This window comes from Afifella sp. JA880 (assembly GCF_025379905.1).
Classification (GTDB): Bacteria; Pseudomonadota; Alphaproteobacteria; order Rhizobiales; family Afifellaceae; genus Afifella; species Afifella aestuarii.
In genome coordinates this window covers 450,521-562,730 of sequence record NZ_JAOANH010000003.1, presented here as the reverse complement: position 1 = coordinate 562,730, position 112,210 = coordinate 450,521, and the positions used below count along the sequence as shown (strand labels likewise).

Here is a 112,210-nt window from a genome sequence, read left to right as displayed (position 1 = left end):
CTCCTCGTTCAACCGTGAGGGCAAAGGCTGCGGCCGCGGCCCCACCTGCCGGAGCGTGCCGGTATTCGTCCCACCTTCTGAGAAACTGCCCAGCGCGAGCAGCGCCTGGCGGCCACCCTGCAATTCGACATACACCTCGGCGAGGATCTCGGCATCGAGGAGAGCGCCGTGCTTCGTGCGTTTGGAATTGTTGATGCCGTAGCGGGCGCAGAGCGCATCGAGAGAGTTCATGCCGCCCGGATGTCGGCGCCGCGCTAGCATGAGCGTGTCGACGAAGCGATCATCCGGAATGACCGAATAGCCGGCCTTTGCAAGCTCCATATTGATGAAGCCGCGGTCGAAGGACGCGTTGTGCGCCACGAGCGGCGCATCGCCAACAAATTCCAGAAAGTCGCCCACGCATTCGAGGAACGCCGGCTTGTCGCGCAGAAATTCCTCCGTCAGGCCGTGGACGGCAACTGCGTCCGGACTGATCGCGCATCCGGGGTTGATATAGGCGTGATAAAAGCGACCGGTGGCGATCCGATTGATGATCTCCACGCAGCCTATCTCGATCAGCCTGTCACCCTTGAGAGCGTCAAGGCCGGTGGTTTCCGTATCGAAGACGATTTCCCGCATGTGCGGATCATGGATTTTGGAGCGTTCAGATACAACCGATCGGAACGCGAAAGGCAGCTTTTTCCTGGGTGATTCTCGGCGGCCCGTTCTCGCCGCGGAACGCGCGCTCAGATCATCGTGGACGTGGCGCGCAGAATTGTTTCGACATCGCGCTCGGCCGCCTCGAAGCCAAATCCGGTGTCGATGACGAAATGGGCGTGACGGCGTTTGTCGGCGTCCGGCACCTGTCTCGCCAGAAGCTTCTCAAAAAGTTCTTCTGTCATGCCGCGACGGGCGAGCACCCGTTCGCGTTGCGTTTCGCGGGAGGTCGTCACGACAACCACACAATCCATCCATTGCTCCGCCCCGGTTTCAAACAAGAGGGGAATGTCGAGAACAACGATCGGCGCGCCCTCACGCGCGGCCTGTTCGCCGAATTCTACCGTTTTCGCCCGCACGAGAGGGTGGACGATCTGCTCCAGGCGCGCGAGCTGGTCGATATCGCCAGCAAGGGCCGCGCCAAGCTTTTTCCGGTCGACTTCGCCGTCTGTCGTGACCCCCGGAAAGGCATGTTCGATCGGTTCGACCGCGGCGCCCCGATAGAGGTCATGCACGGCGCGATCGGAATCGTGCACAGCAACCCCGCGGCGGCGAAACATCGCCGCCGTCGTCGACTTCCCCATGGCCATGGAGCCCGTGAGTCCAATTACGAACATGAGTCCCTTTCGACTAGATCGGCGACAACGATGTCCCGCAGCTCCGCGTCCACCACAGGGCGGACACCGAACCAGCTTTCAAACCCCGGCACGGCCTGATGCAGCAACATGCCGAGGCCGTCGACCGTGGTCAAACCGACCGAGGCGGCGCCGCGAAGAAACGGCGTTTGAAGCGGCACATAGGTGAGATCGGTGACGATAGCTGAGTCTTTCGCGCTCTCCCAGGGAACCAACAGCTCTGCGCCGGCGAGCCCCGCCGAAGTTGCGTTGATCACTAAATCAGCCGACGAGAGTCGCGTTGAGAGAGCGTCGAGGCCAAAGGCCCGGACCTTGCCGGGAAAGCGTTCGGCAACCTCACGGGCACGGGCTTCCGTGCGGTTGAGGAGTTCGACCCTCCCCACGCCGCGTTGCACGAGAGCATCGATGACGGCTCGGCTCGCACCGCCCGCGCCGACAATGAGTGCGCATTCGGTCTTTTCCGACCAGTTCGGGGCCGCCTGATCGAGAGAGGCGAGGAAGCCGATCCCATCGGTGTTGTCGGCCACCAGCCGACTGTCTTCGAGCCAGAGCGTATTGGCAACACCCAGGCGTTCTGCTGCAGCGCAGCATGTCGATGCTGCAGCACAGGCGACCTCTTTGTGCGGTACGGTGACGTTGGCGCCGACATAGCCGGAAGAGGAAAAAGCGCCATAGAACGACACCGCCTCCTGCGGTGAGACCGGACGCGTACTATAGTCGCCTTCAATGTTATAGCGCTCGATCCAAAAGCCATGGATCAGGGGCGAACGCGAATGTGATACGGGCCATCCCGTCACGCAGGCGCGGCGCATTTCAGAAGGTCCCGAGGCCGTTTTCGCGCAGGAAGCCGAGGAGCGGCAGCAGCGGCAGGCCGAGGACGGTGAAATAGTCGCCCTCGACACTTTCAATCAGGCGAATGCCGGGCCCTTCAAGCTGATAGAGACCGACGCTGGAGAGAATCTGTGGACCTGCGGCGGCGAGATAGCGACCGACTTCATCAGCCCGGATCGCACGCAAAGTTATGGCTGCGCTGTCACGGGCTTCAAAGAGCGTCTTGCCGGCGCGCATGCAGGCAACGGCTGAATGAAGATGGTGCGTCTTGCCGGACAGCTCGAGCAGCTGCTGGCGGGCAGCGTCCATGTCCTCGGCCTTCCGGAACAGGAGCCCGTCGAGCTCCAAGGTCTGGTCGGCAGCGACGACGAGAGCCTTCGGCTCTGCCTCGCTCGCCAGCGTGGCTTTCGCAAGAGCGAGCGTGGAGGCGATATCGCCTGCTCCTGCGCCGGCCCGGAGCAAAGGCTCGGAAGCCGCCATCTCGTCGAGGTCGGGCGAGACCTGGCGGAAGGCGAGGCCCGTCCCCGCAAGGAGGGCTTTGCGGGCCTTGCTGCCCGAAGCGAGAACAAGCTCTTTCATGCCATTTGCTTTCCGCGCCGTTCTCCAAGAAGCGCCAACACGGCGGCTGCCGTTTCCTCGATCGATCGCCGGCTCACATCGATCAAAGGCCAGCCGTATTTCGCGCACAGGCGTCGTGTCTCCAGGACCTCCTGCGACACGGCCGTGCGATCGAGATAGGCCGGGTTGTCGTCCTCCGGCGAAAGGCTCAAGACCCGGTTCTGGCGGATCTGGACGATGCGATCCGGGCTCGCGACGAGCCCGACAACCAGGCAGCTCTTGGCACGCGTCACCAAAGCGGGGACGGGAATGCCCTTCACGATCGGCAGGTTCGCCGTCTTGATGCCACGGTTGGCGAGGTAGATCGACGTCGGCGTCTTCGACGTGCGGCTGACGCCGAGAAGCATCACATCGGCTTCGTCGATGTCCCGCGGCAGCTGCCCGTCGTCGTGCATCATCGTGAAATTGAGCGCTTCGATGCGCTCGAAATAGCTCGCATCGAGAGCGTGCTGAGCCCCGATTCGGCCTGTGGATCGCGTTCCGAGATAGGCCTGAAAGGCCTGCAAGACCGGATCCAAAACCGACACCGCCGGGATCGACAATTCGTTGCAGCGGGCTTCCAGGAGCTCCGCCAGCTTCTCGTCAACGAGCGTGTAGAGGACGATGCCGGGCGAGTTTTCCAACTCAAGCACAATGCGCTCGATCTGCTTGGCCGTGCGCACCAGGGAGTGGATGTGTTCGACCGCATGAATGCCGGCATACTGGGCCGCAGCGGCACGTCCGACGTTGATCAGGGTTTCGCCCGTCGCATCGGAAATGAGGTGGAGATGAAAGAACCGCGTCGGCGCCAAGGGGATGACCGTGGATAAAGGGGCCGTTTTTTCACGTCGGGAGCGAACGCGCCGATTGCGCCCCCACTGTCCCGACGACGATCCACAATTTGGATGGCGCGGACAAGATTGGCAACAGGCTGTGGGAATGAGTCAACAACGCGGCGGGATTCACAGCTGGTGGCCCGAGATGGAAAATCACGGTGTGCAGCCGTAAAGGCTTGTCGGCCGCGGCTTCCGGAGAGTCACCTGAGACCCTATCCACGGTGTTTTCCCCCGGGGGATCAATAAGGCGGGGCGCCTTTGCCGCGGATTGATGTGTTGTGAGGCGATTTGAATCCGGGTAATCCACCGCCCAATAACAACAGAAGAATCCTTAAAACCTTTAATTTGGGGTTAAGAGCACCTGTGGCTTCGGCAAGATCGCTTCTTCGAGTCCTCGACGGCGAAAGCCTAGAGACACCTCCGCTTTGGATGATGCGCCAGGCAGGCCGCTACCTGCCGGAATATCGGCAAACGCGCGGTCAGGCGAACGGGTTCCTGGACCTGTGCTACACGCCGAAACTCGCAACCGAGGTGACGCTTCAACCGATCCGTCGTTTCGGTTTCGATGCGGCCATTCTGTTTTCCGACATCCTCGTCATTCCCGATGCGCTCGGTCAGAAAGTGGCTTTTGAGGAAGGGCACGGACCGCGCCTGGAACCGATCGATTCGGCTCGCATCGGAGAGCTCGCTGGGAAAGACGTCACGGCGTTCCTTGCACCGGTCCTGGAGACGGTTGAGCGGGTGCGGACGGAGCTTCCCCAGGAGACGACGCTCCTTGGCTTCTGTGGCGCTCCCTGGACCGTGGCGACCTACATGGTCGCCGGCACGGGCACGGGCGACCAGGGGCCGGCTCGGCGCCTCTCGCTTGGCGAGCCGGAACGCTTTCAGGCGCTCATGGATATCCTCGTCGACGCTTCCGCGCGGTATCTCGTGGCGCAGTTGAAGGCGGGAGCGGACGCGGTTCAGATCTTCGACACATGGGCGGGCGTTCTCGACGAAGAGGGTTTCGAGCGCTGGGCGATCGAGCCGGTGCGGGCCATCATCGAGAAGGTTCGGGCCGAAGTTCCGGGCGCGAAGGTGATCGCCTTTCCGAAGGGCGGCGGAGCACGGCTGACGCGTTATGCGGAAGGAACCGGCGCCGATGCGATCGGACTCGACTGGGCGACGCCTCTTGAGACTGCGCGGAAGAGTGCGGGCGGTAAGCCCTTGCAGGGAAATCTCGACCCGATGCGCCTCATCGTCGGTGGGAAGGCCCTGGAGGACGGTGTGCGCAGCATCCTCGAGGCGATGCGCGGTTATCCCCATATCTTCAATCTCGGACATGGGATCACGCCGGACACGCCGGTGGAGCATGTCGAGGCGTTTGTGAAGCTCGTACGGGGCGAGTAAACGATGGAAGGCCTTGTCGCGGCAGTCTCGGATTTCTTCTGGTATGTCAATCCTTTATGGATCAAGGCATGGCATGTGATCTCGATCATCGCCTGGATGGCGGGACTTCTCTACCTGCCGCGTCTGATGGTCTATCACACGAAGGTCGCCGCGGGTTCGGAGCAGTCTGAACTCTTCAAGGTGATGGAGCGGCGCCTGCTCAAGGCGATCATGACGCCCGCGATGGTTGCGAGCTGGATCTTCGGTCTTTGGGCGGCCACCATCACCTATGCCTGGGACCAGGGGTGGTTCCACTTCAAACTGGCTCTTGTCGTCTTGCTGACGATCTCCCATCTGTTCATGGCACGGTGGGTGCGGGAGTTTGCCGAGGACCGCAACAAGCGGCCCGAGAAGTTCTACCGAGCGATCAACGAGGTTCCGACGCTCCTGATGATCGGTATTGTGATCCTCGTCATCGTGCGTCCCTTCTGACGCGGATGAATTAGCGCTTGTGATTCCGGTCGGACCGGGTTAAGCGAAAAGAACTGGCGTGAATGGCTAGCCGCGGCGCAAGCTGGGGGCCGGCCGTTAGTTTCCCGCACCGGGGCGGTGCCTCCCTTTTACCCATGCCTCTTCCACCGTGTTTTGCACGGGACTCAATCACATGGCAGAAATCAGACTCCAAGACCTGAAGGCGAAGTCGCCTACCGATCTTCTTGCTGTTGCGGAAGAGTACGACGTTGAAAACGCCAGTACTTTGCGCAAGCAAGAACTTATGTTCGCGATCCTGAAGAAGGTCGCGGAACATGACATTACCATCATTGGACAGGGCGTTATTGAGGTGCTGCAGGACGGCTTCGGCTTTCTGCGGTCGCCTGATGCGAATTATCTGCCCGGGCCCGACGATATCTACGTTTCGCCGTCGCAAATCCGACGTTTTTCATTGCGGACGGGCGATACGATCGAGGGCGAGATCCGTAGCCCGAAAGAGGGTGAGCGCTATTTTGCGCTCCTCAAGGTCAATACGATCAATTTCGAGGAACCGGACAAGGCCAAGCACAAGGTCCATTTCGACAATCTGACGCCGCTTTATCCGGACGAACGCTTCAAGATGGAAGTGGACGATCCGACGGTGAAGGACATGTCGGCGCGGGTCATCGATCTGGTGGCGCCCTTGGGCAAGGGTCAGCGCGGACTGATCGTGGCGCCGCCGCGAACCGGCAAAACGGTTCTGTTGCAGAATATCGCGGGCTCGATCACGTCGAATCACCCGGAATGCTACGTCATCGTGCTTCTGATCGACGAGCGGCCGGAAGAAGTCACCGATATGCAGCGTACGGTGCGCGGCGAAGTGATCTCCTCGACGTTTGACGAACCGGCTGTGCGGCATGTGCAAGTCGCCGAGATGGTCATCGAGAAGGCTAAGCGGCTCGTCGAACATGGCCGTGACGTCGTCATCCTGCTCGATTCGATCACGCGTCTGGGCCGAGCCTACAACACGGTCGTGCCGTCTTCGGGCAAGGTGCTGACGGGTGGTGTCGATGCCAACGCGCTGCAGCGCCCGAAACGTTTCTTCGGTGCGGCGCGCAACATCGAAGAGGGCGGGTCGCTGACGATCATCGCGACGGCTCTCATCGATACAGGCAGCCGCATGGACGAGGTGATCTTCGAAGAGTTCAAGGGCACGGGCAATTCGGAAATCGTGCTCGATCGCAAGGTTGCGGACAAACGTGTCTTCCCGTCGATGGACATCCTCAAGTCCGGAACGCGAAAAGAAGAGCTGCTGGTGCCGCGCGCGGACTTGCAGAAGATCTTCGTCCTGCGTCGAATCCTCGCTTCGATGGGTGTGGTGGACGCGATCGAGTTCCTGCTCGACAAACTCCGACATACCAAATCGAATTCAGAGTTCTTCGATTCGATGAACACCTAGAGCGGCCGAGGCGTCTGAGAATTCAGGCGCCTCTGCTTTATCTGGCCTGTGCTTCGTCCAAAGTGGGGCCGCTGCGGGTGCGTGAGAGGAGGTCGCCGATCTCCTCGGATCGTCTGACGTCCGGATAGCATCTTTCCATATCGCAGAGCCTGAGCCCCGTCTGTGTAGCGGTGGTTGGCGTTCGATATTCCGCGATCAGAGCGGGATCGGCTTCGGCGGCGATGAGGTCGTGGAGGGCCGTCTCCGTCTGAGATATGGACGCAAAGACGATCAGGTGGCGGGCGCGGAGGAGCGTGTCCCAGGCATTCTGGAGACTGGCCGTCGCGATGAGATTGCGTGCGACCGACCGCGTCTGGTGGCGGAGGATCGTCTCTGCTCGCTCAAGATAGCGTTGCTCCCCCGTGAGTAGGAAGAGTCGCGTAGACGCTTCTGCGATCACGCCTGTAGCGGCTGGCGTAGCTTCATCAGAGTCCGAGTGAAGACGGGCAAAGAGCGCTTGTTTCTCTGCGTTTCCGAGAAAATAGGAACCTGAGTCTCGGTCGTAGTAGGATCTCTCGAGCTCAGAAAAGTAAGCCCAAGCAGAGTCTATATAGCTTTTTTCTCTTGAGGCTGCTTGCAGCTCCAGGGCGGCGCGCATCATCTGCGCATAGTCGGTCGCCACGCCGTCAGCAGTGATGCGGCCATCGCACCAGGCATGAGGCAGGGATCCGGTCTCAGCGCGAAGTTTTGTCAGAAAGGCGAAAGCCTCAGAACCGGCTGTCAGGAGATCGGGTCGGGACAGCACGGCCGAGGCGCGTGCGAGAGCGGCGATCAGAACGGCGTTCCAATCGGTTAGAACTTTGTCGTCGCGTGAGGGCTGGGGACGGCGGTTGCGAACCTTTAAGAGGCTCTCGCGATAGCGGGTGAGGGTGGCCTCTTCTTCTGCTCCACGCCAGTCAAAAGCCGTTGGGCGGAGGCGATTGAGGATGTTGTGGCTCTCCCAATTACCGCCCGGAGTCACATCGTAGATCTCGGAAAAGTGGCGGGCGGCGTCGCGTCCGAGGACGTTTTCAATCTCTTGGGCGCTCCATACGTAGGTAACACCTTCCTCATGGTCGGTGTCTGCGTCGAGGCTGGCGGCGAAGGCGCCGCAGGGGAGGCGCATCTCTTTGAGAAGCCAATTGGCTGTTTCCTCCATGCGTGCGCGGAAGAGAGGTTCTTGAGTCTTTTCGTAGGCAAGGCAGAGAAGATAGAGGAGCTGTCCATTGTCGGAGAGCATCTTCTCGAAATGCGGCACGAGCCATGTGTCGTCGACCGCGTAGCGTGCGAAGCCGCCGCCCAGATGGTCGTAGATGCCACCCTGGCAGATATTGCGGAGGGTGATCAGCACAGCGTCGGAATAAGCGGTGTTGGCGGTTCGCAAATGCGCACGCCAGAGCATTTCAAGTAGGGGCGCCTGAGGAAACTTTGGGGCGCCGGAAAGGCCGCCATGGTCGAGATCAAAATGGGCGAGGATCTGGGCCGCGGAGGCGTCGAGAAGCTCTGGGTCGGGAAGGTCCTCTGGCGGAGGCACGGAGTGTTGTCCGCGCGTGAGGTGGGTCGTGATGGCCTCTGTATTCGTGGTGACCGTTTCCGGCTTGTGATGCCATGTCTCGGTCACGGCCTGAAGGACCTGGCGGAAGCTTGGTCGACCCCAGCGTGGCGTCGGGGGGAAATAGGTGCCGCCCCAGAACGGCCTTGCCTCCGGGGTGAGGAACATGGTGAGCGGCCATCCGCCGGGCTCGCCGAGGGAGTGGAGGGCGGCCATATAGACCTGATCGATATCGGGGCGCTCTTCGCGGTCGACCTTTATGTTTACGAAATTCTGATTGAGATAATCTGCTGTTCCAGGATCGGAGAAGCTCTCGTTCGCCATGACATGGCACCAGTGGCAGGCGGCGTAACCGATCGACAAGTGAATGGGGACCCGGCGGGCGCGCGCTTCTGCGAGCGCCGCGTCGTCCCAAGGCTGCCAATGGACGGGATTGTCCGCATGCTGCTTGAGATAAGGACTGGCGGTCTCGGCGAGGCGGTTGCGGGCCATAATGTCTCCGGTGACGTGGCATAGGGCGACTACAGAAGACATGGACACGATTTACGCATTGTCGAGCGGGGCGCTGCCCGCCGGCGTCGGGATTGTTCGAATTTCCGGACCGGAATCCGGGATGGCCCTGCACGCGCTTGCAGGGGGTTGGCCGGAACCCCGGCGAGCTGTGGTCAGAGCGTTGGTGGACCCAAAGAGCCGGGATGTGATCGATGAGGCTCTCGTCTTGTGGATGCCGGGGCCTGGGACTTTCACCGGTGAGGATACGGTGGAGCTGCATTGTCACGGGAGCCGTGCGGTGATTGCGCGACTGATCGAATCGCTTGCGCAATGGCCGGGATTGCGGATGGCGGAGCCCGGAGAGTTTGCCCGTCGAGCGTTCCTGAATGGTCGGCTCGACCTGACGGAGGCCGAGGGTCTTGCCGACCTCGTGGCGGCCGAGACTGAGGCTCAAAGGCGGCAGGCGCTCAGTCAGGCGAGGGGAGCTCTGGCAGAAAGGCTGCTGGCCTGGCGGGAGACGTTGCTCGGATGCGTTGCCGAGGTCGAGGCCCAGCTCGACTTTTCCGATGAGGGGGATGTCGGATCGGAGGTCGAGGTTGCGAGCCGGTTGCGGGGCGTCCTTCTGGAGGTGCGTGAGGTTCTCTCGGGGGCGCGCCTTGCGGAGCGAATTCGGGACGGGTTCGTCATCGTCCTGGTCGGCGCGCCCAATGCGGGGAAATCGACCTTGCTCAACGCGTTCGCCCGGCGTGACGTCGCGATTGTTAGCGCAGAGCCTGGGACGACCCGGGACCTCGTAACCGTGCCGCTCGAGCTTTCGGGTTACGCATTGACGCTCATCGATACGGCCGGCTTGCGGGAGACGGGGAGTGCGGTTGAGGCTGAAGGGGTTCGTCGGGCGCGCCTTGCGGCCGAGGAAGCCGATCTGGTTCTGGAGCTTGTTCCCAGCGGTCAGGGTGCGCTAGCTGCAGATGCGCCTGTGACGTCCGGCGGTCCGGATCGTTGGGTGATCGAGACCAAAGCGGATCTGGTCGAGGGTGGTGATCCCCTTCGCGGTAATCACAGAGTTTCGGCGGTCACTGGAGCCGGTCTGCGGGAGCTCGAATTGGCTCTTGGCGAATGGCTGACGCGTCAGGAAGTTGGCGGTTCGTCCGGAGCGTCGGGTGCGGCCCCGGTGAACGCGCGTCAGAGAGAGGGGTTGCTCCGGCTAGCTGAGCGCCTCGAATCGGTTCTGAAACGAGGGCAGCCTCGCGGGATCGACGAACTCCTGGGAGAGGAACTCCGCGGGTGTCTCAGGGCGGTCGGACGCGTCACCGGTGAAGTCGACCCAGAGAGCGTGCTCGGTGCCATCTTTGGTCGGTTTTGTATCGGAAAATAGAATCGGAGAGGCGAATTGTGTTTCACGTGAAACGCGGATTGAGACGCCTTCTTTCGTTCCACGTGAAACATAACTTCCCATTCGAGCCAGAAGGCACTAGATCGTCAGCATGATTTCCAATTGCGACGTCATTGTCATCGGTGGCGGGCACGCCGGGTGCGAGGCCGCGGCCGCCTCCGCGCGTGCCGGCGCGCGTACGATCCTTGTGACCCACCGGGCTGACACGATCGGAACCATGTCCTGCAATCCGGCGATCGGAGGGTTGGGCAAGGGACATCTGGTGCGTGAGATCGATGCCCTCGATGGACTGATGGGCCGGGCCGCGGACGCGGCCGGGATTCAGTTTCGCATGCTCAACCGGCGAAAGGGTCCCGCGGTGCAGGGGCCACGCGCTCAGTCGGACCGCGCGCTTTACCGAGCCGCCATGCAAAGCTTGCTTGGCGGGCAGACGGGGCTCGCGGTTGTCGAGGGTGAGGCCGGCGACATTCTTATTGGTGGAGGACGGGTCAAAGGTCTGGTCCTCTCCGATGGCCGTGAAATCCATTGCGCCTCGGTCGTCATCACCACGGGCACCTTTCTTCGCGGAATGGTCCATATTGGCGAGCGTTCCTGGCCGGCGGGTCGTGTCGACGAGAAGCCGTCTCTCGCTCTCGCCGAGACGCTCGATCGGCTGGGGCTGCGCCTGGCGCGGTTGAAGACCGGGACACCGCCTCGTCTCGACGGGCGAACGATTGATTGGGCGTCGCTCGATATGCAGCCGGGGGATGACCCACCCGAGCCGTTTTCGGCGATGACGGATCGGATCACGACCCCGCAGATAGAATGCGGGATCACGCGGACGACCGACGCGACGCATGAGATCATAGGGCGCAATCTCGCGAGGTCGGCGATCCATGTCGGAAACATCTCCGGCCGGGGTCCGCGATACTGTCCGTCGATCGAGGACAAGGTGGTGCGGTTCGCAGACCGAGAGAGCCATCAGATCTTTCTGGAGCCCGAAGGACTCGGAGACGATACGGTCTACCCGAACGGCATCTCCACATCGCTTCCGGCGGAGGTTCAGGCGGCGTTCGTTCGGACCATACCCGGCTTGGAGAAGGTAGAGATTCTGCGACCGGGCTATGCGATCGAATACGACCATGTCGACCCGCGGGAGCTCGAAGCGACGCTGGAGCTGAGGCGACTGCCAGGGCTCTTTCTCGCCGGGCAGATCAACGGCACGACGGGATATGAAGAGGCCGGAGCTCAGGGTCTCGTGGCGGGCGTGAACGCGGCGCGGCGGGCCGGGGGCGGCGAGGGGATCACGGTCAGCCGTTCGGACGCGTATCTCGGTGTGATGATCGATGATCTCGTGACGAAGGGGGTCAGCGAGCCCTACCGCATGTTCACGTCGCGTGCCGAGTATCGTCTGGCGCTGCGCGTCGACAATGCCGATGAGCGTCTGACCGGGCTCGGTAAGGAGCTCGGCCTGGTCGGACCAGAGCGGTCGAATCGGTTCCGGAAGAAATCGGAAAGCCTCAGGCGCTTTCGTGCGCTCCTGAGGGGGTGCAGTGTCACGCCGAGTGAGGCGCGGCGGCGGGGCCTGCCGATCAATCAGGATGGTATCCGCCGATCCGCCTTCGAGCTCCTCGCCTATCCGGAAATCGAATGGTCGGCGGTTGCCGCGATATGGCCCGAGCTCGGCGAGGCGGATTCCACGACCCAGAAGCACCTCACGACCGACGCACGATACGCTGTCTATCTTGAGCGGCAGGAGGAGGACGTGGCGGCTCTGCGGCGCGATGAGGCTATCGGGATCCCCAGTGATTTTTCCTACGCCGATCTCTCCGGCCTTTCCAACGAGGTGCGAGAGCGGCTTGAACTCGTGCGGCCGGCGAGTCTGGCGCAGGCGGGGCGTGTCGAGGGTGTGACGCCGGCGGCACTCACGCTCATCCTGGCCCATCTCAAGCGTGCTGCGAGGGATCGCCGTGCGGCCTGAGAGGGTGGATGCTTCACGTGAAACAGTGCTGATGCGCTGCCGCGATTTTGTGACGCCAGAGACGGAGGCCCGGCTTGTCGCGTACGTCGAGCTTCTGGAGACGTGGCAGCGCACGCACAATCTCGTCTCACCACGAACCCTTGATGAGGTGTGGGACAGGCATGTTGGCGACAGCCTGCAGCTCGTCCCGATCGCGCTCGCGCATAAGCCTTCCTCCTGGCTCGATATCGGGAGCGGGGCGGGTTTTCCAGGCCTGATCGTTGCAATCATCCTACGGGACAGGTTGGAGAGCGTCGGGCTTGTCGAAGCCAATCACAAAAAGGCGGCGTTCCTCCGCCAGGCTGCGCGGGTCTGCAGCCTTGATAATGTCACCATCCATGCACGGCGAATTGAGGCACTGCATAACGACTTTGCGGGGCGCTTCGATGTCGTCAGCGCGCGGGCGCTCGCCCCTCTGCCGAGCCTTCTTGGCCTTGCGGCACCATTTCTCACCGAAAACGGTCTTGTCCTTGCGATGAAGGGCAAGGAATATGTGCATGAAGAAGTGGCGGCGTCTGACATCTGGCAGTTCGATCGGATATTGTATCCGAGCGTCGCCGAGGGCGACGGCACCATCGCCGCCATCTCCCATCTGAAACGCAGGAAGGCCTAGACCATGCCGCAAGCCTTGGAGCGGCTCCCGAGCGTTCCCCGAATCCTTGTCGTGGCCAACCAGAAAGGCGGGGTCGGCAAGACGACGACGGCGATCAATCTCGGTACCGCGCTGGCAGCGATTGGCGAAGACGTCCTTATCGTGGACCTCGATCCGCAAGGCAACGCGTCGACCGGGCTTGGGATCGGCCGCGAGAGCCGGACGCGCTCCACCTACGATATCCTCATGGACGGGATGCCCGTGCACGACGTTGCGCTGGAGACCGTCGTTCCGCGTCTCTCCATCGCGCCCTCGACGCTCGATCTCTTGGGTGTCGAGCTTGAAATCGCCGCTTTCCAGGATCGTGCCTATCGCCTGCGGCATGCGCTGACTGGGCTCGGAGGGCAGGGGCAATCGCCGTACACTTACGTGCTGATCGATTGCCCGCCGTCGCTCAACCTCCTGACTATCAATGCGATGGCCGCAGCCCATGCCGTGCTCGTGCCGCTGCAGTGCGAGTTTTTCGCGCTCGAGGGTCTGAGTCAGATCTTGTCGACGGTCGAGCGTGTGCGCCGCGGGCTCAATCCGGAGCTGTCGGTCCATGGCATCGTGCTGACGATGTTCGATGGGCGCAACAACCTGTCCGGCCAGGTGGTGGACGACGTGCGCTCGCATATGGGCGACAAGGTGTACAACACCGTGATCCCCCGCAATGTGCGGATTTCCGAGGCACCGTCGCATGGAAAGCCGGCGATCCTCTATGACATCAACTGCGCCGGCAGCCAGGCCTATCTGCGGCTCGCCAGCGAGGTTATTCAGCGCGAACGGCTGCTTCGGGCGGCGTAGCGCGCGATCAAGGGAGTGTTGAGTGATGGCTGCTGAACCACCACGGCGCCTCGGACGCGGCCTCGACGCGTTGCTTCAGGACTATGCCGTGCCGGACACGCAAGAGGCGCCGGCCGTCCCACAGAAGCCTCAGACCGCGCTCATCGCCACCGTTCATCCCAATCCGCGAAACCCCCGGCGTGAGTTCTCCGGGGAGGAGCTCGAAGATCTTGCGGCTTCGATCCGGGCGCATGGCCTGGTTCAGCCGATCGTGGTGCGGCCGAAACCCGGCACGCCGGGCGAATTCGAGATTATCGCCGGTGAACGACGCTGGCGGGCGGCACAGCGGGCCGGCGTTCACGAGGTTCCGATCACGCTCCTTGAGGTCTCGGATCGTGAGGCGCTGGAACTCGCGATCGTCGAGAACGTGCAGCGGAGCGATCTCAATCCTCTGGAAGAGTCGCTCGGCTATCAGGCTTTGATCGAGGAATTCGGCTACAGCCAGGGCGATCTCGCCGATGTCATTGGCAAGAGCCGCGTCCACGTCACGAATACGCTGCGGCTCCTGAAGCTGCCGGAGAAGGTCCGTGACCACCTTCGGACCGGCAAGCTGACGGCTGGCCATGCGCGAGCTCTCATTAACACGGTGGATCCGGAAAAGCTCGCAGAGATCGCCATCGCCAAGGGGCTATCGGTGCGAGACACCGAAAAGCTCGCACAGAAGTCCGACGAACCGGATGTCAAATCGGGGTCTCGGAGCCGAGAGAAGGACCCCGATACGGTCGCGTTGGAACGGGAGCTGGGTGACCGGCTGGGTCTCCTCATCGACATCCGTCACAAGGCCGACGGCAAGGGCGAGGTGCGGATCAAGTACCGCGACCTGGAGCAGCTCGATATGCTGTGTCAGAGGCTGAAGGTCTAAGAGGGCTTACCGGCGCCCGACACGGCGCGCGACCTGTGCAAGACGCATGAGCGCGAGAGATGTGATCGCGTAATCGAGGGCCGGTAGTTTCCGTGTCTCCAAGATCGCCTCGTCGATCGAGGCGCGGGCGCGCCGTAAGGCCTCGGGCGACCAGATCTGCAGCGCGCGCTTGACGCTATCCTTTCTACGGAAATGGAGGGGCGGACGGGCTCGATCGACTGCGGCAGCGAGCCCGCTTTTGCGCACCTCAGCCTGAAGCCCAGCCAACATCAAAAGATGGTTGAGCATCTGGGCGAGGAGCGCCGAAGGCGAGGCGCCCTCAGCCTCAAGACGCGAGAGGTCGGCGGCAACCTCTTGGATGTCGCCGGTCAACGTCCGGTCAATGAGGCGATCGTTGCGAAGCTCGGTGCTCTCGCCGACGACCGTCGTCACCTCATTAAGAGAGACCTCGGCCCCATCGCCTGCATAGAGAATCAGCTTTTCGATCTCACGGCGGGCTACGCCGCGGTCGGTCCCAAGATGTACAATGAGATAGTCGAGCGCGTCGGGCTCGATCGTTACGCCCGCCTCTCGGAGGAGACTGCGGGCGAGATCGGCGATGTCGCCGGCGCTGCTCTCATAGAAGGGGATCGCGGCCGCGTTGGGTGAATCCTCGAATAGGCGGCGGAGCGGAGCGCCCGCCCGAAGCTCGTCGGCCTCCACGACAATGATGGCGGCTTCAGGTGGGTCTTCGACGAGGGGGCGCAGCGACGGGACGACATTGTGGCGGCCGTCGAGGATCTTCAGGCGGATGAGCGGCGCGCCCCCAAACAACATGTCCGCATGGGCTTCGTCGGCGATGCGGCCAGGATTGCCTGAGAGCTCGTCGGAGCCGATCCGGAGAACCGTGGCGCCCTGGGGATCGCGCGCCGACAAGATCGACACGAGAGTCGCAGCGCGTTCGGAAACTGCACCCTGATCGGTGCCGTAAAGCAAGAAGAGTCGCAGGTTCGCCGGCGGCTCCGTGGTGAAGGCTGTGGCCTGGGCGGCCTTAACGGCCACCATCGTCAGTTCCGTGCGAGATAGCTTGCAAGCCGCGTCTTCAGGATGCCCGCAAGCGTCTCGGCGACCCGGTCCTCCGCGTCGCGCTCTGCTCGTAGCTTTGCGAACTCCTGGTCAGAGCGGTCATAGGAGGCGACTGTATTCAAGACCGCACCTAGAACCTGCTGACCTGTCGAAATGTCAAAGAGGCGATATTGCAGGCGTCCGGAGAGCTGATAGGCGGTCGGAACGCCGGTCACGGCTTCGATGCCGACGGAGCTGGAGTTGAGCGCGAGCGTATATTCGAGGCGATATTGCGGGGGGATGGTTGCGCCGTCCTGCAGGCCGAACAGCAGCGAGTTTCGGAACACCTGTTCCGGCCGCGTGGTCGGCATTTCCACCTCGATGGCGCGGAGTTCTTCTTGAACCGATCGACCGCTCGCATCTGGCGCATAAAGTGGCCGGACGGTGCAGCCGGCGACGACACCGGCTGCAAGAAGAATGAGAAATCCGCGCCTAGCCGACCACATTCACGATCCTCCCAGGAACGACGATCACCTTGCGTGGGGGACGACCTTCCAGAAACCGCTGGACCGTCTCAGAGGCAAGTGCAGCCGCCTCAATCGTCTCTTTCGATGCGTCCCTGGCAACGACGAGATCGTCGCGCTTCTTGCCGTTCACCTGCAAGGGGAGGGTGACCTCATCCTCGCGGAGAAGAGCCGCATCGGCCTCCGGCCAGGCCGTTTCGGCAACGAGCTTGTCGTGCCCGAGCGTCTGCCAGCAGGCTTCCGCCAAATGCGGCATGAACGGTGCACTCAAGAGTACGAGGGCCTCCAGCGCCTCCCGGTGCGCCCACAAGCCGGAGTCACGACCGCCGCTATCGTGGCTGCCGATCTGGTTCGCCAGATCGTGGACAAAGGCGATGGCGCGGTTGAAGCGCAGGTTCTCGATCGCGTCGGTCACGTCGCGGATTGCGGCATGTGTGGCCCGCCTCAGGGCCTCGTCAGCCTCGCCGAAGCTCGATGGCAGAGCCGACCCGGCCGGCGGCAGAGCGTCTTGGGCGGAGGTCACGAGCCGCCAGACGCGCTGCACGAAGCGATGGGCGCCTTCGACGCCCGCTGCCGACCATTGCACGTCGCGTTCGGGCGGCGAGTCCGAGAGCATGAACCAGCGAGCGGTGTCGGCGCCATAGTTGCGGCTGATCTCTTCAGGACCGACCGTGTTGCGTTTTGACTTCGACATTTTCTCGATGGGACCGATCTCGACGGCCGCACCGGTCTTCGCATGTCTCGCGCGCCGCGCCCCGTCCGTCTCTTCCACAATCACATCTTCAGGCGGTAGGAACGGGCCGTTCGGTTCGCGATAGGTTTCGTGCACCACCATGCCCTGCGTAAAGAGGCCGGCGAACGGCTCTTTCAGGTCGAGATGGCCGGTCTTCTGCATGGCCCGCACGAAGAAGCGGGAATAGAGAAGATGCAGGATCGCGTGCTCGATACCGCCGATATACTGATCGACCGGAAGCCAGGCGTCGGCGACATCCGGAATGGTCGGCGTGTCGGCCTTCGGCGCCGTAAAGCGGGCGAAGTACCAAGACGAATCCACGAAAGTGTCCATCGTGTCGGTTTCGCGCCGGGCCGGCCTGCCGCATTTCGGGCAGTCGACATTCTTCCAGGTCGGATGACGATCGAGAGGATTGCCGGGCTTGTCGAAATCGATGTCGTCCGGGAGTTGGACCGGCAGATCGGCAACCGGCACTGGCACCGATCCGCAGCTCTCGCAATGGATCATCGGGATCGGGCAACCCCAATAACGCTGCCTGGAAATGCCCCAATCACGCAACCTGAAGTTGACTTCGCGAGCCGCCTGAGGGCCGTCCCCAACCGTGCGGGCTTCCAGGCGACGAGCGACCTCGTCCTTGCCTTCCTCGATCGTCATGCCGTCGAGGAAGTCGGAATGGAACAGGCGGCCAGGCCCGGTATAGGCTTCGTCCGTGACGGCAAAAGTCTCGGGATCGGCGTCTTCCGGCTTCACCACCGGCTTGACCGGCAGGCCGTAGCGGTTGGCGAAATCGAGGTCGCGCTGATCATGCGCGGGGCATCCGAAGATCGCGCCGGTGCCGTAACCCATCAAAACGAAATTGGCGATGTAGACGGGCAGGACCGCTCCCTCGATGAAGGGATGGCGGACCCTGAGACCCGTGTCGTAGCCGCTTTTCTCCGCCGTTTCGATCGCCTCCGCGGACGTGCCGCGGCGATGACATTCGGCGATGAAGGCGGCGGCCTTCTCGTCCGTCGCCGCGAGCTTTGCCGCGAGCGGATGATCGGGCGAGAGCGCCATGAAGGCGGCGCCGAAGAGGGTGTCCGGCCGCGTAGTGAAGACTTCAAGGTAATCTTCGTCGGCGGGCGTCTCGTCGGCAAATTCGAAGCGGACTTTCAGGCCCTCGGAGCGGCCGATCCACTTCTCCTGCATAACACGGACTTTTTCCGGCCAACGCGTCAAGCCCTTCAGCTCTTCGAGAAGATCGTCGGCGTAATCGGAGATGGCGAAGAACCACTGGGTCAGCTCGCGCTGCTCGACGACGGCTCCCGAGCGCCAGCCGCGGCCGTCGATCACCTGCTCGTTGGCGAGCACGGTCTGGTCGACGGGATCCCAGTTCACCTTGGCGCTCTTGCGCTTGACGAGGCCGGCTTCCAGGAAATCCAGGAAAAGCCGCTGCTGCTGGGCGTAATAATCCACGTCGCAGGTGGCGAACTCCCGGGACCAGTCGATCGAAAAACCCATCAGCTTCAGCTGGTCGCGCATCGTGGCGATGTTCGCGTAGGTCCATTCCTTGGGATGGACCTTGTTCTGCATGGCGGCGTTCTCCGCCGGCATGCCGAAGGCGTCCCAGCCCATCGGGTGCAGCACGTTGTAACCGCGGGCACGCCGATAGCGGGCGACAACATCGCCCATCGTGTAGTTGCGGGTGTGACCGATATGGATGCGTCCCGACGGATACGGGAACATCTCCAGGACATAATATTTGGGCCGTGGATCCTCGTTGGAGCAGCGGAAAAGGCCGCGGTCCTCCCAGACGGATTGCCAGTAAGCCTCGACGTTTCGGGGATTATAACGCTCTGTTGACGCAGTCATGAACGGCATGGTTGTTGGGGAACGGGCGAGCCGCCTTTGCAGCGGCCGAAGAGCTTCAACACGATTGCCAGAGCCGGTCAACCTCGCCTGGCGGCGATCGGTTGTGCGCACAGTGCGGGCAGGACATGGACAAGGCAAACAAAGAGCACGAGGCGTTGGCTGAGATCAGACGCCGGGTGGGCACAGCGGTGCGTGAGGCGGGGCGTGATCCTGAAAGCGTGACGCTGGTCGCCGTCAGCAAAACCTTCGATCCGGACGAGATCGAGCCCGTCATCGCCGCCGGCCAGCGCGTCTTCGGCGAGAACCGCGTACAGGAGGCGGCCGGGAAATGGCCGGCCTTGCGTGAGGCGACGCCGGACGTGACGCTGCATCTGATCGGGCCATTGCAATCGAATAAGGCTTCCCAGGCCGTGGAGCTTTTCGACGTCATCCATTCGGTCGACCGCGACAAGATTGCCGGTGCGATTGCTAAGGAGATCGCGGCCCAGGGTCGATCGCCGGAGCTCTTCGTTCAGGTCAACACCGGTGAGGAGCCGCAGAAGGCGGGCATTGCGCCGCGGGAGACGGCAGATTTCGTCCGGCGCTGTCGCGATGAACACGGCCTTGAGATCTCGGGCCTCATGTGCATTCCGCCGTTCGAGGAGGCGCCCGGTCCGCATTTTGCGCTCCTGGCAAAGCTCGCCGGCGAACTCGGTCTCAAAAAGCTCTCGATGGGCATGAGCGCCGATTTCGAGACGGCGATCGCCCTCGGCGCGACCCATGTCCGCGTCGGCAGCGCGATCTTCGGCTCAAGGCCGCGTCCCTGAGCGGTCGCTCGCTGTCGGTCCTCACACGCGTTTCGGGCGACCGACATCTGCCGGCGCCAGGATCACCATCTGCGTCCTCTCCGACAGAAACGGCAGGATCCGGCGCATGGCCGAGCGCGGTATGGCGACACAGCCTTCCGTCGCTTGAAGACCGGGCCGCGCGAGGTGGAAGAAGATGGCACTCCCCATCCGTCGCTGCCGTGGCGCAGTGTTGTGGGAGAGGCCGATCACCGCATCATAGAGCCCGTCCGGTCGCCACATCGCTTCAGCCGAGACGCTGACAGGCAGGCGCACGGCGCGATTGTAGGAGAGCGAGGTTGCCTCGTCGCACCAGCCGTCGCTTCGCCGCAACACGATCGTCGGAAGCTGCGAGCGCGGCATTGGAGGTCTTCTGTCGGGCCGCAGCGCGCACCATTCGAGGACATAGCGCCCGATGGGGCTCTTCCCGTCGCCTTCGCGCTTCTGCTTGGCGTGCGTCACGCCAGTGCGGCCGATGGCGCAGCGCAGGGTGAGGCCGCGAAACGTCAGCAAGGCGGCGTGCGCGGGGCTTGGCAACGGTCGCACATAGATACGTTCGGGGAAGGCGGGTTGAGAGGCCGTGCGGCTTGACGCCGCGGCAGCCCGTTTCGGCTGCTTGCGGTGCGATTGCGGGCGAAAGCGGGGGTCGGGAGGCAACATTGTTCAAGAATGCGTGCTTGATGGGCTGAGGTGCAAGGCTGGCGAGGGCAGGGAACTTAGCCTAAATTGCAAAATTGACGATTCCGGGCGGAGATAAGGCGCGAATGACGGCCAGACGAATTCTCATTGTCGATGATGACAAGGAGCTCTGCGGAGCCTTGACCGAGCAGCTCGCGCTTTACGAGGAGTTCGAGCTCGCGTCGGCAACGACCGCCGCAGCCGGCATCAAGAGCGCCAAGGAAACCCATGTCGACCTCATCATCATGGACGTCGAATTGCCGGATATGGACGGACGAGAAGCCGTCAAATTGCTGCGCAAGAGCGGTGTGAATGTTCCGATCGTGATGCTGACCGGGCACGACACCGATTCCGACACCGTGCTCGGCCTCGAGGCCGGGGCCAATGATTACGTCGTGAAGCCGTTTCGTTTCGCGGTCCTCCTTGCTCGTATCCGGGCGCATCTGCGCCAGCACGAACAAAGCGAGGATGCGACCTTCGCCATCGGGCCCTACACGTTTCGTCCCGCCGCAAAAGTCCTCCTCGACGCGTCTGGCGGAAAGGTCCGCCTGACGGAAAAAGAGACGGCGATCTTGAAATATCTCTACCGCGCCAGCGAGGCGACGGTGTCACGTGACACGCTTCTTTCGGAAGTGTGGGGCTACAATTCCGGGGTCACCACCCATACGCTCGAGACCCATATCTACCGCCTCAGGCAGAAGATCGAGAAGGATCCTTCGAACGCCGAGATCCTCGTCACCGAGGCCGGCGGCTACAAGCTTGCACGCACCTAGGAGAGCCGAGTGAGTCTCGGATCCGACGTCCAGCTCCTGCACGAATCCGCCTTCTTCAGGGGCTTCGAGGACGATCATCTGCGCTTGATCGCCTTCTCGGCGGAAAACCGGCATGTGCGCAAAGACGAGGTCGTGGTGGAAGCTGGGCGGCCGCAGCACTCGGCCTATCTCGTCAGTGACGGCCTCCTCCTTGCGCGCAGCGACCGCCGGGGCGGCGAGGAAGAGGGACGACCGGCGCGGCGCTTCGAGCGAGGCGCCCTCATCGGCGATCTCGCACTCATCACCGAAATGAAGGCGCACGAGACCATCGTCGCAGCGGAAAATTCCAGTGTGCTGCAGATCCGCCGGTCGATGTTCAAGCGGCTTCTGGACGAATATCCCGATATCGCCGAGGCCTTGCGTGACAAGCTGACGGAAGGGCTTGCCGACACGGTCGAGGAGATCAAACGGGCCGGGCTACGCCTCGGCACTGCGGGATCATAAGCCCTTCGTTGTCTGGACGTTTCAGGCTTCGGCGAAGGTCGCGATCACGGGCACGTGGTCGGAGGGACGTTCCCATCCGCGGGCTTCCTTGATGACCTTGATGCCTTGCGCACGGGCGGCCACATCTGTTGCTGCCCAGATATGGTCGAGACGTCTCCCACGGTCCGAAGCTTCCCAATTGGGCGAGCGATAGCTCCACCAGGTGAAGAGCTTGTCCTCCGGCGGGACGAAGCGGCGTATGACGTCGACCCACGGGCCGGCCGCCTGGAAGCGCAGGAGCCCCTCCGTCTCGACAGGGGTATGACTCACGACTTTCAGGAGCTGACGGTGCGACCAGACATCGGTTTCGAGGGGGGCGATGTTGAGATCCCCCACAAGGATCGAGCCCGGCTGCGCCAGCCTTTCTGCGGCCTGCGTCAATTCCTCGATGAAGGCGAGCTTGTGGGCAAATTTCACGTTCTTGTCGGGGTCCGGCTCGTCGCCACCCGCCGGGACGTAGAAATTGTGCAACGTCACATGCTGCTGGCCGGACTCGACCTTTGCCTCGATGTGACGGCAATCGATGCGGTCGCAGAAATGATTGCGATCGACGCCGAAGAGGGGGCGGCGCGAGACGATGGCGACGCCGTTGTAGCCCTTCTGCCCGGAGAGGGCGAGGTGGGGGTAGCCCGCCTCGCGGAAGGCCTTCTCCGGGAAGAGGGCGTCCGGGCATTTGGTTTCCTGCAGGCAGAGAACATCCGGCTGATGCTCGGCAAGAAACTGAAGAATGAGACCGATGCGCAGGCGCACCGAATTGATGTTCCAGGTGGCGATTGAGAGTGACATCTCTTCCGAATGGCCTGCCGCGACACGGAAATCCAGCCGCTGCGCGCGAGGTCAACAGGAAAGCCCAGGACTTTTCTGAAATAGAAAGGCGCCCAAGCGTGGAGCCTGGGCGCCTTCGCGGGAACGAACCGGATAAAATCCGGCTGATCAGACCCGAGCGAGACGGGGGGCGTTGTATCGGCCGGGTCGATCTCCGCGGCTGAGAGATGGGGCTTCTTGTCGCTGAGACAACCCCAGCTTCCGACACAAAGATTTGTAGCCTGAAAGAAAGGCGAAAAAAATATCTCTCAGAAAGATTTAATCACCGAGAGACCGCTCGCGGGCGCGGTTCGTGACGCCGCTGTAGTTGATCTTGAAAAGCTCTGGCGAAAGCGGTCGGCCGGTCTCCACATTGTAGAGCGCGACCGTGGTGTCGAGGCCCTGTGCATCGCGCACCGTCCATTGACGAAGCTCGTAAGTGGACGGATCGAAAAACAATGTGAGCGTCCCGCCGCCGAACTGCGCATCGTCGACGACGACCACCTGGATCAGATCGGATTCGACCTGAACGCCGCGCACCCGGCTCGACTTGGCGAGATTGAGCTGATCGTCGAGGAGGAATTTGAGCGGCGTTTTGGACAAAGGCCACAAATCGTCGGTTTTCATGCTCGCATCGCGCACGAGAACCGATTTGCCGTCCGACTTCACCTTCAACTTGGAGGGCGGATCGTAGTCGAAAAGGATCCGGCCGGGACGCTCGATATAGAACTTGCCCTGGCTCTTCTCGCCGGTCGGGCCGAACTGGATGAATTCGCCGTGCATCGTCTTGAGATTGGCGAGCTTGGCCGAGATCGACGCCAGCGCCTGCTGCTGGTCTGCGGTGAAGGCAAAGGCGGAGCCGGCGGCGAGGCCGAGCGCCACGACGCCGACGGCCATGGCGGCGAGTGTCTTCGATAGAATGCGCATCAGATCCTCCAAGGATCGCAAGGGTCGTGAACCGGAAATGTCGGGCATGAAAAGGGTAAGACCAGCCAAAGGTGGCGGAAATCCGCTCAGGCTGCCTCCTCCCCGACGAGGATCTCACGCTTTCCTGCGTGGTTGGCCGCGCTGATCAGCCCTTCGTTTTCCATGCGCTCGATAATGGAGGCGGCGCGGTTGTAGCCGATCGAAAGCCGCCTCTGGACATAAGACGTCGAGGCCTTGCGGTCGCGCAAGACGATGGCGACCGCCTTGTCGTAGATATCGTTGGAATCGTCGGATCCGGCCAGTGCGTCCCAACCCGTTTCACCTTCCGCTTCCTCGTCGGTGATGGCGTCGCGGTAATCCGGCACGCCCTGACCCTTCAGATGCGCCACGACCTCTTCGACCTCCTCGTCGCTGACGAAGGGGCCGTGCACGCGCTGAATGCGACCGCCGCCCGCCATGAAGAGCATATCACCCTGGCCGAGGAGCTGTTCGGCGCCTTGCTCACCAAGGATGGTGCGGGAATCGATCTTCGAGGTGACCTGAAAGGAGACGCGGGTCGGGAAGTTCGCCTTGATCGTGCCGGTGATGACGTCGACCGAGGGCCGCTGCGTCGCCATGATGACGTGGATGCCGGCGGCGCGGGCCATCTGGGCGAGACGCTGCACGGCGCCTTCGATCTCCTTGCCCGCCACGATCATGAGATCGGCCATCTCGTCGATGATGACGACGATATAGGGCATCGGCTCGAGCTCGAGTTCCTCGGTCTCGAAGATCGCCTCGCCCGAATCGTGGTCGAAGCCGGTCTGCACAGTGCGGCGAATCACTTCGCCCTTCTTCTTTGCCGTGGCGATGCGCTGGTTGAAGCCGTCGATGTTGCGAACGCCCACCTTCGACATCTGCTTGTAGCGCTCTTCCATCTCGCGGACCGTCCATTTGAGCGCGACGACCGCCTTCTTCGGGTCGGTGACGACGGGGGTAAGGAGGTGCGGGACGCCGTCATAGACGGAGAGTTCCAGCATCTTGGGGTCGATCAGGATGAGGCGGCACTGCTCAGGCGTCAGCCGGTAGAGGATCGACAGAATCATCGTGTTGATCGACACCGATTTACCGGAGCCCGTGGTGCCGGCGACGAGCAGGTGAGGCATCTTGGCGAGATCGGTGATGACGGGCTCGCCGCCGATCGTCTTGCCGAGCGCGAGCGCCAGACGTGCCCGGCTCTTCTCGAAATCGACCGAGCCCAGGATCTCCTTCAGGAAGACGGTTTCACGGCGGGCGTTCGGCAATTCGATGCCGATGACATTGCGCCCGGGGATGACGGCGACGCGGGCTGCGATCGCGCTCATGGAGCGGGCGATGTCGTCGGCGAGGCCGATGACACGCGAGGATTTGATGCCGGGCGCGGGCTCAAGCTCGTAAAGCGTGACGACCGGTCCGGGGCGCACATTGATGATCTCGCCGCGCACGCCGAAGTCTTCCAGGACGCCTTCCAGAGCGCGGGCGTTCTTCTCCAGGGCTGCGGGGTCGTGATTGAGGCTGCCCTTTGGGTCCGGATCGGCGAGCATGTGCAGGGGCGGGTGCTCATAGCTGTCTGAGGGCAGAAGCGACGGCTGCGATTCGCGCTTGGCGCGACGGCTCGGCTTCAGCTTCGGCGCCGGCGCGGTGACGAGCGAGGAGGCCTGCGGCTCCTCGTAGGTCTCCTCGTCGTCGTAATCCTCTTCCTCATAGGTATCGAACGGCATGTCGCTTGCGGCCAGCGAAGGTTCGTGGCGGGTGCCGGCGATGGTGGCCGGGCGCTCGGAACGTTCCAGCGCTGCGCGCACGGCGCGATGCGAGCCGCGACGCAGACCACGGCTCACCGCAGAAAGCGCTGAAAAGCCGTGATGCATGACGAAGCCAGCGACCACGGACAGGCCGCCGCGCGGCGCGTCCTCATCGGAGAGGTCGATGTCGTCCTCGTCCTCGGCTTCATCAAGGGCTGCGGGGGTGTTCATCGGCGCGTGGGCCGCGTCACCGATCGGACGGGACCTCGCAGCGGCAAAGAGAAGGCCCAGGCCGATGCCGGTCGCCAGGACGCCGATGGCCGCGCGCATGCCGATGATGAGAGGATCGCCAAAGATCCAGGTCGGCAGGCGCAGCATGATGTCGCCGACGGCGCCGCCGATGCCGATCGGGAGAGGCCATGATTGCGGCACCGGCAGACAGGCGAGTGCGAGCGCCGTGACGGCCGTTCCCGCAAGCCAGAAGCCGAGCTGCTGGAAGGGCTGGGCGGGAACGCGCATGCGCAGAAGCGCCAGCGCCAGAAGCGCGGGCGGCAGAAGGAGCGCGATGATGCCGAGCCCGAAGAACTGCATGGCGAGGTCAGCGAAGTTCGCCCCCCATGCCCCTAGGAGATTGCCGACAGGCGCATCGGTGATGTTCGAGAGACTTGGGTCTGCGACCTTCCAGGTGGCCAGAGACAGCACCATCATCGCCAGCAAAAGGAAGAGCACGAAGCCCGATAGCTGCACGATGCGCCGAACCGCCATGCGACGGAGGGCATAGGTGGAATGGAAAAACTCGCTGCTTGCGCCGAAGGCCATGGGAGATCGTTCGTCCCTGCGTTGGTGGACTTCCGCGACAATAGGCGGGCTGGGTTAAACGCTTGTTAACCAGAGCGGCCCTGAGCGCCCTTGCAAAAGAAAACGGCCCGGGCGTTGTGCCCGGGCCGCATCGCAGAAAGCTTTGTGTGGAATTTAGACGCGCTGCGAGCCGACGCCGAATTCCGGGTAGGCTTCGACGCCGATTTCCACCGCGTCGAGACCCAGAGCCTCTTCTTCCTCGCTGACCCTGAGGCCGACGGTGAATTTGAGGACGAGCCAGATGATGGTGCTGACGACGACGCAGAAGACGCCGATCGAGGCGATGCCGATCGCCTGGGTGACGTAGTTCGTGTCGGCGTTGGACAGCGGCACGATGATCGTGCCCCAGATGCCGGCGACGAGGTGGACCGGGATGGCACCGACGACGTCGTCGATCTTCAGCTTGTCGAGGAGCGGCACGACCAGGACCACGATGAGGCCACCGACGGCACCGACGAAGAGAGCGGTCGGCACGGAGGGGGCGAGCGGTTCGGCCGTGATCGAGACGAGACCGGCGAGGGCGCCGTTGAGGGCCATCGTCACGTCGACCTTCTTGTAGACGACCTGGGTCAGGATCATCGCCACCACGACGCCGGACGCGGCGGCAAGGTTGGTGTTGACGAAGATGCGCGAGATCGCAGAGGCGTTCTCGAACCCGTCAAGGGCGAGCTGGGAGCCGCCGTTGAAGCCGAACCAGCCGAGCCAGAGAATGAACGTGCCGAGCGTGGCGAGCGGGATCGAGGAGCCGGGGAAGGGGTGCACGGCGCCGTTCGGCCCGAACTTGCCGCGGCGGGCGCCCAGAATGACCGCGCCGGTCAGGGCACACCAGCCACCGACAGAGTGGACGAGCGTAGAACCGGCGAAGTCGGAGAAGCCCATCTCGGACAGCCAGCCACCGCCCCACTGCCAGGAGCCGGTGATCGGATAGATGATGCCGGTCAGGATCACGGTGAAGATCATGAACGGCCACAGCTTGATGCGCTCGGCGAGCGTGCCGGAGACGATGGAGGCCGCGGTGGCACAGAACACCATCTGGAAGAACCAGTCGGACGCAGCCGCATAATCGCCGCTCGTCTCACTGGCCGGATCCGGGATCGCCTTCGGGATCGGGACGCCGAAATAGCCGCCGTCCACGTTCATGTACATGAGGTTGTAGCCGATCACCCAGAACATCAGGCCTGCGACCGAGTAGAGGCCGATGTTCTTGAGGCACTGCATGGAGACGTTCTTGGAGCGTACGAGCCCCGCCTCCAGCATGGCGAAGCCTGCTGCCATCCACATCACGAGGAAGCCCGTGACGAGGAAGGAAAACGTGTTGAAGGTGAAAGCGATAGCCGCCGCATCGGCGGCAGGAGCAGCCTCGGCCGCAGGCGCTGCAGCGTCCTGTGCCAGGGCCGGCTGCACGGCGGCGATGGCGGCAATGGCCGCAATCGCCGGCACCGCCTTAAGCCAGTGTTTGTTCTTCATGAAGTGTCCCTCTCTCCCGTTCTCCGACGTCATTGTCAGAGAGCCTCCGCGTCGGTTTCCCCGGTGCGGATGCGCACCGCCTGTTCGACGTTGACGACGAAGATTTTGCCGTCGCCGATCTGGCCGCTCTTGGCGGCGGCGGCGATCGCCTCCACCACCCGATCCGCATTGGCGGAATCGACGACGACCTCGATCTTCAGTTTGGGCAGGAAACTCACCGCGTATTCTGCGCCGCGGTAGATTTCCGTGTGCCCCTTTTGCCGGCCGTAACCCTTCACTTCCGTCACGGTGAGGCCCTGCACCCCAAGCTCCGTGAGGGCTTCACGCACCTCGTCGAGCTTGAAAGGTTTGATGATCGCAATGATCAATTTCATCTCGGTCACAATCTCCCTTTGGCTGGGCCGGCGTGCGGCCGACCATCCGGACGACGCGTCTGGACCGCCGCCTTACGCGCCTTTCTTTACAAGCCGCGTGCCAGAATCGGGAACAATTTGCTAAGTGCCGTGAGTCACTTACGGAATTCCCACAAACTGGAGCGGTTTGCAGGTCGCGTCGTGAAAAGTGCCTACGAGATGTGCAAAATTGCCATTTTGCTCAAAGTTGCGCCAGTCAATACGGCAGCAGGGCGGCGCAAAGACGGCAGAAGAGAGTAGTGGGGCGGGTCTCTTCGCCAAGGGCAAAAATAAAACCCGGCCGCAGCGCGGCCGGGTCCTTCGATAACGTGCTCGCGGGTGATTACTGAACCACTTCGCCGTGGAGATTGACGTCGAGGCCCTCGGTTTCGACTTCCGGCGAGACGCGGGTGCCGACCGTGATGTCGATGACTTTCAGGATCACGAAGGAGCAGATGGCCGTCCAGGCGATCGTCGCCGCGATGCCGTAGATTTGCGTCATCACCTGGCCCGCATTGCCTTCGATGAGGCCCGGCGTGCCGCCGATCGCTTCCCGGGCGAAGACGCCGGTCAGAAGAGCTCCGACGATGCCGCCGACAGCGTGCACGCCGAAGGCGTCGAGCGAATCGTCATAGCCGAGCATCGGTTTCAGCCAGACCACCGCCCACAGGCAGACGAGGCCGGCGGCAGCACCAATGATGAGCGCCCCGGTCGGATCGACGAAGCCCGAGGCCGGGGTGATGGCGACGAGGCCTGCCACGGCGCCGGAAATGATGCCGAGGACGCTCGGTTTGCCGCGCACGGCCCATTCGCCGAACATCCAGGCAAGAGCAGCAGTCGCCGTGGCGATCTGCGTCACCGCCATCGCCATGCCGGCAGTGCCGTTGGCGGCCAGCGCGGAGCCTGCGTTGAAGCCGAACCAGCCGACCCACAGAAGCGAGGCGCCGATGATCGACAGGATGAGGTTGTGCGGCGCCATGTTCTCCGAGCCGAAGCCGCGGCGTTTGCCGAGAACGAGGGCTGCCACGAGGCCGGCGACACCGGCATTGATGTGGACGACCGTGCCGCCCGCGAAGTCGAGCACGCCCGCATTGGCAAGGAAGCCGCCGCCCCAGACCCAATGGGTGACGGGGGCATAAACGATGAGGCTCCACAAGCCGATGAACCACAGCATGGCCGAGAACTTCATGCGGTCGGCGAAAGCGCCGGTGATGAGGGCCGGCGTGATGATGGCGAAGGTCATCTGGAAGGTCATGAAGACCGTCTCGGGGATGGTGCCGCTCAAGGCGTCGCTGCCGACGCCTGCCAGGAGCATTTTCGACAGGCCGCCGACATAGGCGTTGAAGGCGCCCCCGTCGGTGAAGGCCAGCGAATAGCCGCATACCATCCAAAGGACCGTCGCCAGGCAGCAGATGGCGAAGCTTTGCATGGCGGTTGCCAGAACGTTCTTTTTACGCACCATGCCGCCGTAAAACAGGGCGAGCCCGGGTATCGTCATCATCAGCACGAGTGCGGTCGATGTCAGCATCCAGGCGGTGTCGCCGCTGTCGAGAGCGGGCTCCGTCGCGTCCTGGGCCCAACTCGGCTCGACACCGAGCAAGGCGAAGGCGCCGATCAGGCCCGCCCCCCATAAAATTCCCCGCTTGTTCATTGACTGTCCTCTCTCCCAAAAGCCTGTTGCCGTCAGAGCGCCTCGTTGTCGGTCTCTCCCGTGCGGATGCGGACCGCCTGTTCGACGTTGACGACGAAAATCTTGCCGTCGCCAATTTGACCGCTTTCGGCGGCGGCCGTGATGGCTGCGACCGCGCGGCTCGCGCTCGCAGCCTCGACGACGACTTCGATCTTCAGCTTCGGCAGAAAGCTGACTGCATATTCCGTGCCGCGGTAAACTTCCGTGTGTCCCTTCTGGCGTCCGTAGCCCTTCACCTCAGAAACGGTGAGGCCCTGGACGCCGATTTCGGTAAGGGCATCGCGCACTGCATCGAGCCGGAACGGCTTGATGATCGCCATGATCAGTTTCATCGCTTCGATCTCCCCAGCTGCGGCGGCGCGGGCGAGGCTCAGCGCTGCCCGTTCTTTGTGCCGCCGTGGTTGCGCCTGCCACTATCGACGCTCCCGCAAGGATGCGGGCTGCGGCATAATGCTTGAGCATTCGCCGCGCCGACGGGCAGGGCTTCCCTGGGTTCTGGAGAGGTGAAAGATGCGATCCGCGCCCTCAGGCGCGTCAGTTGCCTAAGAAAGCATCACTCTTTTCGCAGGCGTGGCCGGATGAGACCTTCCTGGGCAACGGAGGCCACGAGCGTGCCGTCACGCGTGTAGATCGCGCCCAGCGACAGGCCGCGGGCGGAGGAGGCCGACGGACTCGTCTGGGTGTAGAGAAGCCAGTTTGTGGCGTCGAAGGGGCGATGGAACCACATCGCGTGGTCGAGGCTTGCCACCTGCATGTCGACAGAGAAAACCGAACGTCCATGCGGAAAGAGCGCCGTATCGAGGAGCGTCATATCCGAGGCGTAAGCGAGGGCGCATTTGTGCAGGGCGCTGATGGCCGGGATCGGCCCGTTGGCGCGGAACCACACGTCCTGGCGCGGCGGCAGGGCGCGTCGCGCCACGTAATGATCGAGATCGACGGGGCGGAACTCGATCGGGCGCTCGCGGCTCCAATAGGCTTTGACCGCGTCGGGCGCCTGGCTCTTCATCACCAGCTCTTTGAACTCGGCCTCCGACATCAAATCCTCAGGGGCTGGCACGTCCGGCATGGGCCGTTGATGCTCAAAGCCGCCTTCTTCCTTCTGGAAGGACGCCGACATGGTGAAGATCGCTTCGCCATGCTGGACGGCGATGACGTTGCGGGTCAAAAAGCTCGAGCCGTCCCGGATGCGGTCGACCTCGTAGATGATCGGTACGGTGGGATCGCCGGGGCGCAGAAAATAGCCGTGCAGCGAATGGGCGTGCCGGTCGAGAGGTGCCGTGCGCGTGGCAGCGACCAATGCCTGTCCGATCACCTGGCCCCCGAAGACGCGCTGCCACCCCGACTGCGGGCTGCGGCCCCTAAAGAGGTTGTGCTCCAGCGTCTCCAGGTCGAGAATGTCGAGCAAGGTTTGAATTCCGTCCGTCATGTTGATGAACCCGGAGCATAATCCTAAGGCGGGATCGGCAGAGCCGAAGCGGGCGCAACCGTTGTCGCGCGGCGCCTGGAAGTCAAGAAGGGCGTAAGCCAAGCAGGGCGAAAGCCTGAACAGAGATGGCGGCGTGGCCGTCGCGGATAATTGGAAGAAGAGGGCGAGAATGGCGGACAGCAAGCGTGCGGATGTGGTGATTGCGGGTGGTGGGTCGGCCGGGCTTACGGCGGCGCTTGCCATCAAGCGCGGCGCGCCGGACCTCGATGTCATGCTCATCGATGCCGCCGGGAGAAAACCTGCCGGCGCCGATCAAAGGGCCTCTGCGATCGCGGCGGCTGCCAAGCGCATGCTCGATACGCTCGGTGTCTGGGGGCACGTGGCCGACGAGGCGCAACCGATCAACGCCATGGAGATCACCGACAGCGCCACCGGCGATGCCGTGCGCCCGATTTTCCTCACCTTCCAGGAGCCGCTCTCCGATGGCGAACCCTTCGCGCATATGGTGCCGAATGGCGTTTTGACCGCGGCCTTGCAGGACGCGAGCGGCGCGGCGGGCATTGAGATCGTCGCCCCGGAGACGGTGCGGGATTTCACCGTCGAGGGAAGCTCAGTCGCGCTCTCGCTCGGTTCGGGCAAACGGGTCGATGCGCGCCTTCTCGTCGCCGCCGACGGCGTGCGTTCGGGGCTGCGCGGCAAGGCGGGCATTGCCACCGTCTCCTGGCGCTACAAGCAGATGGCGATCGTCGTCACGGTCGCGCATGAGCGGCCCCATCACGGTGTCGCACGCGAGCATTTTCTGCCCTCAGGGCCTTTTGCCATTCTGCCGCTCAAGGGCAATCGTTCCTCTCTCGTCTGGACCGAACGCGAGGCTGACGCCAAAAAGCTCCTCGCCGAAGACGAGTTCGTGTTTCAGATCGAGCTGGAGCGGCGCTTCGGCCATCATCTTGGCGAGCTTTCGCTCGACGGTCCGCGGCAGGGCTATCCGCTCGGGCTCACGCTGGCGCGCGATTTTGTGCGTCCGCATTTCGCGCTTCTCGGCGATGCGGCGCACGGCATTCATCCGGTTGCCGGCCAGGGGCTCAATCTCGGTTTCCGGGATGCGGCGGCGCTTGCGGAGATCGTTGTCGATGCCAATCGACTCGGTCTCGATATCGGGCATATCGAGACCTTGAAGCGCTATGAACAATGGCGCCGGTTCGACAGCTGGCAGATGGGCGTGACGACCGATGTCCTCAACCGGCTCTTCTCCAAGGAAAACAAGATGCTGCGGACGGCCCGCTCGGTCGGCCTCGGGATCGTCGACCGTTTGCCCTTCCTGAAGCAGAATTTCATCAAAGAGGCGGCTGGCCTTGGCGGCGAACTGCCCCGGCTGATGCGCGGAGAGGCGCTTTAGCCCGGGCGAATGCGCTAGAAACCTGTCGTTCGTCCCGGAGCGGCTGAGAGCGGAGCTCCAGCTCTCTCGCCACTGAGGTTCTGTCGTGCCGCCTCGCGGAAAAGCTCGCGCATATCCTGAAGCGCCTGCCTGAGCGGTGCCTCGTCGCGGCGCGCTTCGGCGAGGGCAATGCCGCCCTGCCACAGAATCAAGGCTTTGGCCGCAGATGCCTGAGCGTCGGCCGGGCTCGTGCCGATGCGTGCAAGCTCGTTTGTGAGCCAGGCTTCGAGATGGGCGAGGATTGCGGCGGCCCGTGCCGATGCCTCGGGAGCCGGATCGCGAAACTCCGCCGAGGCTCTGCGGATCGGACAGCCGCGCTCGGTGCGTGTGGCGACGGAATGCGAGAGAAGATCGACGAGGGCGGTGAGACGCGCATTAGGGGCGTCCGCCGCAGCGGCGATTTCCTCGAGCGCCGCCTGCATCTGCTCGGCCATGATTGCTGCGACCGCCTCGGCGAGGGCCGCCTTGGAGCGAAAATAATAATAGATGTTGCCGAGCGGAACGCCCGCTGCCGCTCCGATCTCGGCGAGCGAGGTCGCCGCAAAACCCTTTTGCCAGAAAAGATCGGCAGCGGCGTTGACGAGCCGCTCGCGGCTTTCCGCGCCGCGCTTTTTTGCCACCTGCGCCCCCCCTGCTTCCGCCTAATCTTCCAGGCGACGGGCCTCTTCTTCAAGCAGAATCGGAATGCCGTCGCGGATCGGATAGGCAAGCCTGGCAGCGCGGCTGACGAGCTCCTGTCGCTCGCGATCGTATTCGAGCGTCGTCCGGGTGACCGGGCAGACGAGAATTTCCAAGAGCTTCGGATCGACCTGACGCCGGCTTGAGGTTTCATCCGGCGGTCTGGCGGCCTCTTCCCGCATCATCCTCTCCTCCTGCATGTTCTCGTCTCGACCCACTATTGCACGGGCGCCTGATCGTGCGAGCCTGCCAGCGACAATTCGGCGATGGCGATCAACGTCTCCGCCCGCTCTTTCAGGCTCGGTGCCTCCAGAAGCGCCTGCTTTTCAGCCGGGCCCCACGGGCTCATCATGCACAAAGCTGTGAGCAGGCCGACATTCGAGGCGCGTTCGACGCTTTCCCAATCGGCTTCGAGGTCATGGGCGGTGAGATAGCTGCGGAAAGCCGAAAGGAGGGCCGTCCGATCGATCTCCTCCTCGCCCTGGCGCGGCTGAAGATCGGACGTGAACTTCTCAAAACACACCTGACAGGCGCGGTAGTCCGCTTCCGTTTCCAGCTCCTGCCGGATCACGAAGCGCGAGACGCCGGTGAGCGTCACGAGATAGCGTCCATCACCCGTTTCGGCGATCTGGGTCAGCCGCCCGGCGCAGCCCACCTGGCAGAGAGGGGCCGTGTGACAATCCTCGCTGCACCCGATCACCGGCTGGATCATCCCGATGAGCCGCTCTCCGCGCAGCGCGTCGTCGATCATGGCGACGTAGCGCGGCTCGAAGATGTTCAGCGGCAATTGCCCGCTCGGCAGCAGCAAGGCGCCGGAGAGCGGGAACACCGGGATCCTGTCGGGAAGGTCGGATGGATCTCTGTAACAGCGATTTCCGGCCTGGATGGCCATTCGCAACACCTCGTCAAATGCTTTCCAGTCTAGAACTAGGCGAAAAGCAGAGACGACAAGCGCTGACGGGACTTAGCCGTCGCCGGATCCTTGTTTCCCCAGGCTTCGAAGAACTGCACAAGCTGCTTGCGCGCCGCCTGATCGTTCCATTCGCGGTCGCGGCGCACGATCTCGAGGAGACATTCCGCCGCGCCCATGCGATCGCCACGTGCATTGAGGATGAGTGCCAGGTCGAAGCGCGCCTGATGGTCTGCGGGATCCTGCTCGAGCCGGGCTTTGAGGGCGTTGGGATCGCCGAGGCTTTCAGATTGCTCCGCCAGTTCGAGCGCTGCGCGCGCCTGCACGAGAGCTTCGTTGTTGGCGAGCGCTGGTTCGATCCCGTCGAGTAGCGCCCGTGCCGCATCGAGATTGTGGAGGCTGATCTCGCAGCGGACGAGGCCGGCCAGGGCTGCCGCGTTCTCCGGCTCTTCCTGCAGCGTCTGGGCATAGAGATTGGCAGCCCCTGCCGGATTGCCGCCTTCCAGTTCGGCATCTGCCGCGGCGAGGGCTGCCTCGGCGGAGCTCGGCCCGACGGGTCCCGCAATCCGCTGCAGGAAATCCATGACCTGGCTTTCGGGAAGAGCGCCCATGAAGCCGTCGAGAGGCTGGCCGTCCTTGAACGCGATCACAGCCGGGATGGAGCGAATCCCGAGCTGGCCGGCGATCTCCGGGTGATCGTCGATGTTCATCTTGACGAGCTTTACCTTGCCGCGGGCCTTCTTCACCGCGGCTTCGAGGATCGGCGTCAGCTGCTTGCACGGGCCGCACCAGGGGGCCCAGAAATCGACCAGAACCGGAACCTCGCGCGAGGCCTCCATGACGTCGGCGCGAAAGGCCTGCGTGGTGGTCTCCTTGATGAGACCGGAGGTGTCGTTTTGGGACTGCGGGGCGCTCGTCTGGCCGCCGAGGATGAATCCTTCTGCGCTCATTTGCGGCTTCCTTCCATGTGTCGTGGCGATATGTGGCGATCGTAGCCGGGAAAGCAATCGGGTCAGGCGTCGCCTTGAGGGGCGATGTCGCCGCGCACCCGCCTGTCGCTCGAGCTTTCATCGCAGATGGCGAGTTCAAGGATGGGTCGTGTCCATGAGACGGGCCCGGACGCGGGCTCCTGACCAACGATCCGCGCGCCCATCTTTTCGTAGAAGGCCTGCGCCGGCGGATGCGAGATGATTTTGATGGCCCGGATGTCGCGCGCGGCCGCTTCACGCTTCAAATCGGCGATGAGGGCGGCGCCCAGCCCGGTTCCCTGCGCCTCGTTGGCGACGAAGAGGAGATCGAGTTCCGGCGCCGGTGTCGTCGTCAGGCTGTAATAGCCCAGGATTTTGCCGGCCTGTTCCGCCAGGATGAAGGTGTCCTCGGCGATCTGGGATTCACTGATTGCATAGCCGTCGAGCATCGCCCGGTAGGGCCCGCGATAGGCGGCGGAGGCCTGCGTCAGGGCGTTGAGGGCGGCACGATCGTGCTCTTCAGCGCGACGCAGGATGATCGGATCAGGCCGCATCGCCGGATGCCGCAAGGATTTGCGGCTCGTGGCCGGTCGCCTTCAGAAAAGTGAAGAGATCGTCACGGCCGATCTTGGTCGTCGCGGTGTTTTCCAGCGGATGGAAATTCAGGACGTCGTAGGAGAGGAGAGGCTCGTCCAGGAGAACGGTGACGCGTCCCGCCTCGTCGTTGATGACGGAGAACGGCGTGACGGAGCCGGGACGCACGCCCAAGAGCTCCTCCAAAAGCTCCGGCTTGCCGAAGGAGAGGCGCGCCGATCCGAGCCGCTTATGAAGCGTCTTCATATCGATCTCGGCATCTTCCTTGGCCACGAGCAGAAAGATCTGGTCCTTCTTGTCCTTCAAGAAGAGGTTTTTGGTGTGGGCGCCCTCGATCTTGCCGCGCAGGCGTTTCGATTCCTCCACGGTGAAGAGCGGCGGGTGTTCCATCGTTTCCGTCGAAATGCCGATCTCTTCGAGGAACGCCATCAGTTCGGCGCGACCTTTCGCCATGTCTCTTGCCCCGCAAGCTTCGTAAAGGCGTCGCCATAACCAAGGCCGGACACGGGCACAAGGCAAGGCGGCGGCGACAGCCCCGGCGGGCTGTGGGCAGGAGAGAGGAGGGCGGAAGAGCGGCCGATCTCCGCCCGAGAAAATTGTTCTCGCGATCAACGCATTTCAGGTGTTGCAATGGCCAATCGCTTGCGCCATATAGGCGACCGCTCCCGCCGCACGGCGGTGCAGCGATGGATGCGGGTGTAGCTCAGGGGTAGAGCACAACCTTGCCAAGGTTGGGGTCGTGGGTTCGAATCCCATCGCCCGCTCCAGTTTTCTCGTGATTTCGCGTCCAGCAAAATCACGCTCGTCGCGAGGCTTGCCTCAGCGGGCACCATATTTGCGCGCATCGATGTATCGACGGCGCGGCAATCCATTTTCTCTCCCGCCATTCGCTTCTTCGCAAAGGCTGCCCAACGCTGCCTGGGTCTTGGCGCGTCTTCGCGGGGCCGCCGTTCTTCCGGCCTTGTCGGCGATTGCTCTGGTGGCGGGAAGCAAGGCGCCGGGGGCTGTCGGCCCTCGGCCTTGAATGGCCGCCCCAAATCGCCGATGCTCGCGCCTCCCGCCACAGGCTGCCGAGTGAGACGTGATCGCCCCACCCGACTTGCACCAGACCGACGCGTTTTTCGTGGTTGAGGCCTCGATGGCGGAGATGTCGCGTCGGGCCGACGATGACGGGAGCCCAGTCTCCGTGCTAGAGGCGGCGCGCGCGGTGTTCGCTTCGAGACCCCGCCGCGGATCGCCGCCGCAAGGTCCGGCCCAGCACGCAGGCGGAAGGTCCCCGTCGGGTTTCAAGGCAGATGTCTGCGCAGTCGCGGGCTCCTCTTCCCCTCTGCCCGCCAGCGGATCTTCGTGATGGATTTTTCCGCCCTCCTGTCCGGCCTCGATCCCGTCGCAAGCGGCCTCGTGGTGCTTTGTCTCGTCGCCGTCACGGGCCTTGCTCTCGGCAATGTGCGGATCGGCTCCGTCTCCCTCGGCATTGGCGGCGTGCTGTTCGCCGGCATCGTCTGGGGCCATCTCGGCTTCACCGTCGATCCGGAAGTGGCGCATTTCCTGCGGGAATTCGGCCTCATCCTCTTCGTCTACTCGATCGGCATCCAGGTCGGGCCGGGCTTCTTTTCGGCGCTCAAGCGCTCCGGCCTCGCGCTCAACGGGCTCGCTGCCGGTCTCGTCTTTCTCTCCATCATCGTCGCGGCCGCATTGCACCTCATCGTGGGCGTGCCTCTGCCGGTGATGCTCGGCCTGATGTCCGGGGCGACGACCAACACGCCGTCGCTCGGTGCCGCCACCCAGATGCTGACGAGCGTCGGCGCGGGTCCGGAGGCGCTCGCTGCGCCCGCGCTCGGCTATGCCGTCGCCTATCCTTTCGGCATTCTCGGCATTCTCCTGACCATGGGGATCGTGCGAGCCGTCCTGCGCATCCGGCCCGAAGCCGAGCAGGCGGCCTTCGAAGCGGAGCGGGCGGCGAAGCAGCAGGGACTGCAGACCGTCAACGTCAAAGTCACCAACCGCAACATGCAGGGGCTGACGATCGGCACCCTGCCGGGGCTCGAAGAGATGAGCCTCATTGTTTCCCGCATCATGCGCGACGGTATCGTGGAGGTCGCCCATCCGGAGACGGAGGTGCGGCTCAACGATGTCCTGCTTCTCGTCGGCCCGGCGGAGAAACTGCCCGGCATGGTCCGCATCCTCGGCCAGCAGGCGAAAACCGATCTGAAGGCGATCCCGTCCGACGTGAAGTGGAAGCGCTTCGTCGTCACAAATTCCAACGTCTTTGGGGCCTCTCTCGGCAGCCTCGATCTGCTGCACCGCCACGATGTCGTCATCAGCCGGGTCACGCGCTCCGGCATCGAGCTCGCCCCGCATGACGGGCTGCGCCTGCAATTCGGTGATATCTGCACGGTCATCGGCCATCCCGAAAACCTCGACAAGGCCGCCCAGGTGCTCGGCAACCGCAGCCAGGCTCTGGAGCAGGTGCAGATCCTGCCGATCTTCCTCGGCATTGCGCTCGGTGTTCTCTTCGGCTCCATCCCGGTCGCTTTTCCGGGCATGCCGGCGCCGGTGAAGCTCGGGCTTGCGGGCGGCCCGCTCGTCGTCGCCATCATCCTGTCGCGCCTCGGCCATATCGGCCCGCTCGTCTGGTTCATGCCGTCGAGCGCCAATCATGCCTTGCGCGAGATCGGCATCGTGCTCTTTCTCGGCATCGTCGGGCTCAAGGCGGGTGAGAGTTTTGTCTCCATCCTCGTGGAGGGCGACGGGCTCGTCTGGCTCCTTTATGGCGCCCTCATCACCATCATCCCGCTTCTCATCATCGGCTTCATTGGCCGCCTCGTCGTGCGGCTCAATTACCTGACATTGTGCGGGCTTCTCGCCGGCAGCATGACCGATCCGCCGGCGCTCGCCTTCGCCAATGCCATCCGTCCCTCTGAGGCGCCGTCGCTCGCCTATGCGACGGTCTATCCGCTCGTCATGGTGCTGCGCATCCTGGCGCCGCAGGTCCTCGTCCTGATCTTCTGGTTCTGAGGCGCTCGCAGTCTCAGAAGAAAAGCTTCACCAGAGTGAGGCTGAACGTCGAGATGAAGAGGAAGGCGAGGAGGCCGAGAAGCGCGGGGCGCAGGCCCTCCGCCTTGAGCTTGCGCACATCCGTCTCAAGTCCCATCGCGGCGAGCGCCATCGACAGAAGAAAGGTCGTGGCAAGCGCGATCTCGCTTTTGGCGGTCTCCGGGATTTCCACGAGGCTGTTGACGCCGACGAGGGCGATGAAGCCGAGCACGAACCAGGGGATGGGCGCGCGGGCGGCAGAATTGCCGGAGGCGGCGAGACGCTCGCGGGCGAGAATGCCGAGGCCGAGCACGACGGGTGCCAGCATCATTACCCGCGAGAGCTTGGCGATGGTGCCGAATTCGCCGGCCTCCGCACCGTTCTGATAGGCGGCTGCGACCACCTGGGCGATCTCGTGCACCGAAGCCCCGGTCCACAGCCCGAATGCATGCGGTCTGAGACCTAAGAGCGGAGCGAGGAACGGGTAGGCGAACATCGCGATGGAGCCGAAGACGGTGACGCAGGCGACCGCATAGGCGACGTCCTCGTCATGGGCGTTCGTCACGGTGTTGGTGGCGATGACGGCCGAGGCGCCGCAGATCGACGTGCCGGCGGCGATCAGTTCGGCGAGCTTTCGGTCCACGCCGAGCCTTCTCCCGCACCAGATGGTGAAGGTGAAGGTCGAAAGCAGTGTGGCGATGATGATGGCGATGCCGGTGCCGCCGACCTCGATCACCTGCGCGGCTGTCAGCTGCAGGCCGAGCAGGATGATGGCGAAGCGCAGGATCCGGCGCATGGCAAAGCCGACGCCTGCTTTGGCGGCGGCGGGCGTTCCGACGAGATTGTGAAACAGGATGCCGATGAGGATGGCGAGGATCATCGGGCTGAAGGCGGCAAGCCCGGGAAGCTGGCGAAGGCCGAAAGCGAGGGCTGCGATGGCGGCGGTGAGACCCACACCGGGAAGAATGGCGCTTAAGAGCGAGGCGAGCATTTCCGCTCTTCTCGGCGATGCGGCGGACGGTTCGGCTCGTTCCGCTTTGACGATAGCGTCTGCGGTGATTTCAGTGTCGTCGCGCAATGCGGGCAAGATCAGCCTCCTTCGGGGAGACCGATCTTTCGCATTCGAGGCTTTAATCACTCCAACGCATAATTGTGTTTGGACTGATCGGACGGGTCAATGAGTCAGGCGTCTGGGAGACCCGCCAGGACCTTGTCGAGCGTTGCCGGATAATCGCGCACCCGTACGCCGCAGGCATTGTAGATGGCGTTGGTAATGGCCGCGCCGACGCCGGACAAAGCGAGCTCGCCGAGGCCTTTGCCGGCGAGAAGGCTCGCCGCCCGGTCCTGCTCTTCCAGGAATACGACGTCGAGCTGCGGCACGTCGGCGTTCACCGGAACGTGGTATTCGGCGAGATCGTGATTGACGAGCAGGCCGTTGCGCGGATCGATCACCAGCTCTTCTTCGAGCGCCGAGCCGATCCCCCAGATTTGACCGCCGTAGCATTGTGACGTGGCCGTCTTCTCGTTGAGGATGCGACCGGCGGCGGCGACGGTCAGAAGCCGGCGCACCCGCGTCTCGCCGGTGACGGCGTTAACGGCCACCTCGCAGAAATGCGCGCCATAGCTTGCCTGATTGGTGGTTTCGGCCGTCTTCCCCGGCTCGATCGTGCCGCGGCCGGTGAGCGTTTCGCCCCCCAGAATCTCGTCGAACGGAATTTGCCGGTTGCCCGCGATCGCCTGGCCGTCCTTTAGCGTGAGGTCTGAGGGGTCGACTTCGAGGCGCTTTGCTAGCTCCGTCACGAGGTCTTCGCAGGCCAGATAGACCGACGAGCCGGCGCTGTTGGCGCCCCAGGAGCCGCCGGAGCCCGATGAGGGCGGCAGCGCCGTATCACCCAAAAGCACGGTCACATGTTCGGGCGGAAGTCCCAGCATTTCGGCGGTGATCTGCTGCAGGATCGTGTAGGAGCCCGTGCCGATATCGGTCATCGCCGTTCTCACCGTGGCGCGGCCGTCGGGGGAGAGCTCCACCTCGGCGGAAGATTTCATCAGCTGATGGCTGCGTGAAGCCGCGGCCATGCCATAACCGATCCACCATTCGCCCTCTCGCAGGCTTGCCGGCGTTTCGGGACGGTTCTGCCAGCCGAAGCGACGGGCACCTTCTTCATAGCATTCCAGGAGCTTTCGCGAGGAGAAGGGGCGATCGTCCTGCGGCGCGACTTCCGGCTCGTTCATCTTGCGAAACTCGATCGGATCGAGGTTCAATCGGATGGCGAGCTCGTCCATGGCGCCCTCAAGCGATAGCATGCCCACGGCTTCGCCGGGCGCGCGCACCGAGGCCGTCATCAAGACATCGGTCTCAGCGAGCCGATGCGTGATTTTCCGGTTCTCGCCCGCATAGAGAAACACCGTTGAAATCGCGACCGGCTCGAAGAACGAATTGCCGGTCGAGTTGACGACGAAGTTTTCGTGCGCGAGCGCGGTGATGCGGCCTTCCTTCGTCGTGCCGATGCGCACGCGCTGGATGGTTTCGGAACGCCGGGAGGTCGTTTGAAAGACGTGCTGGCGGCTGAGCGCGACCTTCACCGGCTTGCCCGCCGCTTTCGCGCCGAGTGCCGCCAGAACGGCGTCCGGCCCAATGCCGAGTTTGGAACCGAAGCCACCGCCGACATAAGGGCTCAGAAGGCGGACGTTCTCGACCGGCACGCCGACGCCGTTGGCGATCTGAATGACGTTCGTCTCCAGAAGCTGGCACGACGACCAGACGGTCAGCCTATCGCAGTCCCATTTGGCGACGCTCGCATGCGGCTCCATCGGGGCGGCGCTGTGGCTCGGCGTCGTATAGGTTTCGTCGAACTGAACCTCGGCTTCCGCAAAGACGGCCTCGAACTCCCCGCGGAGATTGTCGGGCTGCATGGCGCCTGGCCCGGGATTGACCGCCTCGTCGAGCTGGTCGCGCAGGCTGTAGCGGCCCTGGCCGGGTTCGTAGAGGGTCTCGACTAGCGTGGCCGCATGCCGAGCCGCCTCGAAGGTTTCGGCAACGACGAGCGCCAGCGGCTGGCCGTAATGGAAGACCTCGCCGTCGATTGTCTGCGCGGCCGGTGCCATCGGCAGGGCGGAGGCGCGCAGAACGTCATCTCCCGAGATGACGGCCAGAACGTCTGGTGCCGCCTCCGCTTTGGATGTGTCGACGGACCGGATTTTCGCTCGCCCGATGCCCGCCGTCACCATGAAGCCGTAGGCGACATCTTCACCGGCGAGATGCTCGTAAGCGTATGGCGCGCGGCCCGAGACTTTGAGGGCACCCTCGTAGCGGTTGAGCGGCTTGCCAAGAACGCCCTGTGTGCCGCGATCAAGGCGTGTGTCGCCGACCGCCTCGTCCATCGCATAGGTGTTTGCGTCGGTCATTGTGCGGCCTCCTTTGTCGCCTCGGACAGAACGGCGATCAGCGTCCGCCGGGCGAGGGGAATCTTGAAATCGTTATGGCCGTGGCCCGCCGCCTCCTTGAGAAGCAGATCCGCGGCCTCTTCGAACAGCGCCTGTGATGGCTCCTGGCCGATGAGAGCTCCCTCGACGGCCGGGTCCTGCCATGGCTTGTGGGCGAGCCCGCCGAAGGCCAGATGGGCCGAGGCGATCTTGCCGTTCTCCACGGCGACGATGGCGGCGACCGAGACGAGCGCAAATGCATAGGAGGCGCGGTCGCGCACCTTGCGATAGATGTGCCGGCCTTTCGGTGGCGGCGGCAGCACGACGGAGGTGATGAGCTCGCCCGGCTGCAGATTGCTTTCCACCTCCGGCGTCTGACCGGGAAGACGGTGAAAATTCTTCAGCGCGATCGTCCGGCTTCCGCCCTCCGGAAGCCGGGTCTCGACGCTCGCGTCGAGCGCCAGCATGGCGACTGCCATGTCTGAGGGATGAGTGGCGATGCATTGATCGCTTGCGCCCAGGATTGCGTGAATGCGGTTGAAGCCGTCGAGCGCGGCGCAGCCCGAGCCCGGATTGCGTTTGTTGCAGGGCGCGGATGTCTCGTAGAAATAGTAGCAACGCGTGCGCTGCAGGAGATTGCCGCCGGTCGTTGCCTTGTTGCGCAGCTGTGCCGAGGCGCCGGCCAAAAGCGCCCGCGACAGGACTGGATAATCGCGCCGCACGGTCTCATCGGCGGCGAGATCGGCATTGGTCACCATGGCTCCGATCCTGAGGCCGCCATCCTCTGTTGGCGAGATCTCCGTCAAAGGCAGCCGCGAGATGTCGACGAGTGCTTTCGGCGTCTCGACTTCGAGTTTCATGAGATCCAGAAGATTGGTGCCGCCGGCGATGAAGCGCCCAGTCTGCTCTTCGGCAAGGCGGCCGGCGTCCTCAAGATCGCCGGCGCGCGAATAGGCAAATTCCCTCATGCCGGCTCCTCGCTTTCGCCCTTGTCGGCACGTTCGTCGCGGGCGGCGCGGATCGCGTCGACGATGTTGGGATAGGCGGAACACCGGCAAATATTGCCACTCATGCGCTCTGAGATTTCTTCGTCGGAGAGGTCCGTCTGGCCCTCCAAGCTTGCGCTCACATGGCTCGGCCAGCCGGCGCGAAACTCGTCGAGCATCCCCAGCGCGGAGACGATCTGGCCTGGCGTGCAGTACCCGCATTGAAAGCCGTCATGGTCGAGAAAGCTCGCCTGCATCGGGTGCAGGGCTTCGGGTGTGCCAAGGCCTTCGATGGTGGTGACAGCATCGCCTTCATGCATGACGGCAAGCGTCAGGCAGGAATTGATGCGGCGGCCGTTGACGAGCACGGTGCAGGCACCGCACTGGCCGTGGTCGCAGCCTTTCTTGGCGCCGGTGAGCGCGAGGTGGTCGCGCAACGCATCGAGAAGCGAGGTGCGCGGATCGAGGTCCAGCTCATAATCGGTGTCGTTGACGGTGAGTGAGATCACAGATCGTCCTTTCTTGCAGACGGCGCCCTGTCTCGCTGCGTGGCGGACAGGACCGGGACGAGGAAATGGACGTACCAGCCAAGCCCGGTCGGTGGGTGGAGGCCCGTCCATGCGGGCAATTCCCGCGATGGGTCTGTTGCAAGAACACATGAACGGGAAAGGCGTTGCTTCTGGCCGTGGTGCCGGGATCTGTTTCCGTGAGCCGGCGAAGCGCCACCCGCCTCAGAGAGGATCGGTCAATCGTGCGTCATCGAGCGCCGAGGCGCGGAGCCGCGCCGCATCGCGGGCGGGAGGGGCCCCGAAGAAACGCGCATATTCGCGGCTGAACTGGGACGGGCTCACATAGCCCACCGCAAAGCTGACGCTGCCCGCATCGGCATTTTGCGTGAGGAGCATGTGGCGGGCGCGCTGCAGCCGAAGCTGCTTCTGGTATTGCAGCGGGCTCATGGCCGTCACCGCCTTGAAATGGCGATGGAAAGACGAGGCGCTCATGCCGGCGATATCGGCTGCGTCTTCGATCCTCAGGGGGCTGTCGAAGCGTTGTTTGATCCACGCAATGGCGCGGCTGATCTGACTGAGCCGGCTGTCGGACAGAGCAATCTGCCGGAGCGTGCCGCCCTGCGGTCCTCGCATCAGCCTGTAGACGATCTCCCGCTCAATCAGCGGCGCGAGGATCCGGATATCTCGAGGTCGGTCTAAGAGGCTGACAAACCTCACAATCGGATCCAAGAGCTCAGGAGTCAGAAAGCTGACTGAGAGGCCCGGAGCGAGCGTTGTTTCGGCCTCTCCATCGCCCATTTCCAGAAGCATAGCGGCGAGGAGCTTCGGATCGAGACGCACCGCCAGGGCGAGATAGGGCTCTTCCCGGCTCGCTTTGAAGATCTCCCCCACAACGGGGAGATCCACCGAGACGACGAGGTAGTTGCCCTTGCCATATTCGAAGAGCTTTTCGCCGAGCATGGCGCGCTTGGCACCGCCAGCGATCACGCACAGAAGCGGCTCGTAAATCGAGGCCGTCGGGTGCGTCATCCCATCCGACCGCACGAGGGTGAGGCCCGGCACCTGGGTCTGGCAGCGGTGGCCATCACAATGGCGGCGGATCAGCGTGCTGAGAGCATCGAGGCCCGCAAGGGATTCCGGCATGAGCATTGTCCGCGAGAGTGCAGGGCAGAGATAGATGCTTGCGGGTCAGGTTGCCACAAGGAAAGCTCGCGGCTGAGAGGATCAGGCAAAAAGGTGACAGCATCCGCGTGGCGACCGGGCGGCCGGCACGCCATTTCGGTCCCGATCCGCAAAGCCGTCGCTCCGACGCGTCCGGGTGAATCCGGGCGGGATTGCAGAGAGCGACGCATCGCAGTCGCGGCGGCGACCGGTCGGATTTCCCGGCCCGGCGGATCCACCATTTGCGGCCTCGTCACGGGCGAACCGGGCGAGGCCGACCCACGCGAAAGGATGAATGCATGCGTTACAATCCGCTCGGCCAGACCGGCCTTCTTGTCTCGGAACTGTGCTTCGGCACCATGACTTTCGGCGGCAACGGGGGGCTCTGGGGCCAGATCGGCAATCTTGGACAGCAGGATGCCGATGCACTTCTCAGCCGCGCCCTCGATGCCGGCGTCAATTTCATTGACACGGCCAATGTCTATGCCGAAGGCCGCTCGGAGACGATCACCGGGCAGGCGCTCAAGAATCTCGGCGTGGCGCGCGACGAGGTCGTGGTGGCGACGAAGTTTCTGGGGCGCGTCGGTGAAGGACCGAACGGCGCCGGCGCCTCGCGCTATCACATCCTCGGTCAGGCCAAGAAGAGCCTCACACGTCTGCAGCTCGACCACATCGATCTCTATCAGATCCACGGATTCGACCCGCTGACACCGATCGAGGAAACGCTCGAAGCCCTCGATACGCTCGTGCGCCAAGGTCTTGTCCGCTACGTCGGGGTGTCGAACTGGGCGGCCTGGCAGATCGCCAAAGCCCTCGGGATCTCAGAACGCAAGAACCTCGCACCGTTCCGCTCGCTGCAGGCCTATTACACCATTGCCGGGCGCGATCTCGAGCGCGAGGTCGTGCCGATGCTCACCTCCGAGAAGGTGGGGCTGATGGTGTGGAGCCCGCTCGCCGGCGGTTTCCTGTCGGGCAAGTACAGCCGTGACGATGAAAAATCGGGCGACGGACGACGCGCGACCTTCGATTTTCCGCCGGTCGACAAGGACCGTGGCTATGCCGTCATCGACGAGATGCGCAAGATCGCCGAGGCGCATTCCGTGAGTGTCGCGCAGATCGCGCTCTCCTGGCTGCTGCATCAGAAGGTCGTGACGAGCGTCATCATCGGCGCCAAGCGCATGGACCAGCTCGATGATAATCTCGCCGCTGTCGAGGTTCGTCTCTCCGACGACGAGCTCAAGACGCTCGATCAGGTGAGCCGCCTTGCCCCTGAATATCCGGGATGGATGCTGGAACGTCAGTCGAGCTACCGCAAGTCCGAGGCCTGAGTCGTTTCGGTCGCGAGTCTGGGGGCGGCTTCGGCCGCCCCTTTTTCGTGCCCGCCCGCGCCGGCAGCGGTTGCTTTCCGGCGATACGGCTCACGCGACCGGCGCGGAGCCGTCTTCCGGCGCAGGAAACCGGGCTGCCTCTTCGATGAGCCAGTCGACGAAACGCGTCACCTTGGCGGCCTTGGCCTGCGCGGTGAGGGCCATATAGCTCTTGCCGCTGTCGACGAAGCCATAGGGGGCGAGGAGCCGGCCGGCGCGGACGTCGTCGGCCACGAGCGGCCAGGGGCCGATCGCCACGCCTAGACCTGCGAGCGCGGCCTCCAGCATGAAGTAGAAATGCTCGTAGCGCGCGCCGGCCGACGGTTCCGCCATGGCGTTCAGATGCGTGCTGTCCGGGAGCGCGCGCTGCAGCCAGCGCGACCAGGCGAGTGGGGCCGTGTGCGTGTGAAGGGCGGGCAGGCCGCCGATGTCTCTCGCGACGAGGCGCGCCAGCGACGGGGCGAGGACGGGTCCGATCATCTCCGGAAAAAGCGCTCTTGCATCGCTGTCGGGCGGTGGAGGCGGCTCGCACACCCGCACGCGGATATCGAAGCGGCCGCGCGCGAATTGCTCGATGCTGTCGCAGGAGGTCAGCCGGACTTCGAGATCGGGATGTGCGGCCTGAAATGCGTGCAGGCGCGGGATGAGCCAGCGCATGGCGAAGGTTCCGCCCGTGGCGACGGCGAGCTCCGTGTTCTCCCGCTCGCTTAATTGGTCGATGGCCGCCTGCAATCGATCGAAGCCGGCGGTGAGACCCGGCAGGAGCGCGCGCCCTTCCTCCGTCAGGCGGATGGCGTTCTTCGGCCCTTCAAAGAGGGAAACCCTGAGAACGTCTTCAAGCTGCTGCACCTGACGCGAGACCGCGCTGTGGGTGACGTTCAGCTCTTTGGCGGCCAAAGACATCCGGCCGTGCCGACCGGCGGCCTCGAAGGCGCGCAGCGCGTTGAGTGAGGGAAGGCGTCGCGTCATGTGAGTTTATCGAACATTGCCTGTGCGAGAATATCGTTTTTCAACGCGGCAACAAGCGACTTCTATCGTCATATGGACGATAGGCGAGTTCTAAAAACGCACTTCGACAATGATGCAGCAGCTCGTTGCTGGCATTGGCTGAGCCTTTGCGTGTCGCGTTCGCGCCAGCGCCGGCGGCTGTCGGAGCTGGAGGATTGGCAACTCACCGACATGGCAATTTCGGACCCGGAACGAAAATCCGAGTGCCGAAAATGGTGGTGGCAGTCCTGAGGCCGTGATTGAGCAATAAGAACTTCCGTCGGCCCACCTCGGGGGTGAACCTCAGCGGCTGTCGGCGAGATCCATGCTGGCCGGGAAGAACTGTGAGATCCAGGTCTCCGTCAGCGCTTCACCGTCCTTCTTGAGGAAAAGCCGCAGGTCCACCGGGTCTTTTCCGGTGACGTGCACCTCGAAGGCGGCACGGAAGAGCCCGTTGCTGTCGACGACCGGATAGGCGCTGCACCGCCCCAATGTGCCACGTGAAACATTAACCATGGCGGTCACGCCGTCTTCGCGCGTGAAGCGGCCGAGATCGCCACCGGAGAAGTCGATGACGAATTGATAGACGTCCTTCGGACGCGGCTGCCCCGGAACGCCGCCGGCGCCGATAAAGGTGTCGACGACCCGCCCCGCCTTTGTCGCGTAAGGCTCGTCGAATCCCCAGTGCAGACGGTATTTGAGATCGAGCGAACTGCCGGCCTCAACCTTCTCCTCCGGTGTCCAATAGGCGACGATGTTGTCGTAGATCTCGTCGTCCGTCGGGATCTCCACGAGTTGCACCGCGCCCTTGCCCCATCCTTCGAGCGGTTCGACCCAGAGGGAGGGGCGGCGGTGATAGAAGACACCGTCGTCCTGGTAATGGTCGAAATGCCGATCGCGCTGAAGCAGACCGAATCCCTTCGGGTTGTCATCGCTGAAGCTGTTGGTCATCACGGCGGGCGGATTGTTGAGCGGGCGCCAGATGCGTTCGCCGCTGCCGGTCCACATGGCGAGCCCGTCGGAATCGTGGATTTCGGGCCGCCAGTCTTTCGCGTGGTGTCGGTCTTTCTGCGAGTACCAGAACATTGAGGTCAACGGGGCGATGCCAAGCCGAGTGATGGCCTGGCGCGGGAAGAGGACCGCTTCCGTCTCCATGACAACGCGCGCTTCGCGGGCGCAATCGAAGCGGTAGGCGCCCGTCAGGCTCGGACCCTCAAGCAGCGCGTAGACGGTGAGCCGGTCAGGATCGCCCGGCACGCCCTCAAGGAAGAACCGGCTGAAACGCGGAAATTCCTCGCCCGTCGCGAGCCCCGTATCGATGGCAATGCCACGGGCCGACAGCCCGTATTGCTTGCCACTTCCGGGAGAACGAAAATAAGAGGCGCCGAGGAACGACAGCCAGTCCCATTTGAGGTCTTCCGCCATCACCCGGAAACCGGCGAAGCCGATGCTTTGCGGCAGGCTGCGGGCGATGTGGCCCGCCGGCATATCGAAATAGCTCTGGCGGTAAAGAACCTCGTGCGCCTTGCCGTCTTTGACCACGGCGACAGTGACGGGGTCCTTCTGATAGCGACCGAGATGAAAAAGCTGGATCGGCGCTCCGCCCTCTCCGCCGAGATGCAAGGTGCGGTCCTTGCGATAGCTGATCTGGAAATAGGCGTCGTAATCGATCTTATCGAGGATTTCCGCCATGGCGGAGGCGGGCGGCTCCCAGAGCGCTTCGGAGAGCGTCTTCGCCGTCTCCTTCAGAAGATCGAACGAAAAGGGCTGCGTCGGCCCGTAAAGGATACCGTCGGTCTCGACATTGAGCCCTGCGAAGCTCCGGCTCGCAAATGGGCTGAGGGCGAGCGCTCCCCCTCCGGCGAGCGCAGCGCGGCGTGAGATTTTCATCATGTGTCGTCCAGGCGGGTGTCGTTCCTTGGCGGCTAAGATTGGTCTGCGGCAGAAAGGTGACGAAACGGCAGGTTTTCTCCCCGAAGCAACGCAAACCTCACCCTCTGGTCGAAAGCCTTGCTCGGCGTACAGTGTGGGGTCGCATATTGGCGCCCTGCCTGGGCGTGGGCGAGTGCCGCTTACTTGGCCCCGCCTTCCGGGCTGGCGCGAAAATAGCGCGCCGTGCGGCTTGCCGGACCGAGACTCGCCGCCTCGCCGCGCATGACGAGATCGCAAAGATGCGCGAGCGTCGACTGCGCGGCGGCCTCACGCAGGTTTTCGGCGATGCCTCGATAGACCCGCTCGACGATCGAATCGATGGTCAGAGGCTCCTCGCCGAGGGCTGCAAGGATGGTCTTCTCGCGCTGGCGGCGATGTTGGAGGAGGGCACGGACAAGCCGTTTCGGTTCCGTAACGGGACCGCCATGCCCGGGCCAGTAGATGTCGTGGTCGCGATCGAGCAGGCGTCTCAGCGAGGCCATGTAGTCGCCCATATTGCCATCCGGCGGGATCACCACCGAGGTCGACCAGCCCATGACGTGGTCGCCGGAGAAGAGGGCCTTCTCTTCCTCGAGCTCGTAGCAGAGGTGGTTGGCGGCGTGGCCGGGGGTTGCGAGAGCCGTCAGCGTATAATCGGGCCCTTCGATCCTTTCACCCTCCTCAAGCACCCGGTCTGGCTTGTAGGCGAATGCGCTGTCATTTGTGCCGCGGCAGCCGGCAATCATGGCCCCCGTCGCTTCGGCGAGGGGGGAGACCGCCGGGTAGTGGTCGTGGTGCGTGTGTGTCAGCAGGATATGACGCAGCTTTTCGCCCGAAACGGCTGCCAGCAGCGCCTCGATATGGGCGGAATCGGCGGGACCTGGGTCGATCACTGCAACCTCACCGGTGCCGATGATGTAGGTGCAGGTGCCGCGAAAGGTGAAGGGGCTCGGGTTGGGGGCGAGCACCCGGCGCACGCGTGGCGACAGGCGGACGCATTCGCCGGGAGCACCCTCCAGCGTGAGGTCGAATGGAAGCTCGCTCATTGTCACCCGGCTCCTTCTTCCCTCGCGTCTTCAGCCGGCCTTGCTGCCGCGCAGCTCGCTCAAAGTTCGGGCCGGGGTGATGGCTTCCGGATCGATGAAGCAATGCAGGATCGCCGGCTTGCCGGAGGCGAGCGCCCGCTCAAACGCCGGCGCGAATTCCTCCGTCGTTGCCACCGTCTCGCCATGGCCACCGAAGGCGCGGGCATAGGCGGCAAAATCGGGATTGGAGAGCCGCGTCGCAGAGATGCGGTCGGGATAGCGCGATTCCTGATGCATCCGGATCGTCCCATACATGCTGTTGTCGACGACGATCACGATGATCGGGATGTCGTGCTGCACGGCGGTCGAAAATTCCTGGCCGTTCATCAGGAAGCATCCGTCGCCCGCGAACGCGACGACGATGCGCTCCGGATAAAGGCGTTTGGCAAGAACCGCGGCCGGCACGCCATAGCCCATGGAGCCAGAAACCGGCGCAAGCTGCGTCGCAAAGCGGCGGAAACGGTAATAGCGGTGGATCCAGCCCGCGTAATTGCCGGCGCCGTTGCAGATGATCGTCTCGGGGGGCACGCGGTCGCGCAGCCAGGTCATCGCCTCGGCATACTGAAAGCGGCCCGGCACAGGGAGCGGCTTGCCCGACCAGTCGAGGAAGTCCTGATGGGCGGCGCCCGCCTCCTGTGCGGGGACGCCGACATCGAGCTCGGCCCGCACGAGCGCCTTTGCGAAGGCCTGCGGCGTCGCCTGGATGGCAAGGGTCGGCTGGTAGACCCGACCTAGCTCTTCGGCCCCCGGATGCACGTGCACGAATTTCTGGGCCGGCACGGGCACGTCCACAAGCGTGTAGGAGGACGAGGGCATTTCGGAGAAACGCCCGCCGACGAGGAGAATGAGGTCGGCGTGGCGCACGCGTTCTGCCAGTTTGGGATTGGGCCCGATGCCGAGATCGCCGGCGTAGTTGGGATGATCTGAGGGGAAGAGATGGGCGCGGCGGAAAGAGGTCGCGACGGGAAGGCCGGTGCGCTCCGCAAAGGCGGCGAAATCCGCAACCGCCGTCTCGCTCCAACGCGAGCCGCCGAGAATGGCCATCGGGCGCCGGGCGCTGCGGAGAAGATGGCCGAGCTCTTCGAGATCCTCAGCCCCTGGCCAGATCTCGGCCGCTTCGACGCGCGGCGCATCCGCGACGGCCGCCTCGTCGACAAGCATGTCCTCAGGCAGAACGACGACCACTGGGCCGGGACGTCCCTGCATGGCAGTGCGAAAAGCGCGGGCGACGAGTTCCGGCAGACGCTCCGCCTCGTTCACCTCCACGACCCATTTGGCGAGGCCGCCGTAAAACGCTTTGTAATCCACCTCCTGGAAGGCGCCGCGCTCGCGCATGCCGCGCTCAACCTGCCCGATGAAGAGGATCATCGGCGTGGAATCGTGCTCGGCAATGTGAATGCCGTGGCTCGCATTGGTGGCGCCCGGCCCGCGAGTGACGAAACAGACGCCTGGGCGGCCGGTCAATTTGCCGTAGGCTTCGGCCATCATCGCCGCGCCGCCCTCATTGCGGCACACGAGCACATCGATGGCACGGTCGTGCATCGCATCGAGGGCTGCGAGATAACTCTCCCCCGGCACGCAGGTGAGACAGTTGACGCCCTGCGCAACCAATTGATCGATCAGGATCTCGCCGCCAGTGCGTGATTTCGATCCGGTCTCGGTCACTCGCTTTTCCATTCACCCCTCATCCGTCTCGCACTTGCAATCGATGCCCTCATGCGCGCAAGAAGAGGTTGGCGCAAGCCGGGCGAAGCTTTCTGCAGCCCTCAGTATGCGGTAAGCGGATGATCCGGGTCCACCTTCCGCCCATGTGAATGGCGGTTCTACGCACGGCGAAAATCTATGGTTCAGCTGACTCTTCCGAAAAACTCGACAGTTCACCGCGGCAAGGTCTGGCCGAAGCCCGCGGGCAGCAAACACAAGGAATTCCAGATCTATCGCTGGGATCCCGAAGACGGCCGCAACCCGCGTCTCGATACCTATTATGTCGATACCGACGATTGCGGACCAATGGTTCTCGATGCCCTATTGTGGATCAAGAACAAGGTCGACCCGACTTTGACGCTGCGCCGCTCCTGCCGCGAAGGCATTTGCGGCTCCTGTGCCATGAACATCGACGGATCGAATACGCTCGCCTGCACGACGGGCTGGGGCGACATCAACGGCGTCGTGAAGATCTACCCGCTGCCGCATATGCCGGTGGTGAAGGATCTGGTGCCGGATCTGACGCATTTCTATGCGCAGCATGCGCTGATCGAGCCGTGGCTGCAGACGGTGTCTCCGACGCCGGAAAAGGAGCACCTGCAGAGCCACGAAGACCGCGAAAAGCTCGACGGGCTCTACGAGTGCATTCTCTGCGCCTGCTGCACGACCTCGTGCCCGAGCTATTGGTGGAACGGCGATCGCTATCTCGGCCCGGCGGCACTGCTGCAGGCCTATCGCTGGATTGTCGATTCGCGTGACGAGCGCACTGGTGAGCGTCTCGATCAGCTGGAAGATCCGTTCCGGCTTTACCGCTGCCACACGATCCTGAATTGCGTGCAGGTATGCCCGAAGGGACTGAACCCTGCAAAGGCGATCGGCGAAATCAAGAAGATGATGGTCGAGCGGCGCGTCTGAGCGACGCTGGCCTCCCGCCAAAGACAGGCATCGCAGCCTCAGGCGGCGGTGCCTGAGGCAAAAAAAAGCCCCGCAGCGCGAAGCTGCGGGGCTTTTTCGTGTTGTCTTGCGACGATCTAGATGATCGGCGATCCCTGCGGGAAGAGCCAGGTGCCGCCGTCGGCCCACTGGCGCTCCGGCAGACGGGCGCGGAACCACTTCACCATCGCGTAGTAGAAGCTCTCCTCGCTGCGGGCGGGCGTGCGGGCCGCAATCGGAGCCTGAGCAGGCGCCTGCATCGGCCGCTGCTGCCTCACCTGGATCGGTCGGCCGGCCTGGCGCGGGACGCTCGGCACCGTGCGATAGACGCGGGCACCGTTCTGGGCGGTTGCCTGGGCCGTATGCGCCGCGGGCTTCTGCTCTGCCGGACGGACGCTCGGGAAGAGCCAGGACGAACCATTCACGCGCGTCTGTGCGACGCCGTTTGCGCGGCTTGACGCCTGCTGGGGCTGTGCCCGGCGGGTCGCACGGATCGGTGCGCCGGCGTTCGAGCGGTAGAGATACCCTGCGGTTGCGACACCGTTCGTGGCGCGAGCGGGCGCGGCCTGGCGAGCATTCTGCTGAGTCGGCCTTTGCGACGCCTCAGCCTGTGCACGCGGATGTGTGCCCGGGAAGAGCCAGCTTGTCCGGCCTGCACTTGAGGTTTGAGCCGGTTTCGCGGGTTGCGATTGGGCAGACTTGCCGTTGGCCTGAACCTGGGTGCGCTGATGCGTGCCCGGGAACAACCAGCTTCCGCCAGCCGCAGCCGGCTGGGCCTGCTGTTGGGCGGCCTTTTGCGCGCCGTTCTGTTTCTGTGAGCCGTTCTGAACCGCAGCATTGCGATAAAGCCAGCTTCTCTGCGGCGTGCCATTGACGGCTTGCGCTTGCGGCTCGGCTTCGGCGGCCTGGCCGCGCCCATTCGGGAAGAGCCAGCTGCGCTGAACCACTTGCTGGGCCGGCTGCGCAGCCTCGGCTTTGCCGTTCGTGCGCGCTGCGCCATTCTGCGGCGCGGCGTTGCGGTAGAGCCAGCTCGCCTGCGGAGCGCCGGTCTGGCGTGCAGGTTCGGCTTTCTGGCCGGACGCCTGCGGTCGAGGCGCAGAATTGCGGTAAAGCCAGCTCACCGGTGCCTGGGGCTTCTGCGGCTCGGGCTTTGCATCTTCCTTCGCCTTGGAGCCGCCCGTGAACCAGCTGCTGATCGTCTGGAGGGGCGACCCGAGCGACGACGCTTCGGTCTTGCTCTTTTCCTTGGCTTCGGCGGCGAGACGATAAACCCAGCTCATCACTTCTGCCGGGGTCGACTGCTCGGCCTCTTCGCTCTCCTGCGGCGCAGGCTTGCGATAGAACCAGCCCTGAGCGGCCGACACTGCGGTGTCCTTGAGCGCCGCCTTGCCGTTTGCATGGCCGTTCGCCTTGCCATTCGCCTGTGCGGCAGGCTTACGGAAAAGCCAGCTCGACGGGGTCTCGGCGGGCGCAGCCTGCGGAGCGGGGGTCGCCGTGCCGTTGGTCTGCGGCGCGGCGGGCTTGCGGTAAAGCCAGCTCGGAGAGGTTTGTTCTCGAGCCGGTGGTGCGGCTTTCGCCGCGGCGGCGGGACTCTGGGCAGGCGCAGTCCGCGCCTGTGGGAAGAGCCAACTGCCACCGTTGTTTGGCGCTCGGGCCGGCTGGCCGCGCGCGCCATTCACCGGTTGGGTGGCGGGCATCATGTTCCTCGTGTTGATGGGCTGAGAGGCTGAGCGGTTCGCGGACGGGCTGAAGGGGGGATTGCCCCCGTAGGCCGACCTTGGTGTGGGCGCCTGCGATTGACGGGCCGGGCGCGCGGCCGAAACTTGCTTGTCATGTGAAGACGCAGCGGAAGCTGGGCGCGCCATGCGCGGCCGAAGCCAGCTTGCCTGCTGTTCGTCGCCGCGGCGATCGCCGCGCGAGAGGTCGGGGTTTTGAAGGTCGCGTGTCGCGGGCTCCGTCACTGCCGGATGAGGGGCCGACAGTTGCGTTGTTGCCGGACGAGATGCGACAGCAACGCCGTCAGAGCAGGCGGCCGGCCCGTCCTGCCGATTGAGACGGCTCGTCAGGTTCCGACGAAAGAGATCTGCGATCTCCCGCATCGGCTCCTGCAGCCGTTTGGCGACCATGTCCTCCATCGAGAGGCCCTGCCTTATCGCGATCGTCATCATGTCGAAGAAACGCAACAGGAGTGCAGCCGAACGGAATTTGGCCGAATTCGGCCAAGTCCGTCGATTGCAAGATGGATTCTACAACGATTCACGCCTTTTCTCCAGGAGGGGCTCTGATCGAAACCGTCGCGGAGGTGAATTGAGTCGGCGCCGCGGGTCCGGCGCCCTGCTGGGAGCCCGGATGAGCGATCTTTCGTCCCGTCCTGTCCGCGCGCTTGTGCCGCTGCGCAGCCGTACCCGGCGCTCAGCAGTCCATGCACAAGGACAAACGGTGCTGGCATTCAAGTTTCACCTTCGAAAGCACGCCTGGAATGTGGCTTTTCAATCCACTGACACCGGCGAGTCTAACCTGTCAAGAATCCTCCAGACAGGTTTCGTACTCTACTGACTCTGGATCATGTCACCGAATATTTCTTAATGAATAATTAACGCTAGTAATGGTGGAAGTATTAACCAAACTGAACCGTGTGAGGCAGAGTCACCATAGGTCCGCCAGCAGAGGAGTCGGTTCTGGCGCGAACAAGTTGTGGCGGCTCGCCTGAGGGCGGATCAGGCGAAAAGCCGTTGCGCCATACCTGCTATCGACGCCGCCAATTTCGCCAGGTGTGCACCTCCTCAGGACGTGGCAGCGCCAACTTTTCGGCGCGAAAGCCTGCAAAACTGCGCGAATTGATTCGCTTTTCGCACCAAAAGGAGGATGAGTTCCCTCCGGAGGCGTGCCCCCACGGAGACGATTGCGAGGTCCGTTCGCAGCGGACACAATCTCTGCGGAGGCCTTCCTCGCGCAGATACAGCTTACGAAGGAAAGCGCCGGCCATGATCGACCATCTCGGCATCACCGCGAGGGATTTCGCAGCCTCTCGCCTTTTCTATGAAAGAGCTTTGGCGCCGCTGGGCATGGAGGTGATCATGACGGTCGGCAAGGACGAAACCGGCGGCTATGAAGGCGCAGGCTTCGGCGCCCTCGGAAAGCCCTGTTTCTGGGTCCAATCCGTGCCGAACGGACAGGTCTCGGGCGTTCATGTGGCCTTTGCCGCGTCCGACAGGTCGGCGGTGGACGCTTTTTACGAGGCAGCTCTCACAGCTGGCGGACGGGACAATGGTGCACCCGGGCTGCGGCCACACTACCATCCGAATTACTACGGCGCCTTTGTCCTCGATCCTGACGGCAACAATATCGAAGCCGTCTGTCACCGGCCCGCATGAGCGGAAGAACGGGGGGCCGATGGGCAGCCGTCTCGCAGGTGGCTTCGGTCTCGCGTCCGGTCCTCAGCCCAGAACCGGATCGCCGCCACCGGCCGGCTTGAAGACGAGGGCGACACCGTTGATGCAGTGACGCTTGCCGGTCGGCTTGGGTCCATCGTTGAAGATGTGACCGAGATGGCCGCCGCAATTGGCGCAATGCACTTCCGTGCGCGGATAGATGAGCTTGAAGTCGCGTGAGGTCGCGACGGCGGCGGGCGCTATCGCCTCATAGAAGCTCGGCCAGCCGGTGCCGGAATCGAACTTGGCCTTGGAGCTGTAGACGGCATTGTCGCAGCCGGCGCAGTGGAAGACACCCTGGCGATGTTCGTCATTGAGGGGCGAGGTGTAGGCGCGCTCGGTTCCTTCGTCGCGGAGCACCGAAAACTGCCTGTCGGTCAGCTTCTTCTTCCATTCGTCCCGGCTCAGCGTCACCGGAAAGTCGCCGGCGGCTTCAGCATCCGCCCGACGCGGCGAGAAAACTCCGATCCCTGTCAGCGCGGCCACCGCCGCGCTTCCGGCAAACAGACTGCGTCGTGAGAGCATAGGGCTCCTCCTTGAATGGACCCAATCTAAAATGGGTGTCTCGGAGGAGGAGGGAAAGAGGCTTCACCGGCTCGTGAGGAGCGGTGATGCCGGGTTCAGCTTCCGACGCGCTTTGGCTGACCGGTGGCAAAATCGGTGGTGATGAGCGGAAGGCCCGCCTGCTTCCAGGCGGCGAGGCCTCCTTCAAGATGGGCCGCCTTTTTGAAGCCCGCCTCGATCGCTTTGCGGCTGACGAGTTCCGAGCGCTTGCCGGAGCCGCAATGGAAGACCACGGGCTTGTCCGTCTGGGTCGGCAGATTGGCGGCATCGAGTTCCGACATCGGCGCGAGCAAAGCGCCGGGAATGCGCTCGAAGGCAAATTCCGCCGGGGTGCGCACATCGATCAGAACGATCTCGTGCGCATCGAGCGCCTTGCGCACTTCCTGCGGCGTCATGATCTCGAAGGGGACGCCGTTGATATCTTCAGTCTTGCTCATGTGTTGTCTTCCTTCGCAGTGAAGGGGAGGTCGGGGTCCTTGGCCAGGCTCTCGACGCAATAGGTCTGCAGCTGTTCGGTCAGCTTGGCTGCGCTCCCCTGCAGTGCCGTATGCGGGATGAGCGGCCCGAAGTTGATCTTGAAGGTCTTGCCGCGCTTGTTGAGCAGCTCGTGGAACACGGTCATGTCCCTGAGCTCCGTGAGCCCCTGGTTGCCGAAAAGATAGAAGAGCCAGGAATTGCGCGCGGTGACGCGGCAGGGGAGGACCGGGACCTTGTGTTTTTGGGCCAGCGACACGGCCGAAACCTGCCAGGGCCGTTCGTTCAGACGGCCGCCCTGCCAATAGGCGATGCGGCCTGCAGGAAAGACCACGATGGCACGCTCTTCGGCGAACGCCTTGGAGGAGAGTCGCAGCGTCTCGCGCGTTTTCGTGAGACTGCGATGCTCTTCGCGCCATTCGACGGGAATGAGATGCTCCACCAGACGTTCGTTCACGCGCACGGCGTCACGGTTGGTGAAGATGGAGATGTCGCCGCGCACCTGGCGCACGGCATCATAGACAGCGACCCCGTCGGCGATGCCTGTCGGGTGGTTTGCTGCAATAATAAAGCCACCCTCACGCGGGATGCGCGAGATCCCGGAGATCTCCAGGTTGAGGGACAGAAGCTCGCTGATGTAGCGCATCCCCGCCGTACCCGGCAGAGGCCCCAGCGTATCGGCCATCTCGACCGCTTCGCTGTAATGGAGAATCTTATAAAGGAGTGGCCGGTAAAGCGGCCAGAGAGGATTGGCGACCAGTCCAATGCCGCGTTCGGCGATGAGCTGATCGACGATATGGCCACGCCGTTGACGGACCGCCGTTCTCAGCGCCCGCTGGCGCGCCCTTTGCATCCAGCCTAGTTCAGCCATCGCCATCTGCGCCGCCCTTCGTGACAAACCGCCTAGGACGTGCCAGAAGTCGGGTCAAGTCGAGTCTAAGGCTCTCCTGCCAAAAGGCTCGCCAGGTGTTGCACCATCACACGAGAGTCTCGTCATGTCGCATTCCTGGCGCGCGATCGCCGCAACCGCGGCGCTTGCAGCCTCCCTCGCCGCCTGTCAGTCTGCCTATTTCGGCGGACAAAGCAGCAATCGTTATTCTCCGCCTCCACCGCCGCGGCCGTTGACGGCAGCGCCGGTCGGAACCGTTTCGCAGGCCGAGCTTCCGCCCCCGAGCGGGGCAAGCGCCTCCAACGATCCGATGATGGGTGAACCGCCAGATCTGCGGCCGGGCTCAGACGGCAACGTGCAGACAGCGACAGCCACGCCCCCGACTTCGGGTGGCGCTGCTATCGGCCGCACCGATCTTCTCGGCGGCTGGACGGTGTCCTCCGGGGGTGACAGCTGTCAGCTCTTCATGTCTTTGACGAGCTGGTCGGGCGGCTATCGCGCCTCGACGCGTGGCTGCACCTCGCCGGCGCTTCAGAACGTCTCCGCCTGGAACCTTTCAGGCAATCAAGTCACGCTGCTTGACCAGGGCAGCAGCACCGTCGCTCGCCTCTATTCGACCTCGAAAACCCAGTTCAATGGTCAAACAGAGGCAGGTGCCGCAATTTCAGTCGCCCGTTAGCCTGCTTATTGTGCAAGTGCTGTTGCACAAATGCGCCAGCACTTATCAATTGGTTTAGTAGCGATTTCAATAGATTGTCGCCCTTTCTTGGCTTTGTCACACTTCGATGACGCCGAGTTCTTTGCGTCGGTCTTGCCGGGGTCAAGCTTCCGGCAAGCTCGTCAGGTGAAGCTCGGACGAACGCAAGGAGTGGATGATGAGAAAGCCATTTGCAGTCGGGGCGCGCATCGTTCGCCCTGCCGTTCTGGCCGCCGCGGCCGCCGCGCTCTCAACCAGCGCCATGGCGACCAGCCCGATGCTGTCCGTGCCGAAATGCGCCGAGCATGACGACATGGTGCGGATCCTCGCGAAAGAATATAAAGAGACCCCGAAAGCCCTCGGTCTCGTGGGCGGTCAGCGCGTCATGCAGGTCTTCGTTTCCAAGCAGGGGACGTGGACGATCGTGGTGACCCGCACCTCCGGCGACACCTGCATCGTCGCCGCCGGCCAGAATTGGGAAGAAGTCCCGATGGAAGTCGGCCAGCTCGATCCGCGCGCCTAAGCCTCCCGTCTTAAACGCCCTCCCGACACGGCGATCGTGTCGGCGAAACTCTTCCTGGCGAATTCACACTTGAACCCGGGCGCCGGCCATAGCACATCGCGGGCGATGAAAAATCCGGTTTCCCGCACCTATGATCGCCTGGCGGCGGAAGGTGGCATCACCCCCGATCCCGTCCAGAAGGAGCTCGCTTGCCGGCTCGACGCGCTTCTTGGCGCGCTTGCAGACGAGCGCACCAAATCGAAAAAGAGCCCACTCGGATGGCTGTTTTCCAAGGGGCGCCGACCCGAGCCTGTTCCCGGCCTTTATATTTGGGGTCCGGTCGGGCGCGGCAAGACGATGCTCATGGACATCTTCTTCCAGGCCGCCCCCAACACCCGCAAGCGCCGGGCGCACTTCCATGATTTCATGGAAGACGTGCACGAGCGGATCGCCCGCTTCCGCCAGCGCCTCAAGGCCGGTGAGGTGGACGGCGACGATCCGATCAAGCCGGTGGCGCGCGATATCGCGGCCGAGACCCGGCTCCTTTGCTTCGACGAATTCGCCGTGAACGACATCGCCGATGCGATGATCCTGGGCCGGCTTTTCGAGAAGCTCTTCGCGGAGGGGGTGACGCTCGTCGCGACCTCCAACGTGCCGCCCGACCGGCTTTATGAGAACGGCCTCAACCGGCCGCTTTTTGTGCCGTTCATCGAACTCATCAATAAGTCTAATGCCGTGTTCCATCTCGATGCGCCGCACGATTACCGCCTCGACAAGCACGGCGAGGAGCCCCTCTATGTGACACCGCTCGGAGAGGCGGCCGAGAAGATCCTCGACGCGCATTTCGAGCGCCTCTCGGGCGAAGCCCGCGGAACACCTCAGCAGCTCAGTCTACGTGGCCGTCATCTCGACGTGCCTGAAGCGGCTGGCGGCGTCGCCCGCTTCAGCTTTCACGAGCTTTGTGAAAAGCCCCTCGGCAGCGCCGATTATTTGAAGCTCGCCAAGACCTTCCACACGATCATCGTCTCCGGCATCCCGGTCATGAACCCGCAGACCCGCAACGAGGCGAAGCGCTTCATCAATCTCATCGACACGCTCTACGACCAGAAGATCCGCTTCATCGCGTCGGCAGAGGCGGAGCCGGATGCCTTGTGGCAGGGCACGAGCGGGGCGGAAGCCTTCGAGTTTCAGCGCACGGCGTCGCGCCTCACAGAGATGCGTTCGGACGCCTGGCCGGGTGAGGCAGCCGAGCGCTGAAGAGCGAGGCCGGGCTCTCGCGGGCCCGGTTCGGCGCGCATTTCCGCGTCCGCTGCAGAACTGGCCAGCGCTTGCCACGGTGCGACATTCGCGCTACTCCGCGCACTCTCTTTTGAGAGTTCTTCGCTCTCGTTATCTACGTCTAGGGAAGGTTCTTCATGGCTCGCAGCAAGATTGCGCTCATCGGTGCTGGACAGATCGGCGGCACGCTCGCCCATCTCGCCGGACTGAAGGAGCTCGGCGACATCGTCCTCTTCGATATCCAGGAAGGTATTCCGGACGGCAAGGCGCTCGATATTGCCGAATCCTCTCCCGTCGATGGTTTTGATGCACGTCTCGTCGGCACCCAGTCTTATGAAGCAATCGAAGGCGCCGACGTCGTCATCGTGACGGCCGGTGTGCCGCGTAAACCCGGCATGAGCCGCGATGATCTTCTCGAGATCAACCTGAAGGTGATGGAGCAGGTCGGCGCGGGGCTTAAGAAATACGCTCCCGATGCGTTCGTGATCTGCATCACCAATCCGCTCGACGCCATGGTGTGGGCGCTGCAGAAATTCTCCGGTCTGCCCGGCAACAAGATCGTCGGCATGGCGGGTGTGCTCGATTCCGCCCGTTTCCGCTACTTCCTGGCGGAAGAGTTCAATGTCTCCGTCGAAGACGTGACGGCTTTTGTGCTCGGTGGCCACGGCGATTCCATGGTGCCGCTGGTGCGCTATTCGACGGTTGCCGGCATTCCTCTGCCGGACCTCGTCAAGATGGGCTGGACCACGCAGGAGCGCCTCGACAAGATCGTGCAGCGCACCCGCGACGGTGGTGCTGAGATCGTGTCGCTGTTGAAGACCGGCTCGGCCTTCTATGCGCCGGCGGCTTCCGCCATCGCCATGGCCGAGAGCTATCTGAAGGACAAGAAGCGCGTTCTCCCCTGTGCTGCGCAGCTTTCCGGCGAATACGGTCTCGACCAGATGTATGTCGGCGTGCCGACGGTGATCGGTGCAGGTGGTGTGGAGCGTATCGTCGATATTTCGCTCGACCGCAGCGAGCGCGCAGAGTTCGAGAAGTCGGTTGCCACCGTGCAGGGGCTCATCGAGGCCTGCCGCAAGATCCAGCCGGCGCTCAACAGCTAAACGGCGGGGGGCCGGATGAACATCCACGAATACCAGGCTAAGGCCGTCCTCAAGGAATACGGGGCACCGGTCGCTGCCGGCGTCATGATCACGTCTGCCGACGAGGCGGAAGCGGCGGCCAAGAAGCTGCCGGGTCCGCTTTATGTCGTCAAAAGCCAGATCCATGCAGGCGGCCGCGGAAAGGGCCGTTTCAAGGAGCTCGGCGAGGATGCCAAAGGCGGCGTGAGGCTCGCCAAGAGCATTGAGGACGTTGTCGCCAACGCCAAGGAAATGCTCGGTCACACCCTCGTCACCAAACAGACGGGGCCGGCGGGCAAGGTGGTCAACCGGCTCTACATCGAAGACGGCGCCGACATTGCCCGCGAGCTCTATCTCTCGCTCCTTGTCGACCGCGGCACCGGCCGTGTCGCCTTCGTGGCCTCGACCGAAGGCGGCATGGACATCGAAACCGTCGCCGAAGAGACGCCGGACAAGATCCTGACGCTGCCGATCGATCCGCTTTCCGGCGTCAGCGATGCCGATGCGGCGAAACTCGCCGAGGCGCTCGAGCTCGAGGCTCCGGCGAAAGACGAATTCGGACAGCTTGCCCGAATTCTCTACAAGGCCTTCTCCGACGAGGATATGAGCCTTCTGGAAATCAATCCGCTCATCGTCATGAAGGACGGGCATCTTCGCGTGCTAGACGCCAAGGTCTCATTCGACGGCAACGCGCTCTTCCGGCATCCGGAGATCGTCGAGCTTCGCGACAAGACCGAAGAGGACGCCAAGGAGATCGAGGCTTCCGAGCACGATCTCGCCTATGTGGCGCTCACCGGCGATATCGGTTGCATGGTGAACGGCGCTGGCCTCGCCATGGCCACGATGGACATCATCAAGCTCTACGGTGCGGAGCCGGCGAACTTTCTCGATGTCGGCGGCGGTGCCTCCAAAGAGAAGGTGACGGCCGCCTTCAAGATCATCACCGCCGATCCGAATGTGAAGGGCATCCTGATCAATATCTTCGGCGGGATCATGCGCTGTGATGTGATCGCGGAAGGCGTCATCGCCGCCGTCAAGGAAGTGGGCCTCAAGGTTCCGCTGGTGGTTCGCCTCGAGGGGACCAACGTGGCGCTGGGCAAGAAGATTATCGAGGAAAGCGGTCTCAACGTCATCGCCGCCGATGATCTCGACGACGCGGCCAAGAAGATCGTTCAAGCCGTCAAAGGCTGACCGATGGCTGAATTCATTGCTGTCTGGCTTCCTCTGATCATCATCTTTCTCGTTTTCGGCGGCTTGATGGTGATCGTGTCGAAAAAACAGATGCGCAGCTATGCGAAGCATGTGGCAGAGGTGAAGGCGATCAACGACGAGATCGTTGCCGTCAACCGAGAGGTGATCGCCGAGCTTCGGGAGATCAAACAGATTCTGAAGGACAAGAACTGATGTCCATTCTCGTCGACAAGAATACCAAGGTCATCGTCCAGGGGCTGACGGGCAAGACCGGTACGTTCCATACCGAGCAGGCGCTCGCCTATTACGGCACCAAGATGGTGGCTGGCGTGCATCCGAAGAAGGGTGGCCAGACCTGGGAGAACGGCGTCGAAGGCGCCGCTGAACTGCCGATTTTCGCCTCCGTCGCGGAAGCCAAGGAAAAGACCGGCGCGACCGCCTCCGTCATCTATGTGCCGCCAGTCGGCGCCGGCGCTGCGATCGAAGAGGCGATCGACGCGGAAGTGCCGTTCATCGTCTGCATCACCGAAGGCATTCCGGTGATGGACATGGTCAGGGTGAAGGCGAAGCTCGACACGTCGAAGTCCCGGCTTCTCGGACCCAACTGCCCGGGCGTCTTGACGCCGGAAGAGTGCAAGATCGGCATCATGCCCGGCTCCATCTTCAAGAAGGGCTCGGTCGGGGTCGTGTCGCGCTCCGGCACGCTCACCTACGAAGCGGTGTTCCAGACGACGAATGCCGGGCTCGGCCAGACGACTGCCGTCGGCATCGGCGGCGATCCGGTCAAGGGCACGGAATTCATTGACATTCTGGAAATGTTCCTCGCCGACGACGCGACGGAATCGATCATCATGATCGGTGAGATCGGCGGTTCGGCGGAAGAAGACGCCGCCCAGTTTCTCGCCGACGAGAAGAAGAAGGGGCGGTGGAAGCCGACCGTCGGCTTCATCGCCGGACGCACGGCGCCTCCGGGACGCACCATGGGCCATGCCGGTGCCGTCATCTCAGGCGGCAAGGGTGGTGCCGAAGACAAGATTGCCGCGATGGAAGCGGCAGGTATCGTGGTTTCTCCCTCGCCTGCCAAACTCGGCGATACGCTCGTGGAGGTTCTCAAGGGCTGAAGCCTTTTGCGCCGCGCCGCGAGCCGTGCGCGGGCGGCGCCCCTGCCTCTCCAGGCGAAGACGTGGAGCGGAATTTTCCGCTTTTTGGATCGTTTCGCAGTTGGCGAAAGCGGCCGATTACACTAACTCCGCGTTTGCAAAAGGCGTATAGATTGCGCCAGGTCGTCGCAGGGGCGGGCGTCGGCGCAAACCGGGAAAGGCGTAGGATCAGTTCCTGCGGAAGGCTATGGCACGGCAAATCTCGAACGAAGCCCTCCGACAATCTTCGTTTCTTTATGGCGGCAACGCCGAATACCTGGAGCAGCTTTATGCGCGTTACCAGGACGATCCTGCCTCCGTCGGCGACGGATGGCGGGATTTTTTTCAAGAGCTGAAGGACGAGAAGAACGACGTTATCCGTGAGGCGCGGGGCGCGCCCTGGCAGCGACCCGACTGGCCGATCGTCGCAAACGGCGAACTCGTCTCCGCTCTCGATGGCAATTGGCAGGGCGTCGAGCGGCATATCGATACGAAGATCCGCGCCAAGGCGCAGAAGGCCGGCGTCGATCTCTCAGAGCCGGAAGTCCTGCAGGCGACCCGGGATTCCGTCCGCGCTTTGATGATGATCCGCGCCTATCGCATGCGCGGCCATTTCCACGCGAACCTCGATCCGCTCGGCATCGCCGCCATGCGCGACCACGAGGAGCTGCATCCCTCCTCCTACGGCTTCACCGAAGCCGATTACGAGCGGCCGATCTTCCTCGATTGGGTTCTCGGGCTCGAATTCGCCACCATTCCGCAAATGCTGGCGATCCTTCGGCGCACCTATTGTTCGACGCTCGGCGTCGAATTCATGCATATCTCCGCCCCGGACGAGAAGGGATGGATTCAAGAGCGCATCGAGGGCCCGGACAAGGAGATCACCTTCACCGACGAAGGCAAGCGGGCCATCCTCAACAAGCTGATCGAGGCGGAAGGCTTCGAGAAGTTTCTCGATATCAAGTATACCGGCACCAAGCGCTTCGGCCTCGACGGTTCGGAAGCGCTGATCCCGGCCCTTGAGCAGATCATCAAGCGCGGCGGTCATCTCGGCTTGCGGGAAATCGCCTTCGGTATGGCACATCGCGGCCGGCTCAACGTGCTCGGCCTCGTCATGGGCAAGCCGCTGCACGCCATCTTCCACGAATTCAAGGGCGGCTCGGCGCAGCCCGACGACGTCGAAGGTTCGGGCGACGTGAAGTACCATCTCGGCGCTTCCTCCGACCGGGAATTCGACGGCAACAAGGTGCATCTCGGCCTCACCGCCAATCCGTCGCACCTGGAGATCGTCGATCCGGTGGTGCTCGGAAAATCCCGCGCCAAGCAGGATCGCTGGGAAGACCCGAACGAGGAGGGAATTCGCGAGCGCTCGAGCGTTCTGCCGCTCCTCATTCACGGTGATGCGGCCTTTGCCGGCCAGGGCGTTGTCGCGGAATGTTTCGGGCTTTCCGGCCTGAGAGGCCATCGCACCGGCGGCTCGATCCATTTCATCATCAACAATCAGATCGGCTTCACCACCAATCCGCGCCTGTCGCGCTCTTCGCCTTACCCCTCCGATGTCGCGAAGATGATCGAGGCGCCGATCTTCCACGTGAACGGAGACCATCCGGAGGCGGTGGTGTTTGCTGCGAAGGTGGCGACGGAATTCCGCCAGCGCTTCAAGAAGCCGGTCGTCATCGACATGTTCTGCTACCGGCGCTTCGGGCACAACGAATCCGACGAGCCGAGCTTCACGCAGCCACTGATGTATCGGGAGATCCGCAAGCATCCCTCGACGTTGTCCATTTACGGCAAGAAGCTGATCGAAGAGGGGCTGACGAGCGAAGAACAGATCGAGGAGCGCAAGGCCGAGTGGCGCGCGCATCTCGACGAGGAGTTCGAGCTCGGCCAGAACTACAAGCCGAACAAGGCCGACTGGCTCGACGGCATGTGGATGGGGCTGACGACGCCGAAAGCCTCCGACGAGCGCCGGGTGGGGCGCACGGGCGTCGAGCTTGACCGCCTCAACCAGATCGGCATGGCGCTGACCGAAGCGCCGAAGGATTTCAAGATCCACAAGACCATCCGGCGCTTCCTCGACAACCGGCGCAAGATGCTGGAAACGGGCGAGGGCATCGACTGGGCGATGGGCGAAGCGCTCGCCTTCGGCAGCCTGCTTTCTGAGGGCCACAAGGTGCGGCTCTCAGGCCAGGACGTGGAGCGCGGCACCTTCTCGCAGCGCCACACTGTTCTCTACGATCAGGAGACGGAAGAGCGCTACGTGTCGCTCAACAATCTCGGCCGCAAGCAGGAGACCTTCGAGGTCGTCAATTCGATGCTGTCGGAAGAAGCCGTGCTCGGGTTCGAATACGGCTATTCGGTTTCCGAGCCGCGCGGCCTGACCCTCTGGGAAGCGCAGTTCGGCGATTTCGCCAACGGCGCGCAGGTGATCTTCGATCAGTTCATCTCGTCGGCCGAACGCAAATGGCTCAGAATGTCGGGTCTCGTCTGCCTCCTGCCGCATGGTTATGAGGGGCAGGGGCCGGAGCATTCCTCCGCCCGGCTGGAGCGCTTCCTGCAGATGTGCGCGGAAGACAATATGCAGGTCGCCAATTGCACGACGCCTGCCAACTATTTCCACATTCTGCGCCGTCAGCTGCACCGGAATTTCCGCAAGCCACTCATTCTGATGACGCCGAAGAGCCTGCTGCGCCACAAGCGGGCGGTCTCCAAACTCGATGAGTTCGTCAAGGACACGTCCTTCCATCGGATTCTCTTCGACGATGCCGATCGCAACGAGGGCGAGGGCATCCGCTTGAAGCCGGATGCGGACATCCGCCGTGTCGTCGTCTCCTCCGGCAAGGTCTATTACGACCTCTTCGAGGAGCGCGAAGAACGCGGCATCGACGATGTCTATCTCTTGCGGCTGGAACAGTTTTATCCGTTCCCGATGACGGCGCTCACCAAACAGATGGCACGCTTTCCGAATGCAGAGCTCGTCTGGTGCCAGGAAGAGCCGAAAAATATGGGCGGATGGGCTTTCGTGAAGCCGCGCCTGGTCAATATCCTGAACACGCTGGAGTTGCCGCAGGAGAAGCCGCGCTACGCCGGCCGGCCGGCCTCGGCAGCGACCGCGACCGGCGTCATGTCGCGGCATTTGCAGCAGCGGGCGAAATTTCTCGACGAGGCGCTCGGCGAATAGGCCGGGCGCTCCATTGTAGCTTATGACAGGCGCCGCAACGGCGCGACGAAACGGGACGATCAATGACAACGGACATCAAGGTTCCGACGCTTGGCGAATCGGTCACGGAAGCCACCGTCGGCCAGTGGTTCAAAAAGGAAGGCGAGACGGTGTCTCGCGACGAGCCCCTCGTCGAACTTGAAACCGACAAGGTCACGGTGGAAGTGCCGGCGCCTTCCGAAGGCACGCTGGAATCGATCGTCGTCAAGGCCGGCGAGACCGTCGAAGTCGGCACGCTTCTCGGCTCCATCGCTGCCGGCGACGGCAAGGCCAAACCGGCTGAGAAGCCGGCTGCGGCAGCGTCCAATGGCAGCGGCAAGGCGGAGAAATCCGCCGCGGCGCCGAGTGCCGAGCCGGCCGCAGAGGATGAGGGCGGGGAAGGCGAGCTGATTGACATCGTCGTTCCCTCCGCCGGTGAAAGCGTGACGGAGGCCGATGTCGGCGAATGGCTGAAGCAGGAGGGCGACGAAGTCGCTCTCGACGAGGCCGTCGTCGAGCTCGAGACGGACAAGGCGGCGCAGGAGATCCCGTCGCAGGCCGCTGGTGTCCTGGCTGAAATCATCAAAAAGCAGGGTGAGACGGTGACCGTCGGTCAGGTTCTCGGCCGCATCCGTGTCGGCGCCAAGGGGGCGAAGAAGGCGGAAGCTCCGGCGCCCAAGGCGGAAAAGACGGAAGCGGCACCCGCTGCCGGCGAGCGCAAGCCCGCGCCTTCGGCCGCCAAAATGATGGCAGAGAAAGGCCTCGCCGCCGCCGATATGGACGGGTCCGGCAAGAAGGGCCAGGTTCTCAAAGGCGATGTGCTGAAGGCGCTCGAACAGGGTTCCGAGCAGCCGCAGGCGAAGCCCTCGGCACCTCGCGCCCCGTCGCCGGAAGCCGACGAGGTGCGTGAAGAACGGGTGAAGATGACCCGCCTCCGCCAGACCATCGCGCGGCGGCTGAAAGAGGCACAGAACACCGCGGCGATGCTCACCACGTTCAACGACGTGGACATGGGCGCCGTCATGGATCTCCGGAAGACCTACCGCGACCTCTTCGAGAAGAAGCATGGCGTGCGGCTCGGCTTCATGGGCTTCTTCGTGAAGGCGGCGGTGGCTGCCCTCAAGGAGATCCCGGCCGTCAATGCCGAGATCGACGGCACCGACCTCGTCTACAAGAACTATTACCACATCGGCGTGGCCGTCGGGACCGACAAGGGCCTCGTCGTGCCGGTCGTGCGTGATGCGCAGGAAATGTCGGTTGCCGAAATCGAGAAGGAGATCGGCTCCCTCGGCAAGAAGGCGCGCGACGGTTCGCTCACCCTTCAGGACATGCAGGGCGGCACCTTCACCATTTCCAATGGCGGGGTCTACGGCTCCTTGATGTCGACGCCGATCCTGAACGTGCCGCAATCGGGCATTCTCGGCATGCACCGCATCGAGGAGCGGCCGGTCGTCAGGAACGGTCAGGTCGTGGTCCGCCCGATGATGTATCTGGCGCTCTCCTACGATCACCGCGTCGTCGATGGCCAGGAAGCCGTGACGTTCCTCGTCCGGATCAAGGAAGCCATCGAAGATCCGCAGCGTCTCGTGCTCGATCTTTGAGGCATCATCAGGGGGCTTGAATGGAAGCGGCAGCGGCTGGTCTACCCGTTGAGATGACGCTCCTTGGCTGGAGCGTCATTCTTCTCGTCGTCCACATCATCGTTCAGTCCGGCGCGGCGACGCGGGAGACGGGGCTCGATTACAATGCGAGCCCGCGCGACGAGGGCAACAAGGCCTGGGGCGTCATGGCCGGACGTTCGTCGCGGGCGCTCAAGAATTTTCTCGAGACGTATCCGGCCTTTGTCGCGATGGCGCTGGCCCTTGCCGTGACCGACAAGACGGGCGGCCTCGGGGCGATCGGCGCGCATGTCTGGTTCTGGGCGCGTATCGTCTATCTGCCGCTCTATCTTCTCGGTATTCCTTATATCCGCAGCATCGTATGGATGATTTCCGTCGGCGGCATTTTGTTGATGCTATGGGCGCTTTTCTTCTAGGTCCGGCGCTGTAGGGTCAGGGCCGCGAGACAAGGGGGGCCCATGAGCGTCGAATTCTTCGTCACCTCGCTTTTGATCATTCTCATTCCCGGCACCGGCGTCGTCTATACGCTGGCGGCTGGTTTGTCCGGCGGGCAACGGCGCGCGATCATCGCGGCCTTCGGTTGCACGCTCGGCATCGTGCCGCATCTGACAGCTTCGATCCTCGGCCTCGCTGCGCTCCTGCATGCGAGCGCCACGCTTTTCGCCGTCATAAAGTATCTCGGCGTTGCCTATCTTCTCTATCTCGCCTGGCAGACGCTCAAATCCGCAGGACCGCTGGCGCTCTCGGGTCGAGAGGAGACCCCGAAGCGTGCGCTATCGATCGTGCGCAACGGTATCCTCATCAATGTTCTCAATCCGAAGCTGTCGATCTTCTTCGTCGCCTTCCTGCCGCAGTTCATCACGCCGGGGGAAGTCTCGCCGACGGGTGAACTCCTCGTCCTGTCTCTTCTGTTCATGGCGATGACCTTCGTCGTTTTCGTCCTCTATGGCGTGTTTGCGGCTGCCATGCGTGCAAAGGTCTTGCAAAACGCACGACTTATGCGCTGGCTGCAGCGAACGGTGGCCATCGCATTTGCCGGTTTCGGCCTGCGTCTCGCTTTCGCCAGTCGTTGATGCGGCGGGGCGGCCACCTACCTTAGTGCCTATCCTTCGAGAATTCTGGAGTAATCAGCCGACATGCCTGACACCTACGATCTCATCGTCATCGGCAGCGGACCGGGCGGCTACGTCTGCGCCATCCGCGCCGCACAGCTCGGGCTCAAGACGGCAGTCGTGGAAAAGCGCCCGACCTTTGGCGGCACGTGCCTCAATGTCGGCTGCATTCCTTCCAAGGCGCTTCTCCACACCTCCGAGATGTTCGAGCAGGCGGCGCATGGCTTCGCCGATTTCGGCATCAAGGTGAAGCCCGAGCTCGATCTCGAAGCGATGCTGGCGCACAAGGACAAGACGGTGAAGTCGAATGTCGACGGCGTCGCCTACCTCTTCAAGAAGAACAAGATCGACACGTTCGAGGGCGTCGGACGCATCGTGCAGGCCGGTGAGGTCGAAGTGACGCCCGAGAAGGGAGAGCCGACGCGCCTTTCCACCAAGGCGATCGTCATCGCGACCGGGTCTGAATCGGCACCCTTGCCGGGCGTCGAAGTGGACGAGAAGAAGATCGTGTCGTCGACCGGCGCGTTGAAGCTCAGCAAGGTGCCGGAGAAGCTCGTCGTCGTCGGTGCCGGCATCATCGGGCTCGAACTCGGTTCGGTGTGGCGGCGGCTCGGCGCCAAGGTCACGGTCGTGGAATTCCTCGATCGCATCCTGCCCGGCATGGACGGGGAGGTAGCCAAACAGGCCCAGCGCCTCTTCAAGAAGCAGGGGATCGACTTCCGTCTCGGCACCAAGGTGACGGGCGTCGAAACCGAAAAGAAGGGCCTGCGTGTCTCCGTCGAGCCGGTCAAGGGCGGGGATGCGGAGAAGCTCGATGCCGATATCGTGCTCGTCGCAATCGGCCGGCGTCCCTATACGGCGGGGCTCGGGCTCGAAGAGGCGGGGGTCGCGCTCGACGAGCGCGGCCGCGTTGCCACCGCCAAGGATTACAAGACGAATGTCGAGGGCATCTATGCGATCGGCGATGCGATCGCCGGACCGATGCTCGCCCATAAGGCGGAGGACGAAGGCACGGCCGTTGCCGAAATCCTCGCCGGCCAGAAGGGCCACGTGAATTACGAGGTGATTCCGAGCGTCGTCTATACGGAGCCGGAAATCGCCGTCGTCGGGCGCTCTGAAGAGGAGCTGAAGGACGCCGGCATCGCCTATCGCAGCGGCAAATTCCCGTTCAGCGCCAACGGGCGCGCCCGGGCCATGAATGCCACGGACGGTTTTGTGAAAGTCCTGGCCGACGAGAAGACGGATCAGGTGCTTGGCGTGCATATCGTCGGGCGCGGCGCCGGCGAAATGATCCACGAGGCGGCTGTCCTCATGGAATTCTCAGGTGCCGCGGAAGATCTTGCACGCACCTGCCATGCGCATCCGACGATGTCTGAGGCCGTTCGTGAAGCGGCCATGGCCGCCTGGTTCAAACCCGTTCATATCTGAGGGCAGGACTGCCCTCAGCCTGGCCCCTGTCGGCCTGGCCCTTGAGAACCTCGGCCTAGGGCGATGGCGTTGGGCCGGGCCACCAGGGATGACGAAAAGCGGCCAGGCAAAAAAAAGCGCCGGCTCTTCGGCCGGCGCAGACGTTATCCGGTTGCTATTGGCAACCTGGACTGGAGTATGTGAAAAACGTGCCGGGCCCTATTTGGTTCCGCCCGTGCAGGCCGTATCGCCCTCCGCACATTGCTTTTGCGGGGCAGCATTGCGTTCGCTGCTGGTGACAGCCTGAGGCAGCGGTGCGGGGGTCGCCATCGCTACCTTTTCTTCAGCGGCCGGCGCCTTGGAGGCCATCACCTGCTGGCGGTGAAAGCTGCAATCGGCGCTGGCGGCAGACGCCAGCAGGAGGAAGGCGGCGGTCGCGCTGACGCATGTCAAAACCTTACGCATGAATCTCTCTCCTTGTTCCCTCTTGTCTCTCCGCGGACAAAGCTTTCGCTGACGTCCGACGAGGAAAGTTAGGGCGGAAAGAAGGCCGCGCTAAGATCGATTCTGCCTCAATATTCGTCATCTCGAAAACGTGATGACGTAAGAAAACATGTCACGAATGCCGTTGATGCGCGGCACGGGGATGTGCCTTTGCATAGATATCGAGGAGCCGGGCCGCATCGACATTGGTATAGATCTGTGTCGTCGACAGGCTCGCATGGCCGAGAAGCTCCTGGATCGTCCTGAGATCGCCGCCGTCGCCAAGGAGATGCGTGGCGAAGGAGTGGCGCAGCGCGTGCGGCGTGACGCTCGGCTCGAGACCCAGGGCAGATCGAAGCCGTTCCACCAGTTTTTGGACGATGCGGGGCGACAGGGAACCACCCTTGGCGCCGCGAAACAGGGGCTCGCTCGGCGCCAAAAGGTAGGGGCAGAGGCGGATATAGGCTTCGATCGCCTCGCCCACCTTCGCCAGAACCGGCACGATCCGCGTCTTTCCGCCCTTGCCGGTGACACGAAGCGTATCGCGGCCTCCGACAGGCGCATCGGCACGTGCAATTCGGAGCGCTTCGGAGATGCGCAGGCCGCTGCCGTAAAGAAGGAGAAGGACGGCGCGGTCGCGGGCGGCAACCCAAGGCTCTTCGGTCAATGTGTCGGCGGCGTCCGCCAGCGTCAGGGTATCGGTGACGGAGAGCGCCTTCGGAAGGCTTTTCTTTTGCTTCGGACTGCGCACGGCCTCGAAAGCCGAGGTGGTCGGGATGTCGTGCCGGGCGCAAAAACGGGCAAGTGAGCGGCAGGCGGCGAGCTGGCGGGCGAGGCTGCGCGAGCCTGCGCCGGATGCGCGCCGAGCGGCGAGGAAGGCGCGGATATCGGCCGGCGTCAAAGCAGCAATGTCGGCCGTTGTGGGCGGTGCGCCGAGATGCTTCGTCAGAAACTGCGCCAGCTGCGAAAGATCGCGCTCATAGGCTTCGAGCGTCTTTGGCGACAATCGCCTCTCGTCGCGGAGATAGCTCAGCCAGCGCTGCAGGAGGGCGGCGAGATCGGGTGCGAGCGCGACAAGGAATGCGTCTTTGGAGGCCATGGCGCGAGTATCACGCGCCATGGTTAAACAAATGCGTAGGGACGTAAGGCGTTGTATCGACGCCCTTTTCCATATGAGTCAGAGAATTGACTGACCCGCCTTCTTCCAATCCGCAAGGAAGGCCTCGAGACCCTTGTCAGTGAGCGGGTGCTTGATGAGGGAGCGCAGCACCTGCGGCGGCACCGTCACCACATCGGCGCCGATCATCGCCGCCTGCTTCACATGGTTGGGCGTGCGCACGGAGGCCGCCAGGATCTCCGTCTCGAAGTTCGGATAATTGTCGTAGATGATGCGGATCTCTTCGATCAGCTCCATGCCGTCGAGATTGATGTCGTCGAGGCGACCGATGAAGGGGGAGATGAACGCGGCGCCGGCCTTGGCCGCGAGCAGGGCCTGATTGGCCGAAAAGCACAAAGTGACATTCACCATGCGGCCTTCGTCCGCGAACGTACGGCAGGCCTTGAGACCGTCCAATGTCAGGGGCACCTTGATCGCCACATTGTCGGCGATCTCGGCGAGCTTGTGCCCCTCCTTCAGCATCGTGTCGTAATCGGTTGCCGCCACTTCGGCCGAAACCGGTCCCGATACGAGATCGCAGATCTCTGCGATGACGTCGGTGATCGGGCGCCCCGCCTTCATGATCAGCGAGGGGTTGGTGGTGACGCCGTCGAGGAGCCCGGCTTCTGCAAGCTCGCGGATCTCGGCGGTGTCGGCGGTGTCCACGAAGAATTTCATAGCGTTTGCCTCATCGCTGCGCTTGTCGTCGCGCGTGATAATCGTCTGCCCTCTCTAGAGCTTTCGTCCACCCCTTTGAAGGCACGACGTGCATGGACGTCGTGCAAAGGTGCCGTGCGACCTTCGCGAATTTCGCGGCAGGCGGTCGTCGCAGCGCCCTTAGAGCGCCAAGGCGGAGGCGAGCACGGCCCCCACATAAAGCACGAGAATACCCACTGTTTCGAAACCGACATTGGCGAAGCCGTAGCGCTCGCGGCGGATAAGGCCGAGGAGCAAAACGGCGGTCATGGCGATGCCGATCAATGCCCAGAATTGCGTCGAGGGATCGATGGCGTTGTAAATCGACCCGTCGCGATAGGCGACGTCGGCCGCCGACAGGAAGAGAACGTCGAACGTGTTGCCACCGATGATGCCGCCGAGGGCGAGCTGCAAGGCGCCCCGCCGCACCGCGGCGAGCGTGGTCACGAGCTCAGGCAGCGAGGTGACGGTCGCCGTCATCAAAGCGCCGACGACGCTGCCGCTGATGCCGGTCTTTTGGGCGATCGTTGTTCCGGTCTCCGCCACCACGTAGCCCGCGATGGCAACGACGATCACCATGCCCGCAAATGAAAGCGCCAGGTTGAGCGTGGAGCGGCCTTTCTCGTCTTCTTCCGGCATGTCGTGCCGGGTCTCGCCGGTATCGAACGGCTTCCACATTGGCTGATCCCGGTCCTGGCGGCCGAGCCTCAGGCCGAAAATGTAGATTGCGATCAGGATGATGCTCGCCGGATGCACGCCGAAGAAGGTGACCGGCGGGAGCACGCCGGCAATCATCGGGATGCTGAGGAGAAGGATGAGCAGCGCCGATTGTGAGAGATTGGTCGGGTCGGCGGCCGCATGTTCCAGATTGGCTTTCCTATAGGCGATGTCGGCAAGGGCTAGAAACGCGGTCTGCGCAGCGATGCCGCCAAGCGAATTGGCATAAGCGAGGTCGACGTTGCCGGTCGCGGCGGCCGTAACGGAGGTTACCGTGCCTGCCGCCGACGTCGTCGCGCCCAGAAGCACCGCGCCCGCGATCGCCTCGCCGAGACCCGTACGGTCGGCCAGAACGTCGGCGACCGACGTGAGCTTCGTGCCGATATAGGCGATGGTGGCCGCGGCTACGACGAAGAGCCCGACAGCGAAAGTCAGAGAGAGTTCCGGCAAGAAAGATCCGCTTGGTTTGCCTAGCCAACTGAAGAGGCCATGCGCGGTTCCAACATTCCTGGACGCTCCTCATCTTCGCTGCGGTTCGGGAGCTTGCGATTTTGCTTCATGCTTGCGAATCGCGGCGGGGCGCGCTTGGAAGGCGCTTCGGCGAGCGTTTAGGCTCGTTAAGCGGATTTAACGAAAGCCGAGGCTCGCTTGCCTGATACGTTTCCGCTCCAGGTGCTTCTCCCTTATGCCCTGGAGTGCAGCTACACCTATCTCGCCGACCGCCCGCTCGATCCCGGAACGATCGTCGTCGTGCCGCTCGGTGCGCGCGAGGTCTTGGGTGTCGTCTGGGACGACGAGGCGCCGCAAAAGCTCAACACCGCGAGACTGAAGCCGATCGCAGCGGTTCTTCCGGCCTTGCCGCTGCCGCGTCCACTGATGCGCCTGATCGATTTCGTCGCCGATTACACATTGTCGCCGCCAGGCATGGTGTTGCGTATGGCGCTGCGCGTGACGGCGGCGCTCGCCCCGGAAAAGCCGGTTGCGGCCGTGCGCGTAACGGGGATGGCGCCAGACCGGTCGACCGCCGCCCGCCAGCGCGTTCTCGATCTGGCGGGCGACGGCCTTGCCTGGTCGAAAAGCGGCCTTGCCACCGCGGCCGGCGTTTCTGCTTCAGTCGTCGACGGGCTCGTCAAACAGGGCGCGCTGGAGATGGTGCTTCTGTCGCCGCGCCCGGTCACGCGCCCGCCGATCCCAGATTTCGCCCCACCGGAGCTCTCCGACGCGCAGGCCGAGGCCGGCGCGCAATTGCGCGCGCTGGTGCGAGATGAGGCGTTTTCGGTCGCTCTCATCGACGGCGTGACCGGTGCCGGCAAGACCGAGGTGTTTTTCGAGGCCGCGGCGGAGGCTCTCGAAAAGGGCCGCCAGGTTTTGATTTTGATGCCGGAAATCGCCCTGACCTCGCAGGCGCTTGAACGTTTCGCCGCTCGCTTCGGCTCGCCGCCGGCCGAATGGCATTCTGAGATGTCGCCGAAATTGCGCGAACGCGTCTGGCGCGGGGTTGCCGACGGGACGGTTCGCGCCGTCGTCGGGGCACGCTCGGCCCTCTTCCTGCCGTTTTGCGAACTCGGCCTCATCGTCGTCGATGAAGAGCATGACGGTGCCTACAAGCAGGAAGAGGGCGTCATCTACCATGCCCGGGACATGGCCGTCGCTTATGGCCATCTCGCCGGCTTCCCGGTGGTGCTGTCGTCGGCGACCCCGTCCGTCGAAAGTCGGGTCAACGCGCAGCGCGGGCGCTACCGTCATATCCATCTCGACCAGCGCTACAGCGGGGCGGGCCTGCCCGACGTTGACGTCGTCGATCTGCGCGAAGCGCCGCCGGAGCGCGGCCGCTCCCTGTCACCAAAGCTCGTCGAAGCCGTCCGGCAGACCCTGGCGCAGGGCCACCAGGCACTTCTCTTCCTCAACCGCCGCGGTTACGCCCCTTTGACGCTCTGCCGCCATTGCGGTCACCGCTTCACCTGCCCGAATTGTTCGACCTGGCTCGTCGAACATCGGTTTCGCGGCGTGCTCGCCTGCCATCATTGCGGCCATGAAGAAAGGCGCCCGGAAGCCTGTCCCGCTTGCGGCGCAGAGGACAGTCTCGTCGCCTGCGGGCCCGGGGTGGAGCGGCTGCAGGAAGAGGCGCTCGATCTTTTTCCGGAGGCGAGGAGCCTCGTCTTGTCGAGCGATCTTGCCGGCGGCGTGCAGCGGCTGCGGCTGGAGCTCGCCGCCGTCGAAAAGGGCGAAGCCGACATCATCATCGGCACGCAGCTCGTCGCCAAAGGTCACAATTTTCCGAAACTTACGCTCGTCGGCGTCGTCGATGCCGATCTCGGCCTGGCGCAGGGCGATCCGCGCGCGGCGGAGCGCACCTTCCAGCTTTTGACTCAGGTCGCGGGCCGGGCCGGACGGGCCGGCCAGTCAAGCCGGGCTTTCCTGCAGACCTGGCAGCCCGGCCATCCGGTCATGACGGCGCTGGCGGGCGGCCAGCCGGAGGCGTTCTTCGAGGCGGAGGTGGAAAGCCGGCGCCGGGGCGCCCTGCCGCCGTTTTCGCGCCTTGCCGGGATCATCGTCAGCGGCCCGGAGCGCGCGGCGGCCCAGGAGCATGCGCGGGCGATGGCGCGGGCTGCGCCGCGCGAAGAGGGGATAGAGCTCCTGGGGCCGGCCGAAGCGCCGCTGGCGCTCATCCGAGGCCGCTACCGTTTTCGGCTTCTGGCACGCGCGGGCTCGTCCAACCAGTTGCACCGCTGGCTGCGGGCCTGGCTCGCTGCGGCCCCAAAAGCGCGTGGCAGTGTGAGGGTCTCCGTCGATGTCGACCCGCAGAGCTTTCTGTGATCCTCATGAGGAGAGGTCGCGCTCGTTTTCCGAGCAACGTCCGGGCGATAACGATGATGTGAGGAAGCGCGGGCGGTGGGCCGCCCGCGGAGTCGGTTCGTCAGAAGGTGATAGCGGCCTGTGCAGTCACGCCAAACATATCGACCGACCAGTCTTCGTCCTGAGCCGTGCCGCCCGCAGCGACGTTTTCAAAATGCGAATTGCCGTCGGTCTCCATATGCCAGTAGCGGCCGCCGAGGCCGATCGCGAAGCTGTCGGTCAGCCGGTAATTGACCATTCCCTCAAGCTGGTAGCCCCAGCCGGTACCGGTTTCGGGGATCGAACCGGCGAGGTCGGGTCGCAGATGATGCGTGTCGGCTCCGTCGAGATAGACGTAGGGGAGAATTGCGCCCTCAGCGCTCAGCAGAATGCGGTCGCCGATGAGCGCATCGGCTTTCAGGCCGATGCGTGCCGAGTGCCAGTCGTTCTCCTGCGAGATGACTTTTGCGCCGTCGGGCACATCGCCGGGCAGGCAGATCTCAAAAGCGGCTTCCTGCTGGCATCCGTAGGCGTGCACCTGCTGGCGCAGCCAATTGTAGCCAGCAAACACGCCAAGACGCATGTTCGGCCGTTCGACGAGGTATTTGCCGCCGTCGATGGTGACGTAATAGACGTGACCGTCGTCCTGATCGCTTTTCGTGCTCGAATAATCCGGAATGACCGGCGGGAAATCTTCGTCCTGCAGCGAGCCGCGCAGGCTCCAACCGAGGCCGGCATTGCCCTTGGCGAAAATCCCGTCATTGGTGATGTCGCCGAAGACTTCTCCGGCATGGGTATCGAGATCGTCATAGGTGAGGCGGGAGAGCCTGATGTCGCCGGTCGAATCGTAGAGCGTCTTTTCGGTCTTGCCGGTCGCGTACCAATATCTCGTCCCGAGCGTGGCGCTGTAGGAACGGTCGAGCGCGCCAGGCTTTTCGGAAACGCCGAAATCTGCGGCGAGTGCCGTGCCGTGAAGGGCTGCGACGCCCAATCCCAAAAAGCAAGCGAGTGTGGTTGTCGCTGTTTTTCCAAAACGCATTTGCCGCCCCCTGACTGCGTGTTGCGGTGACAAGCAATGCAGTGAAAGGTTAAAAGAAATGGTTAATCGTTTCTCTCTGCCGGGAATCGCCAAAATCGCCCTGTATCTCGGCCCTCGGGGCGGCAAGCGAGCAGCGCTTTCGGCGGCTTCCGCGGAGGCAAACCTTTCGTAGGGGGTGGCCGCGTTTGTCGGCCTGCGGGCCGCTCGCCGTGTTGCACCCCCCAAAACGCTGTGCTAAGGGGCCCCCGGCTTGGCATGAGGGGGGCCCCGGCCCCTCCACGGTTGTCTAAACCCACCTGCTTCCGGAGCAACGGTCCGGAGCTCTAGCAAGAGATAGGAAACGCGTGGCGGACTCCTCCTCCCCTGTATCTGGCGTGGCTGATCGGTATGCGGCGGCTTTGTTTGAGCTGGCGCTGGAGGAATCGGCTCTCGAACAGGTCGAAGCCGATCTCGATCGCTATTCGCAGATGCTCGACGAGAGTGCCGATTTCCGCAGGCTCGTCGAAAGCCCGGCTTTCTCCTCCGAGGATCAGCTCGGGGCGATGAAAGTGCTGAACGAACGCGCAGGCATTACTGGCCTTGCGGCGAACTTCGTCGGCGTTCTGGCGCAGAACCGGCGGCTTTTTACGCTGCCCGGCGTCATCCGGTCGTTCAAGCGGCGTGCCGCGGAGCATCGCGGCGAGGTGACGGCACAAGTCACAGCGGCGCAGGCCTTGAGCGAGGAGCAAAAAAGCGCCCTGAAAGCGGCGCTGAAAGAGCGCCTCGGCAAGGATGCCAATCTCGATCTTAAGGTCGATCCTGCGATTCTTGGCGGCCTCGTCGTCAAGCTCGGTTCGCAGATGATTGACACCTCGCTCAGGACCAAGCTCAACATGATGAAATCACGTCTTAAAGAGGCCAGCTGATGGATATTCGGGCCGCAGAGATCTCCTCGATCCTGAAGGAGCAGATCAAGAATTTCGGCAAGGAAGCCGAGGTCACCGAGGTTGGCCAGGTTCTGTCCGTCGGTGACGGCATCGCCCGCGTCTACGGCCTCGACAAGGTTCAGGCCGGTGAGATGGTCGAGTTCGACGGCGGCATCCGCGGCATGGCGTTGAACCTCGAAGAAGACAATGTCGGCGTCGTCATCTTCGGCTCTGACCGGGAAATCAAGGAAGGCTCCACCGTCAAGCGGACCGGCGCCATCGTGGAAGTCCCGGTCGGCAAGGGTCTGCTTGGACGCGTCGTCGATGGTCTCGGCAATCCGATCGACGGCAAGGGCCCGATCGAATCGACCGAGAAGCGCCGCGTCGACGTGAAGGCGCCGGGCATCATCCCGCGCAAATCGGTGCACGAGCCGATGTCGACCGGCCTGAAGGCCATCGACGCGCTCATCCCGATCGGCCGTGGCCAGCGCGAGCTCATCATCGGCGACCGCCAGACCGGCAAGTCGGCCATCATTCTCGATACGATCCTCAACCAGAAGCCCGCCTGGGACCGCAAGGACGAGGACCGGATCCTTTATTGCATCTACGTCGCTGTCGGTCAGAAGCGTTCGACGGTCGCGCAGTTCGCCAAGACGCTCGAAGAGCGCGGCGCGCTGGAATATTCCATCATCATCGCGGCGACGGCCTCCGATCCTGCTCCGATGCAGTATCTGGCGCCGTTCACCGGCTGCGCGATGGGTGAGTTCTTCCGCGACAACGGCATGCACAGCCTGATCGCCTATGACGATCTCTCCAAGCAGGCCGTGGCCTATCGTCAGATGTCGCTGCTCCTTCGTCGTCCGCCAGGACGCGAGGCCTATCCGGGCGACGTCTTCTATCTGCATTCGCGGCTCCTGGAGCGCGCGGCGAAGATGAACGACGATTACGGCGCGGGTTCCTTGACGGCTTTGCCGGTCATCGAAACGCAGGCGAATGACGTGTCGGCCTATATTCCGACCAACGTCATCTCCATTACCGATGGTCAGATCTTCCTGGAGACGGATCTCTTCTACCAGGGCATCCGTCCGGCGGTGAATGTCGGCCTGTCGGTGTCGCGCGTCGGTTCGTCGGCTCAGATCAAGGCGATGAAGCAGGTTGCCGGTTCGATTAAGGGCGAGCTCGCACAGTACCGCGAAATGGCGGCATTCGCGCAGTTCGGCTCCGACCTCGACCGCGCCACGCAGCGTCTTCTCGATCGCGGTGCGCGTCTGACGGAGCTCTTGAAGCAGCCGCAGTTCTCGCCGCTCAAAACCGAGGAGCAGGTCGTCGTCATCTATGCAGGCGTCAACGGCTATCTGGACAAGATCAGGGTTGCGGACGTGCGTCCTTTCGAGGACGGGCTCCTGGTTCTGATGCGCAACGAGCACCAGGATGTGCTCGACCAGATCCGCACCGAGCAGCAGCTTTCGGACGAACTCCGTGAGAAGCTGACGGCGATCCTCGACAAATTCGCCAAGAATTTCGCGGCGTAAAGCTCTGAGGAGAAGCGGCTCATGGCGAGCCTGAAGGACCTACGCAACCGTATCGCCTCGGTTAAGGCGACGCAGAAGATCACCAAGGCCATGCAGATGGTGGCCGCGGCGAAGCTGCGTAAAGCCCAAGAGGCGGCTGTCGCGGCCCGACCCTATGCGGAGCGCATGGAAAAGGTGCTCGCCAATATTGGGGCCTCGGTCGCCGGCAGCGAGAGCGCGCCGGCGCTCATCGCCGGAACGGGCAAGGACGACGTGCATCTGCTCGTCGTCTTTACCGCCGAGCGCGGCCTCGCCGGCGCTTTCAATGCCTCGATCGTCCGCAAGGCGCGCATGGATGCGCGCCGGCTCGTGGGCGAGGGCAAGACGGTCAAGCTCTTTCTTGTTGGTAAGAAGGGCAATGACATGATGCGCCGCGAGTTCGACAAAGAAATCGTGGATCGCACAGACTTCCGCGGCGTGAGGCAGTATGAATTCAGTCATGCGCTCGGCGTGGCGGACAAGCTACTCGCCATGTTCGACGAGGGCGCATTCGACGTCGCGACGATCTATTACTCGCGGTTTGAATCGGTGATTACTCAGGTGCCGGTGGCGCAACGGGTCATCCCTGTCGATCTCGGTGATGTGGAGGACGCCGACACCTCGCTGCATTACGAGTACGAGCCGGACGAGGAGACGATCCTTGCCGATCTTCTGCCGCGCAATCTCGCCGTACAGATTTTCCGGGCTCTTCTGGAAAATGGCGCCTCCGAACAGGGCGCGCGCATGACGGCTATGGACAACGCGACGCGCAATGCCGGCGAAATGATCGACAAGCTGTCCCTGTCGTACAATCGTCAGCGGCAGGCCCAGATCACGACAGAGTTGATCGAAATCATCTCCGGTGCAGAATCGCTTTAACGCGCCGATAAACGGCGAATATAAGAGATCAGTCCTGGGTTCGTGCGAGCGGCGCCCCGGGAGAGGACAAGGATAAAGGCATGGCTGAGACAAACATGGGACGCGTCGCGCAGGTGATGGGCGCCGTGGTGGACGTCGAGTTCGACGGCGAGCTGCCGGCGATCCTGAACGCCCTCGAAGTGGACAACCATGGCAACCGTCTGGTTTTGGAAGTGGCGCAGCACGTCGGCGAAAACACGGTGCGCACGATCGCCATGGATCTGACCGAAGGCCTGGCGCGCGGCCAGGAGGTCAAGAATACCGGGCGTGCCATCGCAGTGCCGGTCGGCGACGAGACCCTGGGCCGGATCATGAATGTCATCGGCGAGGCGATCGACCAGGCTGGTCCGATCAAGACCTCCGAGACGCGCGGCATCCACCAGGAAGCGCCGTCTTACATGGAGCAGTCGACGGAATCGGAGATTCTCGTCACCGGCATCAAGGTCATCGACCTGCTCGCGCCGTACGCTCGTGGCGGTAAGATCGGCCTGTTCGGCGGCGCCGGTGTCGGCAAGACCGTGCTCATTCAGGAGCTGATCAACAACGTCGCTAAGGCGCATGGCGGTTATTCGGTCTTCGCCGGCGTGGGTGAGCGCACCCGCGAAGGCAACGATCTCTATCACGAGATGATCGAATCCGGTGTGAACAAGGATCCGAAGGAGAACAACGGTTCGACCGAAGGATCCAAATGCGCCCTTGTCTACGGCCAGATGAACGAGCCTCCCGGAGCGCGTGCGCGTGTCGGTCTCGCCGGTCTGACGGTCGCCGAATATTTCCGTGACCAGGGGCAGGACGTTCTGTTCTTCGTGGACAACATCTTCCGCTTCACGCAGGCGGGCTCGGAAGTGTCGGCTCTTCTCGGTCGTATTCCTTCGGCCGTGGGCTATCAGCCGACGCTCTCCACCGACATGGGTGCCTTGCAAGAGCGCATCACCACGACGACGAAGGGTTCGATCACCTCGGTGCAGGCCATTTATGTGCCGGCCGACGATCTGACCGACCCGGCGCCGGCCACCTCTTTCGCCCACCTCGATGCGACGACCGTGTTGAACCGCGCCATTTCGGAAAAGGGCATTTACCCGGCAGTCGATCCGCTCGATTCCACCTCGCGCATGCTCGATCCGCGTATCGTCGGCGAGGAGCATTACGAGGTCGCCCGGTCGGTTCAGGAGATGCTGCAGCGCTACAAGTCCTTGCAGGACATCATCGCGATTCTCGGCATGGACGAGCTTTCCGAAGAGGACAAGCTGACGGTGGCACGCGCCCGTAAAATCGAGCGCTTCCTGTCGCAGCCGTTCTTCGTGGCGGAGATCTTCACCAACACGCCGGGCAAGCTCGTCGACATCGCCGACACCATCAAAGGCTTCAAGGGCCTGGTCGCCGGTGATTACGACGATCTGCCGGAAAGCGCCTTCTACATGGTGGGCACGATCGAAGAGGCGCAGGAGAAAGCGCAGCGTCTGGCCGAGGCGGCTTAACGCGGCTTTCAACCGGGGAGCCTTAAATGGCCGAACCATTTCTATTCGATCTCGTCACGCCTTCTGCCCTCCTCATTTCGGAGGAGGTGCAGCAGGTTGTGGTGCCGGGGCAGGAAGGCTTCTTCACGATGCTACGGCAGCACGCGCCGTTGATGACGACGCTGAAGCCCGGCTTCCTGGAAGTCCTGAAGACCGGCGGTGAGACGCAGCGCATCTATGTGCGGGGCGGCTTCGCTGATGCGACGCCCGACAGCCTCACCATCCTCGCCGATTTCGCGGTGCCGGAGACGGAGCTCAATGCCGATATCATCGGCGAGCATATCCGCGAGGCCGAGGCGGAGCTTGAGGCGGCTGCCGGCGACATGAGCAAGTATCCGGTGGCGCATAAGCGCGTCTCCGATCTGCATGATGTGCGCCGCTGGATCATCCCGGCCTAGGCGCAGTTACGCGGCGATGCTGCGCCGCCACACGCAACAAGATTGACACGCTCGGGGGAGGCGCGTAACGCTCCGCGTGACCGCCTCTGCCGACGCTTGTATGCATCCGGGCCATTGAGCCCTTTCAACTGGACCTTTCTTAGCGATGGCATTGAAGATATCCGGCAAAAACGTCGATATCGGCGAGGCTCTGCGATCTCGGATCGAAGAGACCGTCGAGGCAGCGGTGAAGAAGTATTTCGACGGTGGCTATGCCGGCCACGTCGTGGTGGCCAAGAACGGCCGCAACTTCCACACAGATTGTTCCGTGCATCTCGATTCCGGTGCCGTCTTCGAGGCGAGCAGCACCAGTGCTGACGCCAATGACGGTTTCGATGCGGCGGCGGAGCGGCTGGAGAAGCGTCTGCGACGCTACAAGCGGCGCATCAAGGACCATAAGGGCAAGCCGAGCCACAAGCTAGCCGGCGCGGCTGCAAACGCCTTCATCATCGAACCCCCGGATGAAGAGGAAGAGATTGGCGAGGAATACGCGCCCGCAATCGTTGCTGAGACGACGACGGAGATCCGCCGCATGACGGTCAGCTCCGCGGTGTTGCAGCTCGATATGACGGACGCCCCGGTCGTCGTCTTCCGCAACCATTCCCACGGCGGTCTCAACGTCGTTTATCGTCGGCCCGATGGCCATTTCGGCTGGATCGATCCCGTCTTGAACGAGCCTTCCGAACCGAACAGCGGCGGAAGCTGATCGGGGCGTGGTGCACCCCGGCGATCAATCTTGGTGAATCCTCATGGATCTTAGCGACCTCCTGAAGCCTGAAGCAGTGGTGCCGAACCTCAAGGCCGTCAGCAAGAAGCAGGTCATTCAGGATCTCTGCGCCAAGGCCGCGCGCCTGACGGGTCTGTCGGAACGCGAATTGTTCGACACCATCCTGCAGCGCGAGCGGCTCGGTTCGACGGGTGTCGGGCAGGGGGTTGCCATTCCGCACGGCAAGCCCCGGCAGATCGACAAGATCACCGGCGTGTTCGCGCGGCTGTCGAAGCCGGTCGATTTCGAATCGCTCGATGATCAGCCGGTCGATCTCGTGTTCCTGCTGTTGGCCCCGGAAGGTGCCGGGGCCGACCATTTGAAGGCGTTGGCTCGTATCGCCCGCGTGCTGCGGGACGGTCAGGTGGCAGCGAAACTCCGTGCCACCACCGACCCAGACGCAATCTATTCGCTTCTGGTTGACCGCAGCACGTCGTCCCAAAGCGCCGCCTGAGGGCGGCCTGTTCGGGCATTAGGCCTCGAAGCGAACGGCGAAGCGTCAGTGGACGCTGAGCGGCTCCAGATCGTTGCTGCGGGCGTTGGCGAGGGCGGCGGCGCGCGAATCCGTCAACAGGATCGGCGTTCCATCAGCCGTCAAAAGAGCCCAAAGCTCGAGCCCCGGCGCAAGCTCAGGGGCGGAGGGGAAGAGGCTCGCCACATCATCCGACTTCACCGGCCGGACATAGGCGATTTCGCCGCCTCCGAACTGCGCGAATGCGGCAGTGTCTGCCTTGTGCTGTTCGCAATCCGTCATCTCGTACTCCTTTACGGCCGCCTGTGCGGCCGTGTCCTTCTTTGAAGCGACCTCGCGGCCGGACCCGAAACGGCGTGCCGGACGCAATCGGAATATGGGAACGCGTCCGGCCTCTCACAAGAAGCATGCCGGGATGGGCTGAGGCTGGTGCCGGTGTCCCCGGCTTGAGCCTTTCACCTTGGTGATTGTGAGAAAATTAATCATCTTGTTGGCCTATTGGGCGGGCTTGCACCCACAGCGGGTGCGGCGAATGGGTCACACTTCTTGAAAGCCTTCCGGGGATAGCTGTCGCCATCATCTTGGATCGTCTAGTTTTCTTCGGCGTGGCGGGCGCGGGGCGAGTTCGGGGTCGAGCGCAAAGTGCATGTCGGGAATACATATTTGACGTCGTGCCCGCGGCTGGGCCTTCCGTCCCGCTTCGTTCTGAAGCGAGCAGCGCGTGTCGGCCTCATGGCTGGATGCGCGTTTCTTGTCTTTCAGGCTCCCGCCGCACAGGCCATCGAGCTGTTCGGCTATCATCTTTGGGGTGACAAGGAGCCGGACGAGACGGTTCTCGAGCCGCAAACCTATACCCTCACGCTCAATGTCAGCCCGGACGACGATGACATCGGCGATCGAATCGAGAACGCCTCGCAGCTCTATGGGAAGCGCGAGGAGCCCGCGGCAGGCACCGCCGGTCTCGTGTCGCGTGCGCGCGGAGATTACGCCCGCATTCTGACCGCTCTCTATGCGCGTGGGCGTTATGGCGGCGTCATCGCCATCACGATCGGCGGACGGCCCGTCGAGCAGATCACGCCGGACGTGACGCTGCCGGCCGATGTCCCGGTGACAGTCACTGTCGATCCAGGCCCGGTCTATCACTTCGCCGCGATCGACATCGTCAATCCGCCAGATTTCAATACGCGCAAGACGCACCGGATCGATACGCCTCAGGAGCTCGGCCTGACCCAGGGCGCGGCGGCGGAATCCGGCGCCATTCTGAAGTCGGAAACGAGCCTGACCAACGCCTGGAAGCAGTTCGGATATCCCAAGGTGAAGGTCGAGCGTGAGATCGTTGCCGATCACGCGACGCGCACCGTCGATGTCCGCCTGGCTGTCGATACCGGACCCTACGCCCGCCTCGGTCACGTGAGCGTCAGCGGGACGGAGCGTATGGATCCCGGCTTCGTCGGCTACATGACCGGCATCAAGGGCGGAGAAGAGTACAACCCTGACCGGATCAACCGGGCGCGCGAGCGCTTGCGTCGGCTCGAGGTATTCCGCTCGATCACCATTCAGGAGGCCGAGGCCGTCGGGTCCGACGGTTTCCTGCCTCTCTCCGTCCAGGTGGCGGAACGCAAGCGCCGACTGATCGGCGGAGAGGCGAAATACTCCACCATCGATGGTGCGACGCTCGGCGCCTATTGGGTCCACCGGAATCTCTTCGGTCACGCCGAGCGGCTTCGCATCGAAGGCAGCGTCTCGGGGATCGACGGCGCCGATTACGAGAATTTCGATTACATGCTCGCCACGACCTTCACCCGGCCGGGCATCATCACTCCGGACACCGATCTCGTCACCAATGTCACCGCCAAGCGGGAAGACAACGACACCTACGAAGAGCAGAGCATCTCCGGTCAGGTCGGCCTCACGCACCGCTTTACCGAAGATCTCAGCCTCGATACGGCGGTGAAGCTGGAGCGCTCGCGCATCGAGGATGCGCTCGGCATCAATCATTATCTGATCGCCTCCCTGCCGACGAAGCTCGAATACGACAGCCGTGACAACAAGCTCGATCCGGCCGAAGGCATTCACGCGACGCTGTCGGGCGAGCCGTTTTACGAGTTCTACGAGGAATATCCGGCGCTGCGGTCTGAAGCGGAGCTCGCGGCCTATTACAGTTTCGACCGCCGCGGCTATTACGTGGTGGCGGCCCGTGCCAAAGCGGGCAACGTCGTCGGCCCATCGATCGACGATTTGCCGGCGAGCCGGCGGTTCCTTGCTGGTGGCGGCGGATCGGTGCGCGGCTACAGCTACGAGACGATCGGCGTCGATCTGCCGAACGGCGAGACCACGGGCGGCAAGTCGCTCCTGGAAGGCTCACTCGAATTTCGTGCGCGCGTCACCGATTCGATCGGCCTCGTGCCTTTCGTCGACATCGGAACCGTCAGTGAGGACGCCATTCCCGATTTCTCCGAAGATCTGAAGATCGGCGTCGGCCTCGGCCTTCGCTACTACACCGGTCTCGGGCCGATCCGGGTCGACGTGGCAATGCCGCTCGATGCCGGCAAGGACGATTCCGATTACGCCATCTATGTCGGCATCGGGCAGGCCTTCTGATGAAGAAACGGACCACCCTTCTTGCTTCTCTGGCCCTTGCGGGCACGATCGGCGCCGTGAGCCTCGGCGTCCCCCTCGCTCTGGCGCAAGAGAACGACAAATCCTGGCTGCAGAATTTTCTGGAGAGCAAGCTCTCCGCTCCTGGGCGGCAGATCTCTATCGGCGCCATCAGCGGAACTCTCTCCTCGAACCCGTCGATCGCCTCGCTCACCGTCTCCGACGATGCCGGTCCCTGGCTGACGCTGCAGGATGTCTCCGTCTCCTGGAACCGGAGCGCACTCCTGCGCGGTCGCCTCGACATCGACAGCCTCAATGCCGCCTCCCTCAATGTTGCCCGTAAGCCCAATCCCGGGCCGGAAACAGCGCCTTCCTCCGATTCCGGCGGCGGGGGGTTTTCTCTGCCGATCGACGTCAAAATCGATGAGATCGCCATCCCGCAGATTCATCTCGGGGCGCCCGTCATCGGACAGGAAGCCGACCTCAGCCTGAAGGGGGCTGCGGCCGTTACCTCAGACGAAACATCGGCCTCGCTCCAGGTCGAGCGCCAAGACGATCCGGGCGGCAGCTTCAATGCCCGTTTCAGCCTCGTCCCTGGCCAGAACGTTCTCGACATCGAGGCGAGCTTCGATGAGCCGGCCGGCGGTCTCGTCAGCACGGCAGCCGGGATCCCCGGCGCGCCGCCGCTTGCGTTCGCGATCGACGGCGAAGGCCCTCTCAACGATTTCACCGCCCAGATCGCGCTGAGCGCCAAGGGCGAGGAGAAAATCAAAGGTCAGGCTGCCGTTCAACGTCAGGATGAGGCCTACCACATCACGGCCAACCTCTCCGGCTCGCTTTCAGGGATTGCAACCGGTGACAGCGCCCAGCTCCTTTCGGGAGAGAGCCAGCTTGCCGTCGACGTGTTGCGCAGCGACGATGGCCGGATCAGCATCCGTCGCGTCGATCTTCAAAGCCAAAGGGTCAACCTTTCCGCCACCGCTGAACTTGCGGCCGATGGCTTTCCGAGCCAGGGCGAGGTCGACCTCAGCGTCAATGAGGGACAGTCGGCTCCCCTCGCGCTGCCGGGTTACAATGGCGAGGCGTCGATCGGCGGGCTCACCCTCACGGCTTCGCTGAGCGGGGATGACGAGAAGAGCTGGCAGGCCGAAATTGCTGCCAGGAACGTCACGCATCCGCAAGGCAATCTCGCGAGCCTCAACCTCCGCGGCTCCGGCCAGGCGCAGTCGCTCGGCGATCCGCAGGGGCGCCAGGCGACCTTCGATGTCCAAGGGCAGGCGGAGGGGATCGAGCCCCGCGACCGCGCTCTTGCGCAGGCCGTCGGGCAGGCGATCAGCCTGAACGCCAAAGGCAGCTGGCAGGCGGGCTCGCCGGTGCGCGTGGAAGAAAGCCGCGTTGTCGCCGGAAACACCGAAGCGAGCTTTACCGGCGCGGCGTCGCTGCGCTCGATCCTCGGCCGCGCCGCTTTATCGACCGCGGATCTTTCTCGCTTCTCCGGCCTCGCCGGGCAGGATCTCGCCGGTGCCGTCGATGTCGACGCCAATGGCAGCGTCGACCTCAAATCGATGGGCTTCGATCTGACCGTCGGCGCGAACGGCCGAGGGCTCGGCGTGGGTATCGCCCCTCTCGATGCCCTTCTCATCGGCCCGGTGCGCCTCGAAGGTGGTGTGGCGCGCAACGAGACCGGCGGCTTCGCCTTCCGCGATCTTCACCTGAACTCCGACGCCCTCGCCCTGACTGCGGACGGCAGCTATGCTGCGGACACCGTCGATCTCGCGCTGCGGGCCGAGATCGACGACCTCGCTCGCGCCACAGATCGTGCGAAGGGCGCGGCACGCCTCGTCGTCGATGTTTCCGGCACGCAGGCGGCGCCCCAGATTTCCGCGACGGCGACGGGCGACAATCTCGTCATGATGGACAAGCGGCTCACCGGCGCCAAGGCGAGCTTCAACGGCACGGTTGCAGGCAGCAAGGTCGACGGTGAGTTCTCGCTTGCCGGCAATCTCGGGGGCGTGCCGATCGACGGGTCGGGGCGCATCGCCTCGCTCGAGGGCGGGGTCCGGCAGCTGCAGGATCTTCTGGTCACGGCGGGGGCGGCAAAGCTCGCCGGCGATGCTGCGATGCGTGCCGATGGCCTCGTCTCCGGTGATCTCAGCCTCGATGCGCCGAACATCGCCGCGATCGCGCCCCTCTTCCTTATGGAAGCGGAAGGCGCCGTCGATCTCGATATTGCGCTTTCCTCCGACGAGGGTCAGCAGGATGCGCGGGTTTCCGGGACCATCGACAATCTGAAACTGGAGCAGGCCTCGGTCACCTCGGGGCGCATCGACCTGTCGGGCGAAAACCTGCTTCAGGCGCCTGCGCTCCAGGGCATGTTCGATTTTCGCGGCATCCGCGCCGGCGGTTTCGATGTGCGCAGCCTGGAAGGAACCGCTGAGCAGACGGAAGGCAACACGGATTTCCGGGTGACTGCCGATACTGCGGATGGCGGAGGGCGGCTGGCCGGCCAACTTCAGCCAATCGACAAGGGTTTTTCCGTCAATCTCGAGACTCTCTCCTTCTCGCATCAGGGCGTGGCCGCCGAGCTGCAACGTCCGTCGCGCATCGTCCTCGAAAACGGTACGGTCGGCATCGACGATCTGGCGCTTGCCGCGGGCGGCGGCCAATTGACCGTCAATGGCTCGGCCGGCAACGAGCTCGATCTCCAGGTCGTGCTCGATGCGGTCAATGCGGCGGTCGTCAACGCTTTTGCGCCCGATCTCGATCTCGCCGGCACCATCTCCGGTCAGGCGAAGGTCAAGGGAACGTCGGCTCGACCGGAACCCGCCTTCGACGTCACCTGGCGCGGCGCGACGGCCGCCCCGGTTCGGCAGGCCAATGCCGGCCCGTTCGATATTTCGGCGAAGGGAAATTACGTCGACGGCTCCGTCGATATCGATGCTGCGATCAATGGCCGGCGTGGCGAGCGCCTGGAAGTCAAGGGCACCGTGCCCGTCTCTGGTGCGGGCCGTATGGACGTGAATGCCCGTATCGTCAGTCTGCCGGCGGCGGCGATCAATGCCATCCGCCCCGATCTCGGCGCCGAAGGGAATATCACGGGCACGGCCAGCGCCCGGGGGACGCTCCAAGCACCTGCGGCGCGCTTCGATCTCACCTGGCAGAACGCCTCGCTCCAGCAGACGCGCTCCATCGGTCTCGGCGCTTTGACGCTTTCCGCCACGGGCGCCTACGACAACGGCGCTGTCCGCTTGCAGAACAGCCGCATCACCGGCAGCGGCGTCGAACTCGCGATCAACGGCAGCGTCGCGGTGACAGGCAGCCAGAGCCTCGATCTCCGGGTCAACGGAACCGCGCCGCTTGAACTCGTCAATACATTCCTGGCAAGCCGCGATGCGGCGCTCAGCGGACGCGCGCAAATCGATGTCGGCGTGCGCGGCGCGCTCACCTCGCCGCAGATCTCGGGCAGCGCGACGACAAGCGGAGCCACTTTCGCCGATCCGGAAACCGGGACGGTTCTGCGCAACATCCAACTGCGCGCGAATTTCACCGGCGACCGCGTCGTCGTCGAAAGCCTCAACGCCCAGTACGCGCCCTCCGGCACGCTTTCGGGCTCGGGCTCCGTCGGCCTTTCCGGCGGCTACCCGCTCGATCTGACCTTGGCTGTGCGCAATGGGCGCTATTCCGATGGCGATCTCGCGACGGCGCGCTTCGATGCCGATCTTTCGATCCGTGGGGCGGCGCTCTCAGGGCCGACGATCGGTGGCGAAGTGCGGCTTCAGCGCGTCGATATCACGGTTCCCGAAAGCCTGCCGGGCGGGGCGCTCGCCCTCGATGTGGAGCATCTCCATGCGACGGCGGCGATCCTGCGGACAGTGCATCAGGCGATGCCGCGTTCGCGGCCAGCCGATGGGGCCGACACCGGCGGTGGCGTCAATCTCGACCTCCTCATCAACGCTCCAAACCGCATCTTCGTGCGTGGCCGCGGCCTCGATGCCGAGCTCGGCGGTCGTGTGACGTTGCGCGGCTCGACGTCCAATATCGTCGCCACCGGCGGCTTTGAACTCATCCGCGGGCGTCTCGACATCCTGACGAAGCGCATCACCATCGACAGCGGCGAGGTCAATTTCATTGGCGATCTCGATCCCTATCTCGATTTCTCCGCCACGACCGACAGCGGCGATATCACGGTGACGATCTTGATTTCCGGGCGCGCCTCCGATCCGGCGGTGACCTTCTCGTCCGTGCCGCAGCTGCCCCAGGATGAAGTCCTGGCTCAGCTTCTCTTCGGCCATTCGCTCGCCGATCTGTCGCCTTTCCAGATTGCCCGCCTGGCGGCCGCCGCCGCAGAGCTCGGCGGCCTGACCGAAGGCCCGGGCCTGTTCGGTCGGCTGCGTGAGGCGACGGGGCTCGACGATCTCGACATCGTCACCGACAGCGAGGGCAACACCGCCGTTCAGGCTGGGCGCTACATCAGCGACAACATCTATCTCGGCGTGCAGAGCGGCGCCGGGGCCGATTCGACCAAGGTGACGATCAATCTCGATGTCACCAAGGGCGTGAAGGTGCGCGGCGAGCTCGGGGCGGAAGGCGATTCCGCTCTCGGTATCGCGCTCGAACACGAATATTGAGGAAACCCGCACAGGCTTCCTCTGCATTGCCTCGCGTTAGAACCAGTTTCTTTGTTTTCCTGATTTATCGCTCAGACGTTGCTTTGAGAGATGTAACTTGCGTGATCCTATAGAACGACGTTTCGTTCTAAGGGCATCCCATGGTCGTCTCCAGGTCCGAAAAGCTGCATGTCTTCCCGGCCTTCCACAAGGTTGCCGGCAGATGTGTCCTGGTCGTTGGCGGCGGCGATGAGGCGGCCGCCAAGGTCCGACTTCTCGGGGAAAGCCTCGCGGAGATCTCCGTCGTTGCGGCCGAGCTGTCACCGGCGCTGAAGGAGGCCATCGTATCGACGGGCGCCCGCCATCTTTCCCGCGACTTTGAAGCGTCCGATGTCGAGGGCGCCGTTCTCGTCTTTGCCGCCTCGGGCGAAGAGGCGGAGGATCGCCGGGTCGTCGCGGCGGCCCGGGCGCGGGGCATTCCTGCGAACGCCGTCGACCGTCCCGAACTCTGCGATTTCTATACGCCAGCTCTCGTCAACCGGGCGCCTCTCGCCGTTGCCATCACCACCACGGGCGCGGCCCCGGTGGCCGCGCGGCGGCTGCGGGCGCGCCTCGAGGCGATGCTGCCGCGCGATTACGGCCGCTTCATCGCCTTCGCCGATTCCCTGCGGGGACGGGTGCGTTCGCGGCTGTCCGACGGGGTGGCGCGCCGACGCTTCTGGGCTGGTTTCTTCGACAGCGGGGCGCTCTCTCTGTTTTCGGCGGGCGACCGGGACGGCGCGGTCCGCGAAGCCGAGCGCTTGATCGATCATGCGGCTGTGCCCGCCCGTGGCTTCGTCTCGCTCGTCGGTGCCGGGCCAGGTGCGGAAGACCTTCTTACGCTGCGGGCGCAACGTGTGCTGCAGGAAGCGGATATCATTTTTCACGATGCGCTGGTGCCGGAGGCTGTGATCGCTCAGGGCCGCCGCGATGCGGAGCGCGTAAATGTCGGAAAGCGGAAGGGCTGCCACGCGAAATCGCAGGACGAGATCAATCGCCTGCTGATCGCTGCCGCGCGCGAGGGGCGTCGTGTGGTGCGGCTCAAGGCTGGCGATCCGATGGTCTTCGGTCGCGCGGGCGAAGAACTCGCGGCGCTCCGCGCTGCGGGCATCGCCCACGACGTGGTCCCCGGGGTGACGGCGGGGCTTGCGGCAGCGGCGGATCTCGAGCTGCCGCTGACGCTCCGGGGCACCGCGTCGTCTCTCGTCTTCACCACAGGTCACGACATGTATGGCGAGGCATTGCCGGATTGGGCGCGGCTTGCGGCCGGCGGGATGACGCTTGCGATCTATATGGGCAGAAGCGTCGCCGCCGATATCGCAGCGCGGCTCGCCGATGCCGGCCTCAGCGCAGATACGCCGGTTGCCGTCGTCGAAAATGCGAGCCGGCCCGACAAGCGCATGCTGGTCGGCACGCTCAATGATCTCCCGGCCCTTGCGGACCGCGAGGACCTTTCCGGCCCAAGCCTTGTCGTTGTCGGCGAGGCTGTCGCGGCCGCCCGGCTCGATCGGGCCGAACCCCTCCACGTTTCAGAAAGGCTCGCAGCATGAGCGGCAAGCGTCAGGACCTTCAGGTCGTCACCGCCAATCGGCTTGAGGATGGAGCCGTCGTCTGGCTCGGAGCCGAAGGCCGTTGGTTTGAAGATATCAACTCGGCCATAGTCTTTGCGCCGGAGAAGGTTGCGGAAGGCCTTGCGGACGCGGCTGCGGCTGTCTCACGCCAGGAGATCGTCGGTCCGGACGCAATCGCCGTCACGCAGGCGGAGGGCGAGATCGTGCCGGTGAGGCTGCGCGAGCGCATCCGGGCGCAGGGCCCGAGCATCCGGCCAGATGCCGGCCGCCTCGATGCAAGCCGGCCTGAGGTCGACCGCCCGACAAAGCTTTTCGAAGACGCGGCTTAAGCCGCTCTCTCCTCTTTCTCAGCGAACGGAAGTCTCATGTATCGCTACGATGAATTCGATCACTGCTTCGTCCAGGAGCGGATCCGGCAATTCCGCGGGCAGGTGGAGCGGCGGCTGTCCGGAGAGCTTTCGGAAGACGAGTTCAAGCCGCTCAGGCTGATGAACGGCGTCTATCTCCAGCTCCACGCCTATATGCTGCGCATCTCCATTCCCTACGGCACCCTTTCGGCGCGGCAGATGCACATGCTGGCCCATATCGCGCGCACGTATGATCGCGGCTACGGGCACTTCACCACGCGCCAGAACCTCCAGTTCAACTGGCCGCGGCTCGTCGATGTCCCTGCGATCCTCGACGACCTCGCGAGCGTGGAGATGCATGCCATCCAAAGCTCGGGCAATTGCATCCGCAACGTGACGGCCGATCATTTCGCTGGTGCCGCCGGCGACGAGGTTGCCGATCCCAGGCCCTATGCCGAAATTCTCCGGCAATGGTCGTCGATCCACCCGGAGTTTTCCTTCCTGCCACGGAAGTTCAAGATCGCCCTCATCGGGTCGGAGCGCGACCGCGCCGCCATACAGACGCACGATATCGGTCTCCAGCTGAAGCGGGACCAATCGGGCGCCCTCGGCTTTGCCGTCTATATCGGCGGTGGCCAGGGGCGCACGCCGATGATCGCCAAGAAGGTGCGCGACTTCCTGCCTGAGGCCGACCTTCTCGCCTATGTGACGGCGATCCTGCGCGTCTACAATCTGCACGGGCGACGCGACAACAAATACAAGGCGCGCATCAAGATCCTCGTTCACGAGACGGGAACGGAGGAACTGAAGGGCGAGATCGAGCGCGAATTCGCCGAGCTTCAGGGCAGCGACCTGGCGCTTCCTGCCGAGGATATTCGCAAGATCGACGCCTATTTTGCGCCTCCTGCGCTCGAGCCACGTCCGGCGCGTTCTGAGGCATTTGAGTGGGCGCGCGCGGGAGATCGCGCTTTTGCAGACTGGGTCGACCGCAATGTCGAAGCCCACAAGCTGCCGGGCCATGCCATCGTGACGATCTCGCTGAAATCGATCGGAGCGGTCCCGGGCGATGCTTCCGCCGATCAGATGGATGCGATCGCCGATCTCGCCGAACGTTATGGCCACAGCGAAATCCGTGTCAGCCACGAGCAGAATCTCGTCCTGCCGTATGTCGCGCTCGACGATCTCAAAGCGGTCTACGATCAACTTGTCGCGATCGGCCTCGCGGAGGGCAATGCCGGGCTGATCACCGACATCATTGCCTGCCCGGGGCTCGATTACTGCGCGCTCGCCAATGCACGCTCCATTCCGGTCGCGCAGAACCTCTCCAAACGTTTCGGAGATCCAAATAGACAGCGGCAAATCGGGGAATTGAAGATCAAGATTTCGGGCTGCATCAACGCCTGCGGCCACCACCATGTCGGCCATATCGGCATTTTGGGGGTGGAGAAGAAGGGCCAGGAATTCTACCAGATCACGCTCGGGGGGTCGGGCGATGAGACCACCACCATCGGCGAGATCGTTGGCCGTGGCTTCTCGTCCGAGGAGGTAGTTGATGCAGTTGAAACCCTGGTCGATCGGTATCTCGATCTTCGGCTGGATGAGACAGAGAGTTTTCTCTCCGCTTACCGGCGGCTGGGGCAGGAACCCTTCAAGGAGGCGCTCTATGCGACCGTTTGAGCCTGCAACAGGATCAGCGGGGCCGCGCCGTACGTGCGATGCGGATGTCGCCGCGCGTGCCGCCGACCTTGAGGCGCGCTACGGCGATGCGACACCACAGGAGATCCTGCGCATCGCACTCGACGCGTTCGATCTCGACGATATCGCGGCGGTGACGAGCTTCGGCGCCGAATCGGCCGTGTGGCTGCATATGCTGTCGGAGATCGAGCCGTCGACGCCGGTGCTCTTCATCGACACCGGCAAGCATTTCCCGGCCACGCACCGCTACCGCGAGACGCTGACGCAGACGCTCGGTCTCAAGGACGTGCGACTGATCAAGCCGGACCCGGAGGATCTCAAACGCGAAGATCCGGTGGGGATGCTGTTTTCGCAGGATGCCGATCGCTGCTGCCATTTGCGCAAGACCCTGCCGCTCGCCGGTGCGCTTCAGCCCTTTTCGGCCTGGATGAACGGCCGCAAGCGCCACCAGAGCGCCACCCGGGCGCGCATGCCTGCCTTCGAGGTCGACGGGCCCAGGCTCAAGGTCAATCCGCTTGCCGGCTGGGGTCCTCAAGATATCCGCGCCTATTTCGAGCGTTTCGACCTGCCGCGCCATCCGCTGGTGGCGGAAGGCTATCCGTCGATCGGCTGCATGCCGTGCACGTCGCGCATCAAGCCGGGCGAGGATGAGAGGGCAGGGCGCTGGCGCGGGCGCGACAAGACCGAATGCGGCATCCATCTCGCTCCGTGATGCGAGCCGGTCGGCGACCGGACCAATCTCAAGAAATGGCCCTCAGGACATGACCATTAGTGATGAGACGCGCCTTTGGCGCAAGAGCGGCTTTGCCGCTGATGAATGGCGCCTCCTCCAGGCTGATGAGGCCGTCGTGGCGGAAGACAAAGTCATTCTGCCCGCCGACCGGCTGGACGAGGTGGTGGCGGAGGCCCGCCTCACTCCGATGGGCGCACTTCTGGGCGCCGGTGAACCGGTCGATCTCCTCGTGCCGCATCTGGCAGGCCTCGAGCTCGTGGCGCTCGATTTCCCGGCCTTCACCGATGGACGCTCGTTCTCGAAGGCCCAGATCTTGCGCTCCCGTCACGGATTCTCCGGGGAGATCCGCGCCGTCGGCGACGTCCTCATCGATCAGATCCCGCTGATGCTGCGCTGTGGATTCGACAGTTTTCTGGTGCGCAACAAGCCAACGATTGCCGCCCTCGAGCGCGGGGCGCTGCCTGGCGTCGATCTCTTCTACCAGCCCGGTCAGGGCGCAGAGGCGGCCGTAGCCGGGCGTTCCTGGGCGCGGCGCCCGGCGATCCGCGAAGCCTCGTCGCGCTGAGCCAACGCTCAGGTCTTGCGCTTGCGGAGCCGCGAGATGAGGCCGAAGGCGGCGTTTGAGGTGATGAGCACGATCAAGATCCGGGCGATGTGATGCGTCGCCACAAAAGCGACTTCCACCTGCAGCGAGAGCGCGACGAGGCTCATCTCCGTCAAGCCACCGGGCGAATAAGCGAGCATCAAGGCGAGCGCGTCGAAACGCGTAAAGTGCCCGATCGTGTAGGCAAAGCCGTAGGTCACGGTGAGCAGGATGACGGTCGAGCCCAGTGACAGAAGCATCACCTTCAGCACTGTTGCCGCCGGAGTTGAGCGGAAGCGGCAGCCGATGACCGTGCCGAGAACGAGCTGTGCGGCGATGACGAGCCCATAGGGCGGCACGAAATGCGTGACGCCGGAGAGATGAATGGCGGCGCTGACCGTCATCGGTCCGATCATCTCGGGCGAGGGGAAGCGAAACAGGCGCCCAATGATGACGCCCAAGACGGCCGAGACGAGGAACCAGAAGGCTCCCTCGATGAAGGGTGTCCCGGCTCCCGCGCTGCCCGTCCCGCTCGTGATCGTCTCGCCGGAAAGCCATTCGACCAGGAACGGCAGCGTCATGACGACGAGAAGGATGCGCGCGGCATGGACGAGCGCGATCATGCCGCCGTCACCGCCGCGCTCTTCTCCGAGCACCGTCATGACGACGAGACCTCCCGGCATGCCGGAAAAATAGGCCGTCACCCAGTCGAAGCCTGCCACGACGCGAAAATAGGTGATGCACAAGACCGCAGAGACGGCGACGAACAGGACAAGTCCGAGAAGCGTCGGGATCCAGTCGGCCAGATGTCCCATCAAATCCGGCCGGAAACCAGATCCCAGCAGAACGCCGATGATGATGATCATCGGGGGGCGCACGATGGAGGGTGCTGCGATCGGCGCCTTCAAAAGCGCGCCGATGGTGCAGAAGGTCATCGGCCCGAGCATCCAGGCGAGAGGCAGGCTGAAATAGTAAAAGAGCGAGCCCCCCGCGCCACCGAGAGCGAGCGCGGTGATGAATTTGCGATAGGGGAAGCGCTCGCGCTTGAACGGCCCAAGGCTGGAGGCGAGAGCGCGGCGGTATCGGGGAGACGCTGGTTGCGCCGGTGTGGGGCCTAGGGGGGCAGGGGCGGGCTTGTCAGACAATCCTTTGGTATTCCACAACGATTTCAGGAAGCTCTGGGGACGGCGCCAAACGAGGAGCCGGAGGGGAGAAGAGGATCGAAATGGGTGTGCGGGTGCTGTCGATCGGCGAATGCATGATCGAGCTATTCAAAACTAGCTTGGGTTCCTACGCCATCCAATATGGCGGCGATACCTTCAATACGGCCGTATATCTCGCCCGAGAGGGGGTCAAAACGGGCTATGCGACGGCCCTTGGCGGGGATGACCCGTTCAGTGGGGCGATTGTCTCGCTCGCTCAGGTGGAAGGTCTTTCCACCGATGCCGTCCTGCGTGTGCCGGAGCGGCTCCCGGGCCTTTACGCGATCGAAACTGATTCGGCCGGTGAGCGGCGGTTCTTCTATTGGCGGCAGAACGCACCGGCCCGTCAGCTCTTCGAGCTCGAGGAGAGTTCGCGTATCGAAGCGGCAATGGAGGCGGCGGAATGGATCTATTTCTCCGGGATCACGCTCGGCATCTATTCCGACGCGGGGCTTGAACGTTTCGAGGCCGCGCTGAAACGCGCGCGGCAGGCGGGAACGAAAATCGCTTTCGACAGCAATTATCGTCCGGCCTTGTGGGCAGGCGATATCGAGCGGGCTCGCTCCGTCTTCCGCCGCTTCCTGCCGCTTGCCACGATGCTTCTGCCGTCGTGCGACGATGAAAGGCTGTTGTGGGAGCTCGATGCCGATGATGACGTCATGGCCGCCCTGCAGGATTTCGGGGCAGAGGAGATCGTCCTGAAGCGCGGCGACGCGGGCGTGCTCGTGCGCCATGACGGTGGTGAGGTCGAGGTTCCGATCGGCGACAAGGTCGTTCCCGTCGATACGACGGCGGCGGGCGACAGCTTCAATGCGGCCTATCTCGCCGCCCGCCTGCAGGGGATCGAACCCGAAATTGCCGTTGCACGGGGACAGGCCCTGGCGCGTCGCGTCATCATGGTGCGCGGGGCGCTCATTCCGCGAGAGGAGGCCTGACGGCTGACGCCGTCAGGTGGCTGCAGGCGACCTCAGCCGATCGTCTGCAGGGAAGGGAAGGTCTCCAGGAGCCAATAAGACAGGCTCGCCATATCTCCGGTCAGGAAGAGAATGCCGGTCAGGACGAGGAGACCGCCCATCGCCTTTTCCACCGTCGCCATGTGGCGGCGGAAGCCGGAGGCCCAGCGCAGGAAGGGGCCGGCGAAGAGCGCCGCAATCAGGAACGGCAAGCCCATACCCATGCCGTAGATGAAGAGAAGGAGCGCGCCTTCGGGGGCGGAGCCCTCGCGTCCGGCAAGGGCGAGGATGGTGCCGAGAGCCGGGCCGACGCAAGGCGTCCAGCCAAAGGCGAAGGCAAGGCCGATCAGATAGGCGCCGAAGAGCCCCGGCGGCTTCTCCCGCACCTGGAAACGCGCCTCGCGATAGAGGAAACCGAAGCGGAGAAGCCCCAAAAAATGCAGGCCGAAGCCGATGATGACGACGCCTGCCACGATCGCCAGCCAGTCCTTGTATTCCGCCAGGAGCCGGCCGATGCCGGAGGCCGTCATGCCCAACAGCACGAAGACCGTCGTGAAGCCCAGCACGAAGGCGAGGGCGGCGGTGAATACCTTGCGCGTCAGGCCTGAAGGAACGTCCCCCTGACCTGAAAGCTCATCAAGAGACACGCCGGCGATAAAGCACAGCGAGGCCGGAACGATCGGAAGAACGCAAGGCGAGACGAAGGATAAGAGGCCGCCGATAAAGGCGCCGACCCAGGTGATGTCGAGCACGGTCTGTCCTCTGGGATGCGAAGGTTGCGCCCTGCGCATTCAGCGCTTGGGCAAAGTTTGAAGTTCCTCTACATATGGCTCTGATGGCGATAAAAAGAGATTCAAGAGAACGTTATGGTACCGCGCTGCGATGTCGCGGGCGAAGAGACCATAGCGCGCGACCTCATCGCTGACGAGAGCTGGCCAGGACCCCAATGCCTCTTGCAAGAACGCTGACAGAGACCGACGAGCCCGAACTGCCGAGCCTTGCCGAAAAGGCAGCCGCGGCGAGCGCCTTCCTGAAGGCGCTGTCGCATGAGAGCCGTCTGATGATCTTGTGTCATCTGGCCGACGGCGAAAAATCGGTCACCGAGCTGGAAACGCTCCTGGCGCTGCGCCAGCCGACGGTATCGCAACAGCTTGCGCGTCTGCGCCTGGAAGGGCTGGTGGCAACCCGCCGCGAGGGAAAGACGATCTTCTACAGTCTTGCCTCCGGACGAGCCCGGCGGCTCATCGATGTCATCTACGACATGTTCTGCGGCGAGGATGAAGGCTCCGCGTCGCCGGAGAGAAGCCGGCGAAGCTCTTCTACCAGCTCCTGAAAGGGCTGGCTGGTGCGATAGTCCGGCCGGCGTGGGCGCGCTGCGGCGTTTTTCACCTCACCGATGATGCGGCCCGGCCGCGGCGAGAAGACGACGATGCGGTCCGCCAGAAATGCCGCCTCATACAGGGAATGCGTGACGAAAAGCACGGTGAACTGCTGTTCTGCCTGCAGCGCCATGAGCTCGTCGCCGAGGCGAAAACGGGTCATCTCGTCGAGCGCCGCAAACGGTTCGTCGAGAAGCAGAAGGTTTGGCTTCGTCACCAGCGCGCGTGCGAGCGAGGCGCGCATCGCCATGCCGCCGGAGAGCTGGCGCGGCAATGCCTCGGCAAAATCGGCGAGGCCGACATTCGCCAGCGCGGCTTTCGCATCTGCGTCGGCTGATTTTCGCGGCTGTTTGCGCAAAGTGAGCGGCAGGCGGACATTTGCAAGGACGCTAGCCCAGGGCATCAAGGTCGGCGTCTGAAAGACGTAGCCGATCTCGGCGGGCCGATCGGATGCAGCACGCTCGACGGTGATGCGGCCCTCGCTCAACGGCTCCAGGCCCGCCGCAACCCGCAAAAACGTGGTCTTGCCGCAGCCGGACGGGCCGAGAAGCGCGACGAATTCGCCGGGCTCGACCTCGAGAGACACGGCCTCCAGTGTGCTGAGGCCGTCGGCAAAGGTCTTGCTCACGCCCGCGGCCGCGATACGTGCACCAGGAGATCCGGAGTTCGTGCCACTTCTCCCGCCCGCACCAGAGGGGCTCCCTTGACCGAGACTGGGGAATGTGGCGGAACGCTGGGACAAGTTGTCGCTTCTTTCTTCTCTGCAGGCTGTCTTCATGACCTACCGCGTCATCCCGGTCGAGCCCTTCGATTATATCGTCTTCGGAGGAACGGGCGATCTCGCCCGCCGCAAACTCCTTCCTGCCCTTTATCATCGCATGCGCGATGGCCAGATTCCCGCCGAAGGGCGGATCATCGCCGCCTCCCGCCGCAAAATGAGCGACGATGATTATCGCGCCATGACGGAAGAGGCGCTGACGGAGTTCGTACCGGAAGGCGAGCGCTCGCGCGAAACGCTCGACGCTTTTCTTGGGATGCTCTCATACCGCTCGCTCGATGCCTTGTCGGACGAGGGCTGGGATGCGCTGCGCGATGAGCTCGATCGCGACAAAGAGCGTGTGCGTGCCTTCTATCTCGCGGTCGCTCCGAACCTCTTCGACGATCTTTGTCAGCGTTTCGCCCAGCACGGGCTGGTGACGCCCAATTCGCGGGTCGTTATCGAAAAGCCGGTCGGGCGCGATCTCGCCTCTGCGGTCAAGGTCAACGATGCCGTCGCTCAGGCCTTTCACGAGAGCCAAGTCTTCCGCATCGATCATTATCTCGGCAAGGAGACGGTGCAGAACCTGATGGCTCTGCGCTTCGCCAACACGCTTTTCGAGCCTTTGTGGAACTCTGCCCATATCGATCATGTGCAGATCACGGTGGCCGAATCGATCGGGGTCGGCTCGCGCGGCGATTATTACGACACGTCCGGCGCACTCCGCGACATGGTGCAGAACCATATGATCCAGCTTCTGTGCCTCGTCGCGATGGAGCCGCCCGATTCTTTCGATGCCAATTCGCTCCGCGACGAGAAGCTCAAGGTTCTCCGGGCGCTGAAGCCGATCGATGCCTCGAATTACGACCGGCTGACGGTGCGCGGCCAGTACCGCGCCGGTGCTGCAGAAGGCGGCGCGGTTCCCTCCTATGCGGAGGAGATCGGCGACAAGCGCAGCCGCACCGAGACTTTTGCGGCATTGAAGGTCGAGGTCGCCAACTGGCGTTGGGCCGGCGTGCCCTTCTATCTGAGGACCGGCAAGCGGCTCGCCGACCGGGTCTCGGAGATCGTCATCACCTTCCGGGCAATCCCCCACTCCATCTTTCCCAAGGATTCCGGCGTCATTTCGCAGAACCGGCTCGTCCTGCGCCTGCAGCCGGACGAAGGCGTGAAGCAGTGGATCATGATCAAGGATCCGGGCCCGGGCGGCATGCGGCTCAATTACGTACCGCTCGATATGAGCTTCGCGGAATCCTTCCAGGAGCGGTATCCCGATGCGTATGAGCGGCTGCTCCTGGACGTCATTCGCGGCAACCAGACGCTGTTCATGCGGCGCGATGAGGTGGAGGCCGCCTGGGCGTGGACCGATCCGATCCATAATGCCTGGGACGAGGACGGCAGTCCGCCCGTGCCCTACACGGCGGGTACCTGGGGACCGTCGGCTGCCATCGCCCTTATCGAGCGTGACGGCCGCACCTGGCATGAGGACACCGATTGATGGTGCATAACTGGCACAATTTCGAGGACCGGGACGCACTCGCCGAAAGTCTTGCCGACCTCACGGAGCGCACACTTGCCGCAGGCATTGCCAAGAACGGTGTGGCGAGCCTGGCACTCTCCGGCGGCTCCACGCCCAAGCTCTTTTTCGAGGTCCTGTCGCAGCGTCCGCTCGCTTGGGAGAAAGTCCTCGTTACGCTCGTCGATGAACGCTGGGTGCCGGTGGAGCACAAGCGGTCCAATGCACGGCTCGTGGCCGAGCATTTCGGCAAAGGCCCGGCCAAAGCCGCCCGCTTCATTCCGCTTTATACGGGGGCAGACACGCCGGAGGATGGCGTGGGTGCGGCGACGCTTGCAACCGAAGCATTGCCGGAAACCTTCGACGTCGTCGTCATGGGCATGGGATCGGACGGTCACACCGCCTCCTGGTTCCCGGCTGGAGACAATCTCGCCGCGGCCATCGATCCGGCGCAGGAGCTGCCGCTCCTGCCGATGCGCGCGGAGGCAGCGGGCGAGCCACGCATCACCTTCACTCTACCCCGGCTTCTTACCGCCAAGGCGCTGATCCTGCATATCGAAGGCGAGGAGAAACGCGCCGTCCTCGACAAAGCGCGCCTTGACGGCGACATCGAAGAGATGCCGATCCGCGCTATCTTGAGACAGGACCGGGTCCCCACCGAAATCTTCTATGCGCCGTAAGGCGAAGGAGTTCTTATGTCAGTTCGCTCCGAAATCGCAGCCGTGACGGAACGCGTCGCGGCGCGCTCGGCCTCAACGCGTCAGGCGTATCTCGATCGCATCCACAAAGCCCGCGATGCGGGTCCGCGCCGTCAGACCCTGTCGTGCGGCAACCTCGCCCATGGCTTCGCCGCCTGCGCTGCATCCGACAAGGCGGCGCTCGCCGGCGATACGACGCCCAATCTCGCGATCGTCACGGCCTACAACGACATGCTCTCGGCGCATCAGCCTTACGAGCGTTTTCCCGACGTGATCCGCAGGGCGGCGCACGAGGCGGGCGGTGTGGCACAGGTCGCGGGCGGCGTGCCGGCGATGTGCGATGGCGTCACTCAGGGACAGACGGGCATGGATCTGTCGCTCTTCTCGCGCGACGTCATCGCCATGGCGGCCGGGATCGCGCTGTCGCACAACATGTTCGATGCCGCCGTCTTTCTCGGCATTTGCGACAAGATCGTTCCCGGCTTGACGATCGCGGCGCTGTCCTTCGGGCATCTGCCGGCGGTTTTCGTGCCGGCAGGGCCGATGCCGTCGGGTCTTCCCAACGACGAAAAGGCACGCATCCGCCAGCTCTACGCCGAAGGCAAGATCGGGCGCGCGGAGCTTCTGGAGTCGGAATCGAAATCCTACCATGGACCCGGCACCTGCACCTTCTACGGCACGGCCAATTCCAACCAGATGCTGATGGAGATCATGGGCCTGCACCTGCCCGGGGCCTCCTTCGTCAATCCGAACACGCCGTTGCGGGACGCGCTGACGCGCGCGGCAGCGAAGCGCGCGCTCGCCATTACCGCTCTCGGCAACGACTACACCCCGGTCGGCGAGATCATCGATGAGAAGGCGATCGTCAACGGCATCGTCGGTCTGCACGCGACCGGCGGATCGACCAATCACACGCTGCATCTCGTGGCGATGGCACAGGCCGCCGGAATCGTCGTCAATTGGGAGGATTTCGCAGCCCTTTCGGAGGTCGTTCCGCTCGTCACGCGCATCTATCCGAACGGTCTTGCCGACGTGAACCATTTCCATGCGGCCGGAGGCATGGGCTATCTGATCGGCACGCTCCTCGATGAAGGCTTTCTGCACGAGGATGTGCGCACGGTCGCCGGCGGTGGCCTTTCGCAATATCGCCGCGAGGCGGTGCTCGACGCCGAAGGCGAGGCCACCTGGCGCGACGCGCCGGAGACGAGCCACGACGAGAATGTTTTGCGCTCCGCTGCCAATCCCTTCCAGGTGACGGGCGGCTTGAAGCTTCTTACCGGCAATCTCGGCCGCGCCGTGATCAAGGTTTCCGCCGTCAAGCCGGAACGGCATATCGTCGAGGCGCCTGCGATCGTGTTTCATTCGCAGGAGGATCTCCTTGCGGCCTTCAAGGCGGGTGAGCTCGATCGCGATTTCGTTGCTGTCGTGCGCTTCCAGGGGCCGAAGGCGAATGGCATGCCGGAGCTGCATAAGCTTACGCCGCAACTCGGTGTGCTGCAGGACCGGGGTTTCAAAGTGGCCCTCGTCACCGATGGGCGCATGTCCGGCGCTTCCGGCAAGGTGCCTGCCGCCATCCATGTCACACCGGAGGCCGTCTCAGGCGGTCCGATCGCAAAGCTCAGAACCGGTGATGTCGTTCGTGTCGATGCGACGGCCGGCACACTCTCCGCCCTTGTCGACGAGGCGGAATGGGCGGCGCGGGAGGCCGAGACGGGCGATCTCTCCGGCAATCAGTTCGGCATGGGACGCGAGCTCTTCGCCGCCTTCCGCTCCATGGCGGGCGATGCCGAAGAGGGGGCAGGGGTCATCCGTCCCGCCGCGCTCACCGAGGCCGCTTGACGCGCACAAGAGGGGGCGTGCGCAGAGGTCGCGCTCGCCTTCTTGGAGGAAGTCCTAGATAGGCGAAGATCGTGGGTATCACGCCAGCGGGGGCTGAGCGAATTCAGGAAAGAAGACCAGAAACGATGCATCACAAGACCGAAGAACTCGAAAGCCTTCTCGGCGCACAGCCCGTCGTTCCCGTTCTCATTCTGGACGATGCGGAGGTTGCCGTGCCGCTCGCGCGCGCTCTTCACGCCGGCGGTATTTCCACGATCGAGATTACGCTCAGGACTGAAGCCGCTTTCGAGGCCGTGCGGCGTATTGTGGAGGAGGTCGAAGAGGTCGCGGTCGGTGTCGGCACCGTTCTCGCCCCCGACCATCTGAAGCGTGCGGAACGGTCCGGCGCGCGCTTCTGGGTGTCGCCCGGCATGAGCCCGCAGCTTCTGGAAGCCGCGCGCCATTGCGTGCTGCCGGGCCTGCCGGGTTCCGCCACGCCGTCGGAGGCGATGGCGCTGGTGGAAGCCGGCTACCATCACCAGAAATTTTTCCCCGCCGAGGCGGCCGGCGGCGCCGCCTACCTCAAATCTCTCGTCTCACCGCTCGGAGAGATCCGTTTCTGCCCGACGGGCGGCATCAATCCCGGCAATGCCGGTGATTATCTCGCGCTTCCCAATGTCGCCTGCGTGGGCGGTTCCTGGCTTGCGCCGAAGGAGGCGATTGCCGCCGGCGATTGGGCGAAGATCGAAAGTCTCGCCCGAGAGGCCGTCAATCTGCGCAAGGCGTAAATTCTCGCCGCTTTTGAAGATCCCCACGAAAGATCCCTCACGGAGGAATGACACGATGAAGCCTGCCGCCCGGACAGCGCTTGAAGCCCTGAAGGTGCATGAAAGCAGCCTTGCCGCGCGCCATCTGCGCGAGCTTTTCCAGGAGGATCCGGGCCGGTTTGAGCGCTTTTCGGCGAGCCTCGGCGATCTCACGCTCGATTATTCCAAGAACCGAATCACCGCGGAGACCTTCGATCTTCTGATCGCGCTTGCCCAGGCTGCGGAAGTGGAGGCGCTGCGGCATGCCATGTTCACCGGCGAGGCCATCAATCTCACCGAGAAGCGAGCCGTGCTGCACACCGCCCTGCGGGCGCCGGAATCGGCCTCCGTCGAGGTCAATGGCGTCGATGTCATGCTCGGCGTGCATGACGTTCTGGAGCGCGTGGGCGAATTCGCCGAGGGGGTGCGCTCGGGCAAGATTACGGGTGCGAACGGCAAGGCCTTCACCGATGTCGTCAATATCGGCATCGGCGGTTCCGATCTCGGTCCCGCGATGGCGGTGGCGGCTCTTACGCCCTTCCGCGATGGCGGGCCGCGCGTGCATTTCGTCTCCAATGTCGACGGGGCGCATATCCACGACACGCTCGCCGAACTCGATCCGGAGCGTACGCTCTTTCTGATCGCCTCGAAGACGTTCACGACGCTCGAGACGATGACCAACGCCGCCTCGGCGCGCGAGTGGATCGTGGAGCGGCTCGGCGAGGAGGCGGTTTCGGCGCATTTCGCCGCCCTTTCCACCAATCTCAAGAAGGTCGGCGAATTCGGCATCGACGAAGAGCGCGTCTTCGGTTTCTGGGACTGGGTCGGCGGGCGATATTCCGTATGGTCGGCGATCGGCCTGCCGCTGGCGATCTCGATCGGCTTCAAGAACTTCAAACGCTTTCTCGCCGGCGCGCGGCAGATGGACGAGCATTTCCGCACGGCGCCGCTCGCTGAGAACCTCCCCGTCATCATGGGGCTTATCGGGATCTACCACCGCAATGTCTGTGCCTATCCGACCCAGGCGGTGATCCCCTACGATCAGCGGCTCAGCCGTTTCGCCGCGCATCTGCAGCAGCTCGATATGGAATCGAACGGCAAGCGGGTGACGCGCGGAGGCAAGGCGGTTGATTACCAGACCGGGCCGGTCGTCTGGGGCGAGCCGGGCACCAACGGTCAGCACGCCTTCTTCCAGCTCATCCACCAGGGCACGGAGGTCGTGCCCGTCGATTTCCTGATTGCGGCGGAACCCAACGAAGCGATGGGCGACCATCATGCCAAGCTCCTCGCCAATTGCCTGGCGCAGGCGCAGGCGCTCGCCTTCGGCCGCACCGAGGACGAGGTGCGCGCGGAGCTTTCATCCCAGAAGATGGCGCCGGCGGAAATCGACCGGCTCTCCCCGCACAAGGTGTTTCCGGGCAACCGGCCGTCGAACACGCTCATCTACAAGCGTCTCGATCCGCACACCCTCGGCATGCTGATTGCGCTTTACGAGCACCGGGTCTTTGTGATGGGCGCGATCTGGGACATCAATTCCTTCGATCAGTGGGGCGTGGAGCTCGGCAAGGCGCTCGCCTCTAACCTCCTGCCGGTTATCCGCGACGGGGCGACAACGGACGGTCTCGATTCCTCCACCGCCGGCCTGGTGGAGCGCTACCGGGCGCTGTCGCGGTAGGTCTTCATCCAGGAAAGGCCCGCCTCCACCGTCGTGCGGGGGCGGTATTCGGCGCCGATCGCGCCCTGATAGCCGAGACGCTCGATCTCCGGCAAAAGCCAGGAATAGGCGACTTCGCCTTCGTCGGGCTCGTTGCGTCCCGGCACGCCGGCAATCTGGATGTGGCCGAGCTTCGGCATCAGCGTAGCGACGCGGCGGGTGAGATCGCCTTCCATGATCTGGGCGTGATAGCAGTCGAACTGGAGCTTCAGATTGTCGGCCGCCACCATGTCGATGATACGTGCCGCCTCCGCGCTCGATGACAGAAAATAGCCCGGTACGTCGCGCGCGTTGATCGGTTCGATCAGGACCGTGAGGCCGTGCCGCGCCGCCCGACCCGCGGCATAGGAGAGGGCGTTCACAAAAGCTTCCTTGCAGCGGCGGACAGGCGTTTCGTCGTCGGCAATGCCGGCCATCACATGCACGGAGGTGCCGCCGAGATCGACGGCCCATTCGATCGCCTCATCGATCGCGGCGAGGGCTTCCTTCTCCCGCCCGGGGAGTGCGGAAAGCCCAAAGTCGCCGTCCTTACCGGTTCGCGTATTGAGGCCGAGAAGCGGCAGGCCGGTTTCGCGAAGCGCCTGTCTCAGCGTTTCGCGTGACGCGTCATAAGGGAACTGAAACTCAACCGCGTCGAAACCTGACTTTTTCGCTGCGACGATTCGCTCCTCCAGTGGCCGGTCTGTCCATAAAAATCCGAGATTGGCAGAGAGCTTGAGCATTTCACTTTTATCTTCAGCTATTTCCGTCGAAAAGAGCAGTCCACTTTTCGGCTGGCAAGTGGCCAAAAGGCTTCCGTGATTGACGCGCCTTCCTTCGCTCTCTAGAGCCGGTTCAGGGATGGTCGCCCGTCGAAGGGCTGAAAACGATCTCGGGCGCGGCTGACCCCTACCGGGAGCCAAAACCGGGGCCGTCCAGCGCCACAGCTCCGCTGTGGGCGGGTCATCCGTTCGTTTTTGTGAAGGCCCGCCGTGACGCAGCCCTGCTTCCTCCCTGCTTTTGCGCCCATGCGCGGTCGCCTCGCCACCCGAAAATCGGAGGATTGAACGCGTGTCGGAAAAACTCGGATTGATGATTTGCGGCCATGGCAGCCGCAACAAAGCAGCGGTCGACGAATTTGCCCGTCTTGCAACGGAAGCGCGCAAGCTCTTCCCGCAATGGCCGGTCGAATACGGTTATCTGGAGTTCGCCGAACCGGTTCTGCGCACCGGCCTCGATAAGCTGGTGGATCTCGGTTGCACGCGCATTCTCGCCGTTCCAGGCATGCTGTTTGCCGCTGGTCACGCCAAGAACGACATCCCCTCCGTCCTCAACACCTATCAGGCCGAGCGCGGCGTTCCGATCGATTATGGCCGCGATCTCGGCATCGATCCGCGTATGATCCGTGCCGCCTCCGACCGCATCTCGGAAGCTCTCGCCGCGGCGCCCTCCGACGTGCCGTTGCATGAGACGCTTCTCGTCGCCGTCGGACGGGGCGCCTCCGATCCCGACGCCAATTCCAATGTCTCCAAGATCACCCGCATGCTGTGGGAAGGCTTCGGTTTCGGCTGGGCGGAGACCGCTTATTCCGGCGTTACGTTCCCGCTCGTCGAGCCGGGCCTCGAACATGCGGCCAAGCTCGGCTACCGGCGCATCATCGTCTTCCCGTACTTCCTCTTCACCGGCGTCCTCGTCAGCCGCATCTACATGGCGACGGATGCCGTGGCGGCACGTCATCCGGAGATCGAGTTCCTCAAGGCGGGCTATCTCAACGACCATCCGCAGGTGATCGCGACCATGGCTGACCGGGTCAACGAGATCCTGAACGGCGCCAATCTGATGAACTGCCAGATGTGCAAATACCGGGAGCAGATCCTGGGCTTCGAAGCGGAGATCGGCCTGCCGCAGGAAAGCCACCACCATCATGTGGAAGGCGTCGGCGCCGCCTGCGATCTGTGCAACGACGACGGCAGCTGCAACGGCCGCTGTCAGGACGAGCCGCACACGCACGGACATGGGCATGATCACGACCATGGGCATCACCATCACGGCCATGATCATGACCACGGACATTCCCACGATCACGACCATGGTCATGGCCATGACCACCATCATCATCCGTATCCGCATGCCGATCACCCGCTCGGCCCGCGTTCGATGAAGCGGCACTGAGCGAACATGGACTATCTGCGCGACGGCGCCGAAATCACCCGCCGCTCCTTTGCGATCATCGAAGCGGAATGCGAGTTGTCTGGGGTCCCGGCCGACCTCCGGCCGCTTGCCAAACGCGTCGTTCATTCCGGTGGGATGCCCGATCTTGTCGCCGATCTCGCATGGTCGGAGGGGGCGGGTGCCGCGGGGCGTGCGGCTCTTGAGGCCGGTGCACCGATCCTTTGCGATGTGGCGATGGTCGCTGCGGGGATTGCGCGGTGGCATCTGACCGCCGGGAATGCGATCGAGGCTGCGGTCGCGCAGCCCGATGCGGCGCGGCTTGCCGGCGAGCTTCAAACGACGCGGACAGCCGCGGGCTTTTCGGCTCTCGCCGACCGCCTTTCCGGCGCCATCGCCGTTATCGGCAACGCGCCGACGGCTCTCTTCCACCTTCTGGAACTTGCCGAAGACCCTGCTTTGCGCCCAGCCTTCGTCATCGGCTTCCCGGTCGGTTTCGTCGGGGCGGCGGAATCCAAGGAGGCGCTGATCGCCAACCGTCTCGGCTTGCCCTTCGTCGCGCTCAGGGGTCGGCGTGGTGGATCGGCGATGGCAGCTGCGGCCCTCAACGCGCTCATGATCGGTGAGGAGGCAGCATGAAACCCTGGCTTTTCGTCATCGGCATCGGTGAGGATGGTCTCGTCGGTCTTTCCGCCGCCGCTCGGCGGCTGGTCGACGACGCCGAAATCCTCATCGGCGGCGAGCGCCATCTCGCCATGCTGGCCGAGGACGAGCGGGAAAAACTCGCCTGGCCCAGCCCTTTAAGTGAACTCGTGAGTCGTCTGACTGAGTATCGCGGGCGACGGGTCGTGGTGCTTGCGAGCGGTGATCCGATGCATTTCGGGATCGGTGCGACGCTTGCCCGGTCGATTCCGCCCGAAGAGATGCTCATCATCCCGGGTCTGTCCGCTTTCGCACTCGCGGCCTCAAGGCTCGCCTGGCCCTTGGAGCGCGTCGAGATGGTGACGCTGCATGGCCGGCCGATCAGTCGGCTGGCGCTGTCCGTCTATCCCGGTGCGAAGCTCCTCGTCCTTTCGCATGACGGCACGACGCCGGCGGCCGTTGCCGCCTATCTGACGGCGCGCGGTTTCGGCGACAGCCGCATGGTGGCGCTTGCTCATATGGGCGGGCCGAAAGAAACCGGCATTAAAGGTCGGGCGCGCGACTGGTCGGCGGAGACGGCCGATTTCCATACGCTTGCGGTCGAATGCATCGCCGGGCCTGGCGCCCGCTTCATGCCGCGCTCCGGCGGATTGCCGGATGATGCGTTCACACACGACGGTAAGATGACGAAGCGGGAAGTCCGCGCGGCCGCAATCGCACGGCTTGCCCCTTTCCCGGGGGCTCTTCTCTGGGATATCGGCGCGGGTGCCGGATCGGTCGCCATCGAGTTCATGCGTGCGGCGCATCATGCGCGTGCGATCGCGCTCGAGCCGCGGCTGGAGCGACGGGCCATGGCGGCGAAGAATGCCTTGGAACTCGGTGTACCGGAACTCGATATTCGCGAGGGCGAGGCGCCGGAGGCGCTTGCGGACTGGCCTGCGCCCGATGCCGTCTTCGTGGGTGGTGGCGTACGGCCGGAAACACTTGCACTGGCGCGCCGGGCCTTGAAGCCCGGCGGCCGGCTCGTCGTGCATGCGGTGACGCTTGAAAGCGAAGCCGTCCTTCTCGCCGAGCATCAAAGCTCAGGGGGTGAGCTTACACGCCTTGCGGTCTCGCATGCGGAGGCGATCGGCCCGTATCACGGCTGGCGACCTGCGATGCCCGTCACGCAATGGGCGTGGGTTAAGGGGAGCGTTGGCGAAACCAGAATGGATGACGGAGGTCTGCTCCCGGAATGAGTGGCAAACTTTATGGCATTGGTGTCGGGCCCGGAGATCCAGAGCTCATCACCTTGAAGGCGGCGCGCATCATCGAAAGCGCCGAGGTGATCGCCTATCCCGCCCCCGATCCCGGCGAGAGCTTTGCACGAGCGATCGCGGCAAAGCACATTGCAGGCGACGCACGCGAGATCGTTATCCGCATTGCGATGCGCGCCGGACATGTTCCGAGCGAGCCTTATGACCGAGCCGCGGAAGAGATCGCGGCCGAGCTCGAAGACGGTCGGGACGTGATTGTGCTGTGCGAAGGCGATCCGTTCTTCTACGGCACCTTCATGTATCTGCACGACCGGCTGTGCCCGCGCTTCGGCTGCGAGATCGTGCCGGGCGTTTCTTCGCTCACCGCCGTTGCGGCGGCCGCGAGCCG

The 112,210-nt window shown here is 63.5% G+C and carries 101 protein-coding genes and 1 tRNA gene (2 of these 102 cut by a window edge); 55 read left to right on the top strand and 47 right to left on the bottom strand.

The window, feature by feature from the left end:
• From dnaQ to NYQ83_RS15630, 5 genes are all read right to left on the bottom strand, one after another.
• Positions 1-618, bottom strand: the 5' portion of a protein-coding gene (gene dnaQ / locus NYQ83_RS15650; RefSeq protein ID WP_261215748.1) for a DNA polymerase III subunit epsilon. 129 nt of this gene lie to the left of the window's left edge; only the first 618 of its 747 coding nucleotides appear in the window; it begins with the start codon at positions 616-618; the stop codon falls past the left edge of the window.
• 107 nt (positions 619-725) lie between these two features.
• Positions 726-1,313, bottom strand: coding sequence for a dephospho-CoA kinase (coaE, locus tag NYQ83_RS15645; protein WP_261215746.1), 588 nt, complete (start codon positions 1,311-1,313; stop codon positions 726-728).
• On the bottom strand, positions 1,304-2,143 hold the full coding sequence (locus NYQ83_RS15640) for a shikimate dehydrogenase (protein WP_261215744.1): 840 nt from the start codon (positions 2,141-2,143) through the stop codon (positions 1,304-1,306). Before NYQ83_RS15640 ends, coaE begins: the two co-directional genes overlap by 10 nt.
• Before the next feature lies 1 nt (position 2,144).
• The gene (locus tag NYQ83_RS15635; protein WP_261215742.1) at positions 2,145-2,741 is read right to left on the bottom strand and encodes a Maf family protein; all 597 of its coding nucleotides are present in this window, start codon (positions 2,739-2,741) and stop codon (positions 2,145-2,147) included.
• Entirely contained in the window at positions 2,738-3,571 is an 834-nt protein-coding gene (locus tag NYQ83_RS15630; RefSeq protein WP_234630031.1) for a pyruvate, water dikinase regulatory protein, read from the bottom strand. Before NYQ83_RS15630 ends, NYQ83_RS15635 begins: the two co-directional genes overlap by 4 nt.
• Positions 3,572-3,958: 387 nt before the next feature.
• Here NYQ83_RS15630 and hemE point away from each other — a divergent pair, with 387 nt between their 5' ends.
• The 3 genes from hemE to rho all read left to right on the top strand — a co-directional run bounded on the left by hemE (position 3,959) and on the right by rho (position 6,893).
• The gene (gene hemE / locus NYQ83_RS15625; RefSeq protein WP_261215740.1) at positions 3,959-4,984 is read left to right on the top strand and encodes a uroporphyrinogen decarboxylase; all 1,026 of its coding nucleotides are present in this window, start codon (positions 3,959-3,961) and stop codon (positions 4,982-4,984) included.
• Between the two features lie 3 nt (positions 4,985-4,987).
• On the top strand, positions 4,988-5,455 hold the full coding sequence (gene hemJ / locus NYQ83_RS15620; protein ID WP_261215738.1) for a protoporphyrinogen oxidase HemJ: 468 nt from the start codon (positions 4,988-4,990) through the stop codon (positions 5,453-5,455).
• Positions 5,456-5,627: 172 nt separating this feature from the next.
• Positions 5,628-6,893: a transcription termination factor Rho gene (gene rho / locus NYQ83_RS15615; protein WP_092811984.1), complete on the top strand. Its 1,266-nt coding sequence runs from the start codon at positions 5,628-5,630 to the stop codon at positions 6,891-6,893.
• A 37-nt stretch (positions 6,894-6,930) separates the two neighbouring features.
• On the opposite strand, the gene NYQ83_RS15610 is transcribed toward rho, so the two are convergent.
• Entirely contained in the window at positions 6,931-8,955 is a 2,025-nt protein-coding gene (locus NYQ83_RS15610; protein WP_261215737.1) for a thioredoxin domain-containing protein, read from the bottom strand.
• Position 8,956: 1 nt separating this feature from the next.
• On the opposite strand from NYQ83_RS15610, the gene mnmE reads away from it, so the two are divergent.
• The 5 genes from mnmE (at position 8,957) to NYQ83_RS15585 (ending at position 14,686) form a co-directional block, all read left to right on the top strand.
• Positions 8,957-10,330 carry a tRNA uridine-5-carboxymethylaminomethyl(34) synthesis GTPase MnmE gene (gene mnmE / locus NYQ83_RS15605; RefSeq protein ID WP_314733311.1) on the top strand — a complete coding sequence of 458 codons (1,374 nt, stop codon included), beginning with the start codon at positions 8,957-8,959 and terminating at the stop codon, positions 10,328-10,330.
• Between the two features lie 109 nt (positions 10,331-10,439).
• Positions 10,440-12,308, top strand: a complete 1,869-nt coding sequence (gene mnmG, locus NYQ83_RS15600; protein ID WP_261215735.1) for a tRNA uridine-5-carboxymethylaminomethyl(34) synthesis enzyme MnmG — start codon at positions 10,440-10,442, stop codon at positions 12,306-12,308.
• Positions 12,309-12,312: 4 nt separating this feature from the next.
• Positions 12,313-12,960 carry a 16S rRNA (guanine(527)-N(7))-methyltransferase RsmG gene (rsmG, locus tag NYQ83_RS15595; RefSeq protein WP_261215734.1) on the top strand — a complete coding sequence of 216 codons (648 nt, stop codon included), beginning with the start codon at positions 12,313-12,315 and terminating at the stop codon, positions 12,958-12,960.
• Between the two features lie 3 nt (positions 12,961-12,963).
• Positions 12,964-13,785 (top strand): ParA family protein, encoded by an 822-nt coding sequence (locus NYQ83_RS15590; RefSeq protein ID WP_128290469.1) that lies wholly within the window; start codon positions 12,964-12,966, stop codon positions 13,783-13,785.
• 25 nt (positions 13,786-13,810) lie between these two features.
• Positions 13,811-14,686: a ParB/RepB/Spo0J family partition protein gene (locus NYQ83_RS15585; protein ID WP_261215733.1), complete on the top strand. Its 876-nt coding sequence runs from the start codon at positions 13,811-13,813 to the stop codon at positions 14,684-14,686.
• Between the two features lie 6 nt (positions 14,687-14,692).
• On the opposite strand, the gene holA is transcribed toward NYQ83_RS15585, so the two are convergent.
• From holA to leuS, 3 genes are read right to left on the bottom strand one after another with little or no spacing between them, the layout of a single operon-like run.
• Positions 14,693-15,730: a DNA polymerase III subunit delta gene (gene holA / locus NYQ83_RS15580; protein ID WP_261215732.1), complete on the bottom strand. Its 1,038-nt coding sequence runs from the start codon at positions 15,728-15,730 to the stop codon at positions 14,693-14,695.
• 2 nt (positions 15,731-15,732) lie between these two features.
• On the bottom strand, positions 15,733-16,236 hold the full coding sequence (lptE, locus tag NYQ83_RS15575) for an LPS assembly lipoprotein LptE (RefSeq protein WP_128290472.1): 504 nt from the start codon (positions 16,234-16,236) through the stop codon (positions 15,733-15,735).
• Positions 16,223-18,838, bottom strand: a complete 2,616-nt coding sequence (gene leuS / locus NYQ83_RS15570) for a leucine--tRNA ligase (protein ID WP_261215731.1) — start codon at positions 18,836-18,838, stop codon at positions 16,223-16,225. Before leuS ends, lptE begins: the two co-directional genes overlap by 14 nt.
• Before the next feature lie 125 nt (positions 18,839-18,963).
• Here leuS and NYQ83_RS15565 point away from each other — a divergent pair, with 125 nt between their 5' ends.
• Positions 18,964-19,644, top strand: coding sequence for a YggS family pyridoxal phosphate-dependent enzyme (locus NYQ83_RS15565; protein ID WP_261215730.1), 681 nt, complete (start codon positions 18,964-18,966; stop codon positions 19,642-19,644).
• A gap of 21 nt (positions 19,645-19,665) precedes the next feature.
• Here NYQ83_RS15565 and NYQ83_RS15560 read toward each other — a convergent pair whose 3' ends face one another.
• Positions 19,666-20,175: a L,D-transpeptidase gene (locus tag NYQ83_RS15560; RefSeq protein ID WP_261215729.1), complete on the bottom strand. Its 510-nt coding sequence runs from the start codon at positions 20,173-20,175 to the stop codon at positions 19,666-19,668.
• Positions 20,176-20,426: 251 nt separating this feature from the next.
• Between NYQ83_RS15560 and NYQ83_RS15555 the strand changes: the two genes are divergently transcribed.
• Complete coding sequence (locus NYQ83_RS15555) at positions 20,427-21,113, top strand: response regulator transcription factor (protein ID WP_128290476.1); 687 nt, start codon at positions 20,427-20,429, stop codon at positions 21,111-21,113.
• A gap of 9 nt (positions 21,114-21,122) precedes the next feature.
• Positions 21,123-21,596: a Crp/Fnr family transcriptional regulator gene (locus NYQ83_RS15550; RefSeq protein ID WP_261215728.1), complete on the top strand. Its 474-nt coding sequence runs from the start codon at positions 21,123-21,125 to the stop codon at positions 21,594-21,596.
• 21 nt (positions 21,597-21,617) lie between these two features.
• Here NYQ83_RS15550 and NYQ83_RS15545 read toward each other — a convergent pair whose 3' ends face one another.
• From NYQ83_RS15545 to tesB, 8 genes are all read right to left on the bottom strand, one after another.
• Positions 21,618-22,421, bottom strand: a complete 804-nt coding sequence (locus tag NYQ83_RS15545) for an exodeoxyribonuclease III (protein WP_261215727.1) — start codon at positions 22,419-22,421, stop codon at positions 21,618-21,620.
• Between the two features lie 297 nt (positions 22,422-22,718).
• A complete protein-coding gene (locus NYQ83_RS15540) occupies positions 22,719-23,366 on the bottom strand; it encodes a LolA family protein (RefSeq protein ID WP_234630048.1) in 648 nt (215 codons plus the stop codon).
• 86 nt (positions 23,367-23,452) lie between these two features.
• Entirely contained in the window at positions 23,453-25,891 is a 2,439-nt protein-coding gene (locus tag NYQ83_RS15535; protein WP_261216207.1) for an FtsK/SpoIIIE family DNA translocase, read from the bottom strand.
• 207 nt (positions 25,892-26,098) lie between these two features.
• On the bottom strand, positions 26,099-27,451 hold the full coding sequence (locus tag NYQ83_RS15530; protein WP_128290481.1) for an ammonium transporter: 1,353 nt from the start codon (positions 27,449-27,451) through the stop codon (positions 26,099-26,101).
• Positions 27,452-27,486: 35 nt separating this feature from the next.
• Positions 27,487-27,825: a P-II family nitrogen regulator gene (locus NYQ83_RS15525; RefSeq protein WP_092812142.1), complete on the bottom strand. Its 339-nt coding sequence runs from the start codon at positions 27,823-27,825 to the stop codon at positions 27,487-27,489.
• Between the two features lie 361 nt (positions 27,826-28,186).
• Positions 28,187-29,494 (bottom strand): ammonium transporter, encoded by a 1,308-nt coding sequence (locus NYQ83_RS15520; protein WP_261215726.1) that lies wholly within the window; start codon positions 29,492-29,494, stop codon positions 28,187-28,189.
• 32 nt (positions 29,495-29,526) lie between these two features.
• Entirely contained in the window at positions 29,527-29,865 is a 339-nt protein-coding gene (locus NYQ83_RS15515; protein ID WP_128290483.1) for a P-II family nitrogen regulator, read from the bottom strand.
• Between the two features lie 221 nt (positions 29,866-30,086).
• Positions 30,087-30,959: an acyl-CoA thioesterase II gene (gene tesB / locus NYQ83_RS15510; RefSeq protein WP_261215725.1), complete on the bottom strand. Its 873-nt coding sequence runs from the start codon at positions 30,957-30,959 to the stop codon at positions 30,087-30,089.
• Positions 30,960-31,128: 169 nt separating this feature from the next.
• Here tesB and NYQ83_RS15505 point away from each other — a divergent pair, with 169 nt between their 5' ends.
• Positions 31,129-32,355 carry a ubiquinone biosynthesis hydroxylase gene (locus NYQ83_RS15505; RefSeq protein ID WP_261215724.1) on the top strand — a complete coding sequence of 409 codons (1,227 nt, stop codon included), beginning with the start codon at positions 31,129-31,131 and terminating at the stop codon, positions 32,353-32,355.
• Positions 32,356-32,369: 14 nt separating this feature from the next.
• Here NYQ83_RS15505 and NYQ83_RS15500 read toward each other — a convergent pair whose 3' ends face one another.
• The 6 genes from NYQ83_RS15500 to NYQ83_RS15475 all read right to left on the bottom strand — a co-directional run bounded on the left by NYQ83_RS15500 (position 32,370) and on the right by NYQ83_RS15475 (position 35,997).
• Positions 32,370-33,014, bottom strand: coding sequence for a TetR/AcrR family transcriptional regulator (locus NYQ83_RS15500; protein WP_261215723.1), 645 nt, complete (start codon positions 33,012-33,014; stop codon positions 32,370-32,372).
• 21 nt (positions 33,015-33,035) lie between these two features.
• Positions 33,036-33,254 carry a Trm112 family protein gene (locus NYQ83_RS15495; RefSeq protein ID WP_128290487.1) on the bottom strand — a complete coding sequence of 73 codons (219 nt, stop codon included), beginning with the start codon at positions 33,252-33,254 and terminating at the stop codon, positions 33,036-33,038.
• 35 nt (positions 33,255-33,289) lie between these two features.
• Positions 33,290-33,964 carry an LON peptidase substrate-binding domain-containing protein gene (locus NYQ83_RS15490; RefSeq protein ID WP_128290488.1) on the bottom strand — a complete coding sequence of 225 codons (675 nt, stop codon included), beginning with the start codon at positions 33,962-33,964 and terminating at the stop codon, positions 33,290-33,292.
• A gap of 35 nt (positions 33,965-33,999) precedes the next feature.
• Entirely contained in the window at positions 34,000-34,932 is a 933-nt protein-coding gene (gene trxA / locus NYQ83_RS15485; protein WP_128290489.1) for a thioredoxin, read from the bottom strand.
• A 62-nt stretch (positions 34,933-34,994) separates the two neighbouring features.
• Positions 34,995-35,504: a GNAT family N-acetyltransferase gene (locus NYQ83_RS15480; RefSeq protein ID WP_261215722.1), complete on the bottom strand. Its 510-nt coding sequence runs from the start codon at positions 35,502-35,504 to the stop codon at positions 34,995-34,997.
• On the bottom strand, positions 35,494-35,997 hold the full coding sequence (locus NYQ83_RS15475; protein WP_261215721.1) for a prolyl-tRNA synthetase associated domain-containing protein: 504 nt from the start codon (positions 35,995-35,997) through the stop codon (positions 35,494-35,496). Before NYQ83_RS15475 ends, NYQ83_RS15480 begins: the two co-directional genes overlap by 11 nt.
• A gap of 239 nt (positions 35,998-36,236) precedes the next feature.
• Here NYQ83_RS15475 and NYQ83_RS15470 point away from each other — a divergent pair.
• Both NYQ83_RS15470 and NYQ83_RS15465 read left to right on the top strand, forming a co-directional pair.
• A tRNA-Gly gene (locus NYQ83_RS15470) sits at positions 36,237-36,311 on the top strand.
• 583 nt (positions 36,312-36,894) lie between these two features.
• Complete coding sequence (locus NYQ83_RS15465; protein ID WP_261215720.1) at positions 36,895-38,562, top strand: putative transporter; 1,668 nt, start codon at positions 36,895-36,897, stop codon at positions 38,560-38,562.
• A gap of 13 nt (positions 38,563-38,575) precedes the next feature.
• Here the strand turns inward: NYQ83_RS15465 and NYQ83_RS15460 are convergent, their stop codons facing one another.
• The 5 genes from NYQ83_RS15460 to NYQ83_RS15440 all read right to left on the bottom strand — a co-directional run bounded on the left by NYQ83_RS15460 (position 38,576) and on the right by NYQ83_RS15440 (position 44,641).
• A complete protein-coding gene (locus NYQ83_RS15460) occupies positions 38,576-39,571 on the bottom strand; it encodes a YeiH family protein (RefSeq protein WP_261216205.1) in 996 nt (331 codons plus the stop codon).
• Between the two features lie 191 nt (positions 39,572-39,762).
• Entirely contained in the window at positions 39,763-41,985 is a 2,223-nt protein-coding gene (locus tag NYQ83_RS15455; RefSeq protein ID WP_261215719.1) for a xanthine dehydrogenase family protein molybdopterin-binding subunit, read from the bottom strand.
• Positions 41,982-42,971 (bottom strand): FAD binding domain-containing protein, encoded by a 990-nt coding sequence (locus NYQ83_RS15450; RefSeq protein ID WP_261215718.1) that lies wholly within the window; start codon positions 42,969-42,971, stop codon positions 41,982-41,984. The genes NYQ83_RS15455 and NYQ83_RS15450 overlap by 4 nt, the downstream gene beginning before the upstream one ends.
• Positions 42,968-43,609 carry a 2Fe-2S iron-sulfur cluster-binding protein gene (locus tag NYQ83_RS15445; protein ID WP_409977012.1) on the bottom strand — a complete coding sequence of 214 codons (642 nt, stop codon included), beginning with the start codon at positions 43,607-43,609 and terminating at the stop codon, positions 42,968-42,970. Before NYQ83_RS15445 ends, NYQ83_RS15450 begins: the two co-directional genes overlap by 4 nt.
• 111 nt (positions 43,610-43,720) lie before the next feature.
• Positions 43,721-44,641 carry an AraC family transcriptional regulator gene (locus NYQ83_RS15440; protein ID WP_261215716.1) on the bottom strand — a complete coding sequence of 307 codons (921 nt, stop codon included), beginning with the start codon at positions 44,639-44,641 and terminating at the stop codon, positions 43,721-43,723.
• A gap of 317 nt (positions 44,642-44,958) precedes the next feature.
• Between NYQ83_RS15440 and NYQ83_RS15435 the strand changes: the two genes are divergently transcribed.
• Positions 44,959-45,987, top strand: coding sequence for an aldo/keto reductase (locus NYQ83_RS15435; protein WP_261215715.1), 1,029 nt, complete (start codon positions 44,959-44,961; stop codon positions 45,985-45,987).
• 90 nt (positions 45,988-46,077) lie between these two features.
• On the opposite strand, the gene NYQ83_RS15430 is transcribed toward NYQ83_RS15435, so the two are convergent.
• The 4 genes from NYQ83_RS15430 to NYQ83_RS15415 form a co-directional block, all read right to left on the bottom strand.
• On the bottom strand, positions 46,078-46,995 hold the full coding sequence (locus NYQ83_RS15430) for a LysR substrate-binding domain-containing protein (protein ID WP_261215714.1): 918 nt from the start codon (positions 46,993-46,995) through the stop codon (positions 46,078-46,080).
• Positions 46,996-47,316: 321 nt separating this feature from the next.
• Positions 47,317-48,906, bottom strand: a complete 1,590-nt coding sequence (locus tag NYQ83_RS15425; RefSeq protein WP_261215713.1) for a glucan biosynthesis protein — start codon at positions 48,904-48,906, stop codon at positions 47,317-47,319.
• Between the two features lie 179 nt (positions 48,907-49,085).
• Positions 49,086-49,970: an MBL fold metallo-hydrolase gene (locus NYQ83_RS15420; RefSeq protein WP_261215712.1), complete on the bottom strand. Its 885-nt coding sequence runs from the start codon at positions 49,968-49,970 to the stop codon at positions 49,086-49,088.
• 30 nt (positions 49,971-50,000) lie between these two features.
• A complete protein-coding gene (locus tag NYQ83_RS15415; protein ID WP_261215711.1) occupies positions 50,001-51,686 on the bottom strand; it encodes a thiamine pyrophosphate-binding protein in 1,686 nt (561 codons plus the stop codon).
• Between the two features lie 165 nt (positions 51,687-51,851).
• Here NYQ83_RS15415 and NYQ83_RS15410 point away from each other — a divergent pair, with 165 nt between their 5' ends.
• Positions 51,852-52,628 carry a succinate dehydrogenase iron-sulfur subunit gene (locus NYQ83_RS15410; protein ID WP_128290500.1) on the top strand — a complete coding sequence of 259 codons (777 nt, stop codon included), beginning with the start codon at positions 51,852-51,854 and terminating at the stop codon, positions 52,626-52,628.
• Positions 52,629-52,744: 116 nt separating this feature from the next.
• Here NYQ83_RS15410 and NYQ83_RS15405 read toward each other — a convergent pair whose 3' ends face one another.
• Complete coding sequence (locus NYQ83_RS15405) at positions 52,745-54,343, bottom strand: hypothetical protein (protein WP_261215709.1); 1,599 nt, start codon at positions 54,341-54,343, stop codon at positions 52,745-52,747.
• A gap of 1,287 nt (positions 54,344-55,630) precedes the next feature.
• Here NYQ83_RS15405 and NYQ83_RS15400 point away from each other — a divergent pair.
• A complete protein-coding gene (locus NYQ83_RS15400) occupies positions 55,631-56,020 on the top strand; it encodes a VOC family protein (protein ID WP_261215707.1) in 390 nt (129 codons plus the stop codon).
• A 63-nt stretch (positions 56,021-56,083) separates the two neighbouring features.
• Here NYQ83_RS15400 and msrB read toward each other — a convergent pair whose 3' ends face one another.
• The 3 genes from msrB to NYQ83_RS15385 form a co-directional block, all read right to left on the bottom strand.
• The gene (msrB, locus tag NYQ83_RS15395; RefSeq protein WP_261215705.1) at positions 56,084-56,602 is read right to left on the bottom strand and encodes a peptide-methionine (R)-S-oxide reductase MsrB; all 519 of its coding nucleotides are present in this window, start codon (positions 56,600-56,602) and stop codon (positions 56,084-56,086) included.
• A gap of 95 nt (positions 56,603-56,697) precedes the next feature.
• The gene (locus NYQ83_RS15390; RefSeq protein WP_128290504.1) at positions 56,698-57,078 is read right to left on the bottom strand and encodes a rhodanese-like domain-containing protein; all 381 of its coding nucleotides are present in this window, start codon (positions 57,076-57,078) and stop codon (positions 56,698-56,700) included.
• Positions 57,075-58,013, bottom strand: coding sequence for a 1-acyl-sn-glycerol-3-phosphate acyltransferase (locus NYQ83_RS15385; RefSeq protein ID WP_370642428.1), 939 nt, complete (start codon positions 58,011-58,013; stop codon positions 57,075-57,077). Before NYQ83_RS15385 ends, NYQ83_RS15390 begins: the two co-directional genes overlap by 4 nt.
• Before the next feature lie 97 nt (positions 58,014-58,110).
• Between NYQ83_RS15385 and NYQ83_RS15380 the strand changes: the two genes are divergently transcribed.
• The 12 genes from NYQ83_RS15380 to lpdA all read left to right on the top strand — a co-directional run bounded on the left by NYQ83_RS15380 (position 58,111) and on the right by lpdA (position 71,290).
• Positions 58,111-58,683: an AprI/Inh family metalloprotease inhibitor gene (locus tag NYQ83_RS15380; RefSeq protein WP_205649795.1), complete on the top strand. Its 573-nt coding sequence runs from the start codon at positions 58,111-58,113 to the stop codon at positions 58,681-58,683.
• 196 nt (positions 58,684-58,879) lie between these two features.
• Complete coding sequence (locus NYQ83_RS15375; RefSeq protein WP_128290506.1) at positions 58,880-59,224, top strand: hypothetical protein; 345 nt, start codon at positions 58,880-58,882, stop codon at positions 59,222-59,224.
• A 105-nt stretch (positions 59,225-59,329) separates the two neighbouring features.
• Entirely contained in the window at positions 59,330-60,460 is a 1,131-nt protein-coding gene (zapE, locus tag NYQ83_RS15370; RefSeq protein WP_261215701.1) for a cell division protein ZapE, read from the top strand.
• A 158-nt stretch (positions 60,461-60,618) separates the two neighbouring features.
• A complete protein-coding gene (gene mdh / locus NYQ83_RS15365) occupies positions 60,619-61,584 on the top strand; it encodes a malate dehydrogenase (RefSeq protein WP_128290508.1) in 966 nt (321 codons plus the stop codon).
• A gap of 15 nt (positions 61,585-61,599) precedes the next feature.
• Entirely contained in the window at positions 61,600-62,793 is a 1,194-nt protein-coding gene (gene sucC / locus NYQ83_RS15360; protein WP_261215699.1) for an ADP-forming succinate--CoA ligase subunit beta, read from the top strand.
• Between the two features lie 3 nt (positions 62,794-62,796).
• Positions 62,797-63,006, top strand: a complete 210-nt coding sequence (locus NYQ83_RS15355) for a hypothetical protein (protein ID WP_261215697.1) — start codon at positions 62,797-62,799, stop codon at positions 63,004-63,006.
• Entirely contained in the window at positions 63,006-63,914 is a 909-nt protein-coding gene (gene sucD / locus NYQ83_RS15350; RefSeq protein ID WP_261215696.1) for a succinate--CoA ligase subunit alpha, read from the top strand. Before NYQ83_RS15355 ends, sucD begins: the two co-directional genes overlap by 1 nt.
• 226 nt (positions 63,915-64,140) lie before the next feature.
• Positions 64,141-67,113 (top strand): 2-oxoglutarate dehydrogenase E1 component, encoded by a 2,973-nt coding sequence (locus NYQ83_RS15345; protein ID WP_261215695.1) that lies wholly within the window; start codon positions 64,141-64,143, stop codon positions 67,111-67,113.
• Between the two features lie 62 nt (positions 67,114-67,175).
• Positions 67,176-68,732, top strand: a complete 1,557-nt coding sequence (odhB, locus tag NYQ83_RS15340) for a 2-oxoglutarate dehydrogenase complex dihydrolipoyllysine-residue succinyltransferase (RefSeq protein ID WP_261215693.1) — start codon at positions 67,176-67,178, stop codon at positions 68,730-68,732.
• A gap of 20 nt (positions 68,733-68,752) precedes the next feature.
• Positions 68,753-69,166 carry an MAPEG family protein gene (locus tag NYQ83_RS15335; protein WP_261215692.1) on the top strand — a complete coding sequence of 138 codons (414 nt, stop codon included), beginning with the start codon at positions 68,753-68,755 and terminating at the stop codon, positions 69,164-69,166.
• 42 nt (positions 69,167-69,208) lie between these two features.
• The gene (locus tag NYQ83_RS15330; RefSeq protein WP_261215691.1) at positions 69,209-69,823 is read left to right on the top strand and encodes a LysE family translocator; all 615 of its coding nucleotides are present in this window, start codon (positions 69,209-69,211) and stop codon (positions 69,821-69,823) included.
• A gap of 63 nt (positions 69,824-69,886) precedes the next feature.
• Entirely contained in the window at positions 69,887-71,290 is a 1,404-nt protein-coding gene (gene lpdA, locus NYQ83_RS15325) for a dihydrolipoyl dehydrogenase (RefSeq protein WP_261215689.1), read from the top strand.
• Positions 71,291-71,488: 198 nt separating this feature from the next.
• Here the strand turns inward: lpdA and NYQ83_RS15320 are convergent, their stop codons facing one another.
• From NYQ83_RS15320 to NYQ83_RS15305, 4 genes are all read right to left on the bottom strand, one after another.
• Complete coding sequence (locus NYQ83_RS15320) at positions 71,489-71,734, bottom strand: hypothetical protein (protein WP_261215688.1); 246 nt, start codon at positions 71,732-71,734, stop codon at positions 71,489-71,491.
• A gap of 151 nt (positions 71,735-71,885) precedes the next feature.
• Positions 71,886-72,851 (bottom strand): tyrosine recombinase XerC, encoded by a 966-nt coding sequence (locus NYQ83_RS15315; RefSeq protein WP_261215686.1) that lies wholly within the window; start codon positions 72,849-72,851, stop codon positions 71,886-71,888.
• Positions 72,852-72,929: 78 nt separating this feature from the next.
• Complete coding sequence (fsa, locus tag NYQ83_RS15310; RefSeq protein WP_234630094.1) at positions 72,930-73,586, bottom strand: fructose-6-phosphate aldolase; 657 nt, start codon at positions 73,584-73,586, stop codon at positions 72,930-72,932.
• 159 nt (positions 73,587-73,745) lie between these two features.
• Positions 73,746-74,771, bottom strand: coding sequence for a sodium:calcium antiporter (locus tag NYQ83_RS15305; RefSeq protein ID WP_261215683.1), 1,026 nt, complete (start codon positions 74,769-74,771; stop codon positions 73,746-73,748).
• A 198-nt stretch (positions 74,772-74,969) separates the two neighbouring features.
• Between NYQ83_RS15305 and NYQ83_RS15300 the strand changes: the two genes are divergently transcribed.
• A complete protein-coding gene (locus NYQ83_RS15300; RefSeq protein WP_409977011.1) occupies positions 74,970-77,138 on the top strand; it encodes a primosomal protein N' in 2,169 nt (722 codons plus the stop codon).
• A gap of 100 nt (positions 77,139-77,238) precedes the next feature.
• Here NYQ83_RS15300 and NYQ83_RS15295 read toward each other — a convergent pair whose 3' ends face one another.
• The gene (locus tag NYQ83_RS15295) at positions 77,239-78,195 is read right to left on the bottom strand and encodes an omptin family outer membrane protease (RefSeq protein ID WP_261215682.1); all 957 of its coding nucleotides are present in this window, start codon (positions 78,193-78,195) and stop codon (positions 77,239-77,241) included.
• 344 nt (positions 78,196-78,539) lie between these two features.
• Between NYQ83_RS15295 and NYQ83_RS15290 the strand changes: the two genes are divergently transcribed.
• From NYQ83_RS15290 to ptsN, 7 genes are all read left to right on the top strand, one after another.
• Complete coding sequence (locus NYQ83_RS15290; protein ID WP_128290522.1) at positions 78,540-79,100, top strand: F0F1 ATP synthase subunit delta; 561 nt, start codon at positions 78,540-78,542, stop codon at positions 79,098-79,100.
• Positions 79,100-80,632 carry a F0F1 ATP synthase subunit alpha gene (gene atpA, locus NYQ83_RS15285; RefSeq protein WP_128290523.1) on the top strand — a complete coding sequence of 511 codons (1,533 nt, stop codon included), beginning with the start codon at positions 79,100-79,102 and terminating at the stop codon, positions 80,630-80,632. The genes NYQ83_RS15290 and atpA overlap by 1 nt, the downstream gene beginning before the upstream one ends.
• Before the next feature lie 21 nt (positions 80,633-80,653).
• Positions 80,654-81,529 carry a F0F1 ATP synthase subunit gamma gene (locus tag NYQ83_RS15280; protein ID WP_128290524.1) on the top strand — a complete coding sequence of 292 codons (876 nt, stop codon included), beginning with the start codon at positions 80,654-80,656 and terminating at the stop codon, positions 81,527-81,529.
• 80 nt (positions 81,530-81,609) lie between these two features.
• Positions 81,610-83,046: a F0F1 ATP synthase subunit beta gene (gene atpD / locus NYQ83_RS15275; RefSeq protein ID WP_261215680.1), complete on the top strand. Its 1,437-nt coding sequence runs from the start codon at positions 81,610-81,612 to the stop codon at positions 83,044-83,046.
• Between the two features lie 26 nt (positions 83,047-83,072).
• Entirely contained in the window at positions 83,073-83,483 is a 411-nt protein-coding gene (locus tag NYQ83_RS15270) for a F0F1 ATP synthase subunit epsilon (RefSeq protein WP_261215679.1), read from the top strand.
• A gap of 145 nt (positions 83,484-83,628) precedes the next feature.
• Positions 83,629-84,228 carry a ribosome hibernation-promoting factor, HPF/YfiA family gene (gene hpf / locus NYQ83_RS15265; RefSeq protein WP_234630102.1) on the top strand — a complete coding sequence of 200 codons (600 nt, stop codon included), beginning with the start codon at positions 83,629-83,631 and terminating at the stop codon, positions 84,226-84,228.
• A gap of 43 nt (positions 84,229-84,271) precedes the next feature.
• Entirely contained in the window at positions 84,272-84,742 is a 471-nt protein-coding gene (gene ptsN / locus NYQ83_RS15260) for a PTS IIA-like nitrogen regulatory protein PtsN (protein WP_092812938.1), read from the top strand.
• 45 nt (positions 84,743-84,787) lie between these two features.
• Here the strand turns inward: ptsN and NYQ83_RS15255 are convergent, their stop codons facing one another.
• Entirely contained in the window at positions 84,788-85,042 is a 255-nt protein-coding gene (locus NYQ83_RS15255) for a DUF1150 family protein (protein WP_092812941.1), read from the bottom strand.
• A gap of 450 nt (positions 85,043-85,492) precedes the next feature.
• On the opposite strand from NYQ83_RS15255, the gene NYQ83_RS15250 reads away from it, so the two are divergent.
• The 7 genes from NYQ83_RS15250 (at position 85,493) to NYQ83_RS15220 (ending at position 96,915) form a co-directional block, all read left to right on the top strand.
• Positions 85,493-87,361: an autotransporter assembly complex protein TamA gene (locus NYQ83_RS15250; RefSeq protein ID WP_261215676.1), complete on the top strand. Its 1,869-nt coding sequence runs from the start codon at positions 85,493-85,495 to the stop codon at positions 87,359-87,361.
• On the top strand, positions 87,361-91,986 hold the full coding sequence (locus NYQ83_RS15245; RefSeq protein WP_261215675.1) for a translocation/assembly module TamB domain-containing protein: 4,626 nt from the start codon (positions 87,361-87,363) through the stop codon (positions 91,984-91,986). The genes NYQ83_RS15250 and NYQ83_RS15245 overlap by 1 nt, the downstream gene beginning before the upstream one ends.
• A gap of 140 nt (positions 91,987-92,126) precedes the next feature.
• On the top strand, positions 92,127-93,554 hold the full coding sequence (gene cysG, locus NYQ83_RS15240) for a siroheme synthase CysG (RefSeq protein ID WP_261215674.1): 1,428 nt from the start codon (positions 92,127-92,129) through the stop codon (positions 93,552-93,554).
• Entirely contained in the window at positions 93,551-93,904 is a 354-nt protein-coding gene (locus tag NYQ83_RS15235; protein WP_261215673.1) for a DUF2849 domain-containing protein, read from the top strand. Before cysG ends, NYQ83_RS15235 begins: the two co-directional genes overlap by 4 nt.
• Positions 93,905-93,940: 36 nt before the next feature.
• Entirely contained in the window at positions 93,941-95,599 is a 1,659-nt protein-coding gene (locus tag NYQ83_RS15230) for a nitrite/sulfite reductase (RefSeq protein ID WP_261215672.1), read from the top strand.
• Positions 95,586-96,329: a phosphoadenylyl-sulfate reductase gene (locus NYQ83_RS15225; protein WP_261215671.1), complete on the top strand. Its 744-nt coding sequence runs from the start codon at positions 95,586-95,588 to the stop codon at positions 96,327-96,329. The genes NYQ83_RS15230 and NYQ83_RS15225 overlap by 14 nt, the downstream gene beginning before the upstream one ends.
• Positions 96,330-96,378: 49 nt before the next feature.
• Complete coding sequence (locus NYQ83_RS15220; protein ID WP_261215670.1) at positions 96,379-96,915, top strand: DUF934 domain-containing protein; 537 nt, start codon at positions 96,379-96,381, stop codon at positions 96,913-96,915.
• A gap of 8 nt (positions 96,916-96,923) precedes the next feature.
• Here the strand turns inward: NYQ83_RS15220 and NYQ83_RS15215 are convergent, their stop codons facing one another.
• Entirely contained in the window at positions 96,924-98,078 is a 1,155-nt protein-coding gene (locus NYQ83_RS15215) for an AbrB family transcriptional regulator (RefSeq protein ID WP_261215668.1), read from the bottom strand.
• Between the two features lie 80 nt (positions 98,079-98,158).
• Between NYQ83_RS15215 and NYQ83_RS15210 the strand changes: the two genes are divergently transcribed.
• Positions 98,159-99,070 (top strand): sugar kinase, encoded by a 912-nt coding sequence (locus NYQ83_RS15210; protein ID WP_261215667.1) that lies wholly within the window; start codon positions 98,159-98,161, stop codon positions 99,068-99,070.
• A gap of 32 nt (positions 99,071-99,102) precedes the next feature.
• Here the strand turns inward: NYQ83_RS15210 and NYQ83_RS15205 are convergent, their stop codons facing one another.
• On the bottom strand, positions 99,103-99,840 hold the full coding sequence (locus NYQ83_RS15205) for a cytochrome c biogenesis CcdA family protein (protein ID WP_234630112.1): 738 nt from the start codon (positions 99,838-99,840) through the stop codon (positions 99,103-99,105).
• Positions 99,841-100,034: 194 nt separating this feature from the next.
• Between NYQ83_RS15205 and NYQ83_RS15200 the strand changes: the two genes are divergently transcribed.
• Entirely contained in the window at positions 100,035-100,421 is a 387-nt protein-coding gene (locus NYQ83_RS15200) for an ArsR/SmtB family transcription factor (RefSeq protein ID WP_128290537.1), read from the top strand.
• On the opposite strand, the gene NYQ83_RS15195 is transcribed toward NYQ83_RS15200, so the two are convergent.
• On the bottom strand, positions 100,343-101,095 hold the full coding sequence (locus tag NYQ83_RS15195) for an ABC transporter ATP-binding protein (protein ID WP_246008327.1): 753 nt from the start codon (positions 101,093-101,095) through the stop codon (positions 100,343-100,345). The genes NYQ83_RS15200 and NYQ83_RS15195 overlap by 79 nt on opposite strands.
• Before the next feature lie 148 nt (positions 101,096-101,243).
• Between NYQ83_RS15195 and zwf the strand changes: the two genes are divergently transcribed.
• From zwf to pgi, 5 genes are all read left to right on the top strand, one after another.
• Positions 101,244-102,722: a glucose-6-phosphate dehydrogenase gene (gene zwf, locus NYQ83_RS15190; protein WP_128290539.1), complete on the top strand. Its 1,479-nt coding sequence runs from the start codon at positions 101,244-101,246 to the stop codon at positions 102,720-102,722.
• Positions 102,722-103,420 carry a 6-phosphogluconolactonase gene (pgl, locus tag NYQ83_RS15185; RefSeq protein ID WP_261215666.1) on the top strand — a complete coding sequence of 233 codons (699 nt, stop codon included), beginning with the start codon at positions 102,722-102,724 and terminating at the stop codon, positions 103,418-103,420. The genes zwf and pgl overlap by 1 nt, the downstream gene beginning before the upstream one ends.
• Positions 103,421-103,435: 15 nt before the next feature.
• Complete coding sequence (edd, locus tag NYQ83_RS15180; protein ID WP_261215665.1) at positions 103,436-105,277, top strand: phosphogluconate dehydratase; 1,842 nt, start codon at positions 103,436-103,438, stop codon at positions 105,275-105,277.
• A 125-nt stretch (positions 105,278-105,402) separates the two neighbouring features.
• Positions 105,403-106,044, top strand: a complete 642-nt coding sequence (eda, locus tag NYQ83_RS15175) for a bifunctional 4-hydroxy-2-oxoglutarate aldolase/2-dehydro-3-deoxy-phosphogluconate aldolase (protein ID WP_261215664.1) — start codon at positions 105,403-105,405, stop codon at positions 106,042-106,044.
• 55 nt (positions 106,045-106,099) lie between these two features.
• Positions 106,100-107,737 carry a glucose-6-phosphate isomerase gene (gene pgi / locus NYQ83_RS15170; protein ID WP_261215663.1) on the top strand — a complete coding sequence of 546 codons (1,638 nt, stop codon included), beginning with the start codon at positions 106,100-106,102 and terminating at the stop codon, positions 107,735-107,737.
• On the opposite strand, the gene NYQ83_RS15165 is transcribed toward pgi, so the two are convergent.
• Complete coding sequence (locus tag NYQ83_RS15165) at positions 107,716-108,498, bottom strand: hydroxypyruvate isomerase family protein (RefSeq protein ID WP_261215662.1); 783 nt, start codon at positions 108,496-108,498, stop codon at positions 107,716-107,718. The two genes, pgi and NYQ83_RS15165, sit on opposite strands and share 22 nt — an antisense overlap.
• Before the next feature lie 349 nt (positions 108,499-108,847).
• Here NYQ83_RS15165 and NYQ83_RS15160 point away from each other — a divergent pair, with 349 nt between their 5' ends.
• The 4 genes in view from NYQ83_RS15160 to cobI are tightly spaced (at most 6 nt apart) and all read left to right on the top strand, a layout consistent with a single transcriptional unit that may run on beyond the window.
• On the top strand, positions 108,848-109,927 hold the full coding sequence (locus tag NYQ83_RS15160; RefSeq protein WP_261216203.1) for a sirohydrochlorin chelatase: 1,080 nt from the start codon (positions 108,848-108,850) through the stop codon (positions 109,925-109,927).
• 6 nt (positions 109,928-109,933) lie between these two features.
• Complete coding sequence (locus NYQ83_RS15155; protein WP_261215661.1) at positions 109,934-110,563, top strand: precorrin-8X methylmutase; 630 nt, start codon at positions 109,934-109,936, stop codon at positions 110,561-110,563.
• Positions 110,560-111,804, top strand: a complete 1,245-nt coding sequence (gene cbiE, locus NYQ83_RS15150; protein WP_261215660.1) for a precorrin-6y C5,15-methyltransferase (decarboxylating) subunit CbiE — start codon at positions 110,560-110,562, stop codon at positions 111,802-111,804. The genes NYQ83_RS15155 and cbiE overlap by 4 nt, the downstream gene beginning before the upstream one ends.
• Positions 111,801-112,210: the 5' portion of a precorrin-2 C(20)-methyltransferase gene (gene cobI / locus NYQ83_RS15145; protein WP_261215659.1), read on the top strand. Its footprint extends 283 nt past the window's final position; the window shows 410 of its 693 coding nt (coding positions 1-410); its start codon is at positions 111,801-111,803; the stop codon falls past the right edge of the window. Before cbiE ends, cobI begins: the two co-directional genes overlap by 4 nt.

What these genes read in the sequence shown, in the direction of transcription:
- coaE (WP_261215746.1), bottom strand. Translation starts at nt 1,313, where the DNA reads ATGTTCGTAATTGGACTCACGGGCTCCATGGCCATGGGGAAGTCGACG.
- NYQ83_RS15640 (WP_261215744.1), bottom strand. Translation starts at nt 2,143, where the DNA reads ATGCGCCGCGCCTGCGTGACGGGATGGCCCGTATCACATTCGCGTTCG.
- NYQ83_RS15635 (WP_261215742.1), bottom strand. Translation starts at nt 2,741, where the DNA reads ATGAAAGAGCTTGTTCTCGCTTCGGGCAGCAAGGCCCGCAAAGCCCTC.
- hemJ (WP_261215738.1), top strand. Translation starts at nt 4,988, where the DNA reads ATGGAAGGCCTTGTCGCGGCAGTCTCGGATTTCTTCTGGTATGTCAAT.
- rho (WP_092811984.1), top strand. Translation starts at nt 5,628, where the DNA reads ATGGCAGAAATCAGACTCCAAGACCTGAAGGCGAAGTCGCCTACCGAT.
- NYQ83_RS15610 (WP_261215737.1), bottom strand. Translation starts at nt 8,955, where the DNA reads ATGGCCCGCAACCGCCTCGCCGAGACCGCCAGTCCTTATCTCAAGCAG.
- mnmE (WP_314733311.1), top strand. Translation starts at nt 8,957, where the DNA reads ATGTCTCCGGTGACGTGGCATAGGGCGACTACAGAAGACATGGACACG.
- mnmG (WP_261215735.1), top strand. Translation starts at nt 10,440, where the DNA reads ATGATTTCCAATTGCGACGTCATTGTCATCGGTGGCGGGCACGCCGGG.
- NYQ83_RS15590 (WP_128290469.1), top strand. Translation starts at nt 12,964, where the DNA reads ATGCCGCAAGCCTTGGAGCGGCTCCCGAGCGTTCCCCGAATCCTTGTC.
- NYQ83_RS15585 (WP_261215733.1), top strand. Translation starts at nt 13,811, where the DNA reads ATGGCTGCTGAACCACCACGGCGCCTCGGACGCGGCCTCGACGCGTTG.
- holA (WP_261215732.1), bottom strand. Translation starts at nt 15,730, where the DNA reads ATGGTGGCCGTTAAGGCCGCCCAGGCCACAGCCTTCACCACGGAGCCG.
- lptE (WP_128290472.1), bottom strand. Translation starts at nt 16,236, where the DNA reads ATGTGGTCGGCTAGGCGCGGATTTCTCATTCTTCTTGCAGCCGGTGTC.
- leuS (WP_261215731.1), bottom strand. Translation starts at nt 18,838, where the DNA reads ATGACTGCGTCAACAGAGCGTTATAATCCCCGAAACGTCGAGGCTTAC.
- NYQ83_RS15565 (WP_261215730.1), top strand. Translation starts at nt 18,964, where the DNA reads ATGGACAAGGCAAACAAAGAGCACGAGGCGTTGGCTGAGATCAGACGC.
- NYQ83_RS15555 (WP_128290476.1), top strand. Translation starts at nt 20,427, where the DNA reads ATGACGGCCAGACGAATTCTCATTGTCGATGATGACAAGGAGCTCTGC.
- NYQ83_RS15545 (WP_261215727.1), bottom strand. Translation starts at nt 22,421, where the DNA reads ATGTCACTCTCAATCGCCACCTGGAACATCAATTCGGTGCGCCTGCGC.
- NYQ83_RS15540 (WP_234630048.1), bottom strand. Translation starts at nt 23,366, where the DNA reads ATGCGCATTCTATCGAAGACACTCGCCGCCATGGCCGTCGGCGTCGTG.
- NYQ83_RS15535 (WP_261216207.1), bottom strand. Translation starts at nt 25,891, where the DNA reads ATGGCGGTTCGGCGCATCGTGCAGCTATCGGGCTTCGTGCTCTTCCTT.
- NYQ83_RS15530 (WP_128290481.1), bottom strand. Translation starts at nt 27,451, where the DNA reads ATGAAGAACAAACACTGGCTTAAGGCGGTGCCGGCGATTGCGGCCATT.
- NYQ83_RS15525 (WP_092812142.1), bottom strand. Translation starts at nt 27,825, where the DNA reads ATGAAATTGATCATTGCGATCATCAAACCTTTCAAGCTCGACGAGGTG.
- NYQ83_RS15520 (WP_261215726.1), bottom strand. Translation starts at nt 29,494, where the DNA reads ATGAACAAGCGGGGAATTTTATGGGGGGCGGGCCTGATCGGCGCCTTC.
- NYQ83_RS15515 (WP_128290483.1), bottom strand. Translation starts at nt 29,865, where the DNA reads ATGAAACTGATCATGGCGATCATCAAGCCGTTCCGGCTCGATGCAGTG.
- tesB (WP_261215725.1), bottom strand. Translation starts at nt 30,959, where the DNA reads ATGACGGACGGAATTCAAACCTTGCTCGACATTCTCGACCTGGAGACG.
- NYQ83_RS15505 (WP_261215724.1), top strand. Translation starts at nt 31,129, where the DNA reads ATGGCGGACAGCAAGCGTGCGGATGTGGTGATTGCGGGTGGTGGGTCG.
- NYQ83_RS15495 (WP_128290487.1), bottom strand. Translation starts at nt 33,254, where the DNA reads ATGCGGGAAGAGGCCGCCAGACCGCCGGATGAAACCTCAAGCCGGCGT.
- NYQ83_RS15490 (WP_128290488.1), bottom strand. Translation starts at nt 33,964, where the DNA reads ATGGCCATCCAGGCCGGAAATCGCTGTTACAGAGATCCATCCGACCTT.
- trxA (WP_128290489.1), bottom strand. Translation starts at nt 34,932, where the DNA reads ATGAGCGCAGAAGGATTCATCCTCGGCGGCCAGACGAGCGCCCCGCAG.
- NYQ83_RS15480 (WP_261215722.1), bottom strand. Translation starts at nt 35,504, where the DNA reads ATGCGGCCTGATCCGATCATCCTGCGTCGCGCTGAAGAGCACGATCGT.
- NYQ83_RS15475 (WP_261215721.1), bottom strand. Translation starts at nt 35,997, where the DNA reads ATGGCGAAAGGTCGCGCCGAACTGATGGCGTTCCTCGAAGAGATCGGC.
- NYQ83_RS15465 (WP_261215720.1), top strand. Translation starts at nt 36,895, where the DNA reads ATGGATTTTTCCGCCCTCCTGTCCGGCCTCGATCCCGTCGCAAGCGGC.
- NYQ83_RS15460 (WP_261216205.1), bottom strand. Translation starts at nt 39,571, where the DNA reads ATGCTCGCCTCGCTCTTAAGCGCCATTCTTCCCGGTGTGGGTCTCACC.
- NYQ83_RS15455 (WP_261215719.1), bottom strand. Translation starts at nt 41,985, where the DNA reads ATGACCGACGCAAACACCTATGCGATGGACGAGGCGGTCGGCGACACA.
- NYQ83_RS15450 (WP_261215718.1), bottom strand. Translation starts at nt 42,971, where the DNA reads ATGAGGGAATTTGCCTATTCGCGCGCCGGCGATCTTGAGGACGCCGGC.
- NYQ83_RS15445 (WP_409977012.1), bottom strand. Translation starts at nt 43,609, where the DNA reads ATGGACGGGCCTCCACCCACCGACCGGGCTTGGCTGGTACGTCCATTT.
- NYQ83_RS15440 (WP_261215716.1), bottom strand. Translation starts at nt 44,641, where the DNA reads ATGCCGGAATCCCTTGCGGGCCTCGATGCTCTCAGCACGCTGATCCGC.
- NYQ83_RS15435 (WP_261215715.1), top strand. Translation starts at nt 44,959, where the DNA reads ATGCGTTACAATCCGCTCGGCCAGACCGGCCTTCTTGTCTCGGAACTG.
- NYQ83_RS15430 (WP_261215714.1), bottom strand. Translation starts at nt 46,995, where the DNA reads ATGACGCGACGCCTTCCCTCACTCAACGCGCTGCGCGCCTTCGAGGCC.
- NYQ83_RS15425 (WP_261215713.1), bottom strand. Translation starts at nt 48,906, where the DNA reads ATGATGAAAATCTCACGCCGCGCTGCGCTCGCCGGAGGGGGAGCGCTC.
- NYQ83_RS15420 (WP_261215712.1), bottom strand. Translation starts at nt 49,970, where the DNA reads ATGAGCGAGCTTCCATTCGACCTCACGCTGGAGGGTGCTCCCGGCGAA.
- NYQ83_RS15415 (WP_261215711.1), bottom strand. Translation starts at nt 51,686, where the DNA reads ATGGAAAAGCGAGTGACCGAGACCGGATCGAAATCACGCACTGGCGGC.
- NYQ83_RS15410 (WP_128290500.1), top strand. Translation starts at nt 51,852, where the DNA reads ATGGTTCAGCTGACTCTTCCGAAAAACTCGACAGTTCACCGCGGCAAG.
- NYQ83_RS15405 (WP_261215709.1), bottom strand. Translation starts at nt 54,343, where the DNA reads ATGCCCGCCACCCAACCGGTGAATGGCGCGCGCGGCCAGCCGGCCCGA.
- NYQ83_RS15400 (WP_261215707.1), top strand. Translation starts at nt 55,631, where the DNA reads ATGATCGACCATCTCGGCATCACCGCGAGGGATTTCGCAGCCTCTCGC.
- msrB (WP_261215705.1), bottom strand. Translation starts at nt 56,602, where the DNA reads ATGCTCTCACGACGCAGTCTGTTTGCCGGAAGCGCGGCGGTGGCCGCG.
- NYQ83_RS15390 (WP_128290504.1), bottom strand. Translation starts at nt 57,078, where the DNA reads ATGAGCAAGACTGAAGATATCAACGGCGTCCCCTTCGAGATCATGACG.
- NYQ83_RS15380 (WP_205649795.1), top strand. Translation starts at nt 58,111, where the DNA reads ATGTCGCATTCCTGGCGCGCGATCGCCGCAACCGCGGCGCTTGCAGCC.
- NYQ83_RS15375 (WP_128290506.1), top strand. Translation starts at nt 58,880, where the DNA reads ATGAGAAAGCCATTTGCAGTCGGGGCGCGCATCGTTCGCCCTGCCGTT.
- zapE (WP_261215701.1), top strand. Translation starts at nt 59,330, where the DNA reads ATGAAAAATCCGGTTTCCCGCACCTATGATCGCCTGGCGGCGGAAGGT.
- mdh (WP_128290508.1), top strand. Translation starts at nt 60,619, where the DNA reads ATGGCTCGCAGCAAGATTGCGCTCATCGGTGCTGGACAGATCGGCGGC.
- sucC (WP_261215699.1), top strand. Translation starts at nt 61,600, where the DNA reads ATGAACATCCACGAATACCAGGCTAAGGCCGTCCTCAAGGAATACGGG.
- NYQ83_RS15355 (WP_261215697.1), top strand. Translation starts at nt 62,797, where the DNA reads ATGGCTGAATTCATTGCTGTCTGGCTTCCTCTGATCATCATCTTTCTC.
- sucD (WP_261215696.1), top strand. Translation starts at nt 63,006, where the DNA reads ATGTCCATTCTCGTCGACAAGAATACCAAGGTCATCGTCCAGGGGCTG.
- NYQ83_RS15345 (WP_261215695.1), top strand. Translation starts at nt 64,141, where the DNA reads ATGGCACGGCAAATCTCGAACGAAGCCCTCCGACAATCTTCGTTTCTT.
- odhB (WP_261215693.1), top strand. Translation starts at nt 67,176, where the DNA reads ATGACAACGGACATCAAGGTTCCGACGCTTGGCGAATCGGTCACGGAA.
- NYQ83_RS15335 (WP_261215692.1), top strand. Translation starts at nt 68,753, where the DNA reads ATGGAAGCGGCAGCGGCTGGTCTACCCGTTGAGATGACGCTCCTTGGC.
- NYQ83_RS15330 (WP_261215691.1), top strand. Translation starts at nt 69,209, where the DNA reads ATGAGCGTCGAATTCTTCGTCACCTCGCTTTTGATCATTCTCATTCCC.
- lpdA (WP_261215689.1), top strand. Translation starts at nt 69,887, where the DNA reads ATGCCTGACACCTACGATCTCATCGTCATCGGCAGCGGACCGGGCGGC.
- NYQ83_RS15320 (WP_261215688.1), bottom strand. Translation starts at nt 71,734, where the DNA reads ATGCGTAAGGTTTTGACATGCGTCAGCGCGACCGCCGCCTTCCTCCTG.
- NYQ83_RS15315 (WP_261215686.1), bottom strand. Translation starts at nt 72,851, where the DNA reads ATGGCCTCCAAAGACGCATTCCTTGTCGCGCTCGCACCCGATCTCGCC.
- fsa (WP_234630094.1), bottom strand. Translation starts at nt 73,586, where the DNA reads ATGAAATTCTTCGTGGACACCGCCGACACCGCCGAGATCCGCGAGCTT.
- NYQ83_RS15295 (WP_261215682.1), bottom strand. Translation starts at nt 78,195, where the DNA reads ATGCGTTTTGGAAAAACAGCGACAACCACACTCGCTTGCTTTTTGGGA.
- atpA (WP_128290523.1), top strand. Translation starts at nt 79,100, where the DNA reads ATGGATATTCGGGCCGCAGAGATCTCCTCGATCCTGAAGGAGCAGATC.
- NYQ83_RS15280 (WP_128290524.1), top strand. Translation starts at nt 80,654, where the DNA reads ATGGCGAGCCTGAAGGACCTACGCAACCGTATCGCCTCGGTTAAGGCG.
- atpD (WP_261215680.1), top strand. Translation starts at nt 81,610, where the DNA reads ATGGCTGAGACAAACATGGGACGCGTCGCGCAGGTGATGGGCGCCGTG.
- NYQ83_RS15270 (WP_261215679.1), top strand. Translation starts at nt 83,073, where the DNA reads ATGGCCGAACCATTTCTATTCGATCTCGTCACGCCTTCTGCCCTCCTC.
- hpf (WP_234630102.1), top strand. Translation starts at nt 83,629, where the DNA reads ATGGCATTGAAGATATCCGGCAAAAACGTCGATATCGGCGAGGCTCTG.
- ptsN (WP_092812938.1), top strand. Translation starts at nt 84,272, where the DNA reads ATGGATCTTAGCGACCTCCTGAAGCCTGAAGCAGTGGTGCCGAACCTC.
- NYQ83_RS15255 (WP_092812941.1), bottom strand. Translation starts at nt 85,042, where the DNA reads ATGACGGATTGCGAACAGCACAAGGCAGACACTGCCGCATTCGCGCAG.
- NYQ83_RS15250 (WP_261215676.1), top strand. Translation starts at nt 85,493, where the DNA reads ATGGCTGGATGCGCGTTTCTTGTCTTTCAGGCTCCCGCCGCACAGGCC.
- NYQ83_RS15245 (WP_261215675.1), top strand. Translation starts at nt 87,361, where the DNA reads ATGAAGAAACGGACCACCCTTCTTGCTTCTCTGGCCCTTGCGGGCACG.
- cysG (WP_261215674.1), top strand. Translation starts at nt 92,127, where the DNA reads ATGGTCGTCTCCAGGTCCGAAAAGCTGCATGTCTTCCCGGCCTTCCAC.
- NYQ83_RS15235 (WP_261215673.1), top strand. Translation starts at nt 93,551, where the DNA reads ATGAGCGGCAAGCGTCAGGACCTTCAGGTCGTCACCGCCAATCGGCTT.
- NYQ83_RS15230 (WP_261215672.1), top strand. Translation starts at nt 93,941, where the DNA reads ATGTATCGCTACGATGAATTCGATCACTGCTTCGTCCAGGAGCGGATC.
- NYQ83_RS15225 (WP_261215671.1), top strand. Translation starts at nt 95,586, where the DNA reads ATGCGACCGTTTGAGCCTGCAACAGGATCAGCGGGGCCGCGCCGTACG.
- NYQ83_RS15220 (WP_261215670.1), top strand. Translation starts at nt 96,379, where the DNA reads ATGACCATTAGTGATGAGACGCGCCTTTGGCGCAAGAGCGGCTTTGCC.
- NYQ83_RS15210 (WP_261215667.1), top strand. Translation starts at nt 98,159, where the DNA reads ATGGGTGTGCGGGTGCTGTCGATCGGCGAATGCATGATCGAGCTATTC.
- NYQ83_RS15200 (WP_128290537.1), top strand. Translation starts at nt 100,035, where the DNA reads ATGCCTCTTGCAAGAACGCTGACAGAGACCGACGAGCCCGAACTGCCG.
- zwf (WP_128290539.1), top strand. Translation starts at nt 101,244, where the DNA reads ATGACCTACCGCGTCATCCCGGTCGAGCCCTTCGATTATATCGTCTTC.
- pgl (WP_261215666.1), top strand. Translation starts at nt 102,722, where the DNA reads ATGGTGCATAACTGGCACAATTTCGAGGACCGGGACGCACTCGCCGAA.
- edd (WP_261215665.1), top strand. Translation starts at nt 103,436, where the DNA reads ATGTCAGTTCGCTCCGAAATCGCAGCCGTGACGGAACGCGTCGCGGCG.
- eda (WP_261215664.1), top strand. Translation starts at nt 105,403, where the DNA reads ATGCATCACAAGACCGAAGAACTCGAAAGCCTTCTCGGCGCACAGCCC.
- pgi (WP_261215663.1), top strand. Translation starts at nt 106,100, where the DNA reads ATGAAGCCTGCCGCCCGGACAGCGCTTGAAGCCCTGAAGGTGCATGAA.
- NYQ83_RS15165 (WP_261215662.1), bottom strand. Translation starts at nt 108,498, where the DNA reads ATGCTCAAGCTCTCTGCCAATCTCGGATTTTTATGGACAGACCGGCCA.
- NYQ83_RS15160 (WP_261216203.1), top strand. Translation starts at nt 108,848, where the DNA reads ATGATTTGCGGCCATGGCAGCCGCAACAAAGCAGCGGTCGACGAATTT.
- NYQ83_RS15155 (WP_261215661.1), top strand. Translation starts at nt 109,934, where the DNA reads ATGGACTATCTGCGCGACGGCGCCGAAATCACCCGCCGCTCCTTTGCG.
- cbiE (WP_261215660.1), top strand. Translation starts at nt 110,560, where the DNA reads ATGAAACCCTGGCTTTTCGTCATCGGCATCGGTGAGGATGGTCTCGTC.